The organism is Pseudomonas hygromyciniae, from assembly GCF_016925675.1.
GTDB lineage: Bacteria > Pseudomonadota > Gammaproteobacteria > Pseudomonadales > Pseudomonadaceae > Aquipseudomonas > Aquipseudomonas hygromyciniae.
The window spans coordinates 4,538,069-4,652,687 of sequence record NZ_CP070506.1 but is presented as its reverse complement, the minus strand read 5'-3'; the positions used below and the strand labels follow the sequence as shown (position 1 = coordinate 4,652,687).

Below are 114,619 nucleotides of genomic sequence, written 5' to 3'. Positions count from 1 at the left end.
GAGAACAGCAGCACCACCCCGGACAAAAAAACCAGCACGGCCAACACCGGTGCCGCGAGACCCGAGGCCACCCGCAGGCTGTGCTGGGTTTGGAACAGGCGTTGAGCTTCGTTGATCAGCAGAAGGATGCACGCGATCAATAGTGGCAGTACCACATAGATCATGCGGTACAGCAGCAGGGCGGCGGCCAGCGGCGCGGCGCCGAGCTTGTCGGCAAACGCGGCCAGCAGGATCGCTTCGAACACGCCGACACCGCCCGGTACATGGCTGAGCACGCCCGCCGCGAGCGCCAGCAGGTACACCAGCAGGAACGGGCCGAACGGTGGGGCTTCCGGCAGCAACATATAGAGAACGGTAGCGGCGGCAGCGACGTCCAGGGCGGTAATGATCAGTTGCAGGAAGGTCAGGCGGCGCCCAGGGAGGCGCAAAGTGCGGCGGCCAGCCTTGACCAGCAGGTTGTCGGGGTAGGGTTGTTCGGGCAGGCGGCGGCGATAGATCCCGATACACAACACGGCCGAGAGCAACAACACCGCACCTGCGATCCCGCCAAGCAGCACTGCGGGCAAGTGCAGGGCGTTGGAAGCGGCTGGCAGGTTGCTCAAGGTCGCCAGGGCGGCGAGTGGCGGCAAGGCGCAGCCCAAGGCCAGGCTGGCAAATACGGTCATGCGGGCCACTTCCGAAGCGCCGATGCCATGCCGTGCATATAGACGGTAGCGCACCGAGCCGCCGGACAGCATCGATAGGCCAATCGCATTGCCGATGGCGAATGCAGTAAAACCGCCGTAGGCCAGGGTCCTGGCGGGAAGTTTTACTCCGGCGTAGCGTGCGCCGGAAAATTCGTAGCCCAATAGAATGATGAACCCGGCGATCGCGGCGGCAAAGGCACCCAGCAGGGAAGGCTTCGGTACTTCCAGGATCGAATCGTGGAGGGCGTACAGATCCAGCTCTAGCAGCAAGTGGCGGCAGGCGATCAAGGCGATTGCAAACAGCAGCAGCGTGACCGCCAACCCAATGGGTTGCCGATACTTGCTCAACAGATCCAGCCAGCGCAGGCGGGTGGGCGCGATCGGTTGTGTAGCTGTGACGGTGTCTTGTGGTTCAGACGAATTGGCGCGCATCAATCACCTCTTGGATTGTGCGCGACAGGATGGGGGTATCCAGCCAAGTTACCAATCCCTATGTACAAAATAATTACAAATAGTAACGCGGATCACCGGGTCAGGCGACAGCGTCCATTGGTCGCGCAAGGATGTGCTCGGCACTTGAGCATAGTCCTGAAATGGAAGGACTTCGAAACCCGCGCGCGGTTTCATGAAAGATGCCATGCCATTGTTTCAAAAGAACTTTTTCTACAGATACAAAAAAGGCCACTCTTTCGAGTAGCCTTTTTTGATGTTTGGTTGCGGGAGCCGGATTTGAACCGACGACCTTCGGGTTATGAGCCCGACGAGCTACCAGACTGCTCCATCCCGCGTCTGTGGGCGGCATTCTACAGCGCAGCGACGAGGTGTCAACCGTTAATGACATAAAGGGCAAAATAACTGCGAATCAGCCTAAGTGCTCGATTGAAAACGAGTTTTCACTGTAGGCGCGAGCTTACTCGGGAAAAGCTCAAGGGCGGCGGGTTGATGCTGGATGTGCGCGTTATCGTTGACGACCTTCGCGAGCAAGCTCGCTCCTACAGGACGGGAAGGAAATCGACGCGCACAAAAAAGGCCACTCTTTCGAGTAGCCTTTTTTGATGTTTGGTTGCGGGAGCCGGATTTGAACCGACGACCTTCGGGTTATGAGCCCGACGAGCTACCAGACTGCTCCATCCCGCGTCTGTGTGTCGGCATTCTACAGAGGAATGACGGTGTGTCAACCGCTGATTTCAAGAAAAGCGCTTGTGCTTCAATCGCTTAGCTCTCAAAGAGGGGCGCTGGAAGGGTTTGAGGCCAGTCTGGCCGTGGCTTCCAGCTCTATTGAGGGGAGCCTTTCGATTGAGAAAATGAATTCATCAAGATTTTTTCCGACTGCTTTGTCAGATGATTCAAAGTACTGGTGCTATATACAGGTGTGAATGCGATACTGGCGATCCGTCTACTTTATGTCCCGATCACGCCTCCCTTTATATGACGCAGCGCAAAATCATCCATGTCGACTGTGATTGTTTCTACGCTGCCATCGAAATGCGGGATAACCCGAGCCTGGCGCAAAAGCCGCTGGCGGTAGGGGGCTCGGCTGATCGGCGCGGGGTGATCGCTACCTGCAACTACGAGGCCCGGGCCTACGGCGTGCGTTCGGCGATGTCGTCGCGCCATGCGTTGAAGCTCTGCCCTGACCTGACCATCGTCAAGCCGCGCATGGATGCCTATAAAGAAGCGTCCAAGGAAATCCACACGATTTTCCGCGATTACACCGATCTGATCGAGCCGTTGTCTCTGGACGAGGCTTACCTGGATGTTTCCGACTGCGCGCATTTTGGCGGCAGCGCCACGCGCATCGCCCAGGATATCCGTCGGCGCGTTTCCAATCAGTTGCACATCACGGTTTCTGCGGGGGTGGCACCCAACAAGTTTCTGGCCAAGATCGCCAGCGACTGGAAAAAGCCCAATGGACTGTTTGTGATCACCCCGGACCAGGTGGAAGATTTCGTATCGCAGTTGCCAGTCAGCAAGCTGCACGGCGTTGGCAAGGTCACCGCCGACAAGCTGGCACGCCTGGGGATTGAGGATTGCCTGCAATTGCGCGAGTGGAACAAGCTGGCGCTGGTGCGCGAATTCGGCAGCTTTGGTGAGCGCTTATGGAGTTTGGCGCGTGGGATTGATGATCGTGCGGTGCATAACGACAGTCGCCGGCAATCGATCAGCGTGGAGAACACCTACGATGTCGATCTGCCGGACCTGCCCAGTTGCCTGGAAAAGCTGCCGGAACTGATGGAAACACTGGCTGGGCGCATGCAGCGTATCGACAGCAGTTATCGGCCGGGCAAACCCTTTGTCAAAGTGAAGTTCCACGACTTTACCCAGACCACCCTGGAGCAGGCGGGGGCGGGGCGGGATCTGGAGAGCTATCGGCAGTTGCTGACCCAGGCGTTCAATCGGGGCGGTAAGCCGGTGCGGTTGCTGGGGATTGGTGTGCGGTTGCTCGATTTGAGCGTGGGAAATGAACAACTGGAACTGTCCCTGTAGGAGCCGGCAAGCCGGCTCCTACAGAGGGTCAGCGGGTGCCGGGGTCGGCCACCAGTCGGCCGCCATCCTTGGTCAGGGCCTTGAGAAATTCCTGCTGCAATTCGGGATCATTGCGCGTCAGTTCAATCAGGCTCTGTTCCAGCTCGCTGGCTTCTTCTTCCAGACCCAGCTCCGACAAGCGCTTGACCCGATGTACCCATTGGCTGACTTCGTCATCCTCCAAGTCGTCGTAGATCAGCGTATGGGCCTCCAGCAGCTTGCCACGCAGGGTGGTGCTGATGGCCAGGGATGCGTCCGAATGCACATCGTCCTGGGCATCTTCAATGCTGATCCGCAAGGTACGGACCTGGCTCAGGTCTTGTTCGGCAAACGGGCTGTCCAGCAGGTTCAGGCGCAGGACTCCGTTGCGGTCGGTGGTCATCTCGTGGGTCTGCTTGCCGGCCTTTACCTGCACCGGTCGCTCGCTCCAGGGCAGGCTGGTGTACTCCAGGCGTCGGTCACGCTGGATTTCATCGATGCCCGCCAGGTTCTGTTGCGCCCGACCATGGGACTGCACGTTCATGAACGGGTTGAGCCCGGCCACGCCGTAACTGATCCAGTCGTGGGTCATGCTGTCCGGCAGGTTGCCCAGGGCAAAGATGTTCGCCACGTTGGCCCCAGCGCCCGCCACAACTGCCACGGCGCCCAGCGGGATCTCATAGAGTTCGCGCCAGGGTTGGTAGGGCGTGTAGCGATCATAGTGGCGCGTGACTTCAAATTCAGTGACTTCGAAAGTCCGCTGTTCATGAATGCGCACGCGGCGTTGTGGCAGCTCGAGCACTTTGGGTTCGCCGACATCAATCTGCAGGCTGTGGTCGAGCAATTTGCGCTCGATCCGTTCCTCGTGCTCGCTACGCTGCGACATCTGATTGGCGCAGCCGCTGACCAGCAGGGCGCCGCACAAGGCGGCGCCCCCCAGGGCTTTGGTGTTTCGCTTGAACATGACTTCTCTTGATCTGGTTTTCAGCGACGAATACGCGCCTGAAGGAAGGGCAGCACGTCAGCCACCGGCAACGGTTGGGCTTGGGCTTCGGTCCGGCTCTTGTATTCCAGATTGCCATCGGCCAGGCCGCGGTCACTGACCACGATCCGGTGAGGGATGCCAATCAGTTCCATGTCGGCAAACTTGATGCCCGGGCTGGTCTTCTTGTCGCGATCATCGAGCAGCACCTCGAAACCGGCGGCCGTCAGTTCGGCGTACAGTTTGTCGGTGGCTTCGCGAACCTGCTCGGTTTCGTAGCGCAGGGGTACCAGGGCGATCTGGAACGGCGCCAAAGTGTCGCTCCAGATGATGCCTTTGTCGTCGTGGTTCTGCTCGATGGCAGCCGCCACCACGCGGGAAACGCCAATGCCATAGCAACCCATTTCCAGGGTTACCGGCTTGCCGTTTTCGCCCAGTACTTCGCACTTCATCGCCTTGCTGTACTTGTTGCCCAGCTGGAAGATGTGCCCCACTTCGATACCGCGCTTGATTTCCAGGGTGCCCTTGCCATCCGGGCTTGGGTCACCGGCAACCACGTTGCGCAGGTCGGCCACGGTCGGTACTGGCAGGTCACGTTCCCAGTTGACGCCAAAGTAGTGCTTGTCGTCGATATTCGCACCGATGCCGAAGTCGCTCATCAGCTCGACGGAACGGTCGATGATGATCGGCAGTGGCAGGTTCAGCGGGCCCAGGGAGCCAGCGCCGGCGCCAATGGCGTCACGCAGTTCGGCGTCCGAGGCCATGACCAGCGGGCTGGCCACGCCAGGTTGCTGGGCAGCCTTGATTTCGTTGAGCTCGTGGTCGCCACGGATCACCAGAGCGATCAGCTTGCCTTCTTCCTCGGCATGTACGATCAGGGTCTTGATGGTCTTTTCAATCGGCAGATTGAATTTCTCGACCAGGGCCGCGATGGTCTTGGTGTCTGGGGTATCGACCAGGCGCAGCTCTTCAGCCGGCGCCGGACGGGAAGTTTCCCGTGGCACGGCTTCGGCTTTCTCGATGTTGGCTGCGTAGTCGGAGCCGTCGCTGAAGACGATATCGTCTTCGCCGGACTCTGCCAGTACGTGGAACTCATGGGAGCCCGCGCCGCCGATGGAACCGTTATCCGCTTCGACTGGGCGGAACTTCAGGCCCAGGCGAGTGAACACGTTGCAATAGGCCTGGTGCATGCGGTCATAGGTGACTTGCAGCGAAGGCTGGTCGGCGTGGAACGAATAGGCGTCCTTCATGATGAATTCGCGGCCACGCATCAAACCGAAGCGTGGGCGGATTTCGTCACGGAACTTGGTCTGGATCTGATACAGGTTGAGGGGCAGCTGTTTGTAGCTGCTCAACTCGTTGCGCATCAGGTCGGTGATCACTTCTTCATGGGTCGGGCCTGCGCAGAAGTCGCGGCCATGACGATCCTTGAAGCGCAACAATTCCGGGCCGTACTCTTCCCAGCGCCCGGATTCCTGCCACAGTTCAGCCGGTTGAGTGCTCGGCATCAACACTTCCAGAGAGCCGGCGGCGTTCATTTCTTCGCGAACGATCGCTTCGACCTTGCGCATCACCTTCAAGCCCATGGGCAGCCAGGTGTACAGGCCGGAGGCCAGTTTGCGGATCATACCGGCGCGCAGCATCAGCTGGTGGCTGATCACGACCGCGTCGGAAGGCGTTTCTTTCTGTGTGGCGAGCAAATATTGACTGGTGCGCATGGTAGGCCGTTGTCGGTTGCTTGGACTTGAAGTGACCTGGGATTGTACGGGCGGTCGCCGCCAGAGTACAGGCATTGGCTTTATGTGGGAGCTGGCTTGCCTGCGATGCAGGCGCCTCGGTGTGTCAGGCAAACCGCAGTGATGCTATCGCGGGCAAGCCCGCTCCCATGCAAGCCAGTCCAGCAGGTATCAGCCTTCTTCGGGCGGGTTAAAACGGATCCGTCGGCTTTCCTGGTACCAATGCAGGGCAATCAGCAGCAGCGTCGGCACGCCGAGTAGCGCGGTAATCAGGAAGAAGTTGTGATAGCCGAACTTTTCCACCATGACTCCCGAGTAACCGCCGATCAGCCGTGGCAACAGCAACATGATCGAGCTGAGCAGGGCGTACTGGGTGGCGGAGAACTTCAGGTTGGTCAGACTCGATAGATAAGCGACGAACGCCGAGGTCGCCAGGCCTGAGCTGAAGTTGTCCAGGGAGATGGTGAAGATCAGCATCTGCAGGTCGGCGCCCATGTCGGCCAGCATCAGGAACAGCAGGTTGGTGCCGGCCGAGGTGATGCCGCCGATAAACAGGATCGGCAGGATGCCGAACCGCACGATCAACAGGCCGCCCATACCGGCGCCGACCAGGGTCATGATCAGACCGAAGATCTTGCTGACGCTGGCGATCTGATCCTTGGTGAACCCCTGGTCGATATAGAACACGTTGGCCATCACGCCCATCACCGTGTCCGACATGCGGTAGGTGGCGATCAGCCCCAGCAGCAGCAGGGCCTGCCAGCGGTAGCGCAGGATAAAGTCGTTGACCGGCGTCAGCACCGGCGCCAGGCCTCGGCGGCCCATGGCCGAGAGGCATAGGGCGGTGAGGGTGATATAGAGGATGGCGCGCAGGAATGCGCGGTCTTCCAGCAGCAGGTCGAGCAGGCTCACGCCTTCGAACAGCACGCTGGCAAAGTCGGTGTTGTAGAGCTGGGTGAACATCGCCGGTACCGACACCAACAGGATGATCAGTACAAATACCGACATCAGTTGGTGGGCAAACGTATAGCGCCCGGCCTGCAACTGGGTGCGCAGGGGCACATCGGGTTCACGCATGAAAAAGCTGGTCAGCAGGGCGGGGATCATCAGCACGCCGAACAGTACATAGGTGCCGGTCCATGCCGAATGCTTGTAGTTGAACCCCGTGGAGCCAAAGCCTTCGGCAAAGAACAGCGCGCCGGCGGTGGCTAGCAGGGCGGCGATGCGGTAGCCGGACATATAGCTGGCGGCCAGGGCGGCCTGGCGGCTGTCATCGGCGATTTCCAGACGATAGGCGTCCACCGCAATGTCTTGGGTTGCGGAGGCAAATGCGACGATAACGGCAATGGCGATCAGCCAGGACAGGTGTTTCTGCGGGTCGCAGAAGCCCATGCCGATCAAACCGAGAATCACCAGGGATTGGGACAGCACCAGCCAGGAACGACGACGTCCCAGCTTGCCCAACAGCGGCAGGCGCCATTGGTCCAACAGCGGTGACCAGACCCACTTGAACGCATACGCCAGGCCGATCAGGCTCGCATAGCCGATGGTCTCGCGTGCCACACCGGCTTCGCGCAACCAGACCGAAAGCGTCGAGAACACCAACATGTAAGGCAGGCCGGCGGCAAAGCCGAGCAGTAACAGCACTAAAGTCGAGGGGCTGGCATAGGCAGCGAGCGCGGCGCGCCAGGTTTTACGGGGCATGGGCTGGAGTCTGCCTCAGATTTACGGAAACAAAGCGCGCACTCTAACCGCTGTGCTCTACCGGGCGCCAGCCATGGCGCTGAATATCAACGCGATTGTTCAGGATACTGACACCTTCGCTACGCAAACGCGCACGTTGTTCATCACCCGAAGCGCTGCCCACCGGCAGACTTATCCGACCGCCGGCGGCGACAACCCGATGCCAGGGCAACTTCGAACCCTCGGGAAGTTGGCTCAACGTGCGGCCCACGAAGCGCGCGGCACGCCCCAGTCCGGCCAGGTGCGCCAGTTCGCCGTAGCTGACTACGCAGCCTTCGGGCACTTGGGCCAAGGTCAGGTACAGCGCGGTACGGCGCATTTCGGCCGGGTTTTGCGGGGTGTCGGCGGGCTCGTTCACTGTTCAGGCGACTCTGTTGGAATTGGTCGTGGATATGTAAGAAACGTCTGTAAAAATGCCGTTGAGATTTGAACTCAATAGAAAACCTTGAGTCAGTCCTTGCTAAGACTTCAGCTACGCCGATAATGCCTCCTTTTTCGCCAAACTTGAGCCCCATAACCGCTTATGTTGTCCAGAACCCTGCTGTGCCTCGCTGTCTTTACTGCTTCTACCCCTGTGCTGGCCGATACGGTCTGGTTGAAAAACGGTGATCGCCTGACTGGCAAGATCAAGGTTTTCGACGGCGGCAAACTGTTGATCCAGACCGAATACGCGGGTGCAATCCCGGTGGACTGGAAGCAGGTGAAAACCCTGGAAAGCGACCAGGAGTTGCTGGTCAAGCAGGATGCCTACATCGGCGAAAAGGCCAAGTCCCTGCATCCGGCCGAGGATGGCAAGGTGGTCCTGGCCAACGGTGAGACGCCGAAGACGGTGGAGTTGGCCAGCATCCAGCAGATCATCAAGCCCAAGCCTGTGATCGAAGACCTGGTGTGGAAGGGCAATGTCGACGTGGCGCTGGACTACAAGCGTGCGGAAAAAGACACCGACGACTATGACATCGACTTCAAGACCACTGCCCGTCACGGCAAGTGGCGCCATATAGCCGAAGGCGAATACAACCGCGAATTCCAGAACGAGGTGGTCACCACCGATAACTGGCGCGCCGAGTACGCGCTGGACCGCTTTATTACCGACCAGTGGTTCTGGCAGGGGCGCTTGACCTACAAGCACGACAAGGTTGAAGACCTGCGTCGTCAGCGCACCGTCGGTACCGGTCCGGGTTATCAGTTCTGGGACGATGAGCTGGGGGCATTTTCCCTGGGCTCGTTGCTCAACCGCACTGACTATGAGTACAAGGACGGCGGTAACGACAACTTCTATTCCCTGGCGATGAAGTGGGACTACAACCGCTACCTGATCGGCAAGACCGTGGAGTTTTTCACCAACGGCGAAGTGGGCAAACCCCTGGCCGGTCCGGCCGACTACGCCCTCGATGCCGAAATGGGCCTGCGTTATAAAGTCACTGAATGGGCTTCCCTCAACCTCAAGGCCGAGCGCGACATCATCAGCGGCAGTTCGGACAGCGACTTGAGCAAGACCCGTTACACCGCAGGCTTTGGCGTGACCTGGTAAGCCACCCTCCTGTGGGAGCTGGCTTGCCAGCGATAGCATCATCTCGAGGTGCCTGCATCGCCGGTAAGCCAGCTCCAGACACTGGGCAGCCCTGCTATTACAACCGCAACCCGCCATCCAGCTCCAGGATGCGCCCGGTGTAGTAGTCGTTCTCGAAGATATAGGCCGCCGAGTGGGCGATCTCTTGTGGCCGGCCCATGCGCTTGAGCGGAATCCCCGACGTCATCTTCTCCAATGCTTCGGGCTTCATGCCCAGCGTCATTTCGGTTTCGATAAAGCCCGGCGCAATCCCCGCTACACGGATGCCATAACGCGCCAGTTCCTTGGCCCAGGTCACCGTCGCTGCGGCTACGCCGGCCTTGGCCGCCGAATAGTTGGTCTGGCCCACATTCCCCGCGCGGGAGATCGACGAGATGTTGATAATGGCGCCCTGGTTTTTCAGCTCGACCATCTTCGCCGCCACTTCGCGGGTGCAGAGGAAAACGCCGGTCAGATTGACGTCGATCACCGCCTGCCACTGGGCCAGGCTCATCTTGGTCATCTCGCCGTCCTTGACCTTGAGCAGCAAGCCATCGCGCAGGATTCCAGCGTTGTTGATCAAACCGTGGATCGCGCCGAAATCATCGGCGATCCGGGCCACGGTATGGATCACCTGTTCTTCATCTGCCACGTTGCATAGATAGCTGCGTGCGGTGACGCCATGGGACTGGCATGCAGCCACTGCGGCATCGAGCTTTTCCTGATTGAGGTCCACCAGCGCCAGGTGGGCACCTTTGCTTGCAAAATACTCGGCCATGGAGCGGCCCAAACCCTGGCAACCGCCGGTGATAATGATTACTTTGTCGTTGAGATGCATTCGCATGTCCTGTGAGCAGATTTAAGCGGTTGTCCAAGTCCGTTTTATGACGGATCTTATCGAAGGAGTCATAAGTTGAGCGTCCACGTTGCCAAGAATGCCCGAGAACTACTGCTCAAGGAATACCGTGGGGCGCTCGCCACACACTCCAAGGCCATGCCTGGCTTTCCCTTTGGTTCGGTGGTGCCTTATTGCCTGGACGCAGAGGGCCGGCCGCTGATCCTGATCAGCCGTATCGCCCAGCACACCCATAACCTGCAAAAAGATCCAAAATGCTCACTGCTGGTGGGCGAGCGTGAGGCGAATGACGTGCAGGCCGTCGGGCGCCTAACCTACCTGGCCGAAGCCGAAAAGCTCGCGGACGAGGCGGCCATCGCCGCTGCCGCCGAGCGTTACTACCGGTATTTCCCGGATTCGGCGAACTACCACAAGGCCCATGACTTCGATTTCTGGGTGCTCAGGCCGGTGCGTCATCGTTATATCGGCGGCTTCGGCGCGATCCACTGGGTTGACCAACTGACCCTGGCCAACCCGTTTGCTGGCAAGGCCGAGCTGAGCATGATCGAGCACATGAACAGCGATCACACCAAGGCCATTGCCCATTACGTCGAGCTGGCTGGCCTGCCGACGTTCGAGCCCGCACAACTGGTCGGCATCGACAGCGAAGGCATGCACTTGCGCATTGGCCTGGGCGTGCATTGGCTGCCCTTTGCCGCGACTTGCAATACCCCGACACAAGTGCGCGAGGCCTTGGTTTCCCTGGCTCACGCCCAGGTCTGGCCGAAAAAAGCTGTTACCGAAGCTTGAATTCACGAAAGGGCGACGTCATCTAAGGTCTAGTAGCAAGGCATTCTTGCGTTGAGGAACCATTTGATGCGCCCTTTTTTATTGCTCTTTCTGCTGTTTCCGGTGCTGGAGCTGTTCGTATTCGTCAAGGTCAGCGGGGCTATCGGGTTTTTCCCGGCGCTGCTGCTGATCATTCTCGGCTCGATGCTCGGCGTGTTCGTGCTGCGTATCGCCGGCCTGGCCACTGCACTGCGTGCCCGTGAAAGCCTGAATCGCGGCGAACTGCCAGCCCAGACGATGCTTGAAGGCCTGATGATGGCCTTGGCCGGTGGCCTGTTGATCGTGCCGGGTTTTGTCAGCGATGTGCTGGGCTTGATCCTGCTGCTGCCATTCACTCGTCGGTTGCTGGCAGGCAAGTTGCGCCAGCGTGCCGAAGAAGCGGCGATCCGCCAGCGCGCCTTTGCCGACGACCTGCAGCCACGTGGCGGCCCGGCACCTCGCCAGCCCCTGGGGCGTGAAGGTGATGTGATCGAAGGTGAGTTCGAACACCGCGACTCCAAGTAACGTCATCCCAGATAAGGCGCCTTTGGGTGCCTTGCTGACACAAAAATTTTCACTTGTGGCCCTTGTAATAAGCATATACGCCCTTATGTAACGGTCACCGCAAGGTTTCTGGTGGCGACACCAGACAGACTTCCGCGTTTCGCCTGGCGAACCGCGACCGGCACCGCCGGATTACAACCAGCCGGTACTGATACCGGCCGATGAAACTTACAATTAGGAGAGATCGACAATGAGCAAGCTTCGTCCTCTGCACGACCGCGTCGTTATCCGTCGCAGCGAAGAAGAAAAGAAAACCGCTGGCGGTATCGTTCTGCCAGGTTCGGCTGCTGAAAAAGCCAACCACGGTGTGATCGTCGCTGCAGGCCCAGGCAAGACTCTGGAAAATGGTGACGTGCGTGCGCTGGCCGTTAAAGTCGGTGACAAGGTTGTATTCGGTCCTTACTCCGGCAGCAACACTGTGAAAGTCGACGGCGAAGACCTGCTGGTTATGGCTGAGAACGAGATTCTCGCCGTTCTGGAAGACTGATTCCCCGTTCATTTTCCCGTTACTACAAAGTATTTAAGGAATATCGATCATGGCTGCTAAAGAAGTTAAATTCGGCGATTCCGCCCGCAAGAAAATGCTCACCGGTGTCAACATCCTGGCTGACGCAGTAAAAGCGACCCTGGGCCCGAAAGGCCGTAACGTGATCATCGAGAAGAGCTTCGGCGCTCCGACCATCACCAAGGACGGCGTTTCCGTAGCCAAAGAAATCGAACTGGAAGACCGTTTCGAAAACATGGGCGCGCAGCTGGTCAAAGACGTTGCCTCCCGTGCCAACGATGACGCAGGCGACGGCACCACCACCGCCACCGTTCTGGCTCAGGCAATCGTCAACGAAGGCTACAAAGCCGTCGCTGCCGGCATGAACCCGATGGACCTCAAGCGCGGCATCGATAAGGCGACCATCGCCATCGTTGCTGAGCTGAAAAACCTGTCCAAGCCATGCGCTGACACCAAGGCTATCGCTCAGGTAGGCACCATTTCCGCCAACTCCGACAGCTCCATCGGCGACATCATTGCCGAAGCCATGGAAAAAGTCGGTAAAGAAGGCGTGATCACTGTTGAAGAAGGCACTGGCCTGGAAAACGAACTGTCGGTTGTAGAAGGCATGCAGTTCGACCGTGGCTACCTGTCCCCGTACTTCGTCAACAAGCCTGAGACCATGGTTGCCGAGCTGGACAGCCCGCTGATCCTGCTGGTCGACAAAAAGATCTCGAACATCCGTGAAATGCTGCCAGTGCTGGAAGCCGTTGCCAAAGCCGGCCGTCCACTGCTGATCGTTTCCGAAGACGTTGAAGGCGAAGCCCTGGCGACTCTGGTTGTGAACAACATGCGCGGTATCGTTAAAGTCGCAGCCGTCAAGGCTCCAGGCTTCGGCGACCGTCGCAAGGCCATGCTGCAGGACATCGCCGTTCTGACCGGCGGTACCGTTATCTCCGAAGAGATCGGCCTGAGCCTGGAAAGCGCCACCCTGGAAAACCTGGGTAGCGCCAAGCGCGTGACCATCTCCAAGGAAAACACCATCATCGTTGACGGTGCTGGCGTTGAGCAGGACATCCAGGCGCGCATCACCCAGATCCGTGCCCAGGTTGCTGAAACCTCCTCGGACTACGACCGTGAAAAACTGCAAGAGCGTCTGGCCAAGCTGTCAGGCGGCGTTGCAGTGATCAAGGTTGGCGCTGGTTCCGAAGTTGAAATGAAAGAGAAGAAAGCCCGCGTTGAAGACGCCCTGCACGCAACCCGTGCAGCCGTTGAAGAAGGCGTGGTACCTGGCGGTGGCGTTGCGCTGATCCGTGCTCTGGAAGCCCTGACCGGCCTGACCGGCGACAATGCTGACCAGAACGTGGGTATTGCTGTACTGCGTCGTGCTGTTGAAGCACCGCTGCGCCAGATCGCTGCCAACTCCGGCGACGAGCCAAGCGTTGTGGTCAACGAAGTCAAGAACGGCAAAGGTAACTACGGTTACAACGCTGCGACTGGCGTCTACGGCGACATGATCGAAATGGGCATCCTGGACCCAACCAAGGTGACTCGTTCGGCGCTGCAAGCAGCATCCTCCATCGGCGGTCTGATCCTGACCACCGAAGCTGCGATCGCTGATGCACCGAAGAAAGAAGGCTCGGCTGGCGGCGGTATGCCAGACATGGGCGGCATGGGTGGCATGGGCGGCATGATGTAAGCCAGCCTTACCCCTGTACTGAAAAAGCCCCGCCAGCGTCATGCTGGCGGGGCTTTTTTATGTGCCTTGTCCCGTCCTGAATAAGGTTTACACCTTCTGACCTATCTTCAGGAGGAACCAATGGATTCGGGCAAAAGGCGGAGCCAGCGTGACTACACGCTAGCCTTTAAATTATCGGTCGTAGACCAGGTCGAAAAGGGCGAGTTGAGTTATAAAGAGGCTCAACGGCGCTACGGCATTCAGGGCCGGTCCACGGTACTGGTCTGGCTACGCAAGCATGGCCGGCAGGACTGGAGCCAAGGCGCCTCAATTCGAGAGCCGAGGAGCAGGTCCATGACCGAGCAAACCCTCCCGCTGACACCCGAGCAGCGGATCAAAGAGCTCGAAGAACAGCTGGCGCTAAGCAATCAGAAGGCGCAATTCTTCGAAGCCGTCGTGAATGTTCTGAAGAATGACTACGGTGTTTGCGTCGTAAAAAAGCGACTCGGCAAGTCCTCTCGCAAGGGCAAATCCAAGACCTGAGCATCACCAGGGCTTGCCTGTTCATGGGCATTTCGCGCCAAGCGTATTACCAACGTAATCGAGCTTTTGACGCAAGGACTCGTCAAGATCAAGAGGTCATGGACTTTGTTCTTGAAAAGCGCCGCCGCCAGCCCAGGATAGGCACGCGCAAGCTGCATTACCTGATGAGCGTCGAAGTTGGCGCGCCAGTGCGGGTCGGTAGAGACCGCCTGTTTAGCATCTTGCGCAACGCTCGAGAACTGGTGGTGCGCAAACGGGCTTACCACAAAACGACGGACAGCCATCACCGCTTTCGCCGCCATCCGAATTTGCTCAAAGAGGGTCCAGGACAAATCGTTGCCAGCAGGCCCGAGCATGTCTGGGTCGCAGATATAACCTACCTTCCGACACAGGAAAGCGTCGCCTACGTGAGCCTCGTGACAGACGCTTACTCGCGCAAGATCGTAGGCCATCATGTGCATGAGAGCTTGCATACCGAGTCGGTGATCAAAGCGATGGAAAAAGCAATTAGCAAACGTCGAAGCAAGCTGCCACTGATCCATCACTCAGACCGTGGAGCCCAATACTGCTCCGAGCTTTACCAGCGCTTGCACGCTAGCCATAACGTTAGATGCTCAATGACCGACGGATATGACTGCTACCAGAATGCTCTGGCAGAAAGGATAAACGGGATCTTGAAGACCGAGCTTTTGCTGTGCCGCCCTAAAAACCTGGCGGAAGCAGTGAAAATGGTGGATGAATCGGTGCTGATCTACAACGGGGAACGGCCACACCTGTCCCTGAAATACAAAACGCCCGATGCGGTGCATCGGGCGTTTTGAGACTGAAACAGGTGTAAACCTATTTCAGGACTAGACACCTTGTAGGAGCGAGCTTGCTCGCGAAAAACGTCAACGATAACGCGTTCACCATGAACAAATGCATCGCCCTCAGGTTCTTCGCGAGCAAGCTCGCTCCTACAGGGCTGCTGCGCTCTTGTGTAACTTCCAGTTCAGTAGGTGTTGCTTGAAGTTATAACTGGCCGCCTGGTAGTAAGTGATCGCGCGCAGGATCAGCGGATCATCGCTGTTGCTCCGCGATTCCTGGCTTGCCCCCAGGGCCTGGTCATGGCGCCGCAGGCCTTGGCGTGGGCTGAGGATGGCCAGGTTGGTACCGTCAAACAAGCCCAGGTGCTGATAGTTGCCGACCACCACACGAGGTGGCAGCGGGTTGTCCTGCAACAGGTTGCGGCCGAAAAACGTCGATTCATAGCTCAGGTTCAACAGGCCCAGAAGGGTCGGGGCGATGTCGATCTGGCTGGCCAGTTGTGCGCTTTCCCGGGCCTCGATCAATTTCGGCGCGTAGATAAACAACGGAATCTGGTAGTTGGCGATGGGCAAGTCTTCCTGGCCCGCGCTGCCGGCAGTGTGGTCGGCGACAAACACGAAGATCGTATTGTCGAACCACGGTTTTTGGCGTGCCGCCTGCAGGAACTGTCCGATGGCGTAGTCGGTATATTTCACCGCACCGTCGCGACCATTGCCGGACTTGATGTCGATCCTGCCATCCGGATAGGTGTAGGGCCGGTGGTTGGAGGTGGTCATCAACTGCAACAGGAACGGTTGCTGCTTGGCATAACCGGCATCCGCCAGCTTCAAGGTTTGCTTGAAGAGGTCTTCATCGGCCATGCCCCAGGCGTTTTTAAAGCTGATTTCGGATTCGGCGACACTGCTCTGGTCGACCACCCGGTAACCGTTGCCGCTGAAAAATGCATTCATATTGTCGAAGTAGCCGCGGCCACCATACACAAACACGCTGTCATAACCGATTGCACTGAGCTGTTGACCCAGGCTGGCAAAGCCGCTTTCCCGGCCAATCCGCTTGACGATGGAGCGCCCCGGAGTGGGCGGGATGGCCAGGGTGATGGCCTCCAGGCCGCGGTCGGTGCGGGTACCGGTGGCGTAGAAATTGTTGAAATACAGGCTGTGTTTACGCAACTCATCAAGGTTGGGGGTCAGGTTACGTCTATCGCCATTACTGCCCATGTATTTGGCGCTGAAACTTTCGATGGTCACCAGCACGATATTGGGTTTGCGCAGGATGCCGGGGTTGTCGATGGCGCGGCGGATATTCAGTGGATCATTGCCGATGAAACGGGCATTGGGTTCACTGAGTTCCGCACGTAATTGGCGGGCCACAATGTCGGCCGGCAGGCTTTTGTAGAATTGGCTGTAGTCCAGTTCATTGTTGCGGAACGCGGCGAAGAATTGGTAAGGGCCATTGCTGGCCAGTTCGTTGTTATAGGCGTTACCACCCTGGCTACGTGGGCTTTCCTGGCTGACCAACTGCAGGCTCAGGCCGGCGACTACCAGCAATCCCAAGGCATTGACCAAGCGCCCGCGCATGGCCGGCAGCGGCGAGTCGAGTGCGGCGTTGAACAGTTTGCGCAAGGCCAGGCTCAAGACAATCGCCAGTATCGCCAACAGGCTCAACAGTTTGCCGATCGGGTAGGACTCCAACAGGTTGTTCAACACCTCATCGGAGTACACCAGGTAATCGACGGCAATAAAATTGAAGCGTACGCCGAACTCATCCCAGAACAACCATTCGGCCACGGAGGTGAACAACATGGCGAACAGGCTGACGGTCAGTACGCCTTGCAGTAACCAGCGATGGCCGCGTCGCCGCCAGAGAGCGGGTGGGCACAGCAGCAGATACAGGCCCAGGGGCAGCGCGGCATAGGCCAGGAAACCCAGGTCGTAGAGCAGGCCCACGCCGAACACCGGCAGCAGGTTGCCGCTGACTTCATCCATGTGGGTTAGGAGCAGTACGCTGCGGGTCAATAGAAAAATGACCAGCCAGGCGCCGGTTACCAACAGCAAATAGCGCATTGGCGCAGTTTTGATAAAACCCATATCCAAGTTCCTTATATCAATGGGGGGCGATTTTCACTCTGGCACTGTAGTCGAGCTGTGAAGCGATAGTGAAAAACTCGTTGCAATGGGCAATCGGTTGAAAAGATTTATAGGTTGACCGTTCAGCCCTAGCGGTAAGCCATACTTGGCCTTAAGCTGCGCGAGCCAACACGGCCGTTACCGCGTACGGAGACACTGCCCATGCGAATTTTATTGGTTGAAGACAACCGCGATATTCTGGCCAACCTGGCGGATTACCTGGGGCTCAAGGGCTACACCGTGGACTGTGCGCAGGACGGTTTGTCAGGCCTGCACCTGGCCGCCACCGAGCATTACGACCTGATCGTGCTCGATATCATGCTGCCTGGCATTGATGGCTACACCCTGTGCAAACGCCTGCGTGAAGATGCGCGTCGCGATACGCCGGTGATCATGCTCACCGCTCGCGATCAATTGGACGACCGCCTGCAAGGTTTCAAGTCGGGTGCCGACGACTACCTGCTCAAGCCGTTTGCCCTGTCGGAGTTGGCCGCACGTATCGAAGCGGTGCTGCGTCGGGCCCAGGGCGGTGGTCGGCGGGAGCTGCAAGTCGGTGATCTGTCCTACGACCTCGATACCCTGGAAGTGACCCGCGAAGGGCGTTTGCTCAAGCTCAACCCGGTCGGCCTGAAACTGCTCGCCGTGCTGATGCAGAAAAGCCCTCACGTCCTGCGTCGCGAAGTGTTGGAAGAAGCCCTGTGGGGCGATGACTGCCCGGACAGCGACAGCCTGCGCAGCCATGTCCACCAACTGCGCCAGGTGATCGACAAGCCATTTGCCAAGCCATTGCTGCAAACCGTGCATGGCGTGGGTTATCGCTTGGCCGAGGGCCGTGATGGAGTTTAAGCAAAGCCTTGCCCAGCGGATCATCATTGCCTTTGCGCTGATGAGCGCGCTGGTGGCGGGCGCCTTTGCCATGGGCATCATCGCCACGGTGCACCTGGTGGAAGAAAAACTGATTTCAGCGGGCCTGGGCGGCGATTTGCAACGCCTGCTGCTGATGGACAGTGTCGAAGACTGGCGCCACCGGCCCGAGCCGGACCAGTTGTTCTACTTCAGCGGCGGGCGCGGGGATTTTGAGCTGCCCAAGGACTTGCGGCATCTGGATGCGGGCTTTCACGAGGTGTTTCGCGAAGCGCTGTCCTACCACGCCATGGTCGAGATCGTAGACGGCCGGCGTTATGTCCTACTGCAAGACCAGAGCGATTTTGAAGAGCGCGAGCGGGTGCTGTTTGCGGTGGTGCTGGTGGGGTTTGTCCTCAGCCTGGCGCTGGCGGTATTCCTCGGCTGGGTTCTGGCCCGCAAGGTGATGGCTCCGGTGGTGCGCCTGGCGCGCCAGGTGCGTCATCGTGACCAATTGTTGGGCCTGGCCCCGCCGTTGGCCCCGGACTACGCCGCCGACGAAGTGGGCGAGCTGGCAGTGGCGTTCGACGCCACCCTCGGCCGCCTGCGCCAGGCGCTGACCCGTGAGCGCCTGTTTACCAGTGATGTCAGCCATGAACTGCGAACGCCGCTGATGGTGCTGGCCAGTTCCTGCGAACTGCTGCTGGAAAACCCGGCCATTGATTCACGGGGGCGCAAACAGGTCGAGCGCATCGCCCGGGCCTGCGAGGAAATGCGCGAGCTGGTGCAAACCTTCCTGATGCTGGCCCGTGCCCAGCATGACGACACCACCATGTCACCCCAGGTCAGCCTGACCCAAGTCGCCGAGGACTTGCTGGGAATCTGGCGTGAACCCATCGAGCGCAAGGGCATCGAGCTGTTCTACCAGCCGGGCAGCCCCCTCGATATCTGCTACAACGCGACCTTTTTGCATGCGGTGATGGGTAACCTGTTGCGCAACGCCCTGCATTACACGGAACAGGGTTTTATCCGCCTGACCCTGGAACCCACGGGGTTTGTGGTGGAAGACAGCGGCGTGGGCATCCCCGAGGACAAGCGCGAAGCCATGTTCGAGCCCTTTGTACGCGGCAATGAAAAACGCGGCGATGGCCTGGGCCTGGGGTTATCGCTGGTGCAACGGATCTGCGATAACCAGGGCTGGGTCGTCAGTCTCAGCACCATGGAACCCAGCGGCTGCCGTTTCCATGTTGAATTGAGCCACGTCAAACCCTGATCCGTTCCTGCCCCTATCCTGGGGCAGACTCCCTCCTGCTCGACGAAGATGGCCTCCTGCCATGCTTTTTCCCTGTAAAACCTTGTAATTCTTTGGGGTTGGACGGGACGTTTTTTTCACAAAGGGTTGACCTGCGGATGACGTGCGACTGCTTAAGGTTGTAGGCATCAGTCCAGGAGGCCCGTTGATGGCTACCCCGATCAAGCTTGAATTTTCCGACAAGTACGACGACCGGCACGCTCAGCAGTACTTGCTTAAACACCAGGACACTTTGGCGCGCCGGTTATCCCACAAACGTGACGAGCAATTGGCCCGTGGTGCGCTGGCGATGGCCGGTGAGCCTGGCTTGGTATTGGACTTGCCGTGCGGTGCCGGACGTTTCTGGCCGCTGCTGACAGAAAAGCCCAACCGGATCGTTATCGGTGCGGACAATTCCGAGTCCATGCTGAACATCGCCATGGCGGCGCAACCCTCTGAGGTGGTCCAGCAGGTACGGCCCTTGCAGACATCTGCCTTTGATATCGATTTGCCCGATAACGCCGTGGACAGCATTTTTTGCATGCGCCTGTTGCACCACATTGGCGAGCCTGCGCACCGAATGGCGATATTGAAGGAATTTCAACGAGTTACCCGCGACAGCGTGATCATTTCATTGTGGGTGGATGGCAACTTCAAGGCCTGGAAACGCAAGCGCCTGGAAGTGCAGCGCCGCAACAAAAGTGAGCAGGAGGGTTACCGAAATCGATTTGTGTTACCGGCTGCTACTGTTGAGGCTGAGTTTGAGCAAGCTGGTTTCCGCGTCCAGGAGTATTTGGACTTCATACCGCTGTACGCCATGTGGCGTGTGTATGTATTGCGCAAGAGGTAGCAGGATGGCAGTAGAGTACGTAGCAGGCAGTCACGTAGCTCCCGAAGAGCGGTTTGATTATTTTTGGCGGCAGCAGGGCGAGTGGGTCGAGGAACCCAATCAACGTCGAGGTGGCGAAAGCGGTGTACAGCGGGTGATCGGGACCCATGGGCGGTTGCTCTACAGCAAGCGCCAGACCGGTCATACCTATCGCAGCTGGCTGCACCCCTTTGGGCGGCCTACGGTGCTGCGTGAGCGTGATGCGCTCAGGGGCCTGCGTTTGCTCGATGTCGGTGTTCCGGAGTTGGTGTTCTGTGGCGCCCGTCGTGACCCTGAACATCAATGGAAGGCCTTGTTGGTGACGGCGTCATTGGAGGGTTTCGAGGAAATCGATAGCTGGTACGCCGCCGGTGGCCGCGAGCAATGCGGGGAACTGGCGCACGAGCGACTGCTTGATGAACTGGCGCAAACCCTGGCGCGCATGCACAAAGGGCGTTGGCAGCATGGCTGCTTGTACAGCAAGCATATCTTTGTGCGGGTCAGCGGGGCGGGTGAGGGGGCGACGGTCGAAGTGGCGCTACTGGATCTGGAAAAGTGTCGCCAACGCTTGACCGCCCGGCGGGCCGCCGCCCATGACATGCAGCAATTGCGTCGCCATTCGTCGTGGAATGCCGCCGACTGGCAAAAACTCAGCTACTTTTACGAAACGGCGTTTGGCAGCGCTATCAAGGGTTTAACCTAATGAAGCTAGAAATAGCACGAGGTTTGTTTCTGGTGGGGGCCTTGGGCATCGCCTCCCTGGCCCTGGCTGCCTGGGAGCAGCCCCGCACAGAAGTCCTCAGCGCGGTGCACAGTGGTGGGCAATGCCCGCTGCCACGGATCGCCAAGACCACGGGGGTTACGCAGCCTGACCATCAGCTTTTGCTGTTTATGTTCGGGATGTCCCAAGGGATGAGGCCAGCCAGTTGAAGAGATTGACGCCCCTGTAAAAGGCCTCGCATAGCGAGGCCTTTTGTTTTGTGCGTACTTGTGGCGAGGGGGACTAGCCCCCTCCCCACAAGTCAGTGCCGTTGCCGCGCCAATGGATAGGTACTCAATCAGCCAAGGGATCACGCTTGGCCAACAACGTATACACACACGGCAATACGAACAACGTAAACAGCGTACCCACCGACATCCCCGTAGCAATCACCATCCCGATATCAAACCGGCTGACCGCCCCCGCGCCCGTGGCAAAGATCAACGGCACCATGCCAAACACCATCGCCGCGGTGGTCATCAATACCGGGCGCAGGCGAATCGCCGCGGCTTCTTCCACGGCTTCGCGGGGTGTCAGCCCCTTGTCCTTGCGCAACTGGTTGGCAAACTCGACGATCAGAATCCCATGCTTGCTGATCAGCCCGATCAACGTCACCAACCCCACCTGGGTGTAGATGTTCATGCTCGACCAACCGAGGAACAACGGGATCAGCGCGCCGCAGATCGACAGCGGCACCGTCACCAGTATTACCAGTGGGTCACGGAAGCTCTCGAACTGCGCCGCCAGCACCAGGAAGATGATCGCCAGTGCCAAGCCAAAGGTGACCCACAGTGCGCTGCCTTCCTGGATGAACTGGCGCGAGGCGCCGCTGTAGTCGAAGGCGTAGCCGGCCGGGGTTTCTTCGATGGCGATCTGGCGCACGGTGTCGATGGCCTCGCCCATGCTGACAATCGGAAAGCCCGAGATCAGCGCCGAGTTGAGTTGCTGGAACTGGTTCAGTTGGCGCGGCCGGGCGCGGTCGCTGACGCTGATCAGGGTCGACAGCGGCAGCAGTTCGCCCTGGGCGTTTTTCACGTAGTAATTGTTCAGCCATTCGGGGTTGTCCCGGTAGGCCCGCTCGACCTGGGCGATGACCTTGTAGCTGCGGCCATCAATGGTGAACCGGTTGATTTCCGCCTCCGCCAGCAAGGTCGCCAGGGTGCTGCCCAGATCCTGCATCGAGACGCCCATCTGCGCCGCCTTGGCACGGTCGATATCCACCACCACCTCGGGTTTGTCGAACGCCAGGTCGATATCCACAAAGGCGAACTTGCCGGACTCCATGGCGCGTTTTTTCACACGGTCGGCCACTTGCAGCAGTGACTCATAGTCATTGGGCGTGTTGATCACAAAACCAAAGGGCAGGCCCTCGCCGGTGCCCGGCAGCGATGGCAGGTTGAAGCCGAATACCTGCAAGCCCGGAATCTGCTCCAGGCGTTTTTGCACCTCAGGCAGGATTTGCATCTGGGTGCGCTCGCGCTCGTTCCACGGCTTGAGCAGGAAGCCGCCGATGCCCGATTGCACACCATTGAACCCATTGATCTGGAACGAGGAGTAGTACTCCGGGAAGTCCTTGAAAATCGTGATGAACTCGTCGGTATAGGTGTTCAGGTAGTCCAGGTTGGTCGGCTGCGGCGCGCTGGCAATCATGAAGATAATGCCCTGGTCTTCGTCCGGAGCCAGTTGCGACTGGGTGAATTTTAGGAACACCGGGATCAGGCACAGCACGATCAGGGCAAACACGATCACCACCGGCCGGGTGTTCAAGGTGCCGTGCAACAGGCTCTGGTAGCGGCGCTTGAGGCCTTCGAAGATCCGATCCAGGCGATGGGCCAGGCCGCTGGGGTTTTCGTCGTGGCGCAATAGCAGGGCGCACATCATCGGCGACAGCGTCAGAGCGACGATGCCGGAAATCACCACCGCACCGGCCAGGGTCAGGGCGAACTCCTTGAACAGGGCCCCGGTCAGCCCCTCCAGGAAACCGATGGGTGCATACACCGCCGCCAGGGTGATGGTCATCGACACCACCGGCACCGCAATCTCCCGCGCGCCTTCCAACGCGGCATCCAATGGTTTCTTGCCGTCTTCGATATGGCGGTGGATGTTCTCCACCACCACAATTGCATCGTCCACCACCAGACCGATGGCCAGGACCATTGCCAGCAGCGTCAGCAGGTTGATGGAGTAGCCCATCAGTTGCATGAAAAACAGCACGCCAATCATCGACAGCGGAATGGTGACGACCGGGATCACCACCGAGCGCAGCGCCCCGAGAAACAGGAACACCACGACAATCACGATCAGCACCGCTTCAAACAGGGTCTTGACCACCTCGTTGATGGACGCCTGGATAAACAGCGTGGCGTCGTAGGCAATTTCTGCCTTGAGGTTGGGCGGCAACTGGGACTCCAGCTCCGGCATCAGCTTGCGTACTTCCTTGATCACATCCAGCGGGTTGGCGCTGGGCGTGGCCTTGATGCCGATATACACCGAGGGCGTGCCGCCAAAGGAACTGATGGCGTTGTAGTTTTCCGCGCCCATTTCCACCCGGGCCACGTCGCCGAGCAGCACCCGGCTGTCGCCATCGGTCTTCACGGTGATGGCGGCGAAGGCTTCGGCGGTCTTGAGGTCGGTGTTGGCGTTGATGCTGGTGACCACATACTCGCCCTTCACTTCGCCGGCTGCGGAGAGAAAGTTGTAGTTGCGCACGGCATTGGTCACGTCGCCGGCGCTCAGGCCGAACCCCGCGAGCTTGACCGGGTCCAGCCACAGGCGCATGGCAAATACCTGGTTACCGAGGATCTCGGCCTCGGCCATGCCGGGCAGGGTGGCCAGCTTGGGCTGGATCACTCGCGATAGATAGTCGGTGATCTGTGGGTTGCTCAGTTGCTGGCTGGAGAAACTGATGTACATCAGCGCCGAGGCGTCTGCGGCTTCTTTGCTCAATACCGGGTCTTCTGCGTCCTGGGGCAGTTTGTTTTTGACCTCGTTGGCCTTGGCCAGCAGCTCGGTGAACAGGCGGTCGCTGTTGGCGCCGATCCGCGCATAGATGGAAATCACCGAGAAGTTCTGGCGACTGACCGAGGTCATGTAGTCGATGCCTTCAGCGCTCGCCAGACTTTGCTGCAAGGGTTGTGTGATGTAGCCCTGGATCGTCTCGGCATTGGCCCCGGGGTAAGCGGTGGTCACCGTGATCAGCGCATTCTCCATGGACGGGTATTGGCGCAACGGTAGTTTGCTGTAGGCCTGGAAACCCAATAGTACGATCAGCAGGCTGACCACCATGGCCAGCACCGGGCGGCGGATAAACGTGTCGGTAAACGCCATGGCTCAGTTCCTTGAACCGTCGTTGCGCGGAGGTTGGCCAGGACTGGTCGGCAGGTTTTTGTCTGCGGTGATAGCAATATGCGCGCCGGTGTCGAGCTTGAGTTGGCCGGCGCTGACCACTTGCTCGCCACTGCTCAGACCCTTGGTGACCAGCACCAGGCCGTCGCGTCGTTCGCCGGTCTCGATAAAGCGCCGCTCTGCGATCAGTATCGGTTGGCCGTTGGCATCCTTTTCGAGGCTACCGTCTTCGGTTTTCTTCTGCGCCACCACATAGGCCGAGTTGCCGTAGAGGGTGTAGGTGATCGCACTTTCCGGTATCACCACCTGTGCCTGCGGATCGGGCAACAGCACTTGCAGGCTGCTGAACATGCCCGGCAGCAGTTTGTTGTCCGGGTTGGCCAGGGTCGCCCGCACCAGCACGTTACGGGTGCTGCTCTCGACTTTGGGGTTGATGGCGCTGAGGGTGCCGGAGAAGGTCAGTTGCGGGTAGGCCGAGACTTGCACTTGCACACCCTGGCCGACGGCCAACGTGGGCACCGATTGCTCGGGCACATAGAAGTCCACGTAGAGGCTGCTCAGGTCTTGCAACGTGGCGATCACCGTGCCGCTGGCCAGATAGTCGCCGACATCCACCTGGCGAATGCCGATGGTGCCGCTGAATGGGGCGAGGATGTGCTTCTTGGCCAGGGACGCCTTGAGCTGGTTGACCGTGGCCTTGTTTTTTTGCAGTTGTGCCGAGAGCCGATCGAACTCGCCCTTGGAGATCGCCTGGCTGCCCACCAGTTGGCTGCCGCGCCCGTAATCGAGCTGGGCCAGGCCGAGGTCGGCCTGGGCGGTTTGCAGCAGGGCGTCTTCCACCGCGCTGTCCAGTTGTACCAGCGGTTGCCCGACGTTGACCTTCTGCCCGGACTCGAACTGCACGCTCTTGACGGTGCCGGCAACCTCCAGGGCGAGGTTCACCCCTTGCAACGCTTTGAGCGTGCCCACCGCCGGCAGGCGCTGTTGCCAGGGTTGTTCGACCGCCGTGGCCACCGCCACGCTGATCGGCGGTTTAGGCGCGGAAAAGACCTGGATCTGCTGGTAAATGGAGAAGGCTTTGTAGCCCCCCAGCAGCAGGACGATTAACAGCACAACGGCCAACATGATCAGCATGCGACGACGCAGCATATTCCGGTTCCTTGGAAAAACTGAGGCAGACGAAGACGAACGATTGGGCACATTACTCCGAGTGCCTGGGGGATTCCAACTGGCATTTTTAGCCGTCAGTTCCCCCTGTAGGCGCCGGCACGCCGGCGCCTACGATCAGATCAGATGCAAATGGTTGTCCCAGAGCCCTGCCGGCAATTCCAGGGGCTTGGCCACCAGTTGTGGCTGTCGGCAATCATAGAAGCGGCAGCGGCCCTGGCCCGAGGTCACGACAAATCCGTCCGCCACCGCACCCACGCCGGCGCAGTCGGGCAACGGCCCGTCCAGGCGTAGTTCGCCGCTGTCCATGTCCCAGATAAAAAAGCGATTGCCCCGTGGTGCGGTCAGTGCCACCAGGCGCAGTTCGCTGTGTACGGCGACGCTGGCGGTGTAGTGCCCCATGGCCTGCAATTGCTCGTCGGCCACCGGGAATGCCACGAATGGTTGCCCCGGACGCTTGATCGCCAACAGCTCGGAACGCTCCTCTGACGGGCCCATGAACTGTTGCCCTGTGAGGATCGTGCCATCGCTGGCGATCCCCATATGGCGCACGCTGTTCATCTGCTGGCCCAGGGTTTCCTTGCTCAACAGCGTGCCGTCGCGCTGCATCAGCACCAGGCTGGGCTCCATGGCGTTGAGGTTCATCTCGACCCGGCTTTCGGCCTCGGTGCGAATACCGCCATTGGCCACGATCAGGGTCTCACCGTCGGGCATCCACGACACCTGGTGCGGGCCGATGCCGTGGGTAGAAATCTCACCCGTGTGTACCAGGCGCTCACCTTCGAACTTGTACACGCCCAACAAGCCGCGACCGGGATCGGTGGTGTCGTTTTCGGTGGCGTACAGCCAGTCGCCGCTCTTGTGGATCACCGCATGGCCGTAGAAGTGCCGGTTGGCCTGGGACGTCACGGTTTGCAGGAGCGTGCCGTCGCGCAGGTCCACCAGATAGCTCTCGGTGCCCGGGCGACGGGCCACGAACAGGGCGATGGGCAGGGTCGGGTGGTTGATGATGTCGTGGCAGCGCTGGCCGACCTGGGTGGCGAACACCTGGGTGCCATCCAGGCGATAGCCCACTGCATAGTGCTTGCCGTCGCCATCATCCCGGGCCGATAGCAGCAGCGGGATGTCGCCCTTGCGCTTGAACAGCGTCCAGCCGCCCAGGGTAATTGCACTGAGCAGCACGCTGCCGATGGCCAAAGCCTGTCGCCTGAGCATTATCAGTCACCGTCGTTGGCGTTGAAGCCCAGTTGGATGCCCAGCGCCTTGGCCAGCTCGCCTTCGTGCAGGCGGTGGACGACGTTGAGGCTGTCATAGATATCGTTGAGTTGCTGGCGCCCGGCGTCGTCGGCCAGCAGGTCGTTGAGCGAGCGCTGGTTGCTGTCGAACAGTTTCAGGGAAGCAGCGTAGGCCGCATCGACCTTCTCGGCCAAAGGCTTCTGGTCGGCGGGCAGCAGACCGCGCAGGCCTTTGTTGTCGACCCCGACCCAGACGGTCTGGGCCGCCGCGAGGCTGGCGCGCAAGCCTTGCAGGGACGACTGGCTGCGCCACGCATCGGCCTGGAACGGCTGGGGGATGCCCTTGGACAGGCGCCCCATCGGTGTGCCGAGCTTTTTCTTCAGGGTATCGAGGGCCGTGACCTGCACGCGCAGCAGTTCGGCGATGGCTTCGTGGGAATCGGCGTAGCGCTGGTTAGGAAACTTGGTCATCTGCGCGAGCATGCCGTCGGTGCTGTTCCAACTGGCGAGGATTTCCTCGGCGAGTTGTTTCTGACGCTCGCCGATGGCGATCAGCAGTGGGCAGTAACGGGCTTTCTGGGCGTCGTTGGCGATGTCGGTCTTGGCGTCATACAGGATGTATTCGTAGGCCGACAGGCCTTGCACCACGACGCTGGATTTGGCCAGGGCGGCGGCATCGATCTGCGGCTGGGCGGTGGCCAGTTGCTCGACCTGGCGGCCGACGAGGTTTTTCTTGTCGGGCCAGAACTGCACCTGCCAGGCGCGATTGCCTTCGGCCAGCGGGCCGATCAGCAGCGGTTGCAACTCGGCCCAGGCTTTTTGCGCGTGGAGGAAGTCGGCGCGGGCGGTCTCCAGGGACTCCTTGCCTTGGCAGTAAGCCAGGGCGCTGACGGCCAATTGCCGGTCAGCTTCGACCCAGCGGCTGTAGGTCGGCAGGATCACTTGCTTGGCGATGGCCGCCGAAGTGACTGCTTGCGGATCCTGCGGCGAGCAGGCGCCAAGGGCCAGTGCGGCCAGGCTGGTGAACAACAACTTGGGACGGAACATGTCGAGCTCCCTTCAATAATTGGGGCAAAGCTTATAGAGAATTCAGGAACGCGAGCAACGCGGCGCGCTGCTCGGCGTTAAACGACAACACATGCTGCTGCGCCGCCTGGGCTTCACCGCCATGCCACAGCACGGCTTCAAGCAGGTTGCGGGCACGGCCGTCATGCAGGAACTGGGTGTGGCCACTGACGTTTTGCGTCAGGCCGATGCCCCACAACGGCGGCGTGCGCCAGTCGCGGCCACCGGCCTTGAATTCGGTACGGTTATCGGCCAGGCCTTCGCCCATATCGTGCAGCAGCAAGTCGCTGTAGGGGCGGATCACCTGGTTGGCCAGCTCAGGTTCAGCGGCATTGGCTGCGGTGGTGAATGTCGGCGTATGGCACGACTGGCAGCCAGCCTGGAAGAACAGGTTCTTGCCGGCCAGCACTTGTTGTTCGTTGACATCACGGCGCGCCGGTACGGCCAGGTTGCGGGTATAGAACAGCACCAGGCGCAGGATGTTATCGCTGACTTCCTGCTCGCCATTTTCGCCGTTGCCGTTGGGCGCCTGCTTACAGGCGACCTGTGCGTCGGTGCAGTCATCGAAGGGGCGCAGGCTGGTCGTCAGGCCCATGTCACCCGAGAACGCGTGAACATTTTGTTGATTGAGGTTCGGTTGCCCGGCTTTCCAGCCGAAACGGCCGAGGACGGTTTTTTGTCGGGCATCATCCCAGACCCAGTTCGGGCGGCCGAACACGCCGTTTTTGTCCGGGCGTTTGCTGGCGTTTTGCAGGATGTCTGCGTCGCTGATGGCTTCGAGCAAACCCAGGCCGATCATCGGCGGAGCCACGCGGGCGGAAAACCGCGTATCGGGGTGCATCGGCCCGTAGCCGAGCTGGGTGATCTGCAGGCTCGGCTTGCGCAACTCGACCACCGTGCCGTCCTTGAATGTGACGTTGACCGGGGTGTAGTCGACCCGTACCTTGCCTTCCGGGACCACGCCGGGCACGGCCATGTCCTGCAACTGCCCGCCGTACACCGGCTCCGGGACGATACCCAGTTGCTCGATGAGCTTGGCGTAGGGCGGCGAATCCGGGATCGACAGACGCACCAGCATCGACACCGCATTGCTGGCCTCGGGCAAGGGTGGATGACCGCGCCCGTCTTTTATATGGCAGTTCTGGCAGGCGTTGGTGTTGAACAGCGGCCCCAGCCCATCACGGGCGGTGGTGGTGGCCGGGGCGATCACCCAAGGATTGCGGAAAAAGCTGTTGCCGACGCTGAAATCCAGACGGCGGGTCGGCGTCAGGTTCGCTGAAGGCAGCGAAAAGGCATTCTGGTCCGTCTTCCTGACCGTCGTGCTGCCTCCCGAACGCGCCTCACCCGGCTCGGCCTGGGTAAACGTCGGCGGCGCGGCGTCATCGCAGGCACTCAGGCTCACGGCCATCAAGAGCGCAGACAGGCGAAGCAGCAAACGGGGCATCGATAATCCTGGAAGACGGGCGACGGTGGATGAAATTCAGGGGGCAAAGTCTAACAGGGCGGGGCGGATTGAATAAGAGCAATTATCGTTTGCTCCAATCTGATGCATTCCCGCTAGAATGGCCGCACATTTTTCCTGGAGGTGGCCAATGCAGGCTCTCGACGCTTTGCTCAACCGTGTTTCCGTGCCGCGCTTGCTGGACCCAGCGCCTACTGCCGAACAGCGCGAAGTGCTGTTCGCGGCAGCCATGCGTGCGCCGGATCACGGCCAGTTGCGGCCTTGGCGTTTTCTCACCGTGGAAGGCCCGGCCCGCGAGCAAATGGGCACCCTGCTGGCCGAAGCGGCACGCCTGCAAGACCCCGCGGCCCCGCAAGGGGTGATCGACAAGGCGCAGAACGGCCCGTTGCGTGCGCCGTTGGTGGTGGTGGTGATTGCCCGTTTGCAGGAACACTTCAAAGTGCCGCAGTCCGAGCAACGGCTGGCAGCGGCCTGTGCGGCCCACGGCATTCTGCTGGCGGCGTATGCCCAGGGGATTGGCGCAGTGTGGCGGACCGGGGAGTTGTCGTATTCGGCGCATGTGGCCAAGGGCTTGGGGTTGAGCGCGGGTGAGGAAGTGATTGGCTTCCTGTATCTGGGGACCGCGCAGAACCCGCCGCGTACGGCGGCAAAGGAAGATATCACCGCGTTTGTCAGTGCCTGGACCGGGCTCTGACCTCACACTGTGTGGGAGCTGGCTCCCACATGGGTATTTGGGTCTACACCCGGAACTGATCCATCAGTTTCATCTGCTGGTTGGCCAAGGCATTCAACTGGCTGCTGATTGCCGCCGACTCCGTCGCCTGGCCAGTCAGGGTCTCTGTCACGGTACGGATCGCCGAGACGTTGCGGTTGACCTCTTCGGCCACGGCGCTCTGTTCTTCGGCGGCGCTGGCGATTTGTAGGTTCATGTCGCTGATCACCGTCACCGCATCGCTGATCTTGCCCAGGGCCTGTACCGCCTGCTGGATCTGCCCGGCGTTGTTCTGCGCCTGGCTCTGGCTCGAATGCATGGTGGTCACCACCCCACGGGTCGCGCTCTGGATGCGTTCGATCACCAGGCGGATTTCTTCCACCGAATCCTGGGTGCGTCGCGCCAGGTTGCGCACTTCGTCTGCGACCACCGCAAAACCCCGCCCGCTTTCCCCGGCGCGCGCGGCTTCAATCGCAGCGTTGAGGGCCAGCAGGTTGGTCTGCTCGGCGATGCTGCGGATCACTTCCAGCACCGAACCGATCTGCTCGCTGTTGACTGCCAGGGCTTCAACCTCGGTCACGGCCTTGCTGACTTCCTCGGCAAGGGTGGTGATATCGCGGGTACTGCGTTCGATGATCGCCAAGCCGTCGCGGGCTGATTGATCGGCTCCACGAGCTGCACTGGCAGCGTTTGAGGCGCTGTTGGCGACTTCGTGGGCGGTGGCGCTCATTTCGTTGGAGGCGGTTGCCACCTGGTCGATCTCACGGAACTGCACCTGCATGCCTTCGCTGGTCTGGCGTGCGATTTCCGAGGATTGATCGGCAGTGCCACGGGCTTCGGTGATGCTCTGCTTGATCTGGGCGATGGTCGGCTGCAGCTTGTCGAGGAAGCGGTTGAACCAGTTGACCAGTTCCCCCAGTTCGTCTTTTTTCGTGTAGGCCAGGCGTTGGGTCAGGTCGCCGTCGCCGCTGGCAATGTCTTTGAGCATCGCGGCCACACTGTTGATCGGCCGGGTCACGCCGGTGGCGGTCAGCCACATCAGCAGCAGGCCCAGCAGGCCGGCTGCGGCGCCCACCAGCAGCGCTTGCAGTGTGCCTCGGGCTTGGGCGTCGTCGAGCACCGCTTGCAGCTTGACCGAATCGGCCAGCAGCACGTGCTTGGGCAGCTTGATCACCACGCCCCAGGGCTTGGCATCGGCAATTGGCTTGACGGGGTACACCGCGCGGATCGTATCGTCTTGCTCGCGCACCTTGCGCGTGTCACTGGCCAGCAACTGCACGATCTCTTTGCCTTCGCCGCCCAGCACATCAACGATGCTCTTGCCGACTTTGTCCGGCTCGCCGCTGTAGCTGGCGATCAGGCCACTGCTGGAGAGGATTTCCATGATCCCCGCGCCATCGAACAATTCTTTTTGCGCGGTATTGGCCGCCGCTTGCAGGGCATCCAGGGCAATATCGACGCCGATCACACCAATCACTTTGCCATCTGCCAGCAGCGGCAGGGAGATGGTGGTCATCAGCATCGCCTTGCCGGCGACTTCGTCGGCGTAGGGGTCCAGCAGGCAAACGTTGCGGGTATCCCGTGGGCAGGTGTACCAGATGTTGTAGGGCGTACCGCTGAGATTGAGGGTGGTCTTGGTCAGGTCCGCTTCCACCATCACCGTGTTCAGGCCTTCACCGCCGGCGCGGCTCCAGTAGCTGGAAAAGCGCCCGACTTCGTTGGAAGCGCGCAGTTTGTCGTCGACAAATTCGCTGTCCCTGCCATCCAGGCCGTTGGGTTCAAACGACAACCAGATCCCCAGCACCTTGGTATTGCGCTCGAATGCGGTCTTGATCCGCTGGTTGAGCTCCTCGCGCACGGCCCCGGCTTCCAGCGAACGCTTGGCGGCCATGTTGCGCAAATCCTTGACCTGGTCGGCGAGGGCGGTGACCACCAACAGGTTCTCGCCAAAAGCTTTTTGTACCTGCACGGCCTGCTCGGCGGCCTTGGCCTGGAGCAGATTCTCCACGCTGGTGGTGAGCATGCGCGAGCTGGAGGCGCTGGTCAGTTGGTCGTTCTGGTTGGACTGGTAGATATTCAGGCTGACGATCAGCGCAATCACCCCCAACAGGCAGAGGCCGGACAGCAGCACGATTTTCAAGCGGATGGAGAGGGTGTCGAACATGGGCTTACTCGCGATTGGACTTGTTGGTGTGCAAGCAGGGCAACGGCCAAGTCCATTCGGCGCTATGCCCGGAACATCGGCACCGACGGGTAATTCATGAGGGGCAGGCGATGAGCGGTAGCGCGCTCAGGTCGTGGTTTGCGCCAGGCGTTCGGGGCGTGACCAGATCCACAGATTGCCCAGGCTCATCCCGGCGATGGCCAGGTAGATCGGCCAGCCGTGATCGAGCATCACCAGCATCAGGGCGGCACACAGCAACATGCTTACCGTGGCGCTGACCTTGGCCCGGCGCGCGATGATCTTGCCGTTGCGCCAGTTGAACAGGATCGGCCCGAACAGCCGATGGTTTTCCAGCCAGGCGCTCAGGCGCGGCGAGCTTTTGGTGGCAGCCCAGGCGGCGAGCAGGATGAATTCGGTGGTGGGCAGGCCCGGCACGACAATGGCGATCAAGCCGATCCCCAGGCTGACATAGGCCAGCAGGCCGAACAGGATTCGGGCGAGTTTGGAGGAGGATTGGGTTGAGCCGGTCATGGGAGCAATGGGTATGGAATATGAGAATTTAAAATTGGAATACGGAGCAGGCCCAGGTAGGCGCTGGTTTGTGTGGGAGCTGGCATCCACACAAGCCAGCATCTACACCCGCAATGGATCAGGCCAGTTCTGGGGCGCTAGCGTACGCCTGTTCCAGCAATACGGTGAAGCGTACGAATGCATCCACCGCGCCTTTCTCTGCCGCCGCTTCATCTTCGGCGCTCAGTTCCAGGCTGTCGAGGGTGCGGGTGAAGCGCTTCCAGCCTTCGGCACGACCACCGGCCGGTTCGCCCAGGTGACGGGCACCAAAGGTTTCGCTCAGGCCCAGGCCGACGGCACGTTTGATCAGGAACGCCGCGCCCAGCTTGGAACCTTCGGACACGAACAGCCAGCCCAGGGCCTCGGCCTTGCTCGGGTTCTGCACGGCACCGGCCACGGGGGCAGGCACTTCGGTTTCCAGGTCGGCCAGGTCCAGCTTGGCGGCTTCGGCGCGGCAGCGCTCGGCGAGGTCTGGAAACAACTTGATCAGCTCGGGATCGTTGTACAGCGCCACCAGTTCCGACTGGAACAGGTATTGCGCGACCACGAAACGGGCGAAGTTGGCTTGGGTTTCAAACGGGGCGTGGGCCTTGACCAGTGCGTCGAGCTTGGTGTGCGGCTCGTGGGTGATCTGGTTCAGGCGCTGGGAGCGCAGGCTTGCGCGTTCTGCGGTGGTGGAAGCGGTCATTGGGGGTCCTTGAGAAGGAAAAGCGCCTTGTTGCCAGGCTGTTATTACTAGACGAACAAGAAGACGCGTCACAGTAAAAAATCCTCACCCCGCTGGCGATAAATCCGGCGGGGTGAGGTTGCTTGGGTCAGATGTCCCAGATCAGGTTGATCGCAAAGTTGCGCCCGGGCTGGGTCAGGCGGTCCAGGCTGGCTGGCGAAGTCACGCCGGCTTCACCCACACCGTCGTAGCTGCGCACGTCATCCCAGTTCCAGTATTTCTTGTCGGTCAGGTTGTACAGGCCGCCGTTGACGGTCAGGTCGTCGGTGACTTTGTAGAAACCGGTCAGGTCGACCACGCCAAAGCCTGGGGTCTTGAAGGGGCCGTTGGCCTTGATGCCGGTCGGGGTAAAGAACGTGGCGCTGTCGACCCGGTTCTGTTTCTTGACCAGGGTCCAACTGACCAGCGCACCGTAGTTTTGCTGGTCGTAGCCCAGGCCAAACACACCCTTGAGCGGGTTGACGCTGTTCAGCGGCTGGCCGGTTTCGTCGTTGCGCCCGTGGGCGTAGGCAATCGCGCCTTTGGTGTACAGGCCTTGCGTTGCGCCGAAGGCGTCCAGGTTCAAGCGGCCTTTGACTTCCATGCCCTTGATGGTGGCGCGCTTGATATTGCCTGGCTGGAAGATGGTGCCAGACGGGCCCAGCGCAGCGTTGTCCTCGTCGATGAAGTCGCGGTACTTGTTGTAGAACAGCGCGACGTCGAAATTGCCCGCATCGAAATGGCCACGGATTCCGGTTTCATAGCTCTTGCTGGTTTCCGGCTTGAGGCTCGAGTTGGGCTCGACGACATAGCCTTCGTCAAGGTTTTCAAAGCGGCCATACAGCGCCTTGGCCGATGGCGTGCGGAAACCTTCGGCGTACTGGCCGAACCAGGTGTATTGCTCGGTCAGTGCATAGGTCACGCCGAGTTTTGGCGAGAAGCGGTGCCAGGTTTTGTTCGAGTTGTTGTGGGGGTACTTGCGGTCCGGGTCGGTGGTATTGAGGAACTCTTCGGTCAGCTTGGGTTTGAGCTGGATGTAGTCGTAGCGCAGGCTGGGCATGATGGTCCAGTCGTTCCAGCTAATCTGATCCTGAGCGAACAGCGCGTAGCTGTTGATAGTCGGGTCCGGGAAGTCGCTGGCTTTTTTCACGCTGTCGGCAGGGGTTGGGCTCGGTGCGCCGATGGCGGTACAGCCGGCACCGACGGCCAGGCAGGTCGCCGCGCCTTCGCGCGAACCGGTGACTTTCTGCTGCTTGATCGTGGTGCCGTAGGTCAGCAGGTGGTCGGTATCACCGATGACGAAGGCCTTGTCCAGTTGTGCGTCGAACACCCACTGCTTTTCTTCGTAGAGGGTGTCGCGGGTGCGCAGTACGCGGCGGCCGACCTGATAGATTTCGCTGGTGGCCTGGTCGGTCTTGGCGATCTGGTAGTTGAGGCTGGTCTTGATGTGATCGGCAATCGGCGAGTCCAGTGCAAACTTGTTTTCCAGGCCAAAGCGTTCGCGGGTGATGGTGTCGTTGCCGCGACGGTCACGGTACATATTCATGCCCTGGCCTTCGAGGAAAATCCCGCCCACTGCGCTTTTCTGATTGATGTCGCGGTCGTCCTTGTACTTCTCGTAGGTCAGGCCCAGGCGGTTGTCGTCGCCATAGTTCCAGCCCAGCTTGGCCAGCACGTTGGTGGTACGCACGTCTTCGGGGTTGGCGCCGGTGCGGGCCAGGCCGGTGGCGTTGTTGCCGTCGTAGGATTCCATCTCGTGGCCATTGCGCTGGCTCAGGTGCAGCAACCCATCGAAGTCCTGCACACGCCCGGCGACGGTGCCGGAGGTCAGCCAGCTTTCGTCAGCCGAGCTGTAGCCGGTCTTCAGGCGGGCGCCGACGTCCTGGCCGGGCTTGATGATGTCGCTCGGGTCGAGGGTGAAGTAGCTGACGGCGCCGCCGATGGCGCTGCTGCCGTACAGGGCCGAGGCCGGGCCGCGGATGATCTCGACGCGTTTGACGATTTCCGGGTCGACATAGTTGCGGCGGGTTTTGGCATACGGGCCGTTGAAGAAGTTGTCCGGGACCTCTACGCCGTCCACCTGGGTGAGGATACGGTCGCCGTCGATCCCCCGAATGTTGTAGCCGGAATTACCGGAGCGGGTGCCAGCGCCACCCACCGAGACACCCGGCTCGTAGCGCACCAGTTCGCGGATGGTGTTGACGTTCTGGCGGTCCAGTTCCTCGCGCTCATGCACCGTGACGGTGCTGGGCACGCTGTCTACCGCCTGTTCCTGGCGGGTGGCGCTGATGGTCATTTGTTGCAGGGTGATGGCACTCCCCGCCGTGCGCTTTTCCAGAACGATATTGTAGTTGCCCAGTTTGCGGTAGTTCAGGTTGGTCCCCACCAACAGCCGGTCCAGAGCTTTTTCCGGGGTCAGCGAACCGCGTGCGCCGGGGGAGGAAACCCCTTGGCCCAGTTCGGCGGGCAGGCCGATCTGCCAGCCGGTGACGGCGGTAAAGGCGTTGAGCGCCGAAACCAGGGGTTGCTGCTCGATGCTGAAGGTGTAATTGGCGTGGCTGCGCGCCGCAGGTTCGGCGGCATTGGCCGTCAGCATCGGGCTGCCCGCCAGCAGGATGGCGGCGGTCAGCAGGCACAGCGTGGGCGAAGAGGGCCGGCGGTTGAAACGAGAGGACATCGAGAGCGCTCCGAGGGACGAGTCTTATAGTTGCGAACCTGAATCAAATAGGAATCAGTTGCATTGGCTAAGACGAGACGTACCAGCAGGAGCTATCGAGTAAAAATAATTATTCTCAGTTGAGAATCACGAGCGCAGGGAACTCCGAGAGCTTGGCCGAGGTGATGTGGGCCAGGGAGCGCACCACGTCCAGCGGCTGGTCCAAGCGGTAGTTACCGGTCACGGCGACGCTGGCCAGTTGCTCGTTGGTGTTGACGATCCAGCCTGGGTAATAGCGCCGCAGCTCTGCCAGCACTTCGCTCATCGGGCAGTTTTCAAAGATCAGCCGGCCCTGGACCCATGCCAGTTCCTTAGTGGCATCGAGCTTGGCCGGTTGGCCGAAGCCTTTGGGGCCGACGCGGATGCTCTCGCCGGCACTCAGGCGCACCCGGTTGTTGCCGAAGGTGGTACTCAGGTCGACATCCCCGCGTTGTACCTGCACCTGCGCCTCACCGTTGAGATAACGCACGGCGAATGCCGTATCGCTGACACTGGCGCGCACCGGGCCGGCGTCGATTTGCAGGGGCAGGCCACGATTGGCCGCGACGTCGAAAAACGCCTCACCCTGATACAGGCGGGCGATGCGCTGATGCTCGTCGATGGTGCTGGAAAACGCCGAGTTGGTATTGAGCAGCACCTTGGAGCCGTCATCCAGTTGCAGGCGCTGGCGCTCGCCGACCACGGTCAAGTGGTCGGCCTGTAGGCGTACTGGCAGATTGCTGAAGCTGAACAGCCCCAGCAACAGTACCGCAGCAGTGGCCAAGGGCTTCCAATGCGGCTTGATCCGCCGCCAGGCGCTGGGCTTGCGCGGCGCATTGAGAGCCACGGCGGCGCTGTGCACCGGCGCACCGCCCCAGGCGGTCTGGGCCTTGGCGAAGGCCTGGGCGTGACTCGGGTCGGCATCCAGCCAGGCCTGGAACTCGGCTTGCTGCCCAGGCTGCGGGCACTGCAACGCGATCAGCCAGTCGAGGGCTTGGTCCATGGCCGCATGTTGCAACACCTCATGAGCCAGCTCATGGGGGTGCAGTTTGTTCGGGTCCGTCACGGTGTTCCTCGGGTCTTCGCCACGTTTTATTCAGTGTCTTGCGTATTTTTGCGACTTTTCTGTCGGCGTGTCCCGACAAAGCTTAAGGGTGATCGAGTCGTTCGGCCACACCTATGCAGATGGCCATGATCAACTTCAGTTCCTTTTGCACGGTGCTCAACGACACCTGCAACTGATCGGCGATCTCCTGATAGCTGCAGCCGTGCAGGCGGCTGAGGATAAAGATCTGCTGCTGGCGAGCGCTCAACTGCCCAAGGCTGACGCTCAGGTGCTCCAGCAGTTGCTCGGCGTGGGCGGCATCTTCAGGAGTGGTGACCGGGGAGGCGACGCTTTGCAGGACGTCCATCGGAACATCTTCCTGCAAGGTGCGGGACTGAATCCGACGCGAGCGCAGATGATCCAGAGCCAGGTTGCGCGCAGTCTGGAACACGAAGGGTTCGAGGTGATCAATCGGTCGTTCGCTGAGGGCCCGCGTCACGCGCAGGTAGGTTTCCTGCAACAGGTCCTCGGCGGTGCTGTGGTTGTTCACCATCCGCTGCAAGGTGCGCAGTAGCACCACCCGTTGGGTGAGGAAGACTTGATTGAAGCGGGATAGGCTCACAGTGGTACCGGACCGATTGGCAGTTAATGATAATGCTTATCATCAACGCAAATGGCAAGTATCACTTTGCTGCAATCTGCTCAACCCTGTAGGAGCGAGCTTGCTCGCGAAGATCATCAACGATAACGCTGGCATCCTGAATGAGCGTGGCGCCTTTGCGTTTCTCGCGAGCAAGCTCGCTCCTACAGTGATCGGGTCGATCAGGTTTTCAGTGGGGTTATTCGGCGTTACACAGCGCCAGGCAGTTATCCAGCATACGGTTGGAGAAGCCCCATTCGTTGTCGTACCAAGCCAATACCTTGAGCAGCTTGCCGCTGGACTTGGTGTGGTTGGCATCGAAGATCGACGACAGCGGGTTATGGTTGAAGTCACTGGAAACCAGCGGCAAGGTGTTGTAACCGAGGATTTTCGAGTGTTGGCTGGCTTCTTTAAGCAGCGCGTTGACCTCATCGGCCGTGGCTTCTTTTTTCAATTGCACGGTCAGGTCCACCAGCGACACGTTGATCACCGGCACCCGCACCGCCATGCCGGTCAGCTTGCCTGCCAGCTCCGGTAGCACCAGGCCCACCGCTTCGGCGGCGCCGGTCTTGCTTGGGATCATGTTCTGCGTGGCCGAACGGGCGCGGTACGGGTCGGTGTGGTAGACGTCGGTCAGGTTTTGGTCATTGGTGTAGGCATGAATGGTAGTCATCAGGCCACTTTCGATACCCAGTTCGCGATGCAGCACCTGAGCGACCGGCGCCAGGCAGTTGGTGGTGCAGGACGCATTGGAGATGATCTGGTGAGATTGACGCAAAATGTCATGGTTTACCCCGTAGACCACGGTCGCATCCGCGCCTTTGGCCGGGGCAGAGATGATCACCTTGCGCGCACCGGCGCTAATATGGGCGGCAGCTTTGTCACGGTCGGTGAACAGACCGGTGCATTCGAACACCACGTCGATCTTGTGCGCAGCCCACGGCAGGTCGGCGGGGTTGCGAATGGCACTCACGGCAATCCGGTCGCCATTGACGGTCAGGCTTTCCTGATCGTGGGCGACCTCTGCATCGAAAGTGCCATGGACGGTGTCGTATTTGAGCAGATGGGCATTGATCGAACTGTCGCCCAGATCATTGATGGCGACGATCTGCAAATCCTGGCGGTAGCCTTGGGTATAAAGTGCGCGCAGGACGTTGCGGCCAATGCGGCCAAAACCATTGATTGCAATTCGAAGAGTCATTTGAAAGCGCCTGTCGTCGATTTGTTGTAAGAATTACAAGATTATTCGCATAAAAATAGAAAACAAGCCTTTTTAGTGGCAATATTTTGTTCAATCTACAACGAGTGACCTGAATCAACTGGTCCGATTGGTCAAGTAACTTCCTGCCAACCTCTTCGCGGCGGGCTTTTGACCAGCATAGACACTCAGGTCGCCACATCCGTTAGCCTGGAGTTCTACACATGCATCCCCGCGTACTTGAGGTCACCGAACGCCTTATCGCCCGCAGCCGGGCAACCCGTGAGGCGTACCTTGCGCTGATTCGCGGCGCGGCCAGCGACGGGCCGATGCGCGGCAAGCTGCAATGCGCCAACTTTGCCCACGGCGTGGCCGGATGCGGCACCGAAGACAAAAACAGTCTGCGAATGATGAATGCCGCCAACGTGGCAATTGTTTCGTCATATAACGACATGCTCTCGGCGCACCAGCCCTACGAACACTTCCCGGAACAGATCAAGAAAGCCCTGCGCGAGGTTGGCTCGGTCGGCCAGTTCGCCGGTGGCACTCCGGCCATGTGCGACGGCGTGACCCAAGGCGAGCCCGGTATGGAGCTGAGCCTGCTGAGCCGCGAAGTGATTGCCATGTCCACGGCGGTAGCGCTGTCCCACAACATGTTTGACGCCGCGCTAATGCTGGGGATCTGCGACAAGATCGTTCCGGGCCTGATGATGGGGGCCCTGCGTTATGGCCACCTGCCGATGATCTTCGTGCCCGGTGGGCCGATGCCGTCGGGGATCTCCAACAAGCAGAAAGCCGATGTGCGCCAGCGCTATGCCGAAGGCAAGGCCAGCCGCGAAGAGCTGCTGGAATCGGAGATGAAGTCCTACCACAGCCCCGGCACCTGCACCTTCTACGGCACCGCCAATACCAATCAGTTGCTGATGGAAGTCATGGGCCTGCACTTGCCGGGCGCCTCGTTCGTCAACCCATACACGCCGCTGCGCGATGCGCTGACCCGTGAAGCTGCGCACCAGGTCACGCGCTTGACCAAGGCCAATGGCAACTTCACGCCGATTGGCGAGATCGTCGACGAAAAATCCCTGGTCAACTCCATCGTCGCCCTCAACGCCACCGGCGGTTCGACCAACCACACCCTGCATATGCCGGCGATCGCCATGGCGGCGGGCATCATTCTTACCTGGCAGGACATGGCCGACCTCTCGGAAGTGGTGCCGACCCTGTCCCACGTCTATCCGAACGGCAAGGCTGACATCAACCACTTCCAGGCAGCGGGCGGCATGTCGTTCCTGATCCGCGAGCTGCTGGAAGCCGGGCTGCTCCACGAAGACGTCAACACCGTCGCCGGCCATGGCCTGAGCCGCTACACCCGCGAGCCCTTCCTGGTGGACGGTGAACTGGTCTGGCGCGAAGGCCCGATCGAAAGCCTCGACGAAACCATCCTGCGCCCGGTAGCCCGCGCGTTCTCCCCCGAAGGTGGCTTGCGTGTGATGCAAGGCAACCTCGGCCGTGGGGTGATGAAAGTCTCGGCGGTGGCCCTCGAACATCAAATCGTCGAAGCGCCGGCGGTAGTGTTCCAGGACCAGCAGGACCTGGCCGATGCGTTCAAGGCCGGCCAGTTGGAGAAGGATTTCGTCGCCGTGATGCGCTTCCAGGGCCCGCGCTCTAATGGCATGCCGGAATTGCACAAGATGACGCCGTTCCTCGGCGTGCTCCAAGACCGTGGCTTCAAGGTGGCATTGGTGACAGACGGGCGCATGTCCGGCGCCTCGGGTAAAATCCCTGCCGCGATTCACGTCAGCCCCGAAGCCCAACGCGGTGGGGCGCTGGCGCGGGTCCGGGATGGCGATATCATTCGCGTCGATGGCGTCAAAGGCACCCTGGAGCTTAAGGTGGACGCCGAAGAATTTGCAGCGCGCGCGCCTGCCACGGGCCTGTTGGGCAATAACGTGGGGGCCGGTCGCGAGCTGTTTGCATTTATGCGCCTGGCCGCAAGCTCCGCAGAGCAGGGCGCCAGCGCCTTTACCTCTGCCCTGGAGACACTTAAGTGAAGCTTGCGCTGGTGGGTGATATTGGCGGTACCAACGCCCGGTTTGCGTTGTGGCGGGACCAGGCACTGCATTCGATCCGAGTGCTGGCCACGGCGGATCACGCCAGCCCCGAGGATGCGATCAAGGTCTACCTCGCCGAGGAAGGCTTGGAGCCGGGCTCCATAGGTGCGGTGTGCCTGTCGGTCGCCGGGCCGGTAAGCGGTGATGAGTTCAAGTTCACCAACAACCACTGGCGCCTGAGCAAGGCCGCATTCTGCAAGGCCCTGCAAGTGGACGAGCTACTGCTGGTCAATGACTTCTCGGCCATGGCCCTGGGCATGACCCGCCTGCAACCCGATGAGTATCGCGTTGTGTGCGCAGGCACCCCGGAGCCATGGCGCCCGGCGGTGGTGATTGGCCCTGGAACGGGCTTGGGCGTGGGCACCTTGCTCGACCTGGGCGCTGGCCGTTGGGCTGCGTTGCCGGGGGGAGGGCGGGCATGTCGACCTGCCCTTGAGCAGCCCACGGGAAACCCAGTTGTGGCAGCACATCTACAACGAGATCGGGCATGTCAGTGCTGAAACCGCCTTGAGCGGCGCCGGTTTGCCACGTTTGTACCGGGCGATCTGTGCGGTGGACGGTCACCCGGCCGTACTGGAAACCCCGGAGGCAATCACGGCGGCGGGCCTGGCGGGCGATCCGGTGGCGCTGGAGGTCCTGGATCAGTTCAGCATCTGGCTGGGCCGGGTGGCCGGCAATAACGTGCTGACCACGGGGGCCCGGGGCGGTGTGTATATCGTGGGTGGGGTGATCCCACGGTTTGCCGATTTCTTTATCAACAGTGGCTTTGCCAAGAGCTTTGCTGACAAAGGCTGCATGAGCGACTACTTCAAGGGTATCCCGGTGTGGTTGGTGACGGCGCCGTATTCCGGGTTGACCGGGGCGGGTGTGGCACTGGAGCAGGCATTTGCGTAGGCAGTGATGGCCTCATCGCGGGCAAGCCCGCTCCCACAGGACAATGCATTCCAACTGTAGGAGCGGGCTTGCCCGCGATGAGGCCCCTGAGAACAACCCATGCTTCAAGGCTTGGCCCATAACAACAAGGAGGCCCCCGTGAGCGTAATCAGTAAATCCATTCTCCTCGTCGATGACGACGAGGAAATCCGCGAGTTGCTGCAAACCTACCTCAGTCGCGCCGGCTTCCAGGTGCGGGGCGTGCCCAATGGTGCAGGGTTTCGCCAGGCCATGGACGCGGCCCCGTGCGACCTGGTGATCCTCGACGTGATGCTGCCCGACGAAGACGGCTTCAGCCTCTGCCGCTGGGTACGCCAGCACCCGCGCCAGGCCCAGGTGCCGATCATCATGCTCACTGCCAGTTCCGACGAAGCCGACCGGGTTATCGGCCTGGAGCTGGGCGCCGACGATTACATCGGCAAACCCTTCAGCCCGCGAGAGTTGCAGGCCCGCATCAAGGCCCTGTTGCGCCGCTGCCAGTTTGGCCAGGAGCGTACCGGTGGCGATGTGCTGGTGTTCGATGAGTGGCGGCTGGATATGGTCAGTCATCGGCTGTTTCACCTCGATGGTGAGGAAGTCATCCTGTCCGGCGCCGACTTTGCCCTGCTCAAGCTGTTCCTTGATCATCCGCAGCAAATTCTTGATCGCGACACCATCGGCAACGCCACCCGTGGCCGCGACCTGATGCCCCTCGACCGAATTGTCGATATGGCTGTCAGCCGCCTGCGACAACGCCTACGCGATACCGAGAAACCTCCACGGTTGATCCGCACCGTGCGTGGCAGCGGTTACCAACTGGCGGCCAGTGTGGTTGCCAGCAATGCCCACTGAGCGCCGGCGCATTCCGGTGCCGCGCTCATTGCTGGGGCGCATGTTGCTGCTGACCCTGTTGGCGGTGCTGTTTGCCCAGGCCTTATCCAGCGTGATCTGGGTGTCGCAGTTGCGCGCTACCCAGCTTGAAGGCCTGGTCACTAGCGCCCGTAGCCTGGCCCACTCGATGACTGCCAGCGTCAGCTATTTCCGCTCGCTGCCGGTGGCTTATCGGCCGTTGGTGCTTGACCAACTGCGCAGCATGGGCGGTACGCGCTTTGTCGTGACGCTCAACGACAAGCCGCTGGATATGCAGATCTTGCCGCAAACCCCGCGCAAACAGGCGGTGCTCGGTGCCGTGGATGAAGTGCTACGCCAGACCCTGGGCGGTGACGTGCATTTTTCGGTGGAGTTTGTCAGTGCCCAAGACCTGCGCATTTTCAATGCCGGGCTCAAGCTCGATGAGCTGCCACGTTCCTGGGCGCATTACGCCCTGACGCTTGAGCCGGTCAACCCGCCGGTGCTGGTGACGCAGATCGAATTGGGCGCCGGCGAGTGGCTGTATATCGCCTCGTTGCTGCCCGAACCCTACACCAGCCTCGAAGAACAGGGCCTGCCCTCCCAACAGGTGTGGTTTATCGTGCTGACCAGTGGCTTCCTGCTGCTGTTTATCGGTCTGCTGGTGCATTGGCAGAGCCGGCCGCTCAAGCGCCTGGCGCGGGCGGCGCGGGACCTGTCCCTGGGCGCCGACGTGGAGCCGGTGGCCGAAGGTGGCGGCAGCGAAGTGGTGGAAGTGGGCCGTGCGTTCAATGCCATGCGCGAGCGGATCAGCCGCTACCTGACCGAACGCAGCCAGTTGTTCAGCGCAATTTCCCACGACCTGCGCACCCCGATCACACGCCTGCGGCTGCGCGTGGAACTGCTGGAAGATGAAAAGCTGCAAGCCAAGTTTGGCCGTGACCTGGATGAGCTGGAGCTGCTGGTCAAGGGCGCGTTGCAGTGCGTCAAGGACACGGATATCCACGAGAACATCGAGCCGGTGGACCTCAATCATGTGCTCGACTGCCTGGTGGAGCCGTACCTGGCACCCAATGGCAATGGGCGCGTGACCCAGCACGGTCGGGCGTTGACGGCCTATCCGGGCAAGCCCCTGGCGCTCAAGCGCTGCATTGGCAACCTGATCGATAACGCCCTGAAGTACGGGCAGAACGCTCACCTGCGTATCGAAGACGATGGTGCGCAGTTCATCCTGCACGTGGATGACGAGGGGCCAGGTGTGCCGGAGCAGCGTTTGGAGCAGGTGTTCGAACCGCACTTTCGCCTGGCCGGGCAGCAGCAGGGCTATGGCCTGGGGCTGGGGATTGCCCGCAATATCGCCCACAGCCATGGCGGCGAAGTCAGCCTGCAGAATTTACGTGAAGGTGGCCTGCGGGTGACCTTGCAACTGCCCCGATCCCAGGACTAAACAACACCGCGTAACCCTGTAGGAGCTGGCAAGCCAGCTCCTACAGGGTTACGCGGTGGGTCAGATGCTTTGGCGTAGCCTGGCCAAGTCGCGCAAAGGCGGCGCGCCAAACAACCGGCTGTATTCCCGGCTGAACTGCGACGGGCTTTCATACCCCACCCGATATCCCGCCGCCGAGGCCTCCAGGCCTTCGGCGATCATCAGTCGCCGTGCTTCCTGCAGGCGCAGCTGTTTCTGGTATTGCAGCGGGCTCATGGCGGTGATCGCCTTGAAGCGGTGGTGCAGGGTCGACACGCTCAGATTCACTTCCTTGGCCAGGTCGTCGATGCGCAGCGGTTGTTCGTAGTTTCCGTTCAACCAGGTGATCGCACGGCTGACCCGATGGCTCTGACTATTGGCTACGGCAATTTCGTACAGGCGATAACCCTGTGGCCCACGCAGCAGGCGGTAGAGAATTTCGCGATTGATCAACGGCGCCAACATCGCGATGTCTTTGGGCGTATCCAGCAGGCGTGCCAGGCGCAGTACCGCATCGAGCAGTTGGGTGTCGATCCGGTCGACATACATCCCGCGCGATGTCGGGCGCGTAGGCACGCCCATCGGGCCGGCTTCGGCAATCAACGCGGTCAACTGCGCCGGGTCGATATTGATCCGCACTGACAGGTTGGGGTCTTCGGGCGTGGCATCGATGATCCGCCCGGCCACCGGCATCGCGACCGAGAACACCAGGTAGTTGAGTGGGTCGTAGGCAAAGATTTCGTCGGCCAGGCGCACCTCTTTGCTGCCGTTGGCGAGGATGCACAGGGCGGGCTCCACCAGCACTGGCATGAAGTCGCGCGGCGTGTTGTGGCGGTTCAGGTACAACGAGGTGATCGCCGTGCCGTAGGAACCGTCCTCCCAGGTATGCCTGCGCACGATACCGGCCAGCTCGGCGCGCTGTTTTTCCATCTCGGCATCGAGGGGAATGGACTGCTGTTCGGGCGACGACATGGGGCGTCCTCTGCATGCTTCTTTGATGGGCACAGCTTAGCGGTGCCTGTTCCAGTGGTGTTAGGTCGATTCTGCACAATCCTTGCCTGATCCTGCGGCGCGTCTTGAATCAGGCAAGCGCACGGCCTGTCATCTCCCTGAAACAAGGCGCCTGTCCATGAAATAAAGCCTGGCGCCACAGCGTCTCTCTAGGTTTCTGGCAGGATTGTGCAATAAGCCGGCAGGAATCGACTAACCGCGCAGAGGCTCGCGCCCGTATCTTTGACCGTGTGGCAGCACGCCTCCACAGTGCTTGCCGAGCATCACTTCTCAACGGGAGAGTCGAACATGTCCACCCCCATTCCCGCGAGCCATATGGCCTTTATCCGCGCCCGCAGCGGGTGCAGCACCGAACTGGGTGCACGCTTGAGCAGTTTGATCGAACCGGGCCGCCAGGCTCAGGGTTGCCTGCAATTCTCGTTGCAGCACTCCCAGGTTGACCCCGATGTATGGCTGGTCTCAGGCTTCTGGAGCAGCGAACAGGCGATGAGCGCCTACTTCAGCTCGCCGGCGCTGATGTTGTTTACCGAGCTGTTGAATGACATGGTCGTGCGCAGCATGGACTTCCAGACCTTCACCGACGCATCCGCCGCCAATGCCTATGGCGAGTACCTGCAATTGGCCGGTTAGGGTTTAGAATGGCCGACTTTCCATTGGCCAGGACCTGCAACATGGCACGTAAAGAGTTTGCCCACCACGAAGCTGTTTCCGCCCTGGTGCGTGAAGACCAAGGGGGCTATAGCGCCGCCATCGCCGTCAAGGCACTGGATGGTATGAGCGCACCGCGCTTTCACAAGATCCTTGATGGCCAACTGTTCAAGACTGCCGACGACGCTGACGATGCAGCGGCCCAGCAACTGGAGCGCTTGATCGATATCGATGAAGAGGGCCAACTGGCCTGGGCGACCGCAACAAGCTAAAGAACACCGCAAATCCAAATGTGGGAGCGGGTTCTGTGTGGGAGCGGGCTTGCTCGCGAAAGCGTTGTGTCAGCCAACCAATTTGGTACTGATCCACCGCTTTCGCGGGCAAGCCCGCTCCCACACAAGCCCGCTCCCACATTTTTAATTGCATTCCATCCAATCAGGGTTTGTTAGCGCCTGGGCGGTACATCTTGAACAGCGCTTGCGGCCCCAACTGGAAGTAATCCGCCGGCCCGCCGCCCCGCAGAATCGGCTCGGCAGCGGCGGTGTCGTACACCCCATCCTTGAGCAGCCACTTGGCGATATGCACCGCGACCACTTCGCCGAGCACCAGCCAGCTAGGCACCAGCTCCTTATCGGCCCGTTGCAGCTGAATGATCTGCGTCACCTTGCACTCGAACGACACCGGGCTTTCGCCCACTCGGGGCACGGCAATCACCTTGGACGCCACCGGCGTCAGCCCGGCCAGTTCAAACTCGTTGACCTCGGGGGACACGGCGGCGCAGCTCTGGTTCATCTGCTCGGCCAGTGGACGCGTGGCCAGGTTCCAGACAAATTCGCCGGTCTGCTCAATGTTGTTCAGGCTGTCTTTGCGCCCGACGCTGGAAAAACCAATGATCGGTGGAATGTAGTTGAAGGCGTTGAAAAAACTGTAGGGCGCCAGGTTCAGGCGGCCTTCGTTGTCCTGGGACGAAATCCAGCCAATGGGCCGTGGGCCGACGATGGCGTTGAACGGGTCATGGGGCAGGCCGTGGCCGTTGGCGGGTTCATAGAAATGGATGTCGTCGGGCATGGACGGGGTTCCTGCGGCGGGAAAAGCACAATAGTGCAGGCCCAACGGCAGGATTTCTAGCGAGCATATGGAATTTTCATCCAGCGCCCACCTATTTTTCACAGCTGTACGGCCAGTCTGCACGCCAGGTCGATACCCCCCCCCATGAGTCGGCCTTTAGAGACTGAACTCTGGAGCCTTCTGCACAATGAACAAACTTCCTCAGATTACCCTGGCGTTCTGGGTCATGAAGATCTGTGCGACCACCCTTGGCGAAACCGCTGGGGACTTGTTGTCGATGACTCTGAGCGTCGGCTATGCCATCAGTTCGATGATCCTGCTCAGCGTGTTCCTGATCACGTTGCTGACGCAGTTATGGTCGAAAACCTACAACCCGGTGCTGTACTGGATCGTGATTCTATCGACGAGCACGGCGGGCACCACCATGTCCGATTTTATGGACCGTACCCTGGGTCTGGGGTACGCCTCCGGCTCAATGATCCTGATTGTGCTGTTGTTGATGGTCTTCGCCGTTTGGCACTTGAGCGGCAATTCGCTGAACGTGAACAAGGTGCAGACCCCGCGTGGCGAGCTGTTCTACTGGATCGCGATCCTGCTCTCCAACACTTTGGGCACGGCGTTGGGTGACTTCCTGGCCGACGACTCGGGCTTAGGCTTTGCCGGCGGCGCCATGTTGATCGGCGCAAGCATCTTGCTGGTGGTGGCGCTCAAGTACTGCACGACGGTTTCGTCGGTGGTGTTGTTCTGGATAGCGTTTGTCTTGACCCGGCCCTTTGGCGCGACCCTCGGCGACTTCCTGACCAAACCCCATGAAAAGGGCGGCCTGGACTTTGGCACGGTGGGCTCGTCTGCGGTGCTGGCGGCGGTGTTGCTGGTGATGATCGCCGGTGCTTGGTATGTACAGCGCCGGGACAACCGCCAGCCGCTGGCTGAGCTGTCCTGATAGAGGATGAAAAAAGGGGCCATGTCATTGCATGACATGGCCCCTTTTCTATACCTGGCGAACGGTCAGTCCGTGGTAATCCGCGAATGCTTGCGGGTGTCTTTCATGGTGATGTAGACCAGCAGCGACACGGCAATACACGCGGTCACGTACCAGTAGTAGCCGGTTTCCATGCCGATGCTCTTGAACCACAGTGCGATGTATTCGGCGGTGCCGCCGAAGATCGACACGGTCAGTGCGTAAGGCAGGCCTACACCCAGTGCGCGGATTTCGGTCGGGAACAGTTCGGCTTTCACCACGGCGTTGATCGAGGTGTAGCCGCTGACGATGATCAGCGCCGCCATGATCAGGAAGAACGCGCCCCACCAGGTCTGGACGGTGTGCAGGGTGGTGAGGATCGGCACGGTGAACAGCGTCCCGAGGATGCCGAATGCGATCAGGATCGGCCTGCGACCGACCTTGTCCGACAGGCCGCCGACAATCGGTTGCAGGCACATGAACAGGAACAGCGTGGCCGCAGAAATAGTGGTGGAGTCGGAGATGCTCATGCCGACGGTGTTCACCAGGTACTTCTGCATGTAGGTGGTGTAGGTGTAGAAGGCCAGGGTGCCGCCCATGGTCAGGCCGACCACGGTCATCAGTTCCTTGGGATGGCGCATCAAGGTGCGCATGGCGCTTTCCTTGGCTTTTTCCTTCTTGGTGAACGATTCGGTTTCTTCCATGCCGCGTCGCAGGTACAGCGCCACCACCGCACACAGGGCGCCGATGGCGAACGGGATACGCCAGCCCCAGGCATACAGTTCTTCGGTGGTGAGCAATTGTTGCAGCACGATCAATACGGCCAGGGCGATGAGCTGGCCAGAGATCAGGGTCACGTACTGGAAGCTGGAGTAGAAACCACGACGTTCCTTGGTCGCCATCTCGCTGAGGTAAGTGGCGGAGGTGCCGTATTCGCCGCCGACCGACAGGCCCTGCAGCAAACGGGCAAATACCAGCAGGATCGGCGCGCCGATACCGATGATTTCATAGCCCGGGCTCAGGGCAATCAGCAATGAGCCGAAGCACATCAGGTAGACCGAGGCCATCAGGGCTTTTTTACGCCCGACTTTGTCAGCGTACAGGCCCATCAACCAGCCGCCGATCGGGCGCATCAGGAAGCCCACGGCGAAGATCGCAGCGGTATTGAGCAGTTGGGCCGTGGTGTCGCCCTTCGGGAAGAAGGTTTTTGCGAAGTACAGCGAGAAGGCCGCGTAGACGTACCAGTCGTACCACTCGACCATGTTGCCGACCGATCCGCTGAAGATCGACTTGATCCGGCTGGAGGTGGTGCGTTCTTTTGCCGGCACGGCGGCCGACCCCAGAGGCAGGGAGTTGGAGTTATCCATTGAAGGATCCTTCATGTCATTGTTTTTGTGGAGCGCGCATCAGCGCAGCCTGGCGCAAGCTATAGCAGGAGCTGTGCCAAGCCGGGTGAGGCCCGGTCTAGAAGGGGTGGGGGATTTTTTTGAGCGGAAAGCCGCTGATTATTTTTGGGTGGTGAGCGGAAATCCGCTTATGGCGACTGTCCTTGTCGCAGCGATGAGGCCCTCAGCAGCCCCCTCAGTCCATCGACATAAACATTTCCCGGGTCAGCCCATGGCGCTGCATCTTCTCATTGAACGTACGCCTTGGCAGTTGCAGCTCGGCCAGCACCGCTTTGATATCGCCCTTGTGTCGGGTCAACGCGCCTTTCAGGCAGTGAGCCTCAAAGGCTTCCTGCTGCGCCGCCAGAGATTGCCCTGCCTCGATACCTTCCGGTTCCGGCTCGCCCAGACCCAGCACCTGGCGTTCGGCAACGTTGGCCAGTTCGCGCACGTTGCCCGGCCAGTCATGGCTGAGCAGTCGCCCCAGTTGCGGCCCGCTGAGTGGTGCGGCTTCACGGCCCAGGCGTTCGGCGGCGCTCTGGGCAAAGTGTTCGAACAGCAGCGGGATATCTTCGCGGCGTTCGCGCAGTGGCGGCAGGCGCAGTTGCGCCACGGTCAGGCGGTAGGCCAGGTCCTCACGGAAACGGCCGGCACGGGCTTCGTCCAGCAGGTCGGGCTTGGTCGCGGCAATGATGCGCAGGTCGACCTTGATGCTCTGGTTCGAGCCCAGGCGCTCGAGTGTCTGCTCCTGCAATACCCGCAGCAGTTTCACCTGCTGGGCCAGGGGCATGCTTTCGATCTCGTCGAGAAACAACGTACCGCCGTTGGCGTACTCCAGTTTGCCGATGCGCTTGCCCTGGGCGCCGGTGAAGGCGCCGCTTTCATGGCCGAACAACTCGGCTTCAAACAGTTGCTCGGGAATCGCGGCGCAGTTGAGCGCGACAAAAGGTTTTTTTGCCCGTGGCCCGAAGTCATGCAGGCAGCGAGCGACCAGTTCCTTGCCGCTGCCGGTCTCGCCACGGATCAGCACGTTGACCGGCAGGGCCGCCAAATCCAGGACCTGGCGGCGCAGTGTCTGCAGGCTGCGGGACACCCCCAGCAGGCTCGACTCCAGCTTGGCCCGATGATCGGCCTGTTGGTGCAGGCGGCGGTTTTCCAGGATCAGCCCGCGCTTGTCCAGAGCCCGGCGCAGGCTGGCGAGCAGGGCGTCGGGGCTGAAGGGTTTTTCCAGAAAGTCGTAGGCGCCGTCGCGCATCGCTTCGACGGCCATCGGCACGTCACCGTGGCCGGTCAGCAGGATCACCGGCAAGCCGGCATCGCGCCGTTGCACCTCGGCTAGCAACTCCAGGCCGCTGAGGCCCGGCATGCGCACATCGCTGAGAATCACCCCGGGAAAGTCCCTGGGCAGTTGCGCCAGGCAGTCCTCGGCGCGGCTGAACAACTGCACCTCGAACCCCGAGAGGTTCAGCCACTGCTCCACGGCCGTGCGGATGCTGGCTTCGTCATCAACCACGATCACCGCGTTCAGCATAGGTCTGGCGCCTCCAGTGCGATGGGCAGGGTCAGGGTGAATACGGCGCCGTCGCCCAGATTGGCAACACTCAGGCGCCCCCCCAGTTCATGCACGATAGCGTAGGACACTGCCAGCCCAAGCCCGAGCCCGTCACCCACCGGCTTGGTGGTGAAAAACGGGTCGAACACGTTATTCAGGTGCTCCTCGGCAATGCCGCCGCCGCTGTCGCTGACGCTCAGGTGCCACAGTTGTTGATCGGCGTGCAGGCGGATTTCCAGGCGCTTGCGCGGTTTGTTGGACATGGCGTCCAGAGCATTGCGCAGCAGGTTGATCAGCACCTGTTCCAGGCGAATGGCATCGCCGCGCACCCAGGCCGGGCGGGTCAGGTCGAGCACGGTGGCGACGGCTTCGTCACGCAGGCGGGCGTCGAGCAAGTGCAGGGACTGATCGACCACGGTCGCCAGGTCCAGGCGTTCGCGCAGGCCGCTGGGGCTTTTGCGGGCGAAGGTTTTCAGATGGCCAGTCAGGGCGGCCATGCGGGTGAGCATATCGTCCAATGGCGTCAGCGCCTGGTATGCGTCGTCGATGCGCCCGTGATCGAGCAGCAGGCGCAAGGTCGCCAGTTGCATGCGCTGGGTGGTCAGCGGCTGGTTGATTTCATGGGCCAGGGCCGCAGACATCTGCCCCAGCGCCGCCAGCTTGGCCGATTGCACCAGGCCATCCTGGGCGGTGCGCAGGGCCTGGGTACGTTCTTGCACCAGGCGCTCCAGTTCTTCGCGGCTGCGTTGGCGCAAGCGGGCCAGGCGCCAGCGCTGGGTCAGGAACAACAGCAGGAACACCAGCGCCAACCACAGGCCGGCGGCGGCGAGGCCAGCGTTGCGCTGATCCTCAAAGGCCACCTGGGGTTTGCGCAGCAGGTGCAGGGTCCAGCCTTCAGCTTTGAGCGGCAGGGATTCCCAGATGTAGTTGGCGGTGCCTTCGGGGCCGGCCACGCGGACCAGGTGACTGTTTTCGTCGAAGCGCTGCAAGGTCTGGGTATCCAGGGGCAGCAGTTGTTTCTTGTCGTATTGGCGCGTGGCCTTGAGTTCGGCCAGGTCGTTGGCCGACAGCGCACGCAGGTTGCGGTAGCGCCACCCGGGTTTATTGGCGATAAACACGATGCCCCGGGCATCGCTGACCAGCAGCAGGTCATCGCCCTGGGCCCATTCGCGTTCCAACTCCGGGAACTCCAGCTTCACTACCATGGCGCCGAGGAACTGATCCTGCTCATCCACCACGGCGCTGGAGAGGAAATACCCCGGAATCCCGGTGGTCACCCCCACCGCATAAAAACGCCCGGTGCCCTGGCTGCGGGTCTGGCTGAAGTAGGGGCGAAACGCATAGTTGTGGCCGACATAACTGCTGGGCAGGTGCCAGTTACTGGCAGCCACCGCCAGGCCGGTACGGTCCATCAATTCCAGGGTGGAAGACTGTGCGGCACCGTTGATGCGCTCCAGTTTGTGGTTGAGCACCTCCTGGGTCGCCGGATCCAGCGGGCTTTTCAGGGCGCGGATCATTTCCGAGTCCAGGGCCAGCACGGCGGGCAGGGCGCGGTAACGTTCGATCAGGGTGTGCAAGGAATTGGCATACAGCGCCAACTGCTGGTTCGCACGCCCGGCATCGTCCACCAGGGACTGGCGTTCGGCCTGGCGGATGGCGACGGCGGCAGCCAAGACGGCACCGGCAATAATCAGCAGGGAGTAGAAGGTCAAACGCAATGGGCGAGGGATCGCGATCATACGAGAATGAACAGCTGCAGTAGGGGGCGAGCACCATAACATGTGCCGCTTGGATCTTGTGGCGAGCGGGCTTGTGTGGGAGCGGGCTTGCCCGCGATGCAGGCGCCTCGGTGTATCAGTAACACCAAGGTGAGGCCATCGCGGGCAAGCCCGCTCCCACATAAGCCCGCTCGCTGCGACAAAATCACCAGACACAAAAAAGGCGACTGCGGCATAGAGCCACAGTCGCCTTTTATCCTTGCAGGGAGGTGCTTACTGCACTTCTACCGCCAGGCTCTCACTGATCTTTTTCTGCCAGATGGCAGGGCCAGTGATGTGGACCGACTCGCCGTTGCTGTCGACAGCCACAGTGACCGGCATGTCTTTGACGTCGAACTCGTAGATCGCTTCCATGCCCAGTTCGGCGAAGGCCACCACACGCGACTTCTTGATGGCTTGCGCCACCAGGTAGGCGGCGCCGCCTACGGCCATCAGGTAAACAGCCTTGTGGTCCTTGATCGCTTCGATAGCGGTCGGGCCGCGCTCGGATTTGCCGATCATGCCCAACAGGCCAGTCTGCTCGAGGATCTGGCGGGTGAACTTGTCCATCCGCGTAGCGGTGGTCGGGCCAGCCGGGCCAACCACTTCTTCGCGCACCGGATCGACCGGGCCGACGTAGTAGATGAAGCGACCCTTGAGATCCACCGGCAGGGTTTCACCCTTGTTCAGCATCTCGACCATGCGCTTGTGCGCCGCGTCGCGACCGGTGAGCATCTTGCCGTTGAGCAGCACGGTTTCGCCCGGTTTCCAGCTCTGCACGTCTTCCGGGGTCAGGGTGTCGAGGTTGACGCGGCGGGCCGACGGGCCGGCTTCCCAGACGATTTCCGGGTAGGCGTCCAGCGGCGGCGCTTCCAGCGAGGCCGGGCCCGAACCGTCGAGCACGAAGTGTGCGTGACGGGTGGCGGCGCAGTTGGGGATCATGCACACCGGCAACGAGGCGGCGTGGGTCGGGTAATCCATTATCTTCACGTCGAGCACGGTGGTCAGGCCACCCAGGCCCTGGGCGCCGATCCCCAGTTGGTTGACCTTTTCGAACAGCTCCAGGCGCATCTCTTCGATACGGTTGGAGGGGCCGCGCTTTTTCAGCTCATGGATGTCGATGGATTCCATCAACACTTCCTTGGCCATGACGGCGGCTTTCTCGGCGGTGCCGCCGATACCGATGCCGAGCATGCCCGGTGGGCACCAGCCGGCGCCCATGGTCGGAACGGTCTTGAGGACCCAGTCGACGATCGAGTCGGACGGGTTGAGCATGGCCATTTTCGACTTGTTCTCGGAACCACCGCCTTTGGCGGCCACGTCCACTTCCACGGTGTTACCCGGGACGATGGAGTAGTGGATCACCGCTGGGGTGTTGTCCTTGGTGTTCTTCCTGCTACCTGCCGGGTCGGCGAGGATCGAGGCCCGCAGGACGTTTTCCGGCAGGTTGTAGGCGCGACGCACGCCTTCGTTGATCATGTCGTCCAGGCCCATGGTGGCGCCATCCCAACGTACATCCATGCCTACGCGCACGAACACGGTAACGATCCCGGTGTCCTGGCAGATCGGACGGTGGCCGGTGGCACACATGCGTGAGTTGATCAGGATCTGGGCCATGGAGTCACGGGCAGCTGGCGATTCTTCGCGCAGGTAGGCCTCGTGCATCGCCTGGATGAAGTCAACGGGGTGGTAGTAGGAAATGAATTGCAGGGCGTCGGCAACGCTCTGAATCAGGTCGTCTTGCTTGATCACGGTCATGAGTCGCGCTCCTCTATAAGGGAACATTCAATAAAGGTGGCTTCAGATGGGTGCATCGGTCGCTGGAGCCACCTTTTCCAAGGCACGCCGGGTAGTGCTGGCGCGACGCTAAAAAGGCGCGGCAGTATAACCCGGTGCGGTGGCCGATACACCCGACGATGGTCACGAATGGCTGGCTCGATTGAGTTGTAGGAGCGAGCGTGCTCGCAAAAAACGTGAATCTGGTGGGTTTCGTCAGGCAGCCCGCGTTATCGTTAGCGACATTCGCGAGCCAGCTCGTTCCTACAGTTGAAGAGTTTTATGCCTGAACTGCACGTCGGCGCACGCCACTGGTCGGTCTCCACCGGCAGCAATCTGCTGGATGCCTTGAACCAGGCCGGGGTGGCAGTGCCCTACAGCTGCCGGGCGGGCAGTTGCCATGCCTGTCTGGTGCGTTGCCGGGGTGAGGTCGAGGACCAGCAACCTGACGCCCTGAGCCCGGCCCAGCGCCAGGATGGCTGGCGCCTGGCCTGCCAATGCCTGGTCACGGGTGATGTGCAGGTTGAGGCCTTTGATCCATTGCGCGACGGCACGGCGGCCACGGTACTGAGCGCGGACTGGTTGCACCCGACGGTGCTGCGTCTGCGCCTGCAACCGGAGCGGGGCCTGCGTTACCGGGCCGGGCAGCATTTGGTGTTATGGGCGGGTACGGTGGCGCGGCCTTACTCCCTGGCCAGCTTGCCTGGGGAAGATCCGTTCCTGGAGTTCCATCTCGATTGCCGCCTGCCCGGCGAATTCAGCGATCTTGCCCGACGGCTACAGGCTGGTGATCAACTGCGTCTGGGCGAATTGCGCGGCGGGGCGTTGCACTACGACCCCGACTGGCAATCCCGGCCACTGTGGCTGCTGGCCTCCGGCACGGGCCTGGGCCCTTTGTGGGGGGTATTGCGCGAAGCGTTGCGCCAGGATCACCAGGGCGCCATCCGCGTGATTCACCTGGCCCATGATACGCACGCCCATTATCTGGCCGAGCCCCTGGCCCAGCTTGCCGCCCGCCATGAAAACCTCATCGTCGAGCTATGGACAGCGGCGCAGTTGGCCGGCGCTTTGGCGCAACTGCGGCTTGTTTCCCGGCAAACCCTGGCCTTACTCTGCGGGCACCCCAGCAGTGTCGAGGCCTTTTCCAAACGCCTGTTCCTGGCTGGCTTGCCGCGCAATCAACTGCTGGCCGATGTGTTCCTGCCTCGTGGTTGAGCGCTGATGTCTATCTGCGAGACTCACCATGACTGAAGCCATCCTGCTGCAACGTGACCGTGGGTTGCTGATCCTGCAGCTCAACCGCCCCGACAAGAAAAATGCCCTGACTCGCGCCATGTACCACCACTTGGCGACGGCGCTGGAGCAAGCCGATGCGGACAGCACGGTCAATGCCGTGCTGCTGCAAGGCAGCGATACGTGTTTTACCGCCGGCAACGATATCGGCGACTTCTTGCAGCAACCGCCCACGGACCTGGACAGCCCCCCGTTCCTCTTTATGAAAAGCCTGCTGAACTGCCGCAAACCGGTGATTGCCGCTGTTGCCGGCGCTGCTGTGGGCATTGGTACCACGCTGTTGCTGCATTGCGACCTGGTGTATGTCAGCCGTGATGCCCGGTTGTGCATGCCGTTCGTCAACTTGGGACTGTGCCCGGAATTTGGCTCCAGCCTGATCCTGCCGCGCTTGCTCGGGCATGCGAAAGCCGCTGAGTTGCTGCTGTTGGGCGAAGGGTTCAGTGGGGAGCAGGCTGCGCAGTGGGGCATTGCCACGCAAGCGCTGGACAGTGGTGAAGCTGCCTTGGCCAAGGCGCGGGAGGTAGCTGAACGCTTCGAGACCTTGGCGCCGGGCGCGGTGCAGATCAGCAAGCAGTTGATGAAGAGCGTTGACCGCGAACAGTTGCGCCAGGTGATTGAGGAGGAGGGCGCATTGTTTACCCAGCGGTTGAGGTCACCGGAGGCGATTGCGGCGTTGTCGGCGTTTATTGCCCGGCGCTGATGACGCTTTCGCGAGCAAGCCCGCTCCCACATGGGAGTGCATTTCAAGTGTGTGCGGGCTTGCCCGCGATGAGCATAGGTATCTACACAATTTTGCTGCATCGCATAAAGCCAAGCAGATAGGGCTGTTGTGGCGAGCGGGCTTGTCGGAACGCCGCATCGCCCGCGCTGGGCTGCGAAGCAGCCCCAGTCAGCCGAATGCGTTGTATCAGATACTCCGTAGCGGCAGGTTCTGGGGCTGCTTCGCAGCCCAGCGCGGGGGAGTTCGTCAGTTTCTGAAAGTTGTGTAGATACCTATGCCGCGATGAGGCCGGTCCAGTCCCCCCATCACCATGATCTGAACAGCAAAAAGCCCCGGCACTCACATGCCAGGGCTTTTGCTTTCAGCAGGTCACTCAGACCATCTTGTCGCCAACGTGCAGGATCTTCATGCCGTTGGTGCCGCCAATGGTGTGGTAGCTGTCACCTTTGGTCAGGATCACCCAATCGCCTTTCTCCACCACGCCACGCTTGAGCAGTTCGTCGATGGCAGCCTGGCTGACTTGCTCAGGCGGCAGCGACGCCGGATCGAACGGTACGGTGTACACGCCACGGAACATGGCCGCGCGGGCCTGGGTTTCGCGGTGCGGGGAGAACGCGTAGATCGGGATCGAGGAGCGGATGCGCGACATGATCAACGGGGTGTAGCCACTTTCGGTCAGGGCGATGATCGCCTTCACGCCCGGGAAGTGGTTGGCGGTGTACATGGCGGCCAGGGCGATGCTCTGGTCGCAGCTTTCGAACACCTTGCCGATGCGGTGGCTGGAGGTCTTGCTGGTCGGGTGCTTTTCAGCGCCGACGCAGATCCGCGCCATGGCCTGGACCGCTTCCAGCGGGTACGGGCCGGCAGCACTTTCCGCCGAGAGCATCACGGCGTCGGTGTAGTCGAGCACGGCGTTGGCCACGTCGGACACTTCGGCACGGGTCGGCATCGGGTTCTGGATCATCGACTCCATCATCTGGGTCGCAACGATCACCGCTTTATTGTGGCGGCGTGCGTGCAGGATGATTTTCTTCTGGATGCCGATCAGTTCAGCGTCACCGATTTCCACGCCGAGGTCGCCACGGGCAACCATCACTGCGTCGGACGCCTTGATCAGTCCGTCGAGGGTTTCGTCGTCGGCCACGGCTTCGGCGCGTTCGATCTTCGCTACCAGCCAGGCAGTACCGCCGGCTTCGTCGCGCAGTTGGCGGGCGTATTCCATGTCGGCAGCGTCGCGTGGGAAGGATACGGCGAGGTAGTCCACTTCCATCTCGGCGGCGAGCTTGATGTCAGCCTTGTCTTTCTCGGTCAGGGCCGGCGCAGTCAGGCCGCCACCGCGACGGTTGATGCCTTTGTGGTCGGACAACGGGCCACCGATGATCACGGTGCAATTCAGCTCGGTGACGGTAGCGGTGTCGACACGCATGACCACACGGCCGTCGTCCAGCAGCAGTTCGTCGCCGACGCCGCAGTCTTTCACCAGGTCCGGGTAGTCGATACCCACGACCTGCTGGTTGCCTTCGGTCAGCGGATGGCTGGTGGAGAAGGTGAATTTGTCACCAATCTTCAGCTCGATACGCTTGTTGGCGAATTTGGCGATACGGATCTTCGGACCTTGCAGGTCACCCAGCAGCGCGACGAAGCGGCCATGCTTGGCGGCGAGGTCACGTACCAGCTTGGCGCGAGCCTTGTGCTCGTCCGGGGTGCCGTGGGAGAAGTTCAGACGGGCAACGTCCAGGCCAGCCAGAATCAGCTGTTCGAGGACTTCCGGCGAGTTACTGGCCGGGCCAAGGGTGGCGACGATTTTGGTACGACGGACGGACATGCACGGACTCCTGAGTTCTAGCGCTGGGGAAGGCTACTATGCTCTTTGGCTGTAGTCATTGTTCGTTTGCACTACTTATTGTCGATTCGCTTGTTTTCACTCTATGACGCCTACGAACAACCTTGAAGATTTTCGCCCAAGGGTCGATACACTGCTCAAGACAGGAGAACACCCCATGCGAGTTTTGATCATTGCTGCCCTGGCCGTCAGTGTTGTCGGCTGCACCCGTTGGTCGATGGACCATCATTTGAACAATGCCTACCGTGCCTACAACGTGGGTGATTGCGAACGGGTCACCCTGGAATTGTCCCAGGTCGACCGTGAGAGCCGCTCGCGTCGTTATGTGCAACCGGAAGTTTCGATGCTGCGTGGGCAGTGCCTGGAGCGGCAGAAGTTGTTTGTGGACGCGGTGCAGACGTATCAGTTCATCATCAGCCAGTACCCGTCGAGCGAATACGCGTTCCGCGCTCGTGCACGCCTGGATACGCTGCAACAACTGGGGCATTACCCAGGTGCAAGCCCTGCACGAGCACGGCCAGCCGCTTTGTGATGGCGGCTATCATTTCATAGCTGGCCTCTTGCCAGAGATGGGCTATCCTTTTGAAGTCTGTTTGTACAACTTTCCATTCGAACAGATACAGTTCCCGGATTCGGCGGCGGTAAAGTGATAGGGCAGAGGCTGTTGCCCCACCGAGATCCAATGAGAGTGGGGTGTTGTTGGTAACGCTCCGGCCCGAATCACTGAACGGTCAGAATAATGGCCATTGGATGGCATCATGTTTACCAATCGACGGATTGAGCGGCATCAGTTGCCCTGTTGTTTGCAGGTGTTCAACCGCTTCACGGACAAACCCATCGGTTATCTGGGGAACATCTCCAGTGAGGGCCTGATGCTGGTCAGTCAGCTACCGATGATGATCAACGTGGATTTCGAGCTGTGCTTGAAAATCCCCGGGCTCGAAGGGGATGTGCATGTAATCGAGTTCATTGCCAAGTGCCTGTGGAGCCGTGAAGACGTCAACCCTCAGCATTATGATTCGGGTTTCACGCTGTTACAGGCACCTGCCGAGTACGGGCAATTGATCCTGGCACTGTCGCAGTACTTCAGTTTTGCTCCCCAGCAGGCTTCGGCCTAGCACGACGACAGTTGTTGGCCACGTGCTGATCGTTGAACGGATACCTGTACCAGGTACACCTTCATAGCACGCCGCCTTTTTTCCAACCTAGATAGCGCGTTACCAGATCCGCACCCAAATCCGACGGGTGAGCATCCAGGACGGCGAGGCCCTGTGCCTTCAGACGGTCATGGAGTTCTTCGCGGGCGTTGAGATAGTCGACGCTGCCACAGTAAGCCAGCGCTTCCGGCAGGGTTTGCACGGGTGCCTGGCGCAGGTGATCCAGCACTTCTTCGCGCAGGCTTGCCACCAAGACCCGATGCTGGCGGCTGATGCGCTTGACGGCGGTCAGCAGATCCTCGTCGTCCTCATCACGCAGGTTGGTCACGACGATCACCAGCGCCCGACGTTTCTGACGAGCCAGTAACTGATTGGCTGCGGCCTGGTAATCGGCCGCGCGCCGGGTACTGTCCAGGTCGTATACCGCGTTGAGCAGCTGGTTCAACTGGCCGCTGCCCTTGACCGGTGCCAGGTAGCGCGGTTGGTCGCTGGCGAAGGTACACAAGCCCACCGCATCGCCCTGGCGCAGGGCCACGTAGCTGAGCAGCAGGCAGGCGTTGAGGGCGTGGTCGAAATGCGACAGTTCGCCGTCCTGGCTACGCATCCGCCGTCCGCAATCGAGCATGAAGACAATCTGCTGGTCGCGCTCATCCTGGTATTCCCGGGCGATCGGCGTGCGTTGCCGTGCCGTGGCTTTCCAGTCGATCTGGCGCAGGCTATCCCCCTCGCGAAACTCACGCAGTTGGTGAAACTCCAGGCCCAGGCCGCGACGCTGGCGCTGGCGTACACCCAGTTGGCTGAGCCAGTTGTCTACCGCCAACAATTGCGCACCGTACAGGCGGGCAAAGTCCGGATAGACCCGGGTGGCATCCTTGAGCGGCAGTTGGCGTTTTGCGGTCCATAACCCAAGAGGGCTGGGGAGGTGCACCTCACAACACTCAAAGCTGAAGTGTCCGCGGCTCAAGGGGCGCAGGCGGTAGCCCAGCTCGCTGTGTTCGCCGGGGCGCAGGGCAATGGACTGTGGCAGGTTTTGCACGCTCAACCCATCTGGTACGTGATCAAACACCTCCACGGCCAGGGGTTGTGCATAGTCATGCTCCAGGGTGATCCGCACCTCGCTCCAGCGTCCTAGCGCCAGGCTGCCCGGCATCTGCCGCCGCAGGCGTGGCGAAGGGCGGCGTTTGAGGCGGACAGCATCGAGCAATGCGAGCAAAAGCAGCGCCAGCAACAGGCCCCAGGCCACGGAGTGCAGGGCGACCGGCACCTTGAGTTGCAGGGCCATGGCCGTTCCGAGGGCGATGCCCAGACCCAGCAGTACCGCGAGCCAGATGAGCAACAGGCGAGTGGGTCTCATGGGCAAGTCACTGGCGTGGCGCTGGCACTTGGTCGAGCAACTGGGTAAGCACCTGATCCACCTCCAGCCCTTCGATATCCAGCTCCGGGGCGATGCGTACCCGATGGCGCAATACCGCCAGCGCGCAGCTCTTGATGTCGTCCGGGGTCACGAACTCGCCACCACGCAGCAACGCACGGGCGCGGGCACCGCGCACCAGGGCGATGGAGGCGCGAGGACCGGCGCCAAGGGCCAGGCCGGGCCAGGTGCGCGTGGTGCGTGCCAGGCGCACGGCATAGTCGAGCACCTGTTCATCCAGGGCCAACTCACTGGCGACCTGCTGCAACATCAGCACATCATCGGCCTGGAGCACGGTGCGCAGCGGCTGTACGTCAAGCATGTCGGCGCGGGAGGAGCGGGTCACTTCGCGCACCATATCCAACTCTTGCTGCGCGTCAGGGTAGTCCATGCGTACCTTGAGCATGAAGCGGTCGAGTTCCGCCTCCGGTAGCGGATAAGTGCCTTCCTGTTCGATGGGGTTCTGGGTGGCAAGCACCATGAAGGGTTGGCCGATGGGTAGGGCTTCACCCTCGAGAGTGACCTGGCGTTCCTGCATGGCTTCGAGCAAGGCGGCCTGGGTTTTCGCTGGTGCGCGGTTGATCTCGTCTGCCAGCAGCAGGTGGGTGAACAACGGCCCCTTGCGCAGCTTGAACTGCTCGGTGTGCAAGTCGTACACGGCATGGCCGGTGACGTCGCTGGGCATCAGGTCCGGGGTGAACTGGATACGCGCGAAATCGCCGTCAAAGCAGCGGGCCAGGGCGCGCACCAGCAAGGTCTTGCCCAGGCCGGGAACCCCTTCGAGCAGCACATGGCCGCCGGCGATCAGCGCAGTCAGCACATCATCGATCACCGCATCCTGGCCAATCACGGCTTTGCGCAACTCGGTGCGCAAAGCCTGAGCCAACTGGGTGGCTCGCCCGCTGTCGAGGGGGTTGGATACATCCACTGGAGAGTCGCTCATAGGGCATTCCTGAGGGTTTGCAGGCAAGCCACCTGGCGGCTGAAGTCGGCGCTGGAAAGCCGCTTTGCCGGGAGAGGGCCGAGGGCCTGGCTGATAATTGAAGATGGTTGGCGGGTCAGGCGTTCGAGTGCTTGCCACTGCCCTGCAGCGTCCAACTGGTCTAATCCGGGATGGCGACGGCGCGCGGTACGCAGGATGTCGCGCTGCAAGGCTTGCAGCAGGCTGTTTTGCCCGCTGCGGCGCAGCAGGAAATCGGCACTGGCATTCAGGTGTTCCTGCAACTGGCGGCGGGCTTTCGGCGCTGGCGCCCGGATGGGCCCCAGGCGTATGCCGGCACGCCATAACCCCAAGAGAATCAAGGCAGCAAGAGCCACCAGGGCCTGGGGGAAATACCGCAGCAAGAGGCTGAACAGGTTTTCGACGTCTGTGTTGGACAGCAGGGTTACATCGCTGCCCTGGGTCAGGTACCAGAGCAGCCAGGCGTTATCGTGCAAGCCGATGGCCGGGGTCTTCCACAGCTCGCTGTCGGTGATCACGGTCACGCGGCCATGCCCGAGATTGAGTTGCATCAGGTGACTGGATTTGGCGCTGTTGGCCGAAAACTGGGCCAGGTGCCTGGGGTCGATCAGGGTGAAGTCGGTGTCGAAACTGAAAAACGCCGGTGCAGTTTCGTTATCGACATACAGGCGTGTCAGGTCAGGTTTCTTGCCCTTGCGGGCGCTGGGCGGCTGGTCGAAGTCGTCGCTAAAGGCCTGACGCAACTGCAGGCGATCGAGCAGCAGGTCGCCGCTGTCCTGGGTTTCTTCATCCCATATGGCTTCGGCCACCAACAGCAGATGGCCGCCGGCCTGGGTCCACTCCAGCAGTTGGTCAACCTGATGCGGGGTCATGTTGCTGCGCTCGCTGAGCAACAGCAGGCTGGTGCCCTTGGCGGGCAGGGTGGCCAGGCGCTCCAGGCTGCGGGCTTGCTCGACGGCCAGGCCTTGCTGGCGCAGGAACTGCTCTGCCGCCAGATAGGGGTTGGCCTGGGCTTCGGGTGACGGCCCGCGGTCGACCACTTCTTCGTAGGGAATCGCCTTGTGCCATGCGTAGAGGCCCCCGGCTGTCAGCAGGCAAGCCAGGATCAGCCCGAACCAGATCAGCGGCCGGTTCATCGCACGGCCTCGCTGGCGAACAAGCTGCGCCAATGGGCGCAGAGCTGTTGTTGGGCCAGGGCAGGCGGTACGCGATGGCCGTAGGCGAGGTTTTGCCAGTGCCGGGTCAGGTCGTCGCTGAATGCCAGCAATTGCGGCTGCTGCAAGTGGCGCACATGTTCCAGGACCTGGCCTTCGGTGTCGGCGTTTTTCAGTGGCAGGTTGAAGTCATGCAGCAGCCGGCTGAGCAGGCCGCGATACAGCAGGCCAAGGGCTTCGCGGGGCTCGGTGGCCCACAGCTGCTCGGCGGCACTGGCAATGTCATCGGGTAAGGTTTCCACGCCCATGTCCAGGCCGAACAGTTGTGACGGCACAGGCTGCGCCGCCTTGGACCGTGGGGCGCGGCGGCGGCTGACAAAGGCCTGCAGCCAGTCGCGATAGCGCCAGGCGAGCAGGCTAATCCCGGCGACCAGCAGGCCCCAGAGCAGCACCTCCATCACCATGGCCAGGGACTTGAATGTGTCGCTGTTGAGGTTGTCCAGCAAGGATTTAAGCCAGGCAGGTAACTTGGCATCATCCACGGGCTTGGCTTTGTTGGTGCCCTTGTCCTCGCCGAAACGGTAGCGGGTGACGGTTTCCGGATTCTTGAACGGGGGTTGTTCCAGCAGGCGTTTGATCGATTGGCTGGCCTGCGACGTGCTCAATGGTGTCGAGTCGACCGGTGGATTGGCCATGGCCTGGGGCGTTGGCACGATCACTAGCAGGCCGACCGCCAGCAGCAGGATGGCCACCGTCGCTTCCAGGCGCTGGCGCAGGCGGCGGAACACCAACTCCAGGTCCCAGGCTTCGAGTACGGTACGCCGGTTGAGGTAGAGGCTGAATCCACACGCCACGTAGATGGGCTCCCAGAACACCAGGATCAGGGCGTAGAAGGCATTGCTCAGGTGCTCCAGCCAGAGCCAGTCCTGGCTGCTGGCCAGCGCCAACTGTTGCCAGTCCCAGTCCAGCTCTACCTGTTGGGGCAGGAACAGGTAGAACAGCGCCATCAAGCCAATCCATAGTGCTGTTTCCAGGTGAATGCCGATCAGCGTCAGCCAGCGAGCCGCCCCAGCGTTGCGCTGTTGCAGGACCCCCAACCGTTGTTGGCGGGCCATGCCACCGAGGCCTTCGAGTTGCACCACAGGCATGGCAAAGCTGCGACTGAGGCTAAAGCGCCTCCAGGTCAGGCTGGCCAGCAGTTGCCCCCTGAGCAGCCCTGGCCATTGGCGCAGCGCTTGTTTGAGACTGGGCGTCTCGCCAAACAGCACCTTGGACAGGATATACAGCGGCAGACGCTCAAAGGCCGGTTTCAGCCACCAGAACACCAGCACGGCTACAGACGGGTAGTCCCACAGCAAAACGCTGATCAGGATAAAGATCGGCAGGCTCACCAGGGCCCAACTGCTCATCAATAGCACGCGGTGCTCGCGGGCCAGCAACACCCCCAGGTCCATGGCTTCCCACGAGGAGCGAGGACGAATCACCACACTGGCGTCACTCAGGCGCATGACGACTCCTGCCGGCGAACAACAGATAGGCGATCACCAGCGCCCAGAGTGCAGCGCCCACTAGGTACTTGCCCCAAGGCTGTACGGCGTTGGTAGAGGACCAATAGGCTTCTATAAAGGCTGCGATAAGCAGGAACACCATCACACCGCAGATCATTTGCACGCTCTTGCGGGCTGCCAGCCGCAGTGACTCACCCCGGGGCAACGCTCCCGGAGCGATCAATGCCCAGCCCAACTGCAGGCCTGCCGCGCCGGCCAGGGCAATGGCTGTCAGTTCGAAGGCGCCATGGCCGATGACAAAGGACCAGAAGGTTTGCCCGTAGCCGATTTGTGTCAGGTGCCCGGCAACGGCCCCGATCATCAGGCCATTGAAAAACAGGAAAAACACGCTGCCCAGGCCGAACAGCAAGCCGCCGGCGAAGGTCTGGAATGCGATGCCGATGTTGTTCATGACGTAGTAGCCGAACATCATCCAGTCCTCACTCGATGCCCGTTCGGCCGCGCGCCCCAGGCGACTGGCGTCGGGGTCGTACATGCTTTGCATCTCGGTCACTTGCTGGGTACTGACGATGGTGTAGATCAAGTCGGGGAACAGATAGACCAGCAAGGCAATGCCGGCCAGGCTGCCAAAGAACAGCAGGCTGGCTACCAGCACGAAGCGCCATTGTTCGCGAACCGTACGGGGAAAATCCGCCAGCAGGAAGCCCAGGGTCTTGGCGCCGAGCTGGCTGCGATGGCGATACAGCTGTTGATGGCCGCGCAAGGCCAGTTGTTGCAGCGGGTCTACCAGGTAGCTGCTGTAGCCGCGCTCCTGTGCCAGTGCCAGGTGTTGGCACAGGCGTCGGTAATCGTGGGGGAAGCGCGTCAGATCGTGGGCCTTGGCCTTGCCTTGTTCAAGCAGTGCCAGTTGCGCGGCAAAGGCCTGCCAGTGCGGCTGGTGACGGGTTTCGAACAGGCTCTGTTTCATGTTGGCCCCAACAGGCCGCGAGCCACGCCATTGAGCTGCTCCACGGCACGTGCCGGGGAAACCTGCAAGGGCGTGGCCAGAATCGCTGCCAGCTCATGGGTCCGCTCGGCGGACAGTTCACCCTGGCGCTCGGCAAAACCCAGGATCGCGCGCTGCTCGTTCAACTCCAGGGCAAAGGGCAGGCGCAATGCCGGGGCCTGGGGCAACTGGGGGACGAGACAGGGGCTGTTCGCGATAAACAACCAGGGTCCCGGCTGCGATGTCACCCAGGCGTTTGAAGTGGGGATGTTGCAGGCAACTGATGGCACCGAGAAAGTAGCCGAACGGCAACATATCGACAAAGCGCAGCAGGTTGCGGATCAGCGACGCAGACCAGCCAATGGGCGTGCCGTCATCCTGTACCACGCGCAGCCCCATGACCTGCTTGCCCGGTGAACAGCCCTGGTTGAGCACTTCGAACAGCACCATGTACCACCAACTGACGAGAAACAGCAGGATCGAGCCCAGGCCGACTCCCAGGTTGCCGAGAAACGCCAGGGCAATGAAGAGAATGCCGAGGATCAGGCCACGCAGGCCCAGGTCGAAGCCGAAGGCCAGGGCTCGAGGCATCAGCCCGGCGGGGCGCAAGGGCAGGTCGATGCCTTCCGGGGTCTCGATCTGGTAGCGAGTGTCCAATGGCGCGATGGGCATTGCGTTCCCTGGCAGTGCGGCGTGGCTTGGCATGGGCAACCCTCTGGGGCAGCCGGCAAATTGAGAGGCCGATGCTAGCAGTGTCGTCGATGGAAGTGACACCTGAAAATGCGCCAAGGTTTCACTGAATGTTTATCCAGTGCACATGGCGCTGGCCCCGGGCGGCGTCCAGCGCCTAGACTTTGTCGGTCTTCAGCACAGGAATAGCCCGTGACCTCGATCTTCTGGTACGACTATGAAACCACTGGCATCAACCCACGCAGCGACCGTCCACTGCAGGTCGCCGGGATTCGCACCGACCTTGACCTCAATGAGATAGGGCCGCCGGTCAACCTCTATTGCCAGCCCAGCGACGATATCCTGCCGCACCCGGCGGCGTGCATGATCACGGGCATTACCCCCGGCCAACTGGCGGAAAAAGGCCTGGCCGAAGCCGATTTCATGACACGGGTGCATGCCGAACTGGCGGCCCCCGGCACCTGCGGCGCAGGCTATAACACCCTGCGCTTTGACGATGAAATGACCCGCTATAGCCTGTATCGCAACTTCTTCGACCCCTATGCCCGGGAATGGCAGGGCGGCAACAGCCGTTGGGATTTGATCGATGTGCTGCGCACGGCCTACGCGCTGCGGCCAGATGGCATCGTCTGGCCCGAGCAGGACGGGCGCGTAACTTTAAAGTTGGAGCGCTTGACGGCGGCCAATGGAATCGACCATGGCCAGGCCCACGAAGCCCTGGCCGACGTACGGGCCACGATTGCCCTGGCGCGCCTGGTCCGGGACAAACAACCGAAGTTGTACGAATGGCTGTTTCAACTGCGTAGCAAGCAACGGGTCATGGATCAAATCCGCCTGTTGCAGCCCATGGTGCATATTTCCGGGCGTTTTTCCGCCGAGCGCCATTACCTGGGGGTGGTGCTGCCGTTGGCGTGGCATCCGCGCAATCGCAACGCGTTGATTGTCTGTGATCTGGGGCTCGACCCACAGGGGTTGCTGGATCTGGATGCGCAGACACTGCGCCAGCGTTTGTACACCCGGCGCGATGAGTTGGCTGAAGGCGAGTTGCCGGTGCCGCTCAAATTAATACACATCAATCGCTGCCCGGTGGTCGCGCCGTTGAGTGTGTTGCGGGCGCAAGACCAGCAGCGTTTGAATCTGGATATGAGTGAATATCAGGCTCGGGCGCTGCGGCTAACTGACGCACAGGAACTTTGGCAGGATAAATTGCCAGCGATTTATGCCGAAGAAGATTTCGCCGCAACCGCCGACCCGGAGCAACAGCTCTACGATGGTTTTATTGGTGATCGGGATCGGCGTTTATGTGAACAAGTCCGGGTTGCGGAACCAGCGCAATTAGCACGCCAGCAGTGGCCTTTTGATGATCATCGTTTGCCGGAATTATTGTTTCGCTATCGTGCCCGTAACTTTGCGTACACCTTGGATGACGAAGAGCAACAACGCTGGAAACTATTCTGTCAGCAGCGCTTGTCAGACGCGGATTACGGCGCACCCAATACCCTCGAGAGTTTCAATAAGGCCAGGCTTGAATTGGACGTTAGTGCTACATCGTTTCAGCGTCAGGTACTGGATGAATGGCAGGAATATGCTGACGCTTTACGCCAGCGCCTGAGCCTGTAATCAGCGCTTGATAAAAAGCGGGCAATAAAAAACGCCAGCAAGCTGGCGTTTTTATTGTGTCGCGAATCAGGTGACACCCTAGGGAGCCTTAGCCCAGCAGGGTAGCCCAGCCTTCAACCACGTCACCGCCCCACTTGGCTTTCCACTCTTTCAGAGTCTTGTGATTGCCACCTTTGGTTTCAATCACTTCACCGTTGTGCGGGTTTTTGTATTGCTTGACCTTACGGGCGCGCTTGGTGCCGGTAACTTTTACTGCACCGCGTGGTGCTTTAACTTTCGATTCCGGATCCAGCAGCGCGATGATGTCACGCAGGGATTTGGAATATTCACCCATCAGGGTGCGCAATTTGCCTTCGAATTCCAGCTCGGTTTGCAGTTTGTCGTCTTGGGACAGATTCTTCAAACGGGCTTGCAGCTCTTTGATAGCTTCTTCGGTGGCACGGTATTCGTTGATCAGGGACATGTGGACTACCTTATGCGGGGCGCTGAGGGACAGGGATAGTGGCCTAATAATAGTCAGACAGTTTCCCCAAGTAAACATTTAAGCTCTGTTTTATGTAATTTACTTTGAATGTTTGTAGGCAGAGGCGCTGAGTGCATTATTTAGTGCGCTTGACCGGCTAAAGATAATCTCATTAGATCTTGGCTAATTGCGGTAACAGATGCTTGTACTGACATAGTGCTCGGGTAAAAACCGTACGCTGTTTAGGGATACCGCAAGGAATCGCTCGAATAAGCGTTGAGGAATACTGCAGTTTTTCTACGGTATCGCTAGAATGGCGGCCTTTGCGAAGTTCTGGAGTTTGCCCCTAATGCGCACTTTTCGTCTGGTGATTGCCTGCCCGGATCGGGTTGGTATCGTCGCTAAAGTCAGTAACTTTCTGGCCTCCCATAACGGCTGGATCACCGAAGCGAGTCATCACTCGGACAATCTCAGCGGTTGGTTTTTCATGCGTCACGAAATCCGTGCCGACACGCTGCCCTTTGGTCTTGAGGCATTTCGCGAGGCGTTTGCGCCTATCGCCGAAGAGTTTTCAATGACATGGCGCATTACCGATACCGAGCAGAAAAAGCGCGTGGTGCTGATGGCCAGTCGCGAATCCCATTGCCTGGCGGACTTGCTGCACCGCTGGCACAGCGATGAGCTGGACTGTGAAATCGCCTGCGTGATTTCCAACCATGACGACCTGCGCAGCATGGTTGAATGGCACGGTATTCCTTACTACCACGTGCCGGTCGACTCGCAGAACAAACAGCCGGCCTTCACCGAAGTCTCGCGCCTGGTCGAGCAGCATCAAGCGGACGTCGTGGTACTGGCGCGCTACATGCAGATCCTGCCGCCGGAACTGTGCCGCGAATATGCAGGCAAGGTGATCAACATTCACCACAGCTTCCTACCGTCGTTTGTCGGGGCCAAGCCGTACCACCAGGCGTCCCTGCGCGGCGTGAAGCTGATTGGTGCAACCTGCCACTATGTCACCGAGGAACTGGACGCCGGTCCCATCATCGAGCAGGACGTGGTGCGCGTCAGCCACAGTGACAGCATTGAAGACATGGTGCGCTTCGGCCGCGACGTCGAGAAAATGGTCCTGGCCCGTGGCTTGCGCTATCACCTGGAAGACCGTGTGCTGGTGCACGGCAACAAGACCGTGGTGTTCTGACCGACTGGTTTTAGTTGAAGCAAAAAGGGCCTGGGCGTTAAATCACCCAGGCCCTTTTTATTTGTGTCAGCTATGAGGACCGCACGATGAGTGATCCCCTGGATAAAGCCACGTCCAAAGCGCCTGCCACCTTGGGCGAGGGGTGCTTGAGCCGCTATGACCCGGATGATTTGGATGCCGAGGACGGCACGGATTTCCCCGGTGCTGCCCGGTTGTGGGAGCAGTTGCAGGAAGAGTCGCCCGACACGCCCGGCCCTGACAGAAACAACGCAGGTTGAATGTAGGAGCCATTGAGCCCGAGCGACGCAGCTCCTACATTTGTCTCGGGTTTAGATACGGAAGCTTCCCACCAGTTGTTTCAGGCGCGCCGCTTGCTGCTCCAGATCGGAGCAGGCGCGCAGGGTGGACTGCAGGTTCTCCACGCCTTCCTGATTGAGCGTATTGATTTCGGTGATATCGATGTTGATCGATTCCACCACCGAGGTCTGCTCCTCGGTCGCGGTCGCCACCGATTGGTTCATACCGTCGATTTCACCGATACGCTGGGTCACGCTGCTCAAGCGTTCACCTGCCAGGTTGGCGATTTCTACGCTGTCGAGGCTGTGGCGCTGGCTTTCGCTCATGGTGCTGACCGAGTCCCGGGCGCCGACTTGCAGCTCCTCGATCATCTTTTGCACCTGTTGCGCAGACTCTTGCGTGCGATGGGCCAGGTTGCGCACTTCGTCTGCCACCACCGCAAACCCACGCCCGGCTTCCCCGGCGCGCGCGGCCTCAATGGCGGCGTTGAGCGCCAGCAAGTTGGTTTGCTGGGAGATACTGGTGATCACTTCAAGGATTTGCCCGATATTTACCGTCTTGCTGTTGAGTGCCTCGATGTTGCTGCTTGAGGCGCTGATCATTTCGGACAGTTGTGTCATGGCCTTGATATTGCGCTCCACCACTTGCTGGCCATCTTCGGCCAGATGACGCGCATCGCTGGCCTGGTGCGAGGCTTGGGCGGCGTTACGGGCGATTTCCTGGGCGGCGGCGCCCAACTGGTTGATCGCTGCCGCGACGCTGTTGGTGCGGTTGGCCTGTTCGTCGGAATTGATCATCGAGGAGTTGGAGGCGCTGACCACGCGCAATGCCACTTCATTGACCTGGCCGGTGGCGGAGGACACTTCGCGAATCGAGGTGTGAATCCGCTCCACAAAGCGGTTGAAGGCTTTGCCGAGGATGCCGAATTCGTCATGGTTCTGGATCGTCAGGCGGCGCGTCAGGTCGCCTTCGCCATCGGCGATGTCTTCCATGGCGCGGGTCATGACATACAGCGGTTGCATCAGCACGCGGATCAGCATGCCCAGCAGCGCAATAATGATCGCTACGGCTATCACGGTGGCAATGATGGCCGAGGTGCGGAATTCGCTGAGCATGGCGAAGGATTTGTCTTTATCTACCGACAGACCGATATACCAGTTCACCGACGGCAAACCCTTGATCGGGGCGAAGGTAACAATGCGGGTTTTGCCATCGACCTCGATTTCGCTGAAGTCAGCACTGATCTTGACGGTCTGGTTCGGGTACGCCTCGCCCAGGGTCTTCATCACCAGGCTTTTATCCGGGTGTACCAGGATCTTGCCGTCGGCACTGACCAGGAACGCGTAGCCCATGCCGCCGAAGTTCAGCGCACCAATGTTGTCCACCAGGGTTTGCAGGCTCAGGTCACCGCCAACCACGCCGACGCTTTGCCCGGCCTTGCTGCTGGGGGTGGCGATGGAAATGATCAACTGGCCGGTGGCCGCATCGATATAGGGTTCAGTCAGGGTCGAGCCGTTGCTGGTCTGGGCGCCTTTGTACCAGGGGCGCACGCGTGGGTCGAAGCCGTCGGGCATCTTCGTATCAGGGCGAATGGTGAAGCCACCTTTGCTGTCACCCAGGTAGGTCGCCATGAACGATGACGTCAGGGCTTTCTGCTCCAGCAGGCTGGCAACCACGGTCGGCTCGGGATTGATGGCGATGTTCTGGGCGGCGTTTTCCACCAGGACAATGCGCCCGGCCAGCCAACTCTGGGTATTGCTGGCAGTCACGCTGCCCATTTCATGCAGGTAGCTGTCGAGGTCGCCGCGAATTGCGTTTCGTTGCAGGTAGTCGTTGTACAACGTGAACAACGCAAATGCGGCAATGACGATAAGGGCGGCTGCAAGCAGGATTTTGTGGCTGAAGCGCAGATTTTTATTCATGGCTCGTCGTGTCCGCTAAGGTCTTAGTGTCCGAGGCGCGTCTTTTATGCAGACGCACAAATGGCAGCATTAAATAAAGTGTGATATTTCCATCTGCTCCTGCAGGAATTATCCGGTCTAACTTTTTAGACTTTTTGGGTCTCTCGCTTTGTCTGTATCGACCGTGCAGCGTTAAAGATTAACCATGGGTGAAAAAATGCCTGACTCCTCGCAACTTCTTATTGGCGCAGATCTCGAAGGCCAACCCATCGCCCAGGCTATGCGCCTGGCTAATCGCCATGGACTGATCGCCGGTGCCACCGGCACAGGCAAGACCGTGACGTTGCAGCGGCTGGCGGAGGCATTCAGTGATGCTGGCGTCGCGGTGTTCGCCGCCGATATCAAGGGTGATCTGTGTGGCCTGGGCGCCGCAGGCAATCCCCAGGGCAAGGTGGCCGAGCGTATTGCCGGCATGCCGTTCCTGAATTACGCGCCTAAGGCTTATCCGGTAACGCTGTGGGATATCCATGGTCAGTCCGGTCATCCGCTTCGTACAACCTTGAGCGAAATGGGCCCGTTGCTGCTGGGCAGTCTATTGGAACTGACCGACAGCCAGCAGTCGACGTTGTATGCAGCCTTTAAAGTGGCGGATCGCGAAGGCTTGCTGCTGCTGGACCTCAAGGACCTCAAGGCTCTGCTCAACCACCTCAAGTTCCATCCCGAACTACTGGGCGATGACGCCGCCCTGATGACCACCGGCTCCAGCCAGGCCTTGCTGCGGCGCTTGGCCGTGCTCGAACAGCAGGGCGCCGAAGCCTTGTTCGGCGAGCCGGCGCTGCAGCTGGAAGATATTCTGCAACCGGCCAGCGATGGGCGAGGGCGCATTCATCTGCTGGATGCCAGTCGTCTGGTGCACGAGTCGCCCAAGGTCTATGCGACCTTCCTGTTGTGGTTGCTGGCGGAGTTGTTCGAGCAGTTGCCGGAGCGTGGGGATGCCGACAAGCCGCTGCTGGCATTGTTTTTCGACGAGGCGCATTTGCTGTTTGCCGATACGCCCAAGGCCTTGCAGGACCGCCTGGAGCAAGTGGTGCGGTTGATTCGTTCGAAAGGCGTGGGTGTGTATTTTGTCACCCAGTCGCCGGGCGATTTGCCGGACAACGTGCTGGCCCAGTTGGGTTTGCGCATCCAGCATGGCCTGCGGGCATTTACCACCAAGGAGCAGAAATCCCTGCGGGCGGTTGCGGATGGTTTCCGGCCGAACCCGGCGTTCGATGCACTGGCGGTGTTGACCGAACTGGGTACCGGTGAGGCGCTGGTGGGCACGCTGCAGGAAAAAGGCACGCCCGAGGTGGTCCAGCGGGTGCTGGTAGCACCGCCGCAGTCGCGGATCGGGCCGTTGACCGCTGCCGAGCGCGCGGCCTTGATCGCCAGTTCGTCGCTATTGGGGCGCTATGACAAGCCGGTTGATCGTGAGTCGGCCTATGAAGTGCTGATGGCACGCAAGGAGCTGGGTGCGCAGACGAGCACTACGCCTGCCGCAGAAGAGCCGAGTTTCACCGACAAGGCCGGGGCATTTCTGGGAACTACGGCGGGCAAGGCCTTGAAGTCGGCGATGCAGCAGGCGGCCAATCAGATGGGCCGCCAGTTGGTGCGCGGGCTGCTGGGCTCGTTGCTTGGCGGTAGCAAGCGTAAGTAGTTCTTACGGCAGATGGAATCACCTGTAGGAGCGGGCTTGCCCGCTCCCACATTGGATTGTGCGGTTTTCAGGTTTTGGGCTTGGCGTGAGCCGCCAACCGCTCCAATGCCGCGCGCAGCTTCGGATCGGTAATGCCGTCCGCTGTCGCCTGGATGGTTTCGGCGGCATTCACCGACAAATCCATGGTATGCCCCACCGCACCTTGCTGCACGGTTGGAGGCTGGACCTTGAACTGGATGCGCAGCAGGCTCTCAAAGACCTCAAATGCCTGGAGCTGGCGCTGCAAGCGTTTTTGCTGGTAGCGCAGGCGGGTCGCCCAATGCCCATCTGTGACAATCAGCAGCAGCGTACCTTCGCGCCACGAGGCTACATGGCAGTGTTCGCGGGCCGCTGGTTGCAGTTGGCTTTCCAGCAGGCGCTGCAGGTGGCCCAGGCGCTGAGCGTGGCCAAAGATGGCTTTTAAAGGCTTGGCTTCGCGCAGCAACACGGCGGGAGCACGAGCCGTAAGAGGGCGAAATGCCATGATCTAGACACCTTAGGTAACAGAGCCGCCATGGTAGCAGAAAGCGTGTGCGGCACTGTGGTCATTGCTTTGTCAGCAGTTTATCCATTAAATCAATAAGTAACTTCTCGCTCCAATGGGTTGAAAGTCAGCAAAAAGCCCTTATTTTAAACAAGCCCTCCTGGGACGCTGTGCCTGCATCGTGGAACAACGCCACTTTCCTCACCCTCGTTTCCGGGTAGAATGCTCGTTCGCATGCGGCCGTGAGGGCTGCTCGGGCGACTCACGGGACGCCCCTTCATCCCTAATGTGTGGAAGAACCTGCCGATATGTTTGCGCCTTTGTTAAAGAAACTTTTTGGAAGCAAGAATGAGCGCGAAGTCAAACGCATGCTCAAGACGGTGCAGCTGGTCAATGCCTTCGAAGAGCAGATGGTTGCTTTGTCGGACGAGCAATTGCGCGCCAAGACCGAAGAGTTCAAGGCCCGCATAGCCAAAGGTGAAACCCTCGACAAACTGCTGCCCGAAGCCTTTGCGGTCGCCCGCGAAGCCGGTAAGCGGGTAATGGGTATGCGCCACTTCGACGTCCAGTTGATCGGTGGCATGACCCTGCATGAAGGCATGATTGCCGAAATGCGCACCGGTGAAGGCAAGACCCTGGTGGCAACCCTGGGCGTTTACCTCAACGCACTGTCCGGCAAGGGCGTGCACGTTGTGACGGTGAACGACTACCTGGCCCGCCGGGACGCCAACTGGATGCGCCCGCTCTATGAATTCCTCGGCCTGACCGTCGGCGTGGTAACGCCGTTCCAGCCGCCGGAAGAGAAGCGCGCCGCCTACGCCGCCGACATCACCTACGGCACCAACAACGAATTCGGGTTCGACTACCTGCGCGACAACATGGCGTTCAGCATGGAAGAAAAATTCCAGCGTGAACTCAACTTTGCCGTGATCGACGAAGTCGACTCCATCCTCATCGACGAAGCCCGTACCCCGCTGATCATCTCCGGTCAGGCCGAGGACAGCTCGCGTCTGTACACCGAAATCAACAAGCTGATCCCGCGCCTCGAACAACATATCGAGGAAGTGGAAGGCGTAGTGACCAAAGAAGGTCATTACTCCATCGACGAGAAGACCCGTCAGGTCGAGCTCAACGAAGCCGGTCACCAGTTCGTCGAAGAGATGCTGACCCAGATCGGCCTGTTGGCTGAAGGCGAAAGCCTCTACTCGGCACACAACCTGGGCCTGTTGACCCACGTTTATGCCGGCCTGCGCGCCCACAAGCTGTTCCATCGCAACGTCGAATACATTGTCCAGGACGGCCAGGTTGTACTGGTCGACGAACACACCGGCCGTACCATGCCCGGTCGTCGTTTGTCCGAAGGCCTGCACCAGGCCATCGAAGCCAAGGAAGTGCTCAATATCCAGGCCGAGAGCCAGACGTTGGCCTCGACCACCTTCCAGAACTACTTCCGCCTGTACAACAAGCTGTCCGGCATGACCGGTACTGCTGATACCGAAGCGTTCGAATTCCACCAGATCTACGGTCTGTCGGTGATGGTGATCCCGCCGAACAAGCCGCTGGCGCGTAAAGACTACAACGACCTGGTGTTCCTGACCGCCGACGAGAAATACGCTGCAATCGTTGCCGACATCAAGGAATGCATGACCCACGGCCGTCCGGTCCTGGTGGGTACTGCAACCATCGAAACCTCCGAGCACATGTCCAACCTGCTCAACAAGGAAGGCATCGAGCACAAGGTTCTCAACGCCAAGTTCCACGAAAAAGAAGCCGAGATCATTGCCCAGGCCGGTCGCCCAGGCGCACTGACCATCGCTACCAACATGGCCGGTCGTGGTACCGACATCCTGTTGGGCGGTAACTGGGAAGTGGAAGTGGCCTCCCTGGACAACCCGACACCTGAGCAGATCGCCCAGATCAAGGCCGACTGGCAGAAACGCCACCAGGCGGTGCTGGAATCCGGTGGTTTGCAGGTGATCGCGTCCGAGCGTCACGAATCGCGCCGTATCGACAACCAGCTGCGTGGCCGTGCCGGTCGCCAGGGTGATGCCGGTTCCAGCCGTTTCTACCTGTCCCTGGAAGACAGCCTGATGCGCATCTTTGCCTCTGACCGGGTGAAGAACTTCATGAAGGCCCTGGGGATGCAGTCTGGGGAAGCGATCGAGCATCGCATGGTGACCAACGCCATCGAAAAGGCCCAGCGCAAGGTCGAAGGCCGCAACTTCGATATTCGTAAGCAACTGCTGGAGTTCGATGACGTCAACAACGAACAGCGTAAAGTGATTTATCACATGCGCAACACGTTGCTGGCCGCCGACAACATTGGCGAAACCATTGCCGACTTCCGCCAGGACGTGCTCAACGCCACCGTCAGCGCCCATATCCCGCCACAGTCGCTGCCTGAGCAGTGGGATGTTGCCGGCCTGGAAGCTGCGTTGAAGAGCGACTTCGGTGTCGACCTGCCGGTCCAGCAATGGCTCGACGAAGACGACCACCTGTACGAAGAAACCCTGCGCGAAAAACTGATGGCCGAACTGCTGGCCGCGTACAACGAGAAAGAAGAGCAAGCCAGTGCCGAAGCGCTGCGCACCTTCGAGAAGCAAATCGTTCTGCGTGTGCTGGACGACCTGTGGAAAGACCACCTGTCGACCATGGACCATCTGCGCCACGGTATCCACCTGCGTGGCTATGCCCAGAAGAACCCGAAGCAGGAGTACAAGCGCGAGTCGTTCACGCTGTTCTCCGAGTTGCTGGATTCGATCAAGCGCGATTCGATTCGTGTGCTGTCCCACGTTCAGGTGCGTCGCGAAGACCCGATCGAAGAAGAAGCCCGCCTGCGCCAGGAGGCCGAAGCCCTGGCCGCGCGCATGCAGTTCCAGCATGACGAAGCGCCGGGCCTTGAGTCGCCGGAAGTGTTGGGTGAAGAGGTCGATGTGGCCCTGGCCCAGGCTCCTGTGCGCAACGAGCAGAAGCTGGGTCGCAACGAGCCATGCTGGTGCGGTTCGGGCAAGAAGTTCAAACACTGCCATGGCGAAATCAACTAAGATTTTTGCCTGACGCTGCAATACCCCGCGCCGCGACCGGCATCAGCCGTCGCGGCGTTTTGCCATTTATTCACCGTCGACGACGACGGTGCAGACATCACATCGTTAAGGAGCGCATTCATGGCTGTTGGTCTTGGTCCTTTGCCCACGTTGCACCCGGTTGCCGGTTTTGAACTCGGTATCGCTTCGGCCGGTATCAAGCGCCCCGGGCGCAAGGACGTGGTAGTGATGCGCTGTGCCGAAGGCTCGACCATCGCTGGCGTGTTCACCCTGAACGCGTTTTGCGCAGCCCCCGTGATCCTCGCCAAGCAACGTGTCGAAGGCCCGGTGCGCTACTTGTTGACCAACACCGGTAATGCCAACGCTGGTACCGGCGAGCCTGGCCTGGCTGCGGCTGCGCGTACCTGCGCCAAGCTGGCGGAGTTGACCGGTGTGGACGCCAGCCAGGTGCTGCCGTATTCCACTGGGGTGATCGGCGAGCCGTTGCCCGTGGAAAAAATCGAAGGCGCCCTGCAGGCTGCGCTGGATGACCTGTCGGTGGATAACTGGGCGGCCGCGGCCACCGGGATCATGACCACCGACACTCTGCCCAAGGGCGCCAGCCGCCAGTTCGTGCATGAAGGCGTAACCGTTACCGTGACTGGTATCAGCAAAGGCGCGGGTATGATCCGCCCGAACATGGCGACCATGCTCGGCTACATCGCCACTGACGCCAAAGTCTCCCGCGATGTGCTGCAGAACCTGATGCTTGATGGCGCCAACAAGTCGTTCAACCGCATCACCATCGACGGCGACACTTCGACCAACGACTGCTGCATGTTGATTGCCACCGGTAAAGCCAACCTGCCGGAAATCACCTCCTCCAACGGCCCGCTGTTCGCAGCGCTGAAGCAGGCGGTATTTGAAGTGTGCATGGAAGTGGCCCAGGCCATCGTGCGTGATGGCGAAGGCGCGACCAAGTTCGTCACCGTTGAAGTCAATGGCGGCGGCAATCACCAGGAATGCCTGGATGTCGGCTACACCGTGGCCCACTCGCCGCTGATCAAGACCGCGCTGTTTGCGTCCGACCCGAACTGGGGCCGGATCCTCGCGGCGGTTGGGCGTGCCGGCGTGCCGAATCTGGACGTAAGCAAGATCGACGTGTTCCTCGGCGATGTGTGCATCGCCAGCCGTGGCGCCCGTGCCGAGACCTACACCGAAGCCCAGGGCTCGGCGGTGATGCAGCAGGAAGAAATCACCATCCGCATCGAACTGGGGCGCGGTGAGTGCAGCGAAACCATCTGGACCACCGACCTGTCCCACGAATACGTGAAGATCAACGCCGAATACCGCACTTGATACCTGCCCGGGGCATCGGCAATGCCCCGGGAGGTGCCGGCTTAGAGGACGTAATACCGTGAAACGAGTTCATGTAGCAGCCGCAGTCATTCGCGGTACCGATGGCCGGATTTTGCTGGCGCGTCGTGCAGATACCCAGCACCAAGGCGGCCTATGGGAGTTTCCCGGTGGCAAGGTGGAGGCCGATGAATCGGTTTTCACCGCACTGGGGCGAGAGCTGCAGGAGGAACTGGGTATCCAGGTCACCACGGCGCGGCCGTTGATCCAGGTGCAGCATGATTACCCGGACAAGCAGGTGTTGCTGGATGTCTGGGAGGTCTCGGCGTTTACCGGCGAGCCCCATGGCGCAGAAGGGCAACCCCTCGAATGGGTGGCGCCACGGGACTTGCAGAACTACGAGTTTCCAGCCGCCAACGCGCCAATCGTCGCTGCCGCGCGCTTGCCCGCTGACTACCTGATCACCCCAGGTGAACTGGAAACCCCAGTGTTGTTGCGCGGTATTCAGAAAGCCATTGCCGGTGGCATCAAGCTGATCCAATTACGCGCGCCCAATGGCTATGACCCCAAGTACCGCGACCTGGCGGTGGATGCCGTGGGGTTGTGTGCCGGCAAGGCGCAGTTGATGCTCAAGGGGCCGTTTGAATGGCTCGGTGATTTCCCGGCGGCGGGCTGGCACATGACGTCGGCGCAACTGCGTAAATACGCCAGCAAAGGCCGTCCGCTGCCCAAGGATCGCTGGTTGGCGGCGTCTTGCCACAATGCCGAGGAGCTGGCATTGGCCGAATTGATGGATGTGGACTTTGTCACCCTGTCGCCGGTGCAGCCGACGCAGACTCACCCTGATGCTCAGCCACTGGGTTGGGAAGCGGCGGCGCAGTTGATCAAGGGCTTCAGCAAGCCGGTGTTCCTGTTGGGTGGGGTTGGGCCTGACGAGCGGGAGAAAGCCTGGGAAAGCGGGGCGCAGGGTGTGGCGGGGATTCGGGCGTTCTGGCCTGAGGTTTGAGTCGTCAGTGATGACCCCATCGCAGGCAAGCCAGCTCCCACATTTTGATTTGTGAATACATTCAAATGTGGGAGCTGGCTTGCCTGCGATGGGGCCCGATAAAGCAATACAAAACCCGGCAGAATCTCAGTGCGGCTTAGCCGCCGCCTGCCACAAAATCTCCGCAACCCCCTGGCGTCTGGCAATCACCCTCGCTGCCACAAACAGCAAATCCGATAGCCGATTGATATACGCCAACCCCACCCCGTCCAACGGCTCCAGTGCATTCAATTGCTGGCAACGCCGCTCGGCGCTGCGGGCCAGGCTGCGGCACACATGGGCCTGGGCAATCAGCGCCGAACCACCGGGCAGGATGAAATTCTCCAAAGGCCCCACTTCTTCATTCCAGCGATCAATCGCGGCTTCCAAGCGGTCCACTTCGCCCGCATTAAGTGCCTTGTAGATCGGCATCGCCAACTCGCCACCCAGGTCAAACAGTCGATGCTGGCAAGGGGCCAGTACCTCGACCACATCCATTAACGCAGGGTGCTGGCCGCTTTGCTCCTCGAGCCCGGCCAACAGCAGGCCCAATTGACTATTGAGGCTGTCCACTTCGCCGATGGCTTCCACCCGCGGGTGATCCTTGGGTACGCGGCGACCGTCGCCCAGGCCGGTTTCGCCTTTGTCGCCAGTACGCGTGTAGATTTTCGACAGGCGAAAGCCCATGGTCATTGCTCCAGTTAAGTCTGTTCGAGGGGGGCAAGCTGGCTGCCGGCCAGCGGCAGGCGCAAGGTAAAGCAGGTGCCCTGGCCCAGGGTGGAGTGAACCTCCATCTGGCCCTTGTGATTGTTGGTAATGATGAAGTACGAGACTGATAAGCCCAGCCCTGTGCCTTGGCCGATTTCCTTGGTGGTGAAGAACGGTTCGAAAGTGCGTTTGCGCACGCTCTCACTCATGCCGATGCCATTGTCTTCCACCTGGATCTCGGCCCAGGGCGGGTTGAGCCGGGTGCGCAGGATGATGCGCCCTGGTTCGCTGTCGTCTTCGCGCAGATGGATGGCCTGGGCGGCGTTTTTCAGCAAATTGAGCAGTACCTGCTCCAGCTCGTTGGCAGTGCCGGGCACCGGGCCCAGCGTTGGATCGAACTGGCGAATGATCGCCTGGCCCTTGAAGTCAAAGCCGATCGCCAGGTCGAAGTCATTACCGGCGATTTCCACGGCCTGGTCGATCAGCGCCGGCAGATCGCAAGGTGCCATCTGGCGGTTACTGCGGCGGCTGAAACTGAGCATGTGGGTGACGATTTTTGCCGCACGGGCTCCGGCTTGCTGGATACCGTCGAGCAGTTGCGGCACTTCGCGGCTTTGCAGGTAACGGTTGACGGTTTCCAGCTCCACGCCCACCTGCTCGGCGTGCTCCAGGTTTTTCGGCAGGTCCGTCGATAGGCGCCGGCGGATGTTCTGCACGTTATGCAGGATCGCCCCCAGGGGGTTGTTGATTTCGTGGGCCATGCCTGCGGCCAGTCCGCCGACGGACAGCATCTTCTCTGACTGCACCATCATTTCTTCCAGGGACAGGCGCTGGGTGATGTCATCGATGCGGATCACCACCCCGCGCCCGGCGCCGCCCATCAGCGGGTAAAAGGTCAGGGCATAGTGCTTGGGTTCTTCGTCCTTGATCCAGGTGACGCGCTCGATGCGTTCCACCGTGTGCTGCTCCACGGTGGCCTTGAGCTGGGGCAGGTACGGCTTGAGTGGTTCGAAGGCGAGGAAGATCGGCTGGTTCAGCGCTTGGTCCAGGCGCGTACCGGAAAGGGCGCTGGCTTCCTGGTTCCATTGCGTGACGTAGAGCTGCTCGTCCAGGGCGATCAAGGCAGAGGGCATGGAGTCAATGATGCTGTTGAGGTAGTTCTGGAAACCGGTGAGTTTTTTCTCGATCTTGCTACGCACCTGGACTTCCAGTTCCAGCTTGCGGTTGGTATGCCGCGTTTCCTCGGCCAGGCCCTGGGCCTGGTCATAGGCGGCCTGGGAGTCGTCCCGCGCGCGTTTGAGTTGCTGCTCGCGGGCCTCGATGCGTGACAGCATGGTATTGAACGCTTCGGCCAGGCTGCCGATTTCGTCATGGTTGCCGCGACCGGCCCGCAGGGCGTAGTTCTCCTCGCGAGTGACCTGGCGCGACAACTCTTCCAGCTCGTGGATCGGCCGGGTAATCAGGCGCTTGATCTGCCGGGCGATCACCAGCCACAACAGGACGCTGAACACCAGGATGCCGAGGCTGGCTGTCAGGGTGCCGGTGTAGAAGGCCACCGGCAGCTCGCTGCTGGCCACCAGCAGCAGATGCCCCGAGGGCAGGCCGGGGCGGGGCAGGGTGATGACTTGATTGCTGCGAAACTCGGTGACCCGCCAGGCTTCGATGTCGCGGTAGTGCGCCGGCAATTGCAGGCGCTCACCGTGTTGCAACTGCGCCAGGCGATTGCCTTCGCCGTCGTACAGGGCCGCTGCCCGCAGTGGCGAATAACTGGTCAGCTCGTTGAGCAGGGCATCGGCCTTGGCGGGAGAGTCCAGGGCTTGCGCGGCAAGGGCTGGATTGGAAACCAGTCGGCCAAGCGCCTGCAAGGCCTGGGGGGCCATGCTTTCCTGGGATATCCAGTAGGCGGCGCTGATAAAGGTCAGGTTGGCCACCAGCAGCACGGTGGTCAGCAACACCAGCAAGGCCGCCAGCAGTTTCTGCCCGACGGGGAGATTTTCGAGACGCTGGCGCAGTGGCATCAGGTTGTTCGCAGGCAAGGATCAAGTGGGCAGGGTAGCGCGTGCCTCAGTCGCTGGGCAATCCGCGTGCGTCCAGGTAGCCGGCCAGGCGCACATGCAGTTGTTGCAGGTGCGGCAGGCTCAGGCGATGGCGCAAGGCCGCCTGGCAGGCATGGCCGAGCAGATAGTGGATTTCGGTGCGTCGCCCGTTGGCCACATCCTGGTACATCGACGAAAAGTTGGCCGCCGTCGCCTGGATGACCCGCTCCACTTCGGTCTGCAGGTCCTGTGCCGCTGCCGGCTGGCCGCAGTGCTCCAGCAGCTCGGCGAGTTCGGCGCACAGGGTCGCTACTTCGCATTGGTGTTCCTGCAGCCCGCCATTGCGGCATTGATAGAGCACGGTCAGAGGATTGATCGCACAGTTGAGTGCCAGTTTTCGCCAGAGGCGCGTGAGGATATTGGTGCTCCACTGGTGGGGAATGCCGGCGGCGTGCAAGTCGTCCAGCCACAACGGCGCCGTGGGATGGGTCGCGTCACCCAGCCAGGTAAAGCCATCGCCAGCGAATACCACGCTGCCATCGCTCTGGCGAAACGCACCCTCGGTGCTGGAGGCGAAGATACAGCGGGCCAGGGGCACTTGCGCGGCAACCGCATCCTGGCTGCCTAGGCCATTCTGCAGCAGGATCACTTCGGCATTGGGTGTCAGGCGTCGGGTCAGTTGTGCGACCGCGCCGGGTGCGTCGTAGGCTTTGCACGCGACCAGCAGGCGATCAATCGGCTCGGGACTGTCGGATGTTTGTGCAATAACCGGGTACGACTGGGCCTGCCCCTGCTCGATCAGGGTCAGCCCGGGCGTTGCCCGATAGCTGGCCAGGCGTGCCTGATCGCGCAGGATCAGCGTGACAGGCAGGCCTGCGCGGGCCAAGCGTGTAGCCCATAAGGTACCGAGACTGCCGGCGCCGAGGACATGCCAGGTGGTGGACATCAATTTTGCTCCATAAGCCGCTGGGTGAGCCAAGCAGCTCAGAGTAAAGAGTCGTTATAATGCCCCGGCATTTTACCCGCAAGCCAGGCGCGCTCCATCTCTACTGAGCCGCGCCCCTTTTTTATTGGAGAAACTACATGCCGTCGTTCGACGTGGTATCTGAACTGGACAAGCACGAAGTCACCAACGCCGTCGAGAACGCCGTCAAGGAGCTGGACCGTCGTTATGACTTGAAAGGCAAGGGCAGCTTTGAGTTCAAGGAAAAGGAACTGACGGTCAACCTGACCGCTGAAGCCGATTTCCAGCTGGAAGCGATGATCGAGATCCTCAAGCTGGCCCTGGTCAAGCGCAAGATCGATGTGCAGTGCCTTGAAGTCAAGGATGCCTATGCGTCGGGCAAGTTGATGAAGCAGGAAGCCGTGCTCAAGGAAGGTATCGACAAGGAGCTGGCGAAGAAAATCGTCGCTCACGTCAAGGACGCCAAGCTCAAGGTCCAGGCGGCGATCCAGGGCGAGCAGGTGCGTATCACCGGTAAGAAGCGCGACGACTTGCAGGATGCGATTGCCGCCCTGCGCGCCAAGACCTTCGATATGCCGCTGCAGTTCAATAACTTCCGCGACTAATCGCGTTTTGGGGAACCCAGTGGGCTTTTCGACGTCCCACGCCCCAGAACCTGCAGAAACGATTGAGCCCTTCGGGGCTCAATTGCTGTGGCGACCTTTATAGGCACTAAACAGGAGAATCTAGATGGACTTGAACGCTGAAGTGGATCAATTGATCAAGGCTTCCCAAGCCTGGGTCCCGATGATCATGGAATACGGCAGCCGGGTATTGCTGGCGGTATTGACCCTGGCCATTGGCTGGTGGCTGATCAACAAGCTGACCCACAAGGTAGGGCGCCTGCTGGCCCTGCGCAATGCCGACCTGGCGTTGCAAGGCTTTGTGACCAGCCTTGCGAACATCGTGCTCAAGGTGATGCTGATCGTCAGCGTGGCCTCGATGATCGGCGTTGAAACCACTTCGTTTGTTGCCGCGATCGGTGCCGCGACCCTGGCCATTGGCTTGGCGTTGCAAGGCAGCCTGGCCAACTTTGCCGGTGGCGTGCTGATCCTGCTGTTCCGTCCGTTCCGTATCGGTGACTGGATCGAAGCCCAGGGCACGGCGGGTACCGTCGATAGCATCCAGATCTTCCACACGGTGATCCGTACTGGTGACAACAAGACGGTCATCGTGCCTAACGGCATCTTGTCCAACGGCATCATCACCAACACCAATCGCCAACCGACCCGCAAGGTGGTGTTTGACGTGGGTGTCGACTACGAAGCCGACCTGCAGAAAGCCCGCGCAGTGTTGCTGGAACTGGCCAAGGACCCACGGGTTCTGGCGGACCCTGAGCCGGTCGCAGTGGTTTCGACCCTGGGCGACAGTTCGATTACCGTTTCCCTGCGGGTATGGACCAAGACGGCGGATTATTGGGATGTGATGTTCATGTTCAATGAACTGGCGCGGGACCGTTTGAAAGCGGCCGGAATTGATATTCCATTCCCGCAGCGTGTTATTCGCGTGATGCAAGAAGCGCCTGCCAAGTAATATCAGGTGCAGGGATCCAACTTGGCTAAATGGTCAGGTTTTATCTCAATAATAAACTCGATAGTTAGCTTGCTAGTTATCCGGGTCATAGAAATAAAAGTTGTCTAGTCCTGAAATAGGTTTACACCTGTTTCAGTCTCAAAACGCCCGATGCACCGCATCGGGCGTTTTGTATTTCAGGGACAGGTGTGGCCGTTCCCCGTTGTAGATCAGCACCGATTCATCCACCATTTTCACTGCTTCCGCCAGGTTTTTAGGGGCGGCACAGCAAAAGCTCGGTCTTCAAGATCCCGTTTATCCTTTCTGCCAGAGCATTCTGGTAGCAGTCATATCCGTCGGTCATTGAGCATCTAACGTTATGGCTAGCGTGCAAGCGCTGGTAAAGCTCGGAGCAGTATTGGGCTCCACGGTCTGAGTGATGGATCAGTGGCAGCTTGCTTCGACGTTTGCTAATTGCTTTTTCCATCGCTTTGATCACCGACTCGGTATGCAAGCTCTCATGCACATGATGGCCTACGATCTTGCGCGAGTAAGCGTCTGTCACGAGGCTCACGTAGGCGACGCTTTCCTGTGTCGGAAGGTAGGTTATATCTGCGACCCAGACATGCTCGGGCCTGCTGGCAACGATTTGTCCTGGACCCTCTTTGAGCAAATTCGGATGGCGGCGAAAGCGGTGATGGCTGTCCGTCGTTTTGTGGTAAGCCCGTTTGCGCACCACCAGTTCTCGAGCGTTGCGCAAGATGCTAAACAGGCGGTCTCTACCGACCCGCACTGGCGCGCCAACTTCGACGCTCATCAGGTAATGCAGCTTGCGCGTGCCTATCCTGGGCTGGCGGCGGCGCTTTTCAAGAACAAAGTCCATGACCTCTTGATCTTGACGAGTCCTTGCGTCAAAAGCTCGATTACGTTGGTAATACGCTTGGCGCGAAATGCCCATGAACAGGCAAGCCCTGGTGATGCTCAGGTCTTGGATTTGCCCTTGCGAGAGGACTTGCCGAGTCGCTTTTTTTACGACGCAAACACCGTAGTCATTCTTCAGAACATTCACGACGGCTTCGAAGAATTGCGCCTTCTGATTGCTTAGCGCCAGCTGTTCTTCGAGCTCTTTGATCCGCTGCTCGGGTGTCAGCGGGAGGGTTTGCTCGGTCATGGACCTGCTCCTCGGCTCTCGAATTGAGGCGCCTTGGCTCCAGTCCTGCCGGCCATGCTTGCGTAGCCAGACCAGTACCGTGGACCGGCCCTGAATGCCGTAGCGCCGTTGAGCCTCTTTATAACTCAACTCGCCCTTTTCGACCTGGTCTACGACCGATAATTTAAAGGCTAGCGTGTAGTCACGCTGGCTCCGCCTTTTGCCCGAATCCATTGGTTCCTCCTGAAGATAGGTCAGAAGGTGTAAACCTTATTCAGGACGGGACAAGTGTAATAAAAAAGCCGCTCACTGGTTAAAAGTGAGCGGCTTTTTCATTAAGGGCCGAAGCCCTCGAGCATCTTTGCTTACAAGATGTTCAGCGGGTATTGCGCGATCAGACGCAGTTCGTCGATAGACGCCGAACCGTAGTAAACACCATCAGACGAACGATAAGTCGCTTGGCGAATACGCAGGCTCAGATCTTTGGCTGGGCCGCTCTGGATCACGTACTTGGCTTCAAGGTCGCGTTCCCACTCTTTGCCGTTCGAGGTCGAGGCGGTGTTGGCGCCGCTACCGGTGACGTACGCAGCCAGGAAGCTCAGGCCAGGTACACCAAAGGTGGCCATGTCGAGGTCATAACGGGCTTTGAAGGATTTCTCGCCTTCGGCGTTGAAGTCGGAACGAGCCACGGAGTTGGCCAGGAACACTGTACCGCCGCCATCGATGCCGTAGCCGTAATCGCCGTCACCGGTAACCTTCTGTGCTGCCAGGGTGAAGGTGTGTGCACCGATGGTGTAGGCACCCTGCAAGCTGAATGCACGGTTGTCGAGTTTGGTAACGTCGTCTTTGGCGGCGCGTTGCAGGCCGGCACCTTCGCTCTTGGTATCGTAGATGTTGAAGTCTACGGCCACCGACTGGTCATCGCTCAGGGCGTGGGTCCAGTTGACGTTGGCGTAGTATTTGCGCCAGTAGTCTTCGACTTTCGAGTAGTAGAGGCTGGTGGTGAATTCAGGCGTCCAACCGTAGGTGCCGCCTACGAAATTGGCTTGCTTGATGCCTCGGGAGGTTTCAGGGAAGTCGAGGATACTGTCCTTGAAGGTTTGCGCCTGGGCAACGCTGGAAGTGAAGTGACCGGCTTCCAGCTTGAGGTCCTTGATCTCGTTGCTGACGATCGAGATACCTTGTGGCAGCTCTGGCAGCAAGCGACTGTCGTCGGATGCGAATACCGGTGCGGTGGTGTACTGGTCGCCGACTTTCAGCACGGTATTGGAGAGGCGGAACTTGATGGCGCCGCCGCCCTTGGAGTATTCATCCTCTGAGCGGCCATCCGAACCTTCCGGGAACAGGCCAGTGCCATTACGGCCTCTGCCGCTGTCCAGTTTCACGCCCAGCAGGCCGATAACGTCAACGCCTACACCGATGGTGCCTTGGGTGAAGCCCGACTGGTACAAACCGTTGAAGCCCAGGCCGGATTCCCGACTGTAGCTTGCCCCCGATTTGTTGTTGCGGTTATCCCGGCTGAAGTACAAGGCGCGGGTATTGATGCTGAAGGTGCTGTCTTCGACAAAACCTTTGGCATCATCTTGGGCGGACGCCATTGCGAACTGTGAGGTGCCTGCTGAAACAGCGAGGGCGATCATGCTCCACTTCATCACGCGCATCGTGATTTGCTCCTTTGGTTTTAGGAAGAGTACTGCCGTCCCACCTGTATTTTTGTCTGGGCGGCTCTTTCTTTTTTGTGACAGCGCAAACTTATAGCACGCTGGCAATAATTGGCGATACTTGCACATCTGTCCTTTCAGCTTCTTTACGAGGCTGTCGTAAATTGCTAGATCCATGTCGCAAATCTACAGTCTGTTTGTAGCCAGACTGACAACTTCAATACTGTTTTTAATACCCTGGGCAGAGGTCAAAAGTACCCTGTCAAAAGTTTAAAACTTCCTGTTTGTGTATTGACTCACTGTTTTTTTATCGTGAAACACCGCCTTCCTGGGAGGTGCCGTTGTCGACGATGTGGGAGTGAATGCAACAAGCGTGCTCAAACTGCCAGGCAGATGTCATTTTTTCGTGAAAAATGTGGTGAGTCTGTGAAAAGCGCCTGGGCACGGGGCTTTCGCGTGGTTTTTTTTGGAATTCAAGGCGTCGGTTGTGCGGGATTTCGAACGGGTAGAAATAAGTTTCTGTAGGAAATGTTACCGGTCCACCCTGTGCAGTGAGTAATCGGCGGATAGGTCCTGCCCGATGTGGGGCATAAAAGACTCATTTTGGTGCGTTGGTGCCCGGCCGGCAGATTCCCCGTGGTGAGGCGCCGATTGCCCCGTGAAGCAGTCGTCATTCGCAGGTATGCTGGGCGCCTGAAACTGACTAGCCGAACGGAGTGCCTGTGGTGTTCGCCTTGGATCCACGTCTGCAAAACGACACCTTGCCCATCGGGGATTTCCCCCTGTGCCGGCTGCTGCTGTCCAACGACTCTAACTACCTCTGGCTTATCCTGGTGCCGCGCATTGCCGGTATCAGCGAAGTGTTCCAGCTTGATGCTGGCGACCAGTCCCGGTTGTGGCACGAAACCACGATATTGGCGCAGCTGCTCAATGAAGGGTTCAGCGCCGACAAAATGAACATCGGTGCCCTGGGCAACGTGGTCAACCAACTGCATGTGCACGTGATTGTGCGCAAGCGCGACGATGCGGCCTGGCCTGCACCGGTCTGGGGCAGGCACCCGGCGGTGCCTTATACCGACGATCAGGTGGCGGTCATTCGAGCCCGCCTGCGGGAGTTGCTGCCGCCCGAATTCACTTTTGCCCAGGACTGAACCATGGACCTGCAAGACCGTGTGATGGACCTTGAGAGCCGCCTGGCTTTCCAAGACGACACCATCGAGACATTGAATGACATCCTGGTTGCCCAGCAGCGGGCGGTAGAACGCCTGCAATTGCAGATGACTGCCCTGCTCAAGCGGCAGGAAGAAATGGGCGGGCAGTTCGAATCCTCCGAGGAGGAAGCGCCACCGCCTCATTATTGAGGGCAGGGGAAAACTTGCGGCCATAAAAAACCGCGATGCAGTTTCAGCTGCATCGCGGTTTTTTTTCGGGTCTGGTCTGAAATCAGCGACGCGGCAGGGCGGCGATCACGTCTTCAGCTTGCAGGCCTTTGTCTCGGTTCATGACGGAAAACTCCACGCGCTGGCCTTCCACCAGAACACGATGGCCTTCGCCGCGGATGGCCCGGAAGTGGACGAAGATATCGTCGCCCGAGTCCCGGGAAATAAAACCGAAGCCTTTGGAAGTGTTGAACCACTTGACGGTCCCGGTATCCCGGTTGGTCATGTCGTAGTTTTGCGAGGTGGCAGGGGCAGATGAGCGGTAGAAGCTGATGGCCAGGTGAAGAACGATAGCGACCACAGCGATGGCCAGGCTGAGCAGGATGGCTGGATGGCCGCCGACTTCAGGCATGGGGGCCAGGAGGGTGAGGGTTTGTACGACGACAGTCAGTACCAGCAAAGCGCTGACCAGGTTTTGCAGTTGATGGCGTGTGCCTTTGTTCCAGTAGGGAATCACTGGCGCTAGCGTCAGGTTGAGAAGGCCGAACAGAGCCAGGTACAGCGCGTCGTGTTGTTGCAGGTACGGCAGGCTTTCTGGTTGCAGGCTCGGGATAAAGGACAGCAGCAAAGCTGCAGCGCCCGTTAGCAGGTGGACGATTTTCAACATTTTGATTAACTCACGTTAAGACGGATCACGAGGAAGAGCTGACTGGCACGGTTCGCTTCTGAACAATGGGAGGCGTTGGGCACGTGCGCGGTTATCAGCCTATGCCGCTTGCCGCAGGAAATAGCGGTGGCGACACGCTGCCTATTTAACAGCAAAGGCTGTGCCTTCTCAAATCAAGCGTTTCAAGGCGTTGCGAAGATCATGGCATTTGTGCGGCAAACCCCTGTTCTAGAGAGGTTCGGGGGTTTTCTGGCCGCGCCAGGCCTTGCCGGTTTTGGTCGTGGGCGCTGCAAAAGGGCGATTTGCCGCAGGCCTCCTGCGGCGCTAGGGCTGCGCAAGGCGAGCACTCTTGCTAGAGTGGGTTAGCACCTGATCAATGAATTTTCATTAATTGAAGGGAATAAACATGGCAATCGATATCGGTATCAGTGAAGAAGATCGTAAATCCATTGTTGACGGGCTTTCGCGGCTGCTTTCAGATACCTATGTACTTTATTTGAAAACCCATAACTTTCATTGGAACGTCACGGGCCCGCAATTTCGTACATTGCACTTGATGTTTGAAGAGCAATACACCGAGCTGGCGCTGGCCGTTGATTCGATCGCCGAACGTATTCGTGCCCTGGGCTTTCCTGCGCCGGGTGCTTACTCCATTTATGCCCGCCTGTCCTCGATCAAGGAAGAAGAAGGCGTACCCAGCGCTGAAAACATGATCAAGCAACTTGTCGATGGCCAGGAAGCGGTTACCCGTACGGCCCGCGGGATTTTCCCGTTGCTTGACAAGGTCAGCGACGAGCCGACCGCGGACTTGCTGACCCAGCGCATGCAGATTCACGAAAAAACCGCCTGGATGTTGCGCTCACTGCTCGAAGGCAAGTAAGCCCCCGCTGTCCAGTGGCGCCTGGCACGCGCCGCTGGTGTTACCTGATTGCTTCCTGACACATGTGTTGGCTTGTCCTACGAACAGCGACTCTCCGTCTTCTGGCTGCACTTGCCTGCTTGATGTTTTATAGGCTCAACGGCTAATAACAGCCGCGTATTCAAGAGCCGTTTGGCAAGGGAGTGTCAAGTGTATGTCGCGTAGTGTGGGTAAAGGGGGGCTGGAAACTTCTGGCGTCTACAAGATAAAGATCGATCCCTTCGTCAAAGGGTTCGATATGGCGCTGGCACGGCCGTTATCGCGTTCTGTCCGGTTGAATGGTTTTTCCACATGCCTGCGGCTTGAAGAGGTCTATTGGAATATTCTTGGCGAAATAGCCAGGATCAATACCTGTTCGGTCAGTGCGTTGCTGTCTTACGTGGATCGCGAGGTGCACTTGCGTTATGGCGGGGTCAAGAATTTCAGCGGTCTGGTCAGGGTGGTGTGTGTGGTCCATGCGTTGAAAGGGCAGGTATCCACCGCAGATCAGGCTGGGGTTATGTAGACGGGTTACCCTGTATCAGAAGGGGCAGGGGTGTTTCTATATGACGCGCTGTACGTTGCTACGGCTGCACAGCCTCGATTTAACGGATATAATCTCGCCCTTTGCTGCGCATACCGGCTGGTACGGGGCGTGGCGCAGCAGTGACGTGATCGCCGAGATATTCCATGCCCATGTACGATTACCAATGCGCTTCCTGTGGTCACCAGCTGGAAGCCATTCAAAAGATCAGCGACGCGCCGTTGGTCGATTGCCCTGCTTGCCAGGCGCCCGAGTTGAAAAAGATGTTGTCCATGCCGGGCTTTCGCCTGAGCGGTAGCGGCTGGTACGAAACCGACTTCAAGACCGGCGCCAAGAAGAATCTGGCAGGCGGCGACAAAGCAGACTGAGTTGAACTCTACGCGCGAGCTCCTGCATTATCCGTGACCTGACTCAACAGGTGCGGTGTCCGAGCAGGAACTCCACCGAATTTCGAATTACGAGAAGTGAAACCACTACCATGATGCGCAGCCACTATTGCGGCCAACTGAACGAGACCCTGGAAGGTCAGGAAATCACCCTTTGCGGATGGGTTCACCGTCGCCGAGACCATGGCGGGGTGATTTTCCTCGATATCCGTGATCGTGACGGTCTGGCCCAGGTGGTATTCGACCCGGATCGCGCCGAGAGCTTCGCCGCCGCTGACCGCGTGCGCAGCGAGTACGTCGTGAAAATCACCGGTAAGGTTCGCCTGCGTCCGGCCGGTGCCACCAACGCCAATATGGCGTCGGGCATGATCGAAGTCCTGGGTTACGAGCTGGAAGTGCTGAACGAATCGGAAACCCCGCCGTTCCCACTCAACGAGTTCTCCGACGTTGGCGAAGAAACCCGCCTGCGTTATCGCTTCCTCGATCTGCGTCGCCCGGAAATGGCCGAGAAGCTGCGCCTGCGTTCGCGCATGACCACCAGCATCCGTCGCTTCCTCGACGAGAACGGCTTCCTCGACGTCGAGACGCCGATTCTGACCCGTGCTACCCCAGAAGGCGCACGTGACTACCTGGTGCCAAGCCGTACCCACGCCGGTAGCTTCTTCGCCCTGCCGCAATCACCGCAGTTGTTCAAGCAACTGCTGATGGTCGCTGGCTTCGACCGTTACTACCAGATCGCCAAGTGCTTCCGTGACGAAGACCTGCGCGCCGATCGCCAGCCTGAATTCACCCAGATCGACATCGAGACCAGCTTCCTCGATGAAAAAGAGATCATGGGCCTGACCGAAGAAATGATCCGCAACCTGTTCAAGGAAGTGCTGGGTCTGGAATTCGGCGAGTTCCCGCACATGACCTTCGAAGAGGCCATGCGCCGCTACGGTTCCGACAAGCCAGACCTGCGTAACCCGCTGGAACTGGTCGACGTTGCCGATCAGCTCAAGGAAGTGGACTTCAAGGTGTTCAGCGGCCCGGCCAACGACCCGAAATGCCGCATTGCCGCACTGCGTGTACCAGGCGGCGCGAGCATGCCGCGCAAGCAGATCGACGACTACACCAAGTTCGTCGGCATCTACGGCGCCAAGGGCCTGGCTTACATCAAGGTCAACGAGCGTGCCAAAGGTGTTGAAGGCCTGCAGTCGCCAATCGTCAAGAATATCCCGGAAGACAAGCTCAATGTGATCCTCGATCGCGTGGGTGCAGTTGATGGCGATATCGTGTTCTTCGGCGCCGACAAGGCCAAGATCGTCAGCGAGGCCCTGGGCGCGCTGCGGATCAAGCTGGGTCACGACCTCGACCTGCTGACCTGCAAGTGGGCCCCGATGTGGGTCGTCGACTTCCCGATGTTCGAAGAAAACGACGACGGCAGCTTCAGCGCCCTGCACCACCCGTTCACCGCGCCCAAGTGCACGCCGCAAGAGCTGGAAGCCAACCCGGCTGGCGCTCTGTCCCGCGCCTACGACATGGTGCTCAACGGCACTGAGCTGGGTGGCGGTTCGATCCGTATCCACCGCAAAGAGATGCAGCAATCGGTCTTCCGCCTGCTGGGCATCAACGAAGCGGAGCAGGAAGAAAAATTCGGCTTCCTGCTCGACGCCCTGAAATACGGCGCTCCACCCCACGGTGGCCTGGCCTTCGGCCTTGACCGTCTGGTGATGCTGATGACCGGTGCCCAGTCGATCCGTGAAGTGATTGCCTTCCCGAAAACCCAGAGTGCTGCGGACGTAATGACCCAGGCTCCAGGTGTGGTGGATGCCAAGGCACTGCGCGAGCTGCACATCCGTCTGCGCGAGGCGCCGAAGGCTGAGTAAGGCTGCGGCGTGAAAGCGCGATAAGGTTGTACGCAGTCAAAAAGGCGCATCTTCGGATGCGCCTTTGTGTTTAAACGAGGGAAATCCTGCCTGGGGTGGGATTGAAAGGTTTCTATAAGAATTTCGGAGTTGTGTTATGGCTGGCCATTCCAAGTGGGCGAACATCAAGCACCGCAAAGAGCGTCAGGATGCCAAGAAAGGCAAGATCTTCACCAAGTGGATTCGCGAGCTGACCGTCGCTGCCCGCCAGGGCGGCGGTGATCCAGGCTCCAACCCACGCCTGCGCCTGGCGCTGGACAAGGCCCTGGGCGCCAACATGAGCCGCGACATCATCGATCGCGCCGTGGCCCGTGGTGCCGGTGCGGCGGACACCGACGATATGGTCGAGCTGACCTATGAAGGTTACGGCCCGGGTGGCGTCGCGGTGATGGTCGAGTGCATGACCGACAACCGCAACCGCACTGCAGCTGCCGTACGCCATGCGTTCAGCAAGTGTGGCGGCAACCTGGGTACGGATGGCTCGGTAGCCTACCTGTTCGAGCGCAAGGGGCAGATTACCTTCGCGCCGGGTACGGATGAGGATGCGCTGATGGAAGCCGCGATGGAGGCGGATGCCGACGACGTGGTGACCAACGAAGACGGCTCCATCGACGTGTTTACCTCGTTTGCCGGCTTCTACGCGGTGCGTAACGCCTTGGAAGCTGCTGGCTTCAAAGGCACCGACGCGGAAATCGTCATGCTGCCGACCACCAGCGCCGAGCTGGACCTGGACGGCGCACAGAAAGTGCTGAAGATGCTGGATATGCTGGAAGACCTGGATGACGTGCAGAACGTCTACTCCAACGCCGACATCCCAGAAGACGTGGCCGCACAGCTAGTCTGAAGGCTGGTGTAGACCAAAATGTGGGAGCGGGCTTGCTCGCGAAAGCGGTCTGTCAGTCAGTACATGCGTGACTGAAGTACCGCTTTCGCGAGCAAGCCCGCTCCCACATGGGATCTTCTCTGTATCAAAAAATGTGTTCACCCAACCTGCAGGCGTTATGACTTTAATCCTAGGTATCGACCCCGGTTCGCGCATCACTGGCTTTGGCGTGGTGCAGCAGACTCCGCGTGGCTGCATCTACGTGGCGTCGGGGTGTATCCGTACCGGCGCCGGGGAGCTGGCCGAGCGTTTGCAGATTGTCTATCGCGGCGTGCGGGAAGTGATCCAGACCTATGGGCCGGTGACCATGGGCATTGAAAAGGTGTTCATGGCCAAAAACGCCGACTCGGCCCTGAAGCTGGGTCAGGCCCGTGGCGCAGCCATTGTTGCCGGGGCGGAGGAGGGTATGGAAATAGCTGAATACACCGCGACCCAGGTCAAGCAGGCCGTGGTCGGTACCGGTGCGGCCAATAAAGAGCAGGTGCAGATGATGGTCATGCACATGCTCAAGCTCACGTCAAAACCACAGATCGACGCCTCTGACGCGCTGGCCATCGCCATTTGCCATGCCCACACCCGTTCCAGTCTGCTGCCCCACGGCCTCGGTACGGCACGCAGTCGTGGCGGGCGCCTGCGTCTCTGATAGCATCAGCGCAATCGTTATGGTCAGCCCCCGATCTGACCTCAAGTTTTAAGGATCTGAACCGTGATTGGACGCTTGCGCGGCACCCTGGCTGAGAAACAGCCGCCGCACCTGATTCTGGATGTAAACGGGTTGGGGTATGAGCTGGAAGTGCCCATGACCACCCTGTATCGCCTACCGTCGGTCGGTGAACCGATAACCTTGCACACCCACCTGGTGGTGCGCGAAGACGCGCAACTACTCTATGGTTTCATCGGCAAGCGCGACCGGGACTTCTTCCGTGAACTGATCCGCCTTAATGGCGTAGGCCCGAAACTGGCCCTGGCATTGATGTCGAGCCTGGAAGTGGACGAACTGGTACGTGCCGTTTCGGCCCAGGACACCTCGGCGCTGACCAAGGTGCCGGGTGTCGGCAAGAAAACCGCCGAACGTCTGCTGGTAGAGCTCAAGGACCGCTTCAAGGCCTGGGAAGTGGTGCCAAGCATGTTTGCCCTGGTACCCAACCAGCCGGATCTGCCGGCGGCCCAGGTTGCCAGTGCCGAAAGCGACGCCGTCAATGCGCTGATTTCCCTGGGTTACAAGCCCCAGGAAGCCAGCAAGGCGGTGTCGGCCATCAAGGACAAGAACCTGAGCGCTGAAGACATGATCCGCCGAGCCCTGAAGGGAATGATTTAAGTGATTGAAGCTGATCGTCTGATTGCGGCCACCGGCCCTCGTGACCGTGAAGAGGTCCAGGATCGGGCCATTCGCCCCCTGAGCCTTGCCGACTACATCGGCCAACCCACCGTGCGCGAGCAGATGGAGTTGTTCATCCAGGCGGCGCGCGGGCGTGCCGAGTCCCTGGACCACACGTTGATTTTCGGCCCACCAGGTCTGGGCAAGACCACCCTGGCCAATATCATCGCCCAGGAAATGGGGGTGTCGATCAAGAGCACCTCCGGCCCGGTGTTGGAGCGCCCGGGCGACCTGGCCGCGCTGTTGACCAACCTTGAGCCCCATGACGTGCTGTTCATCGACGAAATCCACCGGTTGTCGCCCATCGTCGAAGAGGTGCTGTACCCGGCTATGGAAGACTTCCAGCTGGATATCATGATTGGCGAAGGGCCGGCTGCGCGATCGATCAAGCTCGACCTGCCGCCGTTCACCCTGGTCGGCGCCACCACCCGTGCGGGGATGCTCACCAACCCGTTGCGAGACCGTTTCGGCATTGTTCAACGTCTAGAGTTCTATAGCACTGCTGACCTGGCGACGATTGTCAGTCGTTCGGCGGGGATTCTCGGCTTGCCGCTCGACCCGGAAGGCGCCTTCGAGATTGCCCGGCGCGCCCGTGGCACGCCGCGGATCGCCAACCGCTTGCTGCGCCGGGTGCGGGACTTTGCCGAAGTGCGGGCCAAGGGGCATATCACCAAGGCCGTGGCCGACCTGGCGTTGAACCTGCTGGACGTCGATGAGCATGGTTTCGATCATCAGGATCGGCGTCTGCTGTTGACCATGATCGAGAAATTCGATGGTGGACCGGTGGGCGTGGACAGCCTGGCCGCTGCCATCAGTGAGGAGCGTCATACCATCGAGGATGTTCTGGAGCCCTACCTGATTCAACAGGGTTACATCATGCGTACGCCGAGGGGGCGTGTGGTCACGCGCCATGCGTATTTGCACTTTGGGTTAAACATTCCGTCACGATTGGGGGAGATGCCTGTGGTAGACGAATTCCTTGATGCAGTGGACGATTAAAAAGGCATGGCGAGTCGATTTATTCGACGTTTGTGCTGTCCTAGTGGCTGGCGTCGTCATTCTTTCGTTAGAAATGTTGCAGAGAATGAAAAACAGTTGCCTGGCCGGATTGGCAACCTGAGGAGTAAGCACTAGAGTATGCGCGCGCAAAACGGGGATCAGTCGTTCGCACATCGCTGTCGCGTTTATTACGAGGACACCGATGCGGGCGGCATCGTGTATTACGTCAATTACCTGAAATTCATGGAGCGGGCTCGAACCGAGCGGTTGCGGGAGCTGGGCTTTGCCCAATCCGCGCTTGCAGGGGAGGACCTGTTATTTGTCGTGCATTCCAGCGAGGCACGTTACTACGCGCCGGCGCGACTGGACGATGAATTGCTGGTCAGCGCAGAGGTAATCGAATTGAACCGTGCAAGCCTGCGCTTTAAACAGCAGGTCAGGCGGGCAACGGATGCAACGCTGCTCTGTGAGGGGCAGTTCCTGGTGGCGTGTGTGCGCACCAACAGTTTGAAACCCAGGGCCATTCCCGAAACTCTACGTGCGGCCTTTGCCAACGTGAGCGGCGCGGGTCAACAATCAAAGCAGGAGATTTAGCGTGGAACCTACCGTCGTCGACCATTCCTCCATGTGGAGCCTGGTCAGCAATGCCAGTGTCGTGGTTCAACTGGTCATGCTGACCCTGGTAGCCGCATCGGTTACCTCATGGGTCATGATTTTTCAGCGCAGCAACCTGCTGCGCGCCGGTCGACGCGCCCTGGAGAGCTTCGAAGAGCGCTTCTGGTCGGGTATCGACCTGTCCAAGCTGTATCGCCAGGCAGGCAGCAACCCAGACCCGGATTCGGGCGTAGAACAGATCTTCCGCGCCGGCTTCAAGGAATTCTCCCGCCTGCGCCAGCAGCCCGGCGTTGACCCCGAAGCGGTCATGGAAGGCGTGGCCCGTGCAATGCGCGTAGCGATCTCCCGTGAGGAAGAAAAGCTCGAACAGAGCCTGCCGTTCCTCGCTACCGTCGGTTCGGTCAGCCCCTACATCGGTCTGTTCGGTACCGTATGGGGCATCATGAACTCCTTCCGTGGCCTGGCAACGGCCCAGCAAGCGACCCTGGCCACCGTGGCCCCGGGTATCGCCGAAGCGCTGATCGCCACTGCCATCGGCCTGTTCGCTGCAATCCCCGCAGTAATTGCCTACAACCGTTTCGCCGCCACCAGCGAAACCCTGATTGGCCGTTACTACACCTTCGCCGATGAGTTCCAGGCGATCCTGCACCGTAAAGTGCACACCAGCGAAGAATAAGCAGGTAATTCCCAATGGCTTTAATCGCTCGAGCTCGCAAAAAGCGCAAGCCGGTCGCCGAGATGAACGTAGTGCCTTACATCGACGTGATGCTGGTGCTGCTGGTGATCTTCATGGTGACCGCGCCGATGCTCAATCAGGGTGTGAAGGTTGATCTGCCCAAGGTTTCCAGCGAAGCCTTGCCCCAGGACAACAACACCCAGGTCCTGACCATCTCGATCAAGGCTGACAAGACCTATTACTGGAACCTTGGCAGCGAAGTCGACACCCAGAAGCAACAGGACAAGGCCATGACCTTGCCGCAGATGACCGACGCCGTGACCAAGATCATTCGCGCCGGCAACGAAGGCGGCAAGCACACCCAGGTCTTCATCCGCGGTGACAAGTCGGTCGACTACGGTTCCGTCATGGGCGCCATGGGCGGGCTGCAGAAGGCCGGGGTCGGTAATGTTGGCTTGATTACCGAGGCGCCCTGATGCACCAACAGCGAGAGCCGTCCGCCTCGGAAAGCTTCTTCTGGCCTAGCGTCTGGGCAATTGCCCTGCACGTTCTGGTGTTTGGCATGCTGTTTGTCAGCTTTGCCATGACGCCGGAGCTGCCGCCAGCCAAGCCGATCGTGCAGGCGACCCTGTATCAGCTGAAATCGAAGAGTCAGGCCACCACCCAGACCAATCAGAAGATTGCGGGTGAGGCCCAGAAGTCGGCTGCGCGCCAGACTGAAGTCGAACAGATGGAACAGAAGAAGGTCGAGCAGGAAGCGGTGAAGGCTGCTGCGGAACAAAAGAAAGAAGAGGCGGCTCAAAAGGCCGAAGAATCGAAAAAGGCTGACGAAGCGAAGAAGGCCGACGAGGCGAAAAAGGCTGATGAAGCCAAGAAAGCCGAGAAAGCTGCCGAAGCTAAAAAAGCCGAAGAGAAACAATTGGCTGATATAGCCAAGAAGAAATCTGAAGAAGAAGCCAAGAAAGCGGCTGAAGAAGAGGCCAAGAAAAAGGCCGCTGAAGAAGCCAAGAAGAAGATAGTCGAAGACGCGAAGAAGAAAGCCGCCGAAGACGCCAAGAAAAAAGCTGAAGCAGACGAGGCGAAGAAGAAAATCGCCGATGATGCGAAGAAGAAAGCTGCCGCCGATGCCTCGAAGAAAAAAGGCCCAGGAAGCAGCTCGCAAATCCGCCGAAGACAAAAAGGCCCAGGCCTTGGCAGATTTGCTTTCTGACACGCCGCAACGTCAGCAGGCCTTGGCCGATGAGCGTGGTGACGAAGTCGCGGGCAGTTTCGACGACCTGATTCGGGCGCGCGCGGCAGAAGGCTGGACACGTCCACCTTCAGCACGCAAAGGCATGACAGTGGTGCTGCAGATCGGCATGTTGCCGGACGGTACGGTGACTTCGGTCAGCGTGGCCAAGTCCAGTGGCGACGGTTCGTTCGACAGTTCAGCGGTTGCAGCGGTCAAGAATATTGGCCGGTTGACCGAGATGCAGGGAATGAAACCAAGCGACTTCGCTCCCTATCGTTCATTCAAGATGACATTCACACCTGAGGATCTAGCCTTGTGAGAAACCTTCTTCGAGGAATGCTTGTCGTTATTTGCTGTATGGCAGGGATAGCGGCGGCGGATGAAAAGAACATCCTGGTAACCAGCGGTAGTGATCGGGCGACCCCGATTGCAGTTGTGCCGTTTGGCTGGCAGGGCGGCAGCGTGCTGCCGGACGATATGGCGGAAATCATTGGTAATGACCTGCGCAACTCGGGTTACTACGCGCCTATTCCGAAGCAGAACATGATCAGCCAGCCGACCCAAGGCAGCGAAGTGATCTACCGTGACTGGAAAGCCCTGGGCGCCCAGTACCTGATGGTAGGTAGCATCGTGCCAGCGGGCGGTCGCCTGCAGGTGCAATATGCCCTGTTCAACGTAGCCACCGAGCAGCAAGTGCTGACCGGTAGCGTGTCGGGCAGCGTCGATCAGCTGCGGGACATGGCGCACTACATCGCCGACCAGTCGTTCGAAAAACTGGTCGGTATCAAAGGTGCGTTCTCTACCCGTATGTTGTACGTGACGGCTGAGCGTTTCTCGGTGAACAACACTCGCTACACCCTGCAACGTTCGGACTACGACGGTGCCCGTGCAGTGACCCTGTTGCAATCGCGCGAGCCAATCCTGTCGCCGCGTTTTGCGCCGGATGGCAAGCGTATCGCCTATGTGTCGTTTGAACAGAAGCGTCCGCGCATCTTCGTCCAGCATATCGACACCGGTCGCCGTGAGCAGATCACCAACTTCGAAGGCCTGAACGGTGCGCCAGCCTGGTCGCCGGATGGCAATCGCCTGGCATTCGTGCTGTCCAAGGACGGTAACCCGGATATCTACGTGATGAACCTCGGTTCGCGTCAGATCACCCGTGTCACTTCCGGCCCTGGCATCAACACCGAACCGTTCTGGGGCAAGGATGGTTCGACCATCTACTTCACTTCAGACCGTGGCGGTAAACCACAGATCTATAAGAGCAGTGTTGGCGGCGGTGGTGCAGAACGTGTGACCTTTATTGGCAACTACAACGCCAATCCGAAGCTTTCGGCTGATGAAAAGACCCTGGTCATGATCCATCGCCAGGATGGTTTCACTAATTTCAAGGTCGCGGCCCAGGATTTGCAGCGTGGAAGCGTAAAAATCCTCACAGATAGCACTCTTGATGAGTCGCCTACTGTTGCGCCCAACGGCACCATGGTAATCTACGCCACCCGCCAGCAGGGCCGGGGAGTCTTGATGCTCGTGTCCATTAATGGACGCGTAAGGCTCCCGCTTCCTACCGCACAAGGCGAAGTCAGAGAACCATCCTGGTCCCCTTACCTGAACTGACGCGGCGCTACAAAAAGAAGTACTTAACACACTGGGGTTCATTAGGAGTTTCACGATGGAAATGCTGAAGTTTGGTAAGTTTGCTGCTCTGGCTCTGGCTCTGTCCGTAGCCGTTGGTTGCTCGTCTAAAGGCGGCGACAATGCCGGTGAAGGCGCAGCTGTTGATCCAAACGCTGGTTACGGCGCTAACACTGGTGCAGTTGACGGCTCCCTGAGCGAAGAAGCTGCTCTGCGCGCGATCACCACTTTCTACTTCGAATACGACAGTTCGGACCTGAAGCCAGAAGCCATGCGCGCTCTGGACGTTCACGCGAAAGACCTGAAAGGTAACGGCGCTCGCGTTGTACTGGAAGGCAACACCGACGAACGTGGTACTCGTGAGTACAACATGGCACTGGGCGAGCGTCGTGCGAAAGCCGTTCAGCGCTACCTGGTACTGCAAGGTGTTTCCCCAGCTCAGCTGGAACTGGTTTCCTACGGTGAAGAGCGTCCAGTTGCTACCGGCAACGACGAGCAATCCTGGGCTCAAAACCGTCGCGTCGAACTGCGTAAGTAATTCGTCATGCGAACGTGCCGTCGTGTTGTAACCGTATTGGCTCTCAGCCTCGCACCGCTTGCGGTGTGGGCTGCGGTTCCCGTGGAAGATAGCAACTCTGGCTATAACAATAGTGGGAGCAGCTATCCACCTGCAGGTTATGGCACGAACGGCGCCTATGCGGGGGGAGCGGCCACGGCCGCTCCTTCGGCACAGGGCGAACTGTTCAACCAACTGCAACGCATGCAGGATCAATTGGCGCAGCAACAAGGCACCATTGAAGTTCTGCAGAATGAGGTGCGTCAGCTCAAGCAGGAAGGCCTGGAGCGTTACCAGGATCTTGACCGACGTATAGGAGCCGGCGTTACACCAGCCGCTACTTCTGATAATTCTTCTGCCGGTGGCGCCGCAAGCGCCGCCGGTGGTGCAGCCGCAGGCGCCACACAGGCCCCTGCCGCCAGCAGCGAACCGGCTGACCCGGCGAAGGAAAAGCTGTATTACGACGCAGCCTTCGACCTGATCAAGGCCAAGGATTTCGACAAGGCCAGCAAAGCGTTCACCGCTTTCCTGGGTCGTTATCCAAACAGCCAGTATGCGGGTAATGCCCAGTACTGGTTGGGCGAAGTCAATTTGGCCAAGGGTGATTTGCAGGGTGCAGGCCAGGCGTTTGCCAAGGTCAGCCAGCTTTACCCCAAGCACGCCAAGGTGCCTGATTCGCTGTACAAACTGGCTGATGTAGAGCGCCGCCTGGGTCATACCGACAAGGTCAAAGGCATTCTGCAGCAAGTGGTGGCCCAATATCCGGGTACCTCTGCCGCCCAGTTGGCTCAGCGCGACTTGCAACGCTTGTAAGCATTGCTGTCCCGCTTGGAAGAAACCCGCGCCTGTCGCGGGTTTTTTCGTTAGAATCCACGCCCTTTTATGAAATACGCTTTTTGGGGTTCACGCTTTGCCGGGATTCCATAAAGTGCCTGACGGAGGCGGACAGCCTGTTTAGCTGTTACGCCCGTGGCGACTATGCAAGACACATTACGCATCACCGAAGTTTTTTACTCGTTACAGGGTGAAACGCGCACTGCCGGCCTGCCCACTGTATTTGTGCGCCTGACCGGTTGCCCGTTGCGCTGCCAGTACTGTGACAGTGCCTACGCCTTCAGCGGCGGCACCATTCGCACCCTCGACGACATCCTAGAGCAGGTTGCAGGCTACAGGCCTCGCTACGTCTGTGTAACAGGCGGCGAGCCCCTGGCCCAGCCCAATGCCATTCCTTTGCTCAAGCAGCTGTGTGACGCTGGTTACGAGGTTTCCCTTGAAACCAGCGGTGCCCTGGATATTTCCGCAGTCGATCCTCGCGTCAGCCGAGTGGTTGACCTGAAGACGCCAGACTCCAAGGAAGCGCATCGCAATCGCTATGAAAATATCGAGCTGCTCACCGCCAACGACCAGGTCAAGTTCGTCATCTGCTCGCGGGACGACTATGACTGGGCCAATTCCAAGCTGATCCAATACGGTTTGGACCGACGCGCCGGCGAGGTGTTGTTCTCTCCAAGCCACCATGATTTGAACGCTCGCGACCTGGCTGATTGGGTGGTCGCGGACAACCTGCCGGTGCGCCTGCAATTGCAGCTGCATAAATACCTTTGGAACGATGAGCCAGGACGCTGAAATGACTGACCAAACCACTGATCAAAAACGTGCCGTAATCCTGCTGTCTGGCGGCCTCGACTCCGCCACCGTGGTGGCGATGGCGCGTGCCGAGGGTTACAGCTGCTACACCATGAGCTTCGACTATGGTCAGCGCTCCCATGCCGAGTTGGACGCCGCCGCTCGTGTTGCCCGCGACCTTGGCGTGGTGGAGCACAAGGTGATTGGCCTGAACCTCAATGGCATTGGCGGCTCGGCCTTGACCGATAGCACCATCGACGTGCCTGAGGCGCCCACTGAGGGCATCCCGGTCACCTATGTGCCGGCTCGCAACACCGTGTTCCTGTCGCTGGCCCTGGGCTGGGCAGAGGTGCTCAACGCCCGCGACATCTTTATCGGCGTCAACGCCGTGGATTACTCCGGCTACCCGGACTGCCGTCCAGAGTTCGTCGAGTCGTTCGAGCGCATGGCCAACCTGGCGACCAAGGCTGGCGTTGAAGGGCGCGGCTTCCGTATCCAGGCACCACTGCAAAACCTGAGCAAGGCGGATATCGTCAAAGCGGGTGTAAGGCTTGGTGTCGACTACTCGCTGACTGTTTCCTGCTACCAGGCAGACAATGACGGCCGTGCTTGTAGGAAATGTGACAGCTGCCGACTGCGTGCAGAAGGCTTCCAAGCGGCCGGAATTACTGACCCAACGCGTTATTTCTGATTTATTTAAAATAAGGTGTTGAATAATCCTTAGAAATCAGTATTATACGCGCCACCACACAGCGGGTCGTTAGCTCAGTTGGTAGAGCAGTTGGCTTTTAACCAATTGGTCGTAGGTTCGAATCCCACACGACCCACCATTTTTGGCGGTTTAGAAAATCCGGAAGGCCCACGTAAGTGAGGATTTCCGGGTTTTTTTTTGCCTGGTGCAAAAGCCCATTGATTCAGGTGGGTGGCGCCCAGTCATTCCTGACTGAGCGCCAAGTTGCCGCAAAGCACTTGCCGCCTCGCGTTTCAGCTTTGGATCAGTCCCTGCTCAACGCTGTTTACGCCCATTCATCCAAGGGCTGTAATCCACCTGTACATAACCCATGGGCAGACCTTTAGGGTTGTTGGCAAAACCTGGCATCTGGCGCAGGTCCAGCAGTTTGCATTGCGTGACGAGGCGCTGCTGCAACGCGCTATCTATCTTGAAGCCCTGTGAGCGGTACGGGCTTTGATTGAGGTTGACCATGCACTCACTCACTTTGCCCTGTGCATCGGCAATGAAGTGGAAGCTGGCGACGCCAATGCTCTGGATGTCATGCCCGGCAAACAGTTGTTCACGAAAGAAACGGATCTGCCTATAGAGGTCGATTCGGGTTCTCTGCAGTTGCTGCTGTTCTTCTGAAAGCCCAATCAGAGGGGTGAACACCATGGGGGCGATGATCACTTGGGTGTCCTTGGCATCGGCGAAGACCTTGGGCGAGACCTCGGGAAGCAAGGTGGTCCAGCACAGTTCGGTGACCAGTTTGGCCAGCTTGGCCTGACGTAGGTTGTTCTGGCCCTCGTTGGGTAGCAGGGTTCCGCGTTTGGCTGAGCAGTCCACTATATGGTTCTGCGCGTCAACGGTCAGGATCATATTCATTACCCCCGTCAGTTCCTGTTCATTGGCAGCCAGGGCATAGCTGCGCAATATCGTTTGGAACGTGGTGATGAATTTTTCGTCCTTTTGTTGCACCTGTGCCGCCGCCGAGGCTGCTGCTTGTTCAGGCGTTTGGCTTTGGCAGCCGGACAGTGACAGCAGGCCTGCACCGAATATGGCCAGCAGCCAGCGGGACGAAGAACACGCGTTGAATTCCATTTCTTGAGGGCTCATACACAGTAGTTTTGGGGGGGGCAATAGACGGGAACCATTCTCACCCATCGAGGGTTAAAGTGCGATTCGAAATAACGAAAAGCATGGCGCTAGGGCCTTTGGTTGTATTAGCTGACATTGGGTTGTGTACGGATTTGCTCTACAGATCTTATTTATCTATATTTGAGTCTGTGGATTCATTCTGAGGTGGCAATCATGAGCCAAGCCCTTCAAGTACAACCCTTCACCCGGGAGCAATGTGTCGCCGGACTGCGGGCGGCCGTAGGTATCCTGGAGAAGTGGCAGGCCAGCAGCGACCAGGCCTGCCGCATCTTGCGCATCTCGCGCAGCACCTACACCCGTGCCCGGCAGCGCGATGCCGCGTGGTCCGTGAGCCTGGATGCGGACCAGATGCAGCGCATCAGCTTCGTGCTGAATATCCACGCCACGCTGCGCATGGTGTTCGATAACCCCGAGAACGTGTACGGCTTTGCGGCGATGGCTAACGACAACGCGTTTTTCAACGGGCGCTCGCCCCTGGAGATCATGGCCCAGGGCGATATGATTTCCCTGTACGAAACTTTCCGGCGCATCGATGTGCTGCGTGGCGCGCAATGGTGAGGGTCAGCCAGTTGGGCGATTTGCCCGGGGGACAGTTACAGGCCTACCGCCTGGTCAATTCCAAATTCCCACCGATTGCGTTATTTGACGATGTGGCGGATGCCGACGAGTTCGACGCGCTCTATCAGATCCAGGCCTTGACCAACCCGCGACTGGGTAATGAGGTCGGCCGGATTGAGCTGATACCCCGCAGGGAAATCCCCTTCGGGATTGTGGGATGTTCCTACGCCATTGCGCCGTTCACCCACGTCAACCCGGCTGGATCGCGTTTCAGCGCTGGTGATTTTGGTGTGCTGTACCTGGCGGCCACTATCGAGACGGCACTGGCAGAGGTGCGTCATCACCAGAACCAGTATTGGTCCGGGGTCCATGGCCTTAATTATGAGCGTTTTGTCTTTCGCGGACTGTCGTGCAGTTTTGCCGGCGATTCGATGAAGGATGCGACGTCGGTACCGATAAGCGACCCGATCTACGACCCTGACGACTACGGCCACGCCCAACGCTTGGGTGGTGCGCTGAAGAAGGCCGGATGTCCCGGCCTCCGGTACCTGTCGGTGCGCTCAGAGGGCGATCACTGCTGGGCCTTGCTGACACCCAGGCCGGTGTCGTCGATTGTCCAGGCCGCCCATTACGAGATGGTCTGGAATGGACAGATCACCAGTGTCAGCAAGATCAGCGAAGCCTGACCCTGGCGGGTCAGATCTGCCCGCGCACCAGGATTGACTCATCAATCTGCGCAATCGACGTAACCCCGGTCAGGGTCATGGCCACGCGCATTTCCTTGGCAAAGATATCCAGCAGATTCTCCACGCCACGCTGGCCGTCAGCGGCCAACGCGTAGGCGGGCGCTCGTCCCAGCAACACGCCTCGGGCACCCAGGGCGAGCATGCGCACCACGTCCAGCCCCGAGCGCACCCCGGAGTCCACCAGCACGGTGAGGTCGCTGCCAACCGCCTGGGCAATCTCAGGCAAGGCCTTGGCAGTGGAGAGCACGCCATCGAGCTGGCGGCCGCCATGGTTGGACACGACGATGCCGTCGGCACCGAAGCTCACCGCATCCTTGGCATCTTGTGGGTCGAGGATGCCCTTGATGATCATTGGGCCCTTCCAGAACTCGCGTATCCACTCCAGGTCTTTCCAACTGATGGAAGGGTCGAAGTTGGTGGCCAGCCAGCCGATGTAGTCTTCCAGGTGGGTCGGTTTGCCCAGGTATTTGGAGATGTTGCCCAGGTCGTGGGGGCGACCCATAAGTCCCACATCAAAAGCCCAGGCTGGCTTTGTCACGGCCTGCAACATGCGCCGCTGGGCGGCGTACGGGCCGGACATCCCTGAGTGAGCATCGCGGTAGCGGGCGCCGGGGGTTGGCATGTCGACGGTGAACACCAGGGTTTTCACCCCGGCGGCCTGGGCGCGCTCCAAGGCGTTCTTCATGAAGCCGCGGTCTTTGAGCACATAGAGTTGAAACCAGATCGATTGCGCGGTTTGCGATGCGACTTCCTCGATCGGGCACACCGAAACGGTCGACAGGCAAAAAGGGATGCCTTTATTGGCCGCCGCGTTCGCCACCTGGACTTCCCCGCGGCGGGCAAACATGCCGGTCAGGCCCACCGGGCTCATGACCACCGGCATCGCCAGCGGTTGGTCGAACAGCGTGGTTTCCAGGCTCAGGCTCTCGACGTTGCGCAGGACGCGCTGGCGCAGGCTGATGTCTGCCAGGTCTGAGCTGTTGGCTTTGAGGGTGTGCTCGGCGTAGGCGCCACCGTCAATGTAGTCGAACAGGAAACGCGGCAGTTTGCGGCGTGCGGCTTCGCGGTAATCCGATGCAGACGAAATGATCATGAACAGTGAGGCCCCGGAATAAGGAAAACGGTGGGTGGAGGATAGTCAAAGGCTTTTCATGGTAAAAACAACTTTTACAACTTAATTCAAGTCGCAAATGGAATAGTCATGAACCTGCGAACGCTGCGAGCCTTTGTCGAAGTGGTGCGCCAAGGCAGTTTCTCACAAGCGGCCGAGATGGTTTCGCTCACGCAATCGAGCGTCAGCAAAGCGGTCAAGACCCTGGAAGAGGAGCTGGGTACGCCGCTGTTCAGCCGTATCGGCCATAAGAGTGAACTGACAGCCGCCGGCGAGATTGCCTACCGCCGCGCCCTGGTGCTGCTCGCCGAGCGCAGCGACCTGGTGGCCGAGATCAATGACCTGCTGGGTCTCAAGCGTGGCGTCTTGCGCATCGGCCTGCCGCCGGTGGGCAGTGGTGAGTTATTTGCCGCGATGTTTGCCGAATACCGCCAGCGCTACCCGCAGATCGAGATCGAGCTGATCGAGCATGGCAGCAAGAAGCTGGGTGAGTGCCTGCAAGCGGGGGAAGTGGATGTTGCCGCGCTACTGGTACCGGTGGAGGGCGAGTTCGAGTATCAGGACGTGCGCGTCGAGCCGTTGATGGTCGTCCTGCCCATCAGTCATCCATTGGCGGGACGCAACAGTGTGGATTTTTCCGACTTGTCCGACTCACCATTCATACTCTTCGAGGCTGGATTTGCCCTGAACCGCATCATTCTTTCCGCCTGCGAGCGTCGGGGCGTCTCGCCGAAGGTTTCTGTGCGCAGCGCCCAGATCGACTTTATCGTCGACCTGGTCGGCGCGGGCCTGGGCGTCGCCTTCCTGCCGCGCATGCTGGCCTACAAACACCTGCATGCCGGCATTGCGTTGATTGCGTTGGATGAGCCCCGGACCGACTGGCATATCGCCCTGACCTGGCGGCGGAATGCTCACTTGCCGCCGGCTGCACGAGCCTGGTTGGAACTGGCCAGGGAAATGGGTAATGTTCCCGCGCCATATTAGGCTTTTGAATCCAATCGATATTCTGTAGCCTTGCGCAGCTTCACCTAAACCCGTGCTTGATGAACACAATCACTTCGTCCGGCGGCGCCCGAAGGGCTCCAGAGCCGGTGGTACACTCGACTTTCGCGCAATTGCGCCTGTAGGTCTTGCGAACATGACGCAAATTTCCGAACGCCTTCTGGTCCAAGCCCACCTCGATGCCAAGCAACCCAAGGTGCTCAGTGCCGAGCAAGAGGCAAGCTTACGTTCTGCCATTGCCGCCGAGCTCAAGGCTCAAGACGCGGTGCTGGTGGCTCACTTCTATTGCGACCCGGTGATTCAGGCCCTGGCCGAAGAAACCGGCGGTTGTGTTTCCGACTCCCTGGAAATGGCCCGCTTCGGCGCTGCCCATCCGGCCAAGACCGTACTGGTCGCCGGCGTGCGCTTCATGGGCGAGACGGCAAAAATCCTCACCCCCGAAAAGCGCATCCTGATGCCAACCCTGGAAGCCACCTGCTCCCTGGACCTGGGCTGCCCGGTGGAGGAGTTCTCAGCGTTCTGTGACCAGCATCCGGAGCGTACCGTGGTGGTGTATGCCAACACCTCGGCGGCGGTCAAGGCCCGGGCGGATTGGGTGGTAACGTCCAGTTGTGCCCTGGAAATCGTCGAAAGCCTGATGGATAACGGCGAGACCATCATCTGGGGGCCGGACAAGCACCTGGGCACCTATATCCAGCGCCAGACCGGTGCCGACATGCTGCTGTGGGACGGTGCCTGCATCGTCCACGAAGAGTTCAAGTCCAAGCAGTTGGAAGACATGAAGGCGCTGTACCCGGATGCAGCTATCCTGGTGCACCCAGAGTCACCTACGTCAGTGATCGAGTTGGCGGATGCCGTGGGTTCCACCAGCCAGTTGATTGCGGCGGCGCAACGGTTGCCGAACAAGACGTTTATCGTCGCCACTGACCGCGGCATTTTCTACAAGATGCAGCAGCTGTGCCCGGACAAGGTGTTTGTCGAGGCGCCAACCGCCGGTAACGGCGCGGCATGCCGCAGTTGTGCGCATTGCCCGTGGATGGCGATGAATACCCTGGAGCGCACGTTGCAATGCCTGCGCGAAGGCAGCAACGAAATTTTCGTCGAGCCCTCGTTGATTCCCCATGCCGTGCGCCCGCTCAAGCGCATGCTGGACTTTACCCAGGCGGCCCGCCTCAAGCTGGCCGGCAACGCCTGATTCGAGGCTGCCACGATCAAACGGTGGGAACTGGCTTGCCAGCGATAGCGATTTATCAGTCACTGCAAAATTGACTGCTATATCGCCATCGCAGGCAAGCCAGCTCCCACATTTGATTTGCTTCGTTTGGGCGCTATTTCTTTTTCTTCGGGATCCGCACCAGCTGCGTGTCGGAGTAGATGTCATGCCAGGCCCGCTGTTTCTTGTCCACCAGCGACCAGATAAATCCCAGCCCTGCACATAACCACGATGCAATTGACACTACAAAGCGCAGCAGCGCCTGCCACAGGCTGATGCGTGAGCCATCCGCGTTCTGCACGCGCACGCCCCACACTTGCATACCCAGCGTCTGCCCGGAATGGGTCCAGAACTTGGCAAAGAAACCAAACAGCACAAAAAACAGAATCGTCGACAGCAGCGGATCACCGTCCAGCGCGCCGGATTCCGAGAGCGTGCGCATCTTCGCTTCACCCACAAAGGCAATCCACACCAGCTTATAGAGGAAGGCAGTGACGATCAGCAGGGCAGTACACAACAGGAAGTCATAGAACATCGCTGCCAGACGACGGCCCAGGCCAACGGCGGGGAATTCGCCTTGGGGGCTTAGCAGGTGTTTCGACATGGCTCGGCTCTCTGGAGGAAAAAAGCCATTTTACGGACAAACGCACATAAAAAAGCCTCTGATGTCACCATCAGAGGCTTTTTGTCGCAGTAAGGATCAGGCTTCTGCTTGTACTTCGTCCGCTTGCATGCCTTTTTGGCCCTGCACAGCGATGAAGGTCACTTTCTGGCCTTCTTTCAGGCTCTTGAAGCCGTTGCCCTGAATAGCGCGGAAGTGCACGAACAGATCCGGACCGCTTTCTGGAGTGATAAAACCAAAACCTTTCTCGTCGTTAAACCACTTGACGGTACCGCTCTGACGTTCAGCCATTTTCTTATTTCCTTGACGCTAAAAATTAATGACAGCCCCTTTCAAATGAAAGAGTACTGGGCTGGGTTGCAGGAAAGTAAGAGACGTCGAACGGGTTGTAGCACAACTACTTCAGCTACTGCCCAGGTCCAGGTTCCAAGCGACCCATGCAAACACAGTGGGCAAACTCTACGCCAACTAACACAGGAAAAACAAGCCCTCTGCAAGCCGCGTATTTACTCGCCTTCATGACACTTCGGTCAACAATGCCGCACTGTGTTATTCGATAGCGTGGGTCACTTGTTATAGGTTAAGCGACATAACATTGACTATCGTCAGTGCACTGTTTTATGGCGGTTGTGTTACAGATTAGTGCGAATGAACACAACCGCGTTACTTATAGGAACAGTCAATCAGCCACGATAGTAACGCTGTGGCACGAATGGCATTTTACTTACACGCAGTGGCACCTTTTTCCCACGCACCAACGCAGAGACTTCGCTATCCAGCGCGGTAAAGGCCGTGTCGAGGTAGCCCATAGCGAGCGGGCCGCCCAGGCTTGGGCCAAAGCCGCCGCTGCACACGGTGCCGATCACGGTGCCGTGTTCGTCGACAATCTCTGCCCCTTCACGCACCGGCGTGCGCTCTTGCGGCAACAGGCCGACGCGCTTGCGGCTGATGCCGGTCTGCTGCTGGGTGAAGATCCGGTCTGCCCCCGGGAAACCACCGGCACGCGCGCCGTCGGCGCGACGCACCTTGGAAATGGCCCACAGCAGGCTGGCCTCAATCGGCGTGGTCTCGCTGTTCATATCGTGGCCATAGAGGCACAGACCGGCTTCCAGGCGCAGGGAATCGCGAGCGCCCAAGCCAATGGCTGCAACTTCCGCTTCGGCCAGCAGGCTGCGGGCCAGGCTCTCGGCGTTGGCCGCGGGTACGGAGATTTCAAAACCGTCTTCGCCGGTATAGCCGGAACGGCTGACATAGCATTCCACCCCCAGCAGGCGCAGGGGCGCGAACTGCATAAAGGTCATTTTGGTTACTTCCGGGGCCAGGCGCGCCAGTACCTTGGCTGCCGCCGGGCCTTGCAGGGCCAGCAGGGCGCGCTCTTCAAACAGCGGCTCGATCTGGCAGTGCTCGCCGATATGCTGGCGCAGGTGGGCCAGGTCTTGATCCTTGCAAGCGGCGTTGACCACCAGGAACAATTCATCGTTACCCAGGTTGGCGACCATCAGGTCATCGAGGATGCCACCCTGGTCGTTGGTGAACATGGCGTAGCGCTGCATGCCCACTGGCAGGTCGATGATATCCACGGGCACCAGGGTCTCCAGGGCCTTGGCGGCGTTGGCGCCGGTCAGGCGGATCTGGCCCATGTGCGACACATCAAACAACCCGGCCTGTTCACGGGTGTGCAGGTGCTCTTTCATCACACCCAGCGGGTATTGCACCGGCATGTCATAGCCGGCGAACGGCACCATGCGTGCGCCCAGTTCGAGATGCAGGGCGTGCAGCGGGGTTTTCAACAGGGTTTCGGTGGACATATTCAGCTCCTGAAAAACGTGCTGGCGCGGTTATAAGCATCAGCACTCGATAATGTTGACGGCCAAACCGCCACGGGCGGTTTCCTTGTATTTGCTTTTCATATCGGCGCCGGTCTGGCGCATGGTGCGGATCACCTTATCCAGGGACACAAAGTGCTGACCATCACCGCGCAAGGCCATGCGCACCGCATTGATTGCCTTCACCGAGCCCATGGCATTGCGCTCGATGCAGGGCACCTGCACCAAACCGCCAATCGGGTCGCAGGTCAGGCCGAGGTTGTGCTCCATGCCGATCTCGGCGGCGTTTTCCACCTGGGAAACCGTGCCGCCCAGCACTTCGCACAAGGCCCCGGCCGCCATGGAGCAGGCCACGCCCACTTCGCCCTGGCAGCCGACCTCGGCCCCGGAGATCGAAGCATTTTCTTTGTAGAGGATGCCGATGGCCGCGGCGGTCAGCAGGAAACGCACCACCCCGTCTTCATTGGCCCCGGGAATAAAGCGCATGTAGTAGTGCAACACCGCCGGCACGATCCCGGCGGCACCATTGGTGGGCGCCGTGACCACGCGCCCGCCATTGGCGTTTTCTTCGTTGACCGCCAGGGCGTACAGGTTGACCCAGTCCAGCACCGACAGCGGATCGCGCAGGGCGGATTCGGGGTTCTTGCACAACTGACAATGCAACGCCGCGGCGCGACGCTTGACCTTCAAACCTCCCGGCAGAATCCCTTCATTGCGACAGCCCGCGTCCACACAGTCCTGCATGACCTGCCAGATCTTCAGCAGGCCGCTGCGAGTCTCGGCTTCCGGGCGCCAGGCGCTTTCGTTGGTCAGCATCACCTGGCTGATGGACAGCCCATAGGTGGTGCAATGGCCCAGCAAGTCCTTGGCGTGCTTGAACGGGAAGGTCAGGGGCGTGGCGTCTTCGACGATCCGGTCGGCGCCGGCGGCGTCTTCATCCACTACAAAACCGCCGCCCACCGAGTAGTACTCGCGGCTGCGAATCTGGATGCCGGCGGCGTCAAACGCACGAAAGATCATGCCGTTGGGGTGGTAGGCGAGGGGTTTGCGAATCATCGCCAGGTGTTCTTTCTCGTTGAACGCAATACTGTGTTCGCCGAGCAAATTCAGGCAGCCGTCCTTGCGCATCTGCGCCAGGCGCGTCGCCACGGTTTCGGTGTTGACGGTGTCCGGGTGTTCGCCTTCCAGTCCGAGCAGCACGGCCTTGTCGCTGCCGTGGCCTTTGCCGGTGGCGCCCAGCGATCCATAGAGTTCCACCTTGACGCAGGTGGTGGCGTGCAGCAGGTCGTCACGCTTGAGGCCTTCGGCGAATCGGGCTGCGGCACGCATCGGGCCGACGGTGTGAGAGCTTGAGGGGCCGATGCCAATCTTGAACAGGTCGAACACGCTTAACGACATGAGTGGTTCTCCGGTTTCTTATTATGTGGCGGGTACAATCGGTCCAATTGTGGGAGCGGCCTTGCTCGCGAATGTGGAGTGTCAGTTGATGCATCTGGTGACTGAACCACCGCATTCGCGAGCAAGCCCGCTCCCACATTTTTGACCGTATTCACTCAGTCAGATCAGGCGTAGCTCTCGATCGACGGGCACGCGCATACAAGGTTGCGATCACCAAACACGTTATCGACCCGGCCAACCGGCGGCCAGTACTTGCCTTCAATCAACGACGCCACCGGGTACACCGCTTGTTCGCGGCTGTACGGATGGCTCCATTCACCGACGATTTCTGCTGCGGTGTGCGGCGCGTTCTTCAGCGGGTTGTCATCCTTGTCCAGCGTGCCGTTTTCCACCGCGCGGATTTCTTCGCGGATCGCGATCATGGCGTCGCAGAAGCGGTCCAGTTCTTCCTTGGATTCACTTTCGGTCGGCTCGATCATCAAGGTGCCGGCAACCGGGAACGACATGGTAGGCGCATGGAAGCCAAAGTCGATCAGGCGCTTGGCCACGTCATCCACGCTGATGCCGCTGCTGTCCTTGAGCGGGCGCAGGTCGAGGATGCATTCGTGGGCCACCAGGCCGTTGCTACCGGTGTACAGCACCGGGTAGTGCTCTTCCAGGCGACGGGAAATGTAGTTGGCATTGAGGATCGCCAGCTGCGAAGCGCGCTTGAGGCCCGCGCCGCCCATCATGCTGATGTACATCCAGGTGATCGGCAAAATGCTCGCGCTGCCAAACGGTGCTGCGCACACCGCGCCTTCCTTGCGCTCCATGGCCGCGTGGCCTGGCAGGAAGGGCGTGAGGTGCGACTTGACGCCAATCGGGCCTACGCCCGGGCCGCCACCGCCGTGGGGGATGCAGAAGGTCTTGTGCAGGTTCAGGTGCGATACGTCGCCGCCGAACTTGCCCGGGGCGCACAGGCCGACCATGGCGTTCATGTTGGCGCCGTCGATATACACCTGGCCGCCGTTGTCGTGGATGATCCCGCAGATTTCGCGGATGCCTTCCTCGAACACACCGTGGGTCGAGGGGTAGGTGATCATCAGTGCCGCGAGGTGTTCGCGATGCTCGATGGCCTTGGCGCGCAGGTCTTCGATATCCACGTTGCCACGGGCATCGCACGCGGTCACTACCACGCGCATACCGGCCATGTTGGCCGTGGCTGGGTTGGTGCCGTGGGCCGACGAAGGAATCAGGCAGATATCGCGGCGCTCTTCGCCACGGCTCTGGTGATAGGCACGGATCGCCAACAGGCCTGCGTACTCACCCTGGGAACCGGCGTTCGGTTGCAGGGAGATCGCGTCGTAACCGGTGGCCGCGCAGAGCATGGCTTCCAGTTCGCTGGTCAGTTGCAGGTAGCCGGCGCTTTGCGCGGCCGGGGCGAATGGGTGCAGGGCACCGAACTCGGCCCAGGTTACTGGGATCATTTCACTGGCGGCGTTGAGCTTCATGGTGCACGAGCCCAGCGGGATCATGGTGCGATCCAGTGCCAGGTCCTTGTCTGCCAGCTTGCGCAGGTAGCGCATCAGCTCGGTTTCGGAGTGATAACGGTTGAACACCGGGTGGCTGAGGATCGGCGACTGGCGCAGCAGTGCGGCGGGCAGGGTGCTGTCGACGCTGGCGGCCAGGGCGG

101 protein-coding genes, 3 tRNA genes and 4 pseudogenes (2 of these 108 cut by a window edge) are annotated in these 114,619 nt (G+C 59.9%); 57 read left to right on the top strand and 51 right to left on the bottom strand.

Going from position 1 to position 114,619, the window contains the following annotated elements:
• The 3 genes from mprF to JTY93_RS20795 all read right to left on the bottom strand — a co-directional run.
• On the bottom strand, positions 1-1,118 hold the 5' portion of the coding sequence (gene mprF, locus JTY93_RS20805; RefSeq protein ID WP_169993792.1) for a bifunctional lysylphosphatidylglycerol flippase/synthetase MprF. It extends 1,525 nt beyond the left edge of the window; the window shows 1,118 of its 2,643 coding nt (coding positions 1-1,118); the start codon lies at positions 1,116-1,118; the stop codon falls past the left edge of the window.
• A 279-nt stretch (positions 1,119-1,397) separates the two neighbouring features.
• Positions 1,398-1,474, bottom strand: a tRNA-Met gene (locus JTY93_RS20800).
• A 272-nt stretch (positions 1,475-1,746) separates the two neighbouring features.
• Positions 1,747-1,823, bottom strand: a tRNA-Met gene (locus JTY93_RS20795).
• A 291-nt stretch (positions 1,824-2,114) separates the two neighbouring features.
• Here JTY93_RS20795 and dinB point away from each other — a divergent pair.
• Positions 2,115-3,173: a DNA polymerase IV gene (gene dinB / locus JTY93_RS20790; protein WP_205476532.1), complete on the top strand. Its 1,059-nt coding sequence runs from the start codon at positions 2,115-2,117 to the stop codon at positions 3,171-3,173.
• A gap of 28 nt (positions 3,174-3,201) precedes the next feature.
• Here dinB and JTY93_RS20785 read toward each other — a convergent pair whose 3' ends face one another.
• The 4 genes from JTY93_RS20785 to JTY93_RS20770 form a co-directional block, all read right to left on the bottom strand.
• Positions 3,202-4,155, bottom strand: a complete 954-nt coding sequence (locus JTY93_RS20785) for a hypothetical protein (RefSeq protein ID WP_205476533.1) — start codon at positions 4,153-4,155, stop codon at positions 3,202-3,204.
• 20 nt (positions 4,156-4,175) lie between these two features.
• Positions 4,176-5,891, bottom strand: coding sequence for a proline--tRNA ligase (locus JTY93_RS20780; protein WP_029295351.1), 1,716 nt, complete (start codon positions 5,889-5,891; stop codon positions 4,176-4,178).
• 189 nt (positions 5,892-6,080) lie between these two features.
• Positions 6,081-7,613: an AmpG family muropeptide MFS transporter gene (locus JTY93_RS20775; RefSeq protein WP_205476534.1), complete on the bottom strand. Its 1,533-nt coding sequence runs from the start codon at positions 7,611-7,613 to the stop codon at positions 6,081-6,083.
• 43 nt (positions 7,614-7,656) lie between these two features.
• Entirely contained in the window at positions 7,657-8,010 is a 354-nt protein-coding gene (locus JTY93_RS20770; protein ID WP_169954607.1) for an MGMT family protein, read from the bottom strand.
• Positions 8,011-8,175: 165 nt separating this feature from the next.
• Here JTY93_RS20770 and JTY93_RS20765 point away from each other — a divergent pair, with 165 nt between their 5' ends.
• Positions 8,176-9,183 carry a DUF481 domain-containing protein gene (locus JTY93_RS20765; RefSeq protein ID WP_205476535.1) on the top strand — a complete coding sequence of 336 codons (1,008 nt, stop codon included), beginning with the start codon at positions 8,176-8,178 and terminating at the stop codon, positions 9,181-9,183.
• Between the two features lie 97 nt (positions 9,184-9,280).
• On the opposite strand, the gene JTY93_RS20760 is transcribed toward JTY93_RS20765, so the two are convergent.
• Positions 9,281-10,039 (bottom strand): SDR family oxidoreductase, encoded by a 759-nt coding sequence (locus JTY93_RS20760; protein ID WP_205476536.1) that lies wholly within the window; start codon positions 10,037-10,039, stop codon positions 9,281-9,283.
• A 75-nt stretch (positions 10,040-10,114) separates the two neighbouring features.
• Here JTY93_RS20760 and JTY93_RS20755 point away from each other — a divergent pair, with 75 nt between their 5' ends.
• From JTY93_RS20755 to JTY93_RS20735, 5 genes are all read left to right on the top strand, one after another.
• The gene (locus JTY93_RS20755) at positions 10,115-10,846 is read left to right on the top strand and encodes a HugZ family pyridoxamine 5'-phosphate oxidase (RefSeq protein ID WP_205476537.1); all 732 of its coding nucleotides are present in this window, start codon (positions 10,115-10,117) and stop codon (positions 10,844-10,846) included.
• Between the two features lie 66 nt (positions 10,847-10,912).
• Positions 10,913-11,389 (top strand): FxsA family protein, encoded by a 477-nt coding sequence (locus JTY93_RS20750; protein WP_057439377.1) that lies wholly within the window; start codon positions 10,913-10,915, stop codon positions 11,387-11,389.
• Positions 11,390-11,618: 229 nt separating this feature from the next.
• The gene (locus JTY93_RS20745) at positions 11,619-11,915 is read left to right on the top strand and encodes a co-chaperone GroES (RefSeq protein WP_003175874.1); all 297 of its coding nucleotides are present in this window, start codon (positions 11,619-11,621) and stop codon (positions 11,913-11,915) included.
• 49 nt (positions 11,916-11,964) lie between these two features.
• Entirely contained in the window at positions 11,965-13,611 is a 1,647-nt protein-coding gene (groL, locus tag JTY93_RS20740; protein WP_205476538.1) for a chaperonin GroEL, read from the top strand.
• A 120-nt stretch (positions 13,612-13,731) separates the two neighbouring features.
• Positions 13,732-14,954 (top strand): IS3 family transposase gene (locus JTY93_RS20735; protein ID WP_205480962.1). Its coding sequence is split into 2 segments (ribosomal slippage): positions 13,732-14,083 and positions 14,083-14,954, totalling 1,224 coding nucleotides; the frame shifts between segments, so codons are not numbered across the junction.
• A gap of 135 nt (positions 14,955-15,089) precedes the next feature.
• On the opposite strand, the gene JTY93_RS20730 is transcribed toward JTY93_RS20735, so the two are convergent.
• Positions 15,090-17,027, bottom strand: coding sequence for an LTA synthase family protein (locus JTY93_RS20730; RefSeq protein ID WP_205476901.1), 1,938 nt, complete (start codon positions 17,025-17,027; stop codon positions 15,090-15,092).
• A 201-nt stretch (positions 17,028-17,228) separates the two neighbouring features.
• Between JTY93_RS20730 and colR the strand changes: the two genes are divergently transcribed.
• The 5 genes from colR to JTY93_RS20705 all read left to right on the top strand — a co-directional run bounded on the left by colR (position 17,229) and on the right by JTY93_RS20705 (position 20,998).
• Complete coding sequence (gene colR / locus JTY93_RS20725; protein WP_029295378.1) at positions 17,229-17,912, top strand: two-component system response regulator ColR; 684 nt, start codon at positions 17,229-17,231, stop codon at positions 17,910-17,912.
• Positions 17,902-19,182 (top strand): sensor histidine kinase, encoded by a 1,281-nt coding sequence (locus JTY93_RS20720; RefSeq protein WP_205476900.1) that lies wholly within the window; start codon positions 17,902-17,904, stop codon positions 19,180-19,182. The genes colR and JTY93_RS20720 overlap by 11 nt, the downstream gene beginning before the upstream one ends.
• A gap of 187 nt (positions 19,183-19,369) precedes the next feature.
• Positions 19,370-20,050 carry a class I SAM-dependent methyltransferase gene (locus tag JTY93_RS20715; RefSeq protein WP_205476899.1) on the top strand — a complete coding sequence of 227 codons (681 nt, stop codon included), beginning with the start codon at positions 19,370-19,372 and terminating at the stop codon, positions 20,048-20,050.
• Between the two features lie 4 nt (positions 20,051-20,054).
• Positions 20,055-20,771: a lipopolysaccharide kinase InaA family protein gene (locus JTY93_RS20710; RefSeq protein WP_205476898.1), complete on the top strand. Its 717-nt coding sequence runs from the start codon at positions 20,055-20,057 to the stop codon at positions 20,769-20,771.
• Positions 20,771-20,998 (top strand): hypothetical protein, encoded by a 228-nt coding sequence (locus JTY93_RS20705; protein WP_205476897.1) that lies wholly within the window; start codon positions 20,771-20,773, stop codon positions 20,996-20,998. The genes JTY93_RS20710 and JTY93_RS20705 overlap by 1 nt, the downstream gene beginning before the upstream one ends.
• 124 nt (positions 20,999-21,122) lie before the next feature.
• Here the strand turns inward: JTY93_RS20705 and JTY93_RS20700 are convergent, their stop codons facing one another.
• From JTY93_RS20700 to JTY93_RS20680, 5 genes are all read right to left on the bottom strand, one after another.
• A complete protein-coding gene (locus tag JTY93_RS20700) occupies positions 21,123-24,155 on the bottom strand; it encodes a multidrug efflux RND transporter permease subunit (protein ID WP_205476896.1) in 3,033 nt (1,010 codons plus the stop codon).
• Positions 24,156-24,158: 3 nt separating this feature from the next.
• On the bottom strand, positions 24,159-25,322 hold the full coding sequence (locus tag JTY93_RS20695) for an efflux RND transporter periplasmic adaptor subunit (protein ID WP_205476895.1): 1,164 nt from the start codon (positions 25,320-25,322) through the stop codon (positions 24,159-24,161).
• Positions 25,323-25,457: 135 nt separating this feature from the next.
• Positions 25,458-26,555: a DUF1513 domain-containing protein gene (locus tag JTY93_RS20690; protein WP_205476894.1), complete on the bottom strand. Its 1,098-nt coding sequence runs from the start codon at positions 26,553-26,555 to the stop codon at positions 25,458-25,460.
• A 2-nt stretch (positions 26,556-26,557) separates the two neighbouring features.
• Positions 26,558-27,622, bottom strand: a complete 1,065-nt coding sequence (locus JTY93_RS20685; RefSeq protein WP_029295394.1) for an imelysin family protein — start codon at positions 27,620-27,622, stop codon at positions 26,558-26,560.
• A 31-nt stretch (positions 27,623-27,653) separates the two neighbouring features.
• Complete coding sequence (locus tag JTY93_RS20680) at positions 27,654-29,084, bottom strand: di-heme oxidoreductase family protein (protein ID WP_205476893.1); 1,431 nt, start codon at positions 29,082-29,084, stop codon at positions 27,654-27,656.
• Positions 29,085-29,232: 148 nt separating this feature from the next.
• On the opposite strand from JTY93_RS20680, the gene JTY93_RS20675 reads away from it, so the two are divergent.
• Positions 29,233-29,796, top strand: a complete 564-nt coding sequence (locus JTY93_RS20675; protein WP_205476892.1) for a nitroreductase family protein — start codon at positions 29,233-29,235, stop codon at positions 29,794-29,796.
• Between the two features lie 43 nt (positions 29,797-29,839).
• On the opposite strand, the gene JTY93_RS20670 is transcribed toward JTY93_RS20675, so the two are convergent.
• The 7 genes from JTY93_RS20670 to gap form a co-directional block, all read right to left on the bottom strand.
• Positions 29,840-31,978, bottom strand: a complete 2,139-nt coding sequence (locus tag JTY93_RS20670) for a methyl-accepting chemotaxis protein (protein ID WP_205476891.1) — start codon at positions 31,976-31,978, stop codon at positions 29,840-29,842.
• Positions 31,979-32,104: 126 nt separating this feature from the next.
• On the bottom strand, positions 32,105-32,509 hold the full coding sequence (locus JTY93_RS20665; RefSeq protein ID WP_205476890.1) for a YbaN family protein: 405 nt from the start codon (positions 32,507-32,509) through the stop codon (positions 32,105-32,107).
• 118 nt (positions 32,510-32,627) lie between these two features.
• Positions 32,628-33,236, bottom strand: coding sequence for a biliverdin-producing heme oxygenase (locus tag JTY93_RS20660; RefSeq protein ID WP_205476889.1), 609 nt, complete (start codon positions 33,234-33,236; stop codon positions 32,628-32,630).
• A gap of 127 nt (positions 33,237-33,363) precedes the next feature.
• Positions 33,364-35,931, bottom strand: a complete 2,568-nt coding sequence (locus JTY93_RS20655; RefSeq protein WP_205476888.1) for a TonB-dependent receptor — start codon at positions 35,929-35,931, stop codon at positions 33,364-33,366.
• Positions 35,932-36,046: 115 nt separating this feature from the next.
• Complete coding sequence (locus JTY93_RS20650) at positions 36,047-37,015, bottom strand: FecR family protein (RefSeq protein ID WP_205476887.1); 969 nt, start codon at positions 37,013-37,015, stop codon at positions 36,047-36,049.
• 82 nt (positions 37,016-37,097) lie between these two features.
• Positions 37,098-37,616: an RNA polymerase sigma factor gene (locus JTY93_RS20645; protein WP_169954629.1), complete on the bottom strand. Its 519-nt coding sequence runs from the start codon at positions 37,614-37,616 to the stop codon at positions 37,098-37,100.
• Positions 37,617-37,833: 217 nt separating this feature from the next.
• The gene (gene gap / locus JTY93_RS20640; protein ID WP_029295415.1) at positions 37,834-38,835 is read right to left on the bottom strand and encodes a type I glyceraldehyde-3-phosphate dehydrogenase; all 1,002 of its coding nucleotides are present in this window, start codon (positions 38,833-38,835) and stop codon (positions 37,834-37,836) included.
• 221 nt (positions 38,836-39,056) lie between these two features.
• On the opposite strand from gap, the gene edd reads away from it, so the two are divergent.
• From edd to JTY93_RS20620, 4 genes and pseudogenes are all read left to right on the top strand, one after another.
• The gene (edd, locus tag JTY93_RS20635) at positions 39,057-40,883 is read left to right on the top strand and encodes a phosphogluconate dehydratase (protein ID WP_146492553.1); all 1,827 of its coding nucleotides are present in this window, start codon (positions 39,057-39,059) and stop codon (positions 40,881-40,883) included.
• Positions 40,880-41,837 (top strand): annotated as a pseudogene (locus JTY93_RS20630) (glucokinase). Before edd ends, JTY93_RS20630 begins: the two are co-directional and overlap by 4 nt.
• Before the next feature lie 138 nt (positions 41,838-41,975).
• A complete protein-coding gene (locus JTY93_RS20625) occupies positions 41,976-42,707 on the top strand; it encodes a response regulator (protein ID WP_169993744.1) in 732 nt (243 codons plus the stop codon).
• Positions 42,708-42,723: 16 nt separating this feature from the next.
• Positions 42,724-44,151 (top strand): ATP-binding protein, encoded by a 1,428-nt coding sequence (locus tag JTY93_RS20620; RefSeq protein ID WP_205476902.1) that lies wholly within the window; start codon positions 42,724-42,726, stop codon positions 44,149-44,151.
• A gap of 60 nt (positions 44,152-44,211) precedes the next feature.
• Here the strand turns inward: JTY93_RS20620 and JTY93_RS20615 are convergent, their stop codons facing one another.
• A complete protein-coding gene (locus JTY93_RS20615) occupies positions 44,212-45,141 on the bottom strand; it encodes an AraC family transcriptional regulator (RefSeq protein WP_205476885.1) in 930 nt (309 codons plus the stop codon).
• A 327-nt stretch (positions 45,142-45,468) separates the two neighbouring features.
• On the opposite strand from JTY93_RS20615, the gene JTY93_RS20610 reads away from it, so the two are divergent.
• Together JTY93_RS20610 and JTY93_RS20605 are read left to right on the top strand one after the other, a co-directional pair.
• A complete protein-coding gene (locus JTY93_RS20610) occupies positions 45,469-45,810 on the top strand; it encodes an antibiotic biosynthesis monooxygenase family protein (protein WP_024077189.1) in 342 nt (113 codons plus the stop codon).
• A gap of 8 nt (positions 45,811-45,818) precedes the next feature.
• Positions 45,819-46,100, top strand: coding sequence for a hypothetical protein (locus JTY93_RS20605; RefSeq protein WP_205476884.1), 282 nt, complete (start codon positions 45,819-45,821; stop codon positions 46,098-46,100).
• A gap of 163 nt (positions 46,101-46,263) precedes the next feature.
• Here the strand turns inward: JTY93_RS20605 and JTY93_RS20600 are convergent, their stop codons facing one another.
• Positions 46,264-46,896 carry a flavin reductase family protein gene (locus JTY93_RS20600; protein ID WP_205476883.1) on the bottom strand — a complete coding sequence of 211 codons (633 nt, stop codon included), beginning with the start codon at positions 46,894-46,896 and terminating at the stop codon, positions 46,264-46,266.
• A gap of 187 nt (positions 46,897-47,083) precedes the next feature.
• Here JTY93_RS20600 and JTY93_RS20595 point away from each other — a divergent pair, with 187 nt between their 5' ends.
• A complete protein-coding gene (locus JTY93_RS20595) occupies positions 47,084-47,839 on the top strand; it encodes a COG4705 family protein (RefSeq protein WP_205476882.1) in 756 nt (251 codons plus the stop codon).
• A 65-nt stretch (positions 47,840-47,904) separates the two neighbouring features.
• Here the strand turns inward: JTY93_RS20595 and JTY93_RS20590 are convergent, their stop codons facing one another.
• From JTY93_RS20590 to JTY93_RS20575, 4 genes are all read right to left on the bottom strand, one after another.
• On the bottom strand, positions 47,905-49,224 hold the full coding sequence (locus JTY93_RS20590) for an MFS transporter (protein ID WP_029295432.1): 1,320 nt from the start codon (positions 49,222-49,224) through the stop codon (positions 47,905-47,907).
• A gap of 214 nt (positions 49,225-49,438) precedes the next feature.
• Positions 49,439-50,773: a two-component system response regulator MifR gene (gene mifR, locus JTY93_RS20585; protein WP_205476881.1), complete on the bottom strand. Its 1,335-nt coding sequence runs from the start codon at positions 50,771-50,773 to the stop codon at positions 49,439-49,441.
• On the bottom strand, positions 50,767-52,533 hold the full coding sequence (gene mifS, locus JTY93_RS20580) for a two-component system sensor histidine kinase MifS (protein ID WP_205476880.1): 1,767 nt from the start codon (positions 52,531-52,533) through the stop codon (positions 50,767-50,769). Before mifS ends, mifR begins: the two co-directional genes overlap by 7 nt.
• A gap of 252 nt (positions 52,534-52,785) precedes the next feature.
• The gene (locus JTY93_RS20575; protein WP_070994445.1) at positions 52,786-54,309 is read right to left on the bottom strand and encodes a fumarate hydratase; all 1,524 of its coding nucleotides are present in this window, start codon (positions 54,307-54,309) and stop codon (positions 52,786-52,788) included.
• A 300-nt stretch (positions 54,310-54,609) separates the two neighbouring features.
• Between JTY93_RS20575 and JTY93_RS20570 the strand changes: the two genes are divergently transcribed.
• Both JTY93_RS20570 and JTY93_RS20565 read left to right on the top strand, forming a co-directional pair.
• Positions 54,610-55,542 (top strand): iron-sulfur-binding ferredoxin reductase, encoded by a 933-nt coding sequence (locus tag JTY93_RS20570; protein ID WP_205476879.1) that lies wholly within the window; start codon positions 54,610-54,612, stop codon positions 55,540-55,542.
• Between the two features lie 28 nt (positions 55,543-55,570).
• Complete coding sequence (locus JTY93_RS20565) at positions 55,571-56,320, top strand: enoyl-CoA hydratase-related protein (protein ID WP_205476878.1); 750 nt, start codon at positions 55,571-55,573, stop codon at positions 56,318-56,320.
• Positions 56,321-56,714: 394 nt separating this feature from the next.
• Here JTY93_RS20565 and pyk read toward each other — a convergent pair whose 3' ends face one another.
• The gene (pyk, locus tag JTY93_RS20560) at positions 56,715-58,166 is read right to left on the bottom strand and encodes a pyruvate kinase (protein WP_169993724.1); all 1,452 of its coding nucleotides are present in this window, start codon (positions 58,164-58,166) and stop codon (positions 56,715-56,717) included.
• 175 nt (positions 58,167-58,341) lie between these two features.
• On the opposite strand from pyk, the gene JTY93_RS20555 reads away from it, so the two are divergent.
• Entirely contained in the window at positions 58,342-58,716 is a 375-nt protein-coding gene (locus JTY93_RS20555) for a tol-pal system YbgF family protein (protein WP_029295455.1), read from the top strand.
• Between the two features lie 226 nt (positions 58,717-58,942).
• On the top strand, positions 58,943-59,302 hold the full coding sequence (locus JTY93_RS20550) for a PilZ domain-containing protein (protein WP_205476877.1): 360 nt from the start codon (positions 58,943-58,945) through the stop codon (positions 59,300-59,302).
• Between the two features lie 61 nt (positions 59,303-59,363).
• Here JTY93_RS20550 and JTY93_RS20545 read toward each other — a convergent pair whose 3' ends face one another.
• The 6 genes and pseudogenes from JTY93_RS20545 to JTY93_RS20520 form a co-directional block, all read right to left on the bottom strand.
• Positions 59,364-60,695 (bottom strand): DUF58 domain-containing protein, encoded by a 1,332-nt coding sequence (locus JTY93_RS20545; protein ID WP_205476876.1) that lies wholly within the window; start codon positions 60,693-60,695, stop codon positions 59,364-59,366.
• Between the two features lie 7 nt (positions 60,696-60,702).
• The gene (locus JTY93_RS20540; protein WP_169993715.1) at positions 60,703-61,695 is read right to left on the bottom strand and encodes an AAA family ATPase; all 993 of its coding nucleotides are present in this window, start codon (positions 61,693-61,695) and stop codon (positions 60,703-60,705) included.
• On the bottom strand, positions 61,692-62,849 hold the full coding sequence (locus JTY93_RS20535) for a DUF4350 domain-containing protein (RefSeq protein WP_205476875.1): 1,158 nt from the start codon (positions 62,847-62,849) through the stop codon (positions 61,692-61,694). Before JTY93_RS20535 ends, JTY93_RS20540 begins: the two co-directional genes overlap by 4 nt.
• A complete protein-coding gene (locus JTY93_RS20530) occupies positions 62,846-64,375 on the bottom strand; it encodes a DUF4129 domain-containing protein (protein ID WP_205476874.1) in 1,530 nt (509 codons plus the stop codon). Before JTY93_RS20530 ends, JTY93_RS20535 begins: the two co-directional genes overlap by 4 nt.
• Positions 64,362-65,342: a stage II sporulation protein M gene (locus tag JTY93_RS20525; RefSeq protein ID WP_205476873.1), complete on the bottom strand. Its 981-nt coding sequence runs from the start codon at positions 65,340-65,342 to the stop codon at positions 64,362-64,364. Before JTY93_RS20525 ends, JTY93_RS20530 begins: the two co-directional genes overlap by 14 nt.
• A pseudogene (locus tag JTY93_RS20520) lies at positions 65,339-66,032 on the bottom strand (RDD family protein). Before JTY93_RS20520 ends, JTY93_RS20525 begins: the two are co-directional and overlap by 4 nt.
• Positions 66,033-66,242: 210 nt before the next feature.
• On the opposite strand from JTY93_RS20520, the gene sbcB reads away from it, so the two are divergent.
• The gene (sbcB, locus tag JTY93_RS20515; protein ID WP_205476872.1) at positions 66,243-67,670 is read left to right on the top strand and encodes an exodeoxyribonuclease I; all 1,428 of its coding nucleotides are present in this window, start codon (positions 66,243-66,245) and stop codon (positions 67,668-67,670) included.
• Between the two features lie 88 nt (positions 67,671-67,758).
• Here the strand turns inward: sbcB and mvaT are convergent, their stop codons facing one another.
• The gene (gene mvaT, locus JTY93_RS20510) at positions 67,759-68,133 is read right to left on the bottom strand and encodes a histone-like nucleoid-structuring protein MvaT (RefSeq protein ID WP_029295469.1); all 375 of its coding nucleotides are present in this window, start codon (positions 68,131-68,133) and stop codon (positions 67,759-67,761) included.
• 349 nt (positions 68,134-68,482) lie between these two features.
• Here mvaT and purU point away from each other — a divergent pair, with 349 nt between their 5' ends.
• Positions 68,483-69,331, top strand: coding sequence for a formyltetrahydrofolate deformylase (gene purU / locus JTY93_RS20505; RefSeq protein ID WP_029295472.1), 849 nt, complete (start codon positions 68,483-68,485; stop codon positions 69,329-69,331).
• Positions 69,332-69,417: 86 nt separating this feature from the next.
• Positions 69,418-69,609 carry a hypothetical protein gene (locus tag JTY93_RS20500; protein ID WP_133715367.1) on the top strand — a complete coding sequence of 64 codons (192 nt, stop codon included), beginning with the start codon at positions 69,418-69,420 and terminating at the stop codon, positions 69,607-69,609.
• A gap of 51 nt (positions 69,610-69,660) precedes the next feature.
• Here JTY93_RS20500 and JTY93_RS30065 read toward each other — a convergent pair whose 3' ends face one another.
• Positions 69,661-70,425, bottom strand: coding sequence for a methyl-accepting chemotaxis protein (locus JTY93_RS30065; RefSeq protein ID WP_375373144.1), 765 nt, complete (start codon positions 70,423-70,425; stop codon positions 69,661-69,663).
• Positions 70,426-70,566: 141 nt separating this feature from the next.
• Positions 70,567-71,406: pseudogene (locus JTY93_RS30060) on the bottom strand (PDC sensor domain-containing protein); the annotation flags it as partial.
• 340 nt (positions 71,407-71,746) lie between these two features.
• Between JTY93_RS30060 and JTY93_RS20490 the strand changes: the two are divergent.
• Positions 71,747-73,225 (top strand): helicase HerA-like domain-containing protein, encoded by a 1,479-nt coding sequence (locus JTY93_RS20490; protein WP_205476870.1) that lies wholly within the window; start codon positions 71,747-71,749, stop codon positions 73,223-73,225.
• Positions 73,226-73,292: 67 nt separating this feature from the next.
• On the opposite strand, the gene JTY93_RS20485 is transcribed toward JTY93_RS20490, so the two are convergent.
• Entirely contained in the window at positions 73,293-73,748 is a 456-nt protein-coding gene (locus tag JTY93_RS20485; protein WP_205476869.1) for a DUF721 domain-containing protein, read from the bottom strand.
• Between the two features lie 308 nt (positions 73,749-74,056).
• Between JTY93_RS20485 and secA the strand changes: the two genes are divergently transcribed.
• From secA to JTY93_RS20470, 3 genes are all read left to right on the top strand, one after another.
• Positions 74,057-76,792 (top strand): preprotein translocase subunit SecA, encoded by a 2,736-nt coding sequence (gene secA / locus JTY93_RS20480; RefSeq protein WP_169993699.1) that lies wholly within the window; start codon positions 74,057-74,059, stop codon positions 76,790-76,792.
• A 120-nt stretch (positions 76,793-76,912) separates the two neighbouring features.
• Positions 76,913-78,130 carry a bifunctional glutamate N-acetyltransferase/amino-acid acetyltransferase ArgJ gene (gene argJ / locus JTY93_RS20475; RefSeq protein WP_029295486.1) on the top strand — a complete coding sequence of 406 codons (1,218 nt, stop codon included), beginning with the start codon at positions 76,913-76,915 and terminating at the stop codon, positions 78,128-78,130.
• A 58-nt stretch (positions 78,131-78,188) separates the two neighbouring features.
• Positions 78,189-79,133, top strand: a complete 945-nt coding sequence (locus tag JTY93_RS20470) for a Nudix family hydrolase (protein ID WP_205518906.1) — start codon at positions 78,189-78,191, stop codon at positions 79,131-79,133.
• A gap of 126 nt (positions 79,134-79,259) precedes the next feature.
• Here JTY93_RS20470 and JTY93_RS20465 read toward each other — a convergent pair whose 3' ends face one another.
• From JTY93_RS20465 to JTY93_RS20455, 3 genes are read right to left on the bottom strand one after another with little or no spacing between them, the layout of a single operon-like run.
• Positions 79,260-79,838, bottom strand: coding sequence for a cob(I)yrinic acid a,c-diamide adenosyltransferase (locus tag JTY93_RS20465; protein ID WP_205480812.1), 579 nt, complete (start codon positions 79,836-79,838; stop codon positions 79,260-79,262).
• 14 nt (positions 79,839-79,852) lie between these two features.
• Entirely contained in the window at positions 79,853-81,877 is a 2,025-nt protein-coding gene (locus tag JTY93_RS20460; RefSeq protein ID WP_205480821.1) for a sensor histidine kinase, read from the bottom strand.
• Between the two features lie 46 nt (positions 81,878-81,923).
• Entirely contained in the window at positions 81,924-82,841 is a 918-nt protein-coding gene (locus tag JTY93_RS20455) for a putative 2-dehydropantoate 2-reductase (RefSeq protein ID WP_205480823.1), read from the bottom strand.
• A gap of 137 nt (positions 82,842-82,978) precedes the next feature.
• Here JTY93_RS20455 and JTY93_RS20450 point away from each other — a divergent pair, with 137 nt between their 5' ends.
• Positions 82,979-83,464, top strand: coding sequence for a YajQ family cyclic di-GMP-binding protein (locus JTY93_RS20450; RefSeq protein ID WP_057440144.1), 486 nt, complete (start codon positions 82,979-82,981; stop codon positions 83,462-83,464).
• Positions 83,465-83,588: 124 nt separating this feature from the next.
• Positions 83,589-84,431 (top strand): mechanosensitive ion channel family protein, encoded by an 843-nt coding sequence (locus JTY93_RS20445; RefSeq protein WP_169993685.1) that lies wholly within the window; start codon positions 83,589-83,591, stop codon positions 84,429-84,431.
• Positions 84,432-84,569: 138 nt separating this feature from the next.
• On the opposite strand, the gene JTY93_RS20440 is transcribed toward JTY93_RS20445, so the two are convergent.
• Positions 84,570-85,794 (bottom strand): IS3 family transposase gene (locus JTY93_RS20440; protein ID WP_205518905.1). Its coding sequence is split into 2 segments (ribosomal slippage): positions 84,570-84,695 and positions 84,697-85,794, totalling 1,224 coding nucleotides; the frame shifts between segments, so codons are not numbered across the junction.
• Positions 85,795-85,925: 131 nt separating this feature from the next.
• Positions 85,926-87,221: an OprD family porin gene (locus tag JTY93_RS20435; protein ID WP_205477497.1), complete on the bottom strand. Its 1,296-nt coding sequence runs from the start codon at positions 87,219-87,221 to the stop codon at positions 85,926-85,928.
• 725 nt (positions 87,222-87,946) lie between these two features.
• On the opposite strand from JTY93_RS20435, the gene JTY93_RS20430 reads away from it, so the two are divergent.
• Both JTY93_RS20430 and JTY93_RS20425 read left to right on the top strand, forming a co-directional pair.
• A complete protein-coding gene (locus JTY93_RS20430) occupies positions 87,947-88,372 on the top strand; it encodes an HIT domain-containing protein (RefSeq protein ID WP_205477496.1) in 426 nt (141 codons plus the stop codon).
• A 3-nt stretch (positions 88,373-88,375) separates the two neighbouring features.
• Positions 88,376-88,582, top strand: a complete 207-nt coding sequence (locus tag JTY93_RS20425) for a SlyX family protein (RefSeq protein WP_057441383.1) — start codon at positions 88,376-88,378, stop codon at positions 88,580-88,582.
• Positions 88,583-88,664: 82 nt separating this feature from the next.
• Here the strand turns inward: JTY93_RS20425 and JTY93_RS29640 are convergent, their stop codons facing one another.
• A complete protein-coding gene (locus tag JTY93_RS29640; RefSeq protein WP_029300321.1) occupies positions 88,665-89,267 on the bottom strand; it encodes a cold-shock protein in 603 nt (200 codons plus the stop codon).
• 406 nt (positions 89,268-89,673) lie between these two features.
• Between JTY93_RS29640 and JTY93_RS20415 the strand changes: the two genes are divergently transcribed.
• The 18 genes and pseudogenes from JTY93_RS20415 to JTY93_RS20330 all read left to right on the top strand — a co-directional run bounded on the left by JTY93_RS20415 (position 89,674) and on the right by JTY93_RS20330 (position 103,431).
• Positions 89,674-90,147 (top strand): Dps family protein, encoded by a 474-nt coding sequence (locus tag JTY93_RS20415; protein WP_205477495.1) that lies wholly within the window; start codon positions 89,674-89,676, stop codon positions 90,145-90,147.
• A 193-nt stretch (positions 90,148-90,340) separates the two neighbouring features.
• Entirely contained in the window at positions 90,341-90,691 is a 351-nt protein-coding gene (locus JTY93_RS20410; protein WP_169993677.1) for a ribbon-helix-helix domain-containing protein, read from the top strand.
• Between the two features lie 164 nt (positions 90,692-90,855).
• The gene (locus tag JTY93_RS20405; RefSeq protein WP_057441377.1) at positions 90,856-91,077 is read left to right on the top strand and encodes an FmdB family zinc ribbon protein; all 222 of its coding nucleotides are present in this window, start codon (positions 90,856-90,858) and stop codon (positions 91,075-91,077) included.
• A gap of 110 nt (positions 91,078-91,187) precedes the next feature.
• Positions 91,188-92,963: an aspartate--tRNA ligase gene (aspS, locus tag JTY93_RS20400; RefSeq protein ID WP_057960524.1), complete on the top strand. Its 1,776-nt coding sequence runs from the start codon at positions 91,188-91,190 to the stop codon at positions 92,961-92,963.
• A gap of 136 nt (positions 92,964-93,099) precedes the next feature.
• A complete protein-coding gene (locus JTY93_RS20395) occupies positions 93,100-93,846 on the top strand; it encodes a YebC/PmpR family DNA-binding transcriptional regulator (RefSeq protein ID WP_038442836.1) in 747 nt (248 codons plus the stop codon).
• Between the two features lie 157 nt (positions 93,847-94,003).
• Positions 94,004-94,528: a crossover junction endodeoxyribonuclease RuvC gene (gene ruvC, locus JTY93_RS20390; protein ID WP_005790910.1), complete on the top strand. Its 525-nt coding sequence runs from the start codon at positions 94,004-94,006 to the stop codon at positions 94,526-94,528.
• A 63-nt stretch (positions 94,529-94,591) separates the two neighbouring features.
• Positions 94,592-95,203: a Holliday junction branch migration protein RuvA gene (gene ruvA / locus JTY93_RS20385; protein ID WP_029300310.1), complete on the top strand. Its 612-nt coding sequence runs from the start codon at positions 94,592-94,594 to the stop codon at positions 95,201-95,203.
• Complete coding sequence (gene ruvB, locus JTY93_RS20380) at positions 95,204-96,262, top strand: Holliday junction branch migration DNA helicase RuvB (RefSeq protein ID WP_029300308.1); 1,059 nt, start codon at positions 95,204-95,206, stop codon at positions 96,260-96,262.
• 138 nt (positions 96,263-96,400) lie between these two features.
• Positions 96,401-96,856: a tol-pal system-associated acyl-CoA thioesterase gene (gene ybgC, locus JTY93_RS20375; RefSeq protein WP_169993673.1), complete on the top strand. Its 456-nt coding sequence runs from the start codon at positions 96,401-96,403 to the stop codon at positions 96,854-96,856.
• Between the two features lies 1 nt (position 96,857).
• A complete protein-coding gene (gene tolQ / locus JTY93_RS20370; protein ID WP_205477494.1) occupies positions 96,858-97,553 on the top strand; it encodes a protein TolQ in 696 nt (231 codons plus the stop codon).
• A gap of 23 nt (positions 97,554-97,576) precedes the next feature.
• Positions 97,577-98,029: a protein TolR gene (gene tolR / locus JTY93_RS20365; RefSeq protein WP_162473200.1), complete on the top strand. Its 453-nt coding sequence runs from the start codon at positions 97,577-97,579 to the stop codon at positions 98,027-98,029.
• A pseudogene (tolA, locus tag JTY93_RS20360) lies at positions 98,029-99,103 on the top strand (cell envelope integrity protein TolA). Before tolR ends, tolA begins: the two are co-directional and overlap by 1 nt.
• Before the next feature lie 17 nt (positions 99,104-99,120).
• Complete coding sequence (gene tolB, locus JTY93_RS20355; RefSeq protein ID WP_169851059.1) at positions 99,121-100,401, top strand: Tol-Pal system beta propeller repeat protein TolB; 1,281 nt, start codon at positions 99,121-99,123, stop codon at positions 100,399-100,401.
• 55 nt (positions 100,402-100,456) lie between these two features.
• A complete protein-coding gene (gene pal / locus JTY93_RS20350; protein ID WP_029300299.1) occupies positions 100,457-100,957 on the top strand; it encodes a peptidoglycan-associated lipoprotein Pal in 501 nt (166 codons plus the stop codon).
• Positions 100,958-100,963: 6 nt separating this feature from the next.
• Entirely contained in the window at positions 100,964-101,788 is an 825-nt protein-coding gene (gene ybgF / locus JTY93_RS20345) for a tol-pal system protein YbgF (RefSeq protein ID WP_205518904.1), read from the top strand.
• Between the two features lie 165 nt (positions 101,789-101,953).
• Positions 101,954-102,601, top strand: a complete 648-nt coding sequence (gene queE / locus JTY93_RS20340; protein WP_205477492.1) for a 7-carboxy-7-deazaguanine synthase QueE — start codon at positions 101,954-101,956, stop codon at positions 102,599-102,601.
• 1 nt (position 102,602) lies between these two features.
• Positions 102,603-103,292 (top strand): 7-cyano-7-deazaguanine synthase QueC, encoded by a 690-nt coding sequence (gene queC, locus JTY93_RS20335; protein WP_205477491.1) that lies wholly within the window; start codon positions 102,603-102,605, stop codon positions 103,290-103,292.
• 63 nt (positions 103,293-103,355) lie between these two features.
• Positions 103,356-103,431, top strand: a tRNA-Lys gene (locus JTY93_RS20330).
• Positions 103,432-103,607: 176 nt separating this feature from the next.
• Here the strand turns inward: JTY93_RS20330 and JTY93_RS20325 are convergent.
• Positions 103,608-104,429 (bottom strand): hypothetical protein, encoded by an 822-nt coding sequence (locus JTY93_RS20325; RefSeq protein ID WP_205477490.1) that lies wholly within the window; start codon positions 104,427-104,429, stop codon positions 103,608-103,610.
• A 195-nt stretch (positions 104,430-104,624) separates the two neighbouring features.
• Between JTY93_RS20325 and JTY93_RS20320 the strand changes: the two genes are divergently transcribed.
• Together JTY93_RS20320 and JTY93_RS20315 are read left to right on the top strand one after the other, a co-directional pair.
• Positions 104,625-105,029 (top strand): antitoxin Xre-like helix-turn-helix domain-containing protein, encoded by a 405-nt coding sequence (locus tag JTY93_RS20320; protein ID WP_205477489.1) that lies wholly within the window; start codon positions 104,625-104,627, stop codon positions 105,027-105,029.
• On the top strand, positions 105,023-105,715 hold the full coding sequence (locus JTY93_RS20315; RefSeq protein WP_205477488.1) for an RES family NAD+ phosphorylase: 693 nt from the start codon (positions 105,023-105,025) through the stop codon (positions 105,713-105,715). The genes JTY93_RS20320 and JTY93_RS20315 overlap by 7 nt, the downstream gene beginning before the upstream one ends.
• Before the next feature lie 10 nt (positions 105,716-105,725).
• Here JTY93_RS20315 and lldD read toward each other — a convergent pair whose 3' ends face one another.
• Positions 105,726-106,868 (bottom strand): FMN-dependent L-lactate dehydrogenase LldD, encoded by a 1,143-nt coding sequence (lldD, locus tag JTY93_RS20310; protein ID WP_070994429.1) that lies wholly within the window; start codon positions 106,866-106,868, stop codon positions 105,726-105,728.
• A 108-nt stretch (positions 106,869-106,976) separates the two neighbouring features.
• Here lldD and JTY93_RS20305 point away from each other — a divergent pair, with 108 nt between their 5' ends.
• Together JTY93_RS20305 and nadA are read left to right on the top strand one after the other, a co-directional pair.
• Entirely contained in the window at positions 106,977-107,870 is an 894-nt protein-coding gene (locus JTY93_RS20305) for a LysR family transcriptional regulator (RefSeq protein WP_205477487.1), read from the top strand.
• Positions 107,871-108,024: 154 nt separating this feature from the next.
• Positions 108,025-109,083 carry a quinolinate synthase NadA gene (gene nadA, locus JTY93_RS20300; RefSeq protein ID WP_029300280.1) on the top strand — a complete coding sequence of 353 codons (1,059 nt, stop codon included), beginning with the start codon at positions 108,025-108,027 and terminating at the stop codon, positions 109,081-109,083.
• 133 nt (positions 109,084-109,216) lie between these two features.
• On the opposite strand, the gene JTY93_RS20295 is transcribed toward nadA, so the two are convergent.
• The 5 genes from JTY93_RS20295 to gcvP all read right to left on the bottom strand — a co-directional run.
• Positions 109,217-109,705, bottom strand: coding sequence for an RDD family protein (locus tag JTY93_RS20295; RefSeq protein WP_029300279.1), 489 nt, complete (start codon positions 109,703-109,705; stop codon positions 109,217-109,219).
• 96 nt (positions 109,706-109,801) lie between these two features.
• Entirely contained in the window at positions 109,802-110,014 is a 213-nt protein-coding gene (locus JTY93_RS20290) for a cold-shock protein (protein ID WP_029300277.1), read from the bottom strand.
• A 392-nt stretch (positions 110,015-110,406) separates the two neighbouring features.
• Positions 110,407-111,531, bottom strand: a complete 1,125-nt coding sequence (gcvT, locus tag JTY93_RS20285) for a glycine cleavage system aminomethyltransferase GcvT (RefSeq protein ID WP_205477486.1) — start codon at positions 111,529-111,531, stop codon at positions 110,407-110,409.
• A gap of 39 nt (positions 111,532-111,570) precedes the next feature.
• Positions 111,571-112,947, bottom strand: a complete 1,377-nt coding sequence (locus JTY93_RS20280) for an L-serine ammonia-lyase (protein ID WP_205477485.1) — start codon at positions 112,945-112,947, stop codon at positions 111,571-111,573.
• A 164-nt stretch (positions 112,948-113,111) separates the two neighbouring features.
• On the bottom strand, positions 113,112-114,619 hold the 3' portion of the coding sequence (gcvP, locus tag JTY93_RS20275) for an aminomethyl-transferring glycine dehydrogenase (RefSeq protein WP_205477484.1). 1,342 nt of this gene lie beyond the right edge of the window; only the last 1,508 of its 2,850 coding nucleotides appear in the window; its start codon lies beyond the right edge, outside the window; the stop codon is at positions 113,112-113,114.

Excerpts from the sequence above, each read along its gene's own strand:
- aspS (WP_057960524.1), top strand. The coding sequence starts at position 91,188 with ATGATGCGCAGCCACTATTGCGGCCAACTGAACGAGACCCTGGAAGGT.
- JTY93_RS20615 (WP_205476885.1), bottom strand. The coding sequence starts at position 45,141 with ATGTCGTCGCCCGAACAGCAGTCCATTCCCCTCGATGCCGAGATGGAA.
- JTY93_RS20570 (WP_205476879.1), top strand. The coding sequence starts at position 54,610 with ATGCCTGAACTGCACGTCGGCGCACGCCACTGGTCGGTCTCCACCGGC.
- JTY93_RS20550 (WP_205476877.1), top strand. The coding sequence starts at position 58,943 with ATGTTTACCAATCGACGGATTGAGCGGCATCAGTTGCCCTGTTGTTTG.
- JTY93_RS20610 (WP_024077189.1), top strand. The coding sequence starts at position 45,469 with ATGTCCACCCCCATTCCCGCGAGCCATATGGCCTTTATCCGCGCCCGC.
- JTY93_RS20600 (WP_205476883.1), bottom strand. The coding sequence starts at position 46,896 with ATGCCCGACGACATCCATTTCTATGAACCCGCCAACGGCCACGGCCTG.
- JTY93_RS20655 (WP_205476888.1), bottom strand. The coding sequence starts at position 35,931 with ATGTCCTCTCGTTTCAACCGCCGGCCCTCTTCGCCCACGCTGTGCCTG.
- JTY93_RS20490 (WP_205476870.1), top strand. The coding sequence starts at position 71,747 with ATGCCTGACTCCTCGCAACTTCTTATTGGCGCAGATCTCGAAGGCCAA.
- JTY93_RS20720 (WP_205476900.1), top strand. The coding sequence starts at position 17,902 with ATGGAGTTTAAGCAAAGCCTTGCCCAGCGGATCATCATTGCCTTTGCG.
- JTY93_RS20675 (WP_205476892.1), top strand. The coding sequence starts at position 29,233 with ATGCAGGCTCTCGACGCTTTGCTCAACCGTGTTTCCGTGCCGCGCTTG.
- lldD (WP_070994429.1), bottom strand. The coding sequence starts at position 106,868 with ATGATCATTTCGTCTGCATCGGATTACCGCGAAGCCGCACGCCGCAAA.
- mifS (WP_205476880.1), bottom strand. The coding sequence starts at position 52,533 with ATGATCGCGATCCCTCGCCCATTGCGTTTGACCTTCTACTCCCTGCTG.
- secA (WP_169993699.1), top strand. The coding sequence starts at position 74,057 with ATGTTTGCGCCTTTGTTAAAGAAACTTTTTGGAAGCAAGAATGAGCGC.
- JTY93_RS20280 (WP_205477485.1), bottom strand. The coding sequence starts at position 112,947 with ATGTCGTTAAGCGTGTTCGACCTGTTCAAGATTGGCATCGGCCCCTCA.
- JTY93_RS20590 (WP_029295432.1), bottom strand. The coding sequence starts at position 49,224 with ATGGATAACTCCAACTCCCTGCCTCTGGGGTCGGCCGCCGTGCCGGCA.
- colR (WP_029295378.1), top strand. The coding sequence starts at position 17,229 with ATGCGAATTTTATTGGTTGAAGACAACCGCGATATTCTGGCCAACCTG.
- mifR (WP_205476881.1), bottom strand. The coding sequence starts at position 50,773 with ATGCTGAACGCGGTGATCGTGGTTGATGACGAAGCCAGCATCCGCACG.
- JTY93_RS20415 (WP_205477495.1), top strand. The coding sequence starts at position 89,674 with ATGGCAATCGATATCGGTATCAGTGAAGAAGATCGTAAATCCATTGTT.
- ybgC (WP_169993673.1), top strand. The coding sequence starts at position 96,401 with ATGCGCGCGCAAAACGGGGATCAGTCGTTCGCACATCGCTGTCGCGTT.
- JTY93_RS29640 (WP_029300321.1), bottom strand. The coding sequence starts at position 89,267 with ATGTTGAAAATCGTCCACCTGCTAACGGGCGCTGCAGCTTTGCTGCTG.
- purU (WP_029295472.1), top strand. The coding sequence starts at position 68,483 with ATGCGCACTTTTCGTCTGGTGATTGCCTGCCCGGATCGGGTTGGTATC.
- edd (WP_146492553.1), top strand. The coding sequence starts at position 39,057 with ATGCATCCCCGCGTACTTGAGGTCACCGAACGCCTTATCGCCCGCAGC.
- JTY93_RS20410 (WP_169993677.1), top strand. The coding sequence starts at position 90,341 with ATGTCGCGTAGTGTGGGTAAAGGGGGGCTGGAAACTTCTGGCGTCTAC.
- JTY93_RS20305 (WP_205477487.1), top strand. The coding sequence starts at position 106,977 with ATGAACCTGCGAACGCTGCGAGCCTTTGTCGAAGTGGTGCGCCAAGGC.
- argJ (WP_029295486.1), top strand. The coding sequence starts at position 76,913 with ATGGCTGTTGGTCTTGGTCCTTTGCCCACGTTGCACCCGGTTGCCGGT.
- nadA (WP_029300280.1), top strand. The coding sequence starts at position 108,025 with ATGACGCAAATTTCCGAACGCCTTCTGGTCCAAGCCCACCTCGATGCC.
- JTY93_RS20465 (WP_205480812.1), bottom strand. The coding sequence starts at position 79,838 with ATGGGCTTTCGCCTGTCGAAAATCTACACGCGTACTGGCGACAAAGGC.
- JTY93_RS20745 (WP_003175874.1), top strand. The coding sequence starts at position 11,619 with ATGAGCAAGCTTCGTCCTCTGCACGACCGCGTCGTTATCCGTCGCAGC.
- JTY93_RS20665 (WP_205476890.1), bottom strand. The coding sequence starts at position 32,509 with ATGACCGGCTCAACCCAATCCTCCTCCAAACTCGCCCGAATCCTGTTC.
- JTY93_RS30065 (WP_375373144.1), bottom strand. The coding sequence starts at position 70,425 with ATGATCAATTCCGACGAACAGGCCAACCGCACCAACAGCGTCGCGGCA.
- JTY93_RS20460 (WP_205480821.1), bottom strand. The coding sequence starts at position 81,877 with ATGCCACTGCGCCAGCGTCTCGAAAATCTCCCCGTCGGGCAGAAACTG.
- JTY93_RS20775 (WP_205476534.1), bottom strand. The coding sequence starts at position 7,613 with ATGCCCCGTAAAACCTGGCGCGCCGCGCTCGCTGCCTATGCCAGCCCC.
- JTY93_RS20325 (WP_205477490.1), bottom strand. The coding sequence starts at position 104,429 with ATGAGCCCTCAAGAAATGGAATTCAACGCGTGTTCTTCGTCCCGCTGG.
- JTY93_RS20545 (WP_205476876.1), bottom strand. The coding sequence starts at position 60,695 with ATGAGACCCACTCGCCTGTTGCTCATCTGGCTCGCGGTACTGCTGGGT.
- JTY93_RS20450 (WP_057440144.1), top strand. The coding sequence starts at position 82,979 with ATGCCGTCGTTCGACGTGGTATCTGAACTGGACAAGCACGAAGTCACC.
- JTY93_RS20780 (WP_029295351.1), bottom strand. The coding sequence starts at position 5,891 with ATGCGCACCAGTCAATATTTGCTCGCCACACAGAAAGAAACGCCTTCC.
- JTY93_RS20680 (WP_205476893.1), bottom strand. The coding sequence starts at position 29,084 with ATGCCCCGTTTGCTGCTTCGCCTGTCTGCGCTCTTGATGGCCGTGAGC.
- JTY93_RS20660 (WP_205476889.1), bottom strand. The coding sequence starts at position 33,236 with ATGACCGCTTCCACCACCGCAGAACGCGCAAGCCTGCGCTCCCAGCGC.
- JTY93_RS20530 (WP_205476874.1), bottom strand. The coding sequence starts at position 64,375 with ATGCGCCTGAGTGACGCCAGTGTGGTGATTCGTCCTCGCTCCTCGTGG.
- pal (WP_029300299.1), top strand. The coding sequence starts at position 100,457 with ATGGAAATGCTGAAGTTTGGTAAGTTTGCTGCTCTGGCTCTGGCTCTG.
- JTY93_RS20695 (WP_205476895.1), bottom strand. The coding sequence starts at position 25,322 with ATGCTGCGTCGTCGCATGCTGATCATGTTGGCCGTTGTGCTGTTAATC.
- JTY93_RS20405 (WP_057441377.1), top strand. The coding sequence starts at position 90,856 with ATGCCCATGTACGATTACCAATGCGCTTCCTGTGGTCACCAGCTGGAA.
- JTY93_RS20760 (WP_205476536.1), bottom strand. The coding sequence starts at position 10,039 with ATGCATCTCAACGACAAAGTAATCATTATCACCGGCGGTTGCCAGGGT.
- pyk (WP_169993724.1), bottom strand. The coding sequence starts at position 58,166 with ATGTCCGTCCGTCGTACCAAAATCGTCGCCACCCTTGGCCCGGCCAGT.
- gcvT (WP_205477486.1), bottom strand. The coding sequence starts at position 111,531 with ATGTCCACCGAAACCCTGTTGAAAACCCCGCTGCACGCCCTGCATCTC.
- JTY93_RS20715 (WP_205476899.1), top strand. The coding sequence starts at position 19,370 with ATGGCTACCCCGATCAAGCTTGAATTTTCCGACAAGTACGACGACCGG.
- JTY93_RS20435 (WP_205477497.1), bottom strand. The coding sequence starts at position 87,221 with ATGCGCGTGATGAAGTGGAGCATGATCGCCCTCGCTGTTTCAGCAGGC.
- JTY93_RS20700 (WP_205476896.1), bottom strand. The coding sequence starts at position 24,155 with ATGGCGTTTACCGACACGTTTATCCGCCGCCCGGTGCTGGCCATGGTG.
- JTY93_RS20540 (WP_169993715.1), bottom strand. The coding sequence starts at position 61,695 with ATGAGCGACTCTCCAGTGGATGTATCCAACCCCCTCGACAGCGGGCGA.
- dinB (WP_205476532.1), top strand. The coding sequence starts at position 2,115 with ATGACGCAGCGCAAAATCATCCATGTCGACTGTGATTGTTTCTACGCT.
- queE (WP_205477492.1), top strand. The coding sequence starts at position 101,954 with ATGCAAGACACATTACGCATCACCGAAGTTTTTTACTCGTTACAGGGT.
- mvaT (WP_029295469.1), bottom strand. The coding sequence starts at position 68,133 with ATGTCCCTGATCAACGAATACCGTGCCACCGAAGAAGCTATCAAAGAG.
- JTY93_RS20785 (WP_205476533.1), bottom strand. The coding sequence starts at position 4,155 with ATGTTCAAGCGAAACACCAAAGCCCTGGGGGGCGCCGCCTTGTGCGGC.
- ruvC (WP_005790910.1), top strand. The coding sequence starts at position 94,004 with ATGACTTTAATCCTAGGTATCGACCCCGGTTCGCGCATCACTGGCTTT.
- JTY93_RS20535 (WP_205476875.1), bottom strand. The coding sequence starts at position 62,849 with ATGAACCGGCCGCTGATCTGGTTCGGGCTGATCCTGGCTTGCCTGCTG.
- JTY93_RS20485 (WP_205476869.1), bottom strand. The coding sequence starts at position 73,748 with ATGGCATTTCGCCCTCTTACGGCTCGTGCTCCCGCCGTGTTGCTGCGC.
- JTY93_RS20575 (WP_070994445.1), bottom strand. The coding sequence starts at position 54,309 with ATGACCGTGATCAAGCAAGACGACCTGATTCAGAGCGTTGCCGACGCC.
- JTY93_RS20295 (WP_029300279.1), bottom strand. The coding sequence starts at position 109,705 with ATGTCGAAACACCTGCTAAGCCCCCAAGGCGAATTCCCCGCCGTTGGC.
- JTY93_RS20315 (WP_205477488.1), top strand. The coding sequence starts at position 105,023 with ATGGTGAGGGTCAGCCAGTTGGGCGATTTGCCCGGGGGACAGTTACAG.
- groL (WP_205476538.1), top strand. The coding sequence starts at position 11,965 with ATGGCTGCTAAAGAAGTTAAATTCGGCGATTCCGCCCGCAAGAAAATG.
- JTY93_RS20445 (WP_169993685.1), top strand. The coding sequence starts at position 83,589 with ATGGACTTGAACGCTGAAGTGGATCAATTGATCAAGGCTTCCCAAGCC.
- JTY93_RS20710 (WP_205476898.1), top strand. The coding sequence starts at position 20,055 with ATGGCAGTAGAGTACGTAGCAGGCAGTCACGTAGCTCCCGAAGAGCGG.
- tolB (WP_169851059.1), top strand. The coding sequence starts at position 99,121 with ATGCTTGTCGTTATTTGCTGTATGGCAGGGATAGCGGCGGCGGATGAA.
- JTY93_RS20595 (WP_205476882.1), top strand. The coding sequence starts at position 47,084 with ATGAACAAACTTCCTCAGATTACCCTGGCGTTCTGGGTCATGAAGATC.
- JTY93_RS20605 (WP_205476884.1), top strand. The coding sequence starts at position 45,819 with ATGGCCGACTTTCCATTGGCCAGGACCTGCAACATGGCACGTAAAGAG.
- gap (WP_029295415.1), bottom strand. The coding sequence starts at position 38,835 with ATGACTCTTCGAATTGCAATCAATGGTTTTGGCCGCATTGGCCGCAAC.
- JTY93_RS20425 (WP_057441383.1), top strand. The coding sequence starts at position 88,376 with ATGGACCTGCAAGACCGTGTGATGGACCTTGAGAGCCGCCTGGCTTTC.
- JTY93_RS20690 (WP_205476894.1), bottom strand. The coding sequence starts at position 26,555 with ATGCTCAGGCGACAGGCTTTGGCCATCGGCAGCGTGCTGCTCAGTGCA.
- JTY93_RS20705 (WP_205476897.1), top strand. The coding sequence starts at position 20,771 with ATGAAGCTAGAAATAGCACGAGGTTTGTTTCTGGTGGGGGCCTTGGGC.
- JTY93_RS20395 (WP_038442836.1), top strand. The coding sequence starts at position 93,100 with ATGGCTGGCCATTCCAAGTGGGCGAACATCAAGCACCGCAAAGAGCGT.
- JTY93_RS20525 (WP_205476873.1), bottom strand. The coding sequence starts at position 65,342 with ATGAAACAGAGCCTGTTCGAAACCCGTCACCAGCCGCACTGGCAGGCC.
- JTY93_RS20730 (WP_205476901.1), bottom strand. The coding sequence starts at position 17,027 with ATGGGTTTTATCAAAACTGCGCCAATGCGCTATTTGCTGTTGGTAACC.
- JTY93_RS20290 (WP_029300277.1), bottom strand. The coding sequence starts at position 110,014 with ATGGCTGAACGTCAGAGCGGTACCGTCAAGTGGTTTAACGACGAGAAA.
- JTY93_RS20455 (WP_205480823.1), bottom strand. The coding sequence starts at position 82,841 with ATGTCCACCACCTGGCATGTCCTCGGCGCCGGCAGTCTCGGTACCTTA.
- JTY93_RS20750 (WP_057439377.1), top strand. The coding sequence starts at position 10,913 with ATGCGCCCTTTTTTATTGCTCTTTCTGCTGTTTCCGGTGCTGGAGCTG.
- JTY93_RS20765 (WP_205476535.1), top strand. The coding sequence starts at position 8,176 with ATGTTGTCCAGAACCCTGCTGTGCCTCGCTGTCTTTACTGCTTCTACC.
- ybgF (WP_205518904.1), top strand. The coding sequence starts at position 100,964 with ATGCGAACGTGCCGTCGTGTTGTAACCGTATTGGCTCTCAGCCTCGCA.
- JTY93_RS20685 (WP_029295394.1), bottom strand. The coding sequence starts at position 27,622 with ATGTTCCGTCCCAAGTTGTTGTTCACCAGCCTGGCCGCACTGGCCCTT.
- JTY93_RS20320 (WP_205477489.1), top strand. The coding sequence starts at position 104,625 with ATGAGCCAAGCCCTTCAAGTACAACCCTTCACCCGGGAGCAATGTGTC.
- queC (WP_205477491.1), top strand. The coding sequence starts at position 102,603 with ATGACTGACCAAACCACTGATCAAAAACGTGCCGTAATCCTGCTGTCT.
- JTY93_RS20670 (WP_205476891.1), bottom strand. The coding sequence starts at position 31,978 with ATGTTCGACACCCTCTCCATCCGCTTGAAAATCGTGCTGCTGTCCGGC.
- JTY93_RS20555 (WP_029295455.1), top strand. The coding sequence starts at position 58,342 with ATGCGAGTTTTGATCATTGCTGCCCTGGCCGTCAGTGTTGTCGGCTGC.
- JTY93_RS20565 (WP_205476878.1), top strand. The coding sequence starts at position 55,571 with ATGACTGAAGCCATCCTGCTGCAACGTGACCGTGGGTTGCTGATCCTG.
- JTY93_RS20500 (WP_133715367.1), top strand. The coding sequence starts at position 69,418 with ATGAGTGATCCCCTGGATAAAGCCACGTCCAAAGCGCCTGCCACCTTG.